Origin of the sequence: Paraburkholderia caffeinilytica, from assembly GCF_046030355.1 — a bacterium.
Lineage (GTDB): Bacteria > Pseudomonadota > Gammaproteobacteria > Burkholderiales > Burkholderiaceae > Paraburkholderia > Paraburkholderia caffeinilytica_B.
In genome coordinates, this window is record NZ_JAQQCQ010000009.1 from 168,040 (window position 1) to 270,811 (window position 102,772).

General features: G+C 62.8%; 91 protein-coding genes, 1 tRNA gene and 1 other RNA gene (1 of these 93 cut by a window edge). 56 read left to right on the top strand and 37 right to left on the bottom strand.

The genetic code is table 11. From position 1 onward, the window contains the following. Together PQQ95_RS16150 and PQQ95_RS16155 are read right to left on the bottom strand one after the other, a co-directional pair. Nucleotides 1–848 carry the 5' portion of a porin gene (locus tag PQQ95_RS16150; protein WP_408438380.1) on the bottom strand. 301 nt of this gene lie to the left of the window's left edge, so the window shows 848 of its 1,149 coding nt (coding positions 1–848); the start codon lies at nt 846–848; its stop codon lies off the left edge, out of view. A gap of 531 nt (nt 849–1,379) precedes the next feature. After that, the gene (locus tag PQQ95_RS16155) at nt 1,380–1,628 is read right to left on the bottom strand and encodes a hypothetical protein (protein ID WP_408438381.1); all 249 of its coding nucleotides are present in this window, start codon (nt 1,626–1,628) and stop codon (nt 1,380–1,382) included. Nucleotides 1,629–2,077: 449 nt separating this feature from the next. On the opposite strand from PQQ95_RS16155, the gene PQQ95_RS16160 reads away from it, so the two are divergent. Continuing rightward, nucleotides 2,078–2,281, top strand: coding sequence for a cold-shock protein (locus PQQ95_RS16160; protein ID WP_054037310.1), 204 nt, complete (start codon nt 2,078–2,080; stop codon nt 2,279–2,281). Nucleotides 2,282–2,622: 341 nt separating this feature from the next. Next, complete coding sequence (locus PQQ95_RS16165; RefSeq protein WP_408438382.1) at nt 2,623–3,777, top strand: exonuclease domain-containing protein; 1,155 nt, start codon at nt 2,623–2,625, stop codon at nt 3,775–3,777. A gap of 102 nt (nt 3,778–3,879) precedes the next feature. Here PQQ95_RS16165 and PQQ95_RS16170 read toward each other — a convergent pair whose 3' ends face one another. The 3 genes from PQQ95_RS16170 to PQQ95_RS16180 form a co-directional block, all read right to left on the bottom strand. After that, nucleotides 3,880–4,476, bottom strand: coding sequence for a chorismate mutase (locus PQQ95_RS16170; RefSeq protein WP_408438383.1), 597 nt, complete (start codon nt 4,474–4,476; stop codon nt 3,880–3,882). 288 nt (nt 4,477–4,764) lie between these two features. Further along, nucleotides 4,765–4,914: a hypothetical protein gene (locus PQQ95_RS16175; protein WP_028200145.1), complete on the bottom strand. Its 150-nt coding sequence runs from the start codon at nt 4,912–4,914 to the stop codon at nt 4,765–4,767. A 510-nt stretch (nt 4,915–5,424) separates the two neighbouring features. Beyond that, the gene (locus PQQ95_RS16180) at nt 5,425–6,540 is read right to left on the bottom strand and encodes an aldo/keto reductase (RefSeq protein ID WP_408438384.1); all 1,116 of its coding nucleotides are present in this window, start codon (nt 6,538–6,540) and stop codon (nt 5,425–5,427) included. 128 nt (nt 6,541–6,668) lie between these two features. Between PQQ95_RS16180 and PQQ95_RS16185 the strand changes: the two genes are divergently transcribed. Continuing rightward, nucleotides 6,669–7,580 (top strand): LysR family transcriptional regulator, encoded by a 912-nt coding sequence (locus PQQ95_RS16185; RefSeq protein ID WP_408438385.1) that lies wholly within the window; start codon nt 6,669–6,671, stop codon nt 7,578–7,580. Nucleotides 7,581–7,601: 21 nt separating this feature from the next. Here PQQ95_RS16185 and PQQ95_RS16190 read toward each other — a convergent pair whose 3' ends face one another. After that, a complete protein-coding gene (locus tag PQQ95_RS16190; protein ID WP_408438386.1) occupies nt 7,602–10,277 on the bottom strand; it encodes an ATP-binding cassette domain-containing protein in 2,676 nt (891 codons plus the stop codon). Nucleotides 10,278–10,639: 362 nt separating this feature from the next. Here PQQ95_RS16190 and PQQ95_RS16195 point away from each other — a divergent pair, with 362 nt between their 5' ends. Then, nucleotides 10,640–10,840, top strand: coding sequence for a hypothetical protein (locus PQQ95_RS16195; protein WP_408438387.1), 201 nt, complete (start codon nt 10,640–10,642; stop codon nt 10,838–10,840). 234 nt (nt 10,841–11,074) lie between these two features. On the opposite strand, the gene PQQ95_RS16200 is transcribed toward PQQ95_RS16195, so the two are convergent. From PQQ95_RS16200 to pepN, 5 genes are all read right to left on the bottom strand, one after another. Next, a tRNA-Thr gene (locus PQQ95_RS16200) sits at nt 11,075–11,150 on the bottom strand. 55 nt (nt 11,151–11,205) lie between these two features. Next, on the bottom strand, nt 11,206–12,222 hold the full coding sequence (locus PQQ95_RS16205; protein WP_054037301.1) for a class 1 fructose-bisphosphatase: 1,017 nt from the start codon (nt 12,220–12,222) through the stop codon (nt 11,206–11,208). A 122-nt stretch (nt 12,223–12,344) separates the two neighbouring features. Beyond that, nucleotides 12,345–12,800 (bottom strand): HigA family addiction module antitoxin, encoded by a 456-nt coding sequence (locus PQQ95_RS16210; protein WP_408438388.1) that lies wholly within the window; start codon nt 12,798–12,800, stop codon nt 12,345–12,347. 16 nt (nt 12,801–12,816) lie between these two features. Then, nucleotides 12,817–13,098, bottom strand: coding sequence for a type II toxin-antitoxin system RelE/ParE family toxin (locus tag PQQ95_RS16215; protein ID WP_408438389.1), 282 nt, complete (start codon nt 13,096–13,098; stop codon nt 12,817–12,819). A 196-nt stretch (nt 13,099–13,294) separates the two neighbouring features. After that, a complete protein-coding gene (gene pepN, locus PQQ95_RS16220; RefSeq protein ID WP_408438390.1) occupies nt 13,295–15,991 on the bottom strand; it encodes an aminopeptidase N in 2,697 nt (898 codons plus the stop codon). Between the two features lie 215 nt (nt 15,992–16,206). Here pepN and PQQ95_RS16225 point away from each other — a divergent pair, with 215 nt between their 5' ends. The 19 genes from PQQ95_RS16225 to PQQ95_RS16315 all read left to right on the top strand — a co-directional run bounded on the left by PQQ95_RS16225 (nt 16,207) and on the right by PQQ95_RS16315 (nt 34,854). Next, the gene (locus tag PQQ95_RS16225) at nt 16,207–16,905 is read left to right on the top strand and encodes a DUF4136 domain-containing protein (RefSeq protein ID WP_408438391.1); all 699 of its coding nucleotides are present in this window, start codon (nt 16,207–16,209) and stop codon (nt 16,903–16,905) included. 737 nt (nt 16,906–17,642) lie between these two features. Further along, nucleotides 17,643–18,410 carry a beta-ketoacyl synthase chain length factor gene (locus tag PQQ95_RS16230; RefSeq protein ID WP_408438392.1) on the top strand — a complete coding sequence of 256 codons (768 nt, stop codon included), beginning with the start codon at nt 17,643–17,645 and terminating at the stop codon, nt 18,408–18,410. Beyond that, nucleotides 18,394–19,188, top strand: a complete 795-nt coding sequence (locus tag PQQ95_RS16235; protein WP_408438393.1) for a lysophospholipid acyltransferase family protein — start codon at nt 18,394–18,396, stop codon at nt 19,186–19,188. Before PQQ95_RS16230 ends, PQQ95_RS16235 begins: the two co-directional genes overlap by 17 nt. Further along, entirely contained in the window at nt 19,163–19,462 is a 300-nt protein-coding gene (locus tag PQQ95_RS16240; RefSeq protein ID WP_408438394.1) for a phosphopantetheine-binding protein, read from the top strand. The genes PQQ95_RS16235 and PQQ95_RS16240 overlap by 26 nt, the downstream gene beginning before the upstream one ends. Nucleotides 19,463–19,464: 2 nt before the next feature. Next, nucleotides 19,465–19,716 (top strand): acyl carrier protein, encoded by a 252-nt coding sequence (locus PQQ95_RS16245; RefSeq protein WP_020069032.1) that lies wholly within the window; start codon nt 19,465–19,467, stop codon nt 19,714–19,716. Next, nucleotides 19,716–20,378, top strand: coding sequence for a COG4648 family protein (locus tag PQQ95_RS16250; protein WP_408438395.1), 663 nt, complete (start codon nt 19,716–19,718; stop codon nt 20,376–20,378). Before PQQ95_RS16245 ends, PQQ95_RS16250 begins: the two co-directional genes overlap by 1 nt. Then, nucleotides 20,375–22,087, top strand: a complete 1,713-nt coding sequence (locus PQQ95_RS16255) for an ApeI family dehydratase (protein ID WP_408438396.1) — start codon at nt 20,375–20,377, stop codon at nt 22,085–22,087. Before PQQ95_RS16250 ends, PQQ95_RS16255 begins: the two co-directional genes overlap by 4 nt. Further along, the gene (locus PQQ95_RS16260) at nt 22,087–23,874 is read left to right on the top strand and encodes a glycosyltransferase family 2 protein (protein WP_408438457.1); all 1,788 of its coding nucleotides are present in this window, start codon (nt 22,087–22,089) and stop codon (nt 23,872–23,874) included. Before PQQ95_RS16255 ends, PQQ95_RS16260 begins: the two co-directional genes overlap by 1 nt. Beyond that, nucleotides 23,861–25,468 carry an HAL/PAL/TAL family ammonia-lyase gene (locus tag PQQ95_RS16265; protein ID WP_408438397.1) on the top strand — a complete coding sequence of 536 codons (1,608 nt, stop codon included), beginning with the start codon at nt 23,861–23,863 and terminating at the stop codon, nt 25,466–25,468. The genes PQQ95_RS16260 and PQQ95_RS16265 overlap by 14 nt, the downstream gene beginning before the upstream one ends. Continuing rightward, nucleotides 25,465–25,896 (top strand): acyl-CoA thioesterase, encoded by a 432-nt coding sequence (locus tag PQQ95_RS16270; protein WP_408438398.1) that lies wholly within the window; start codon nt 25,465–25,467, stop codon nt 25,894–25,896. The genes PQQ95_RS16265 and PQQ95_RS16270 overlap by 4 nt, the downstream gene beginning before the upstream one ends. Further along, nucleotides 25,884–26,573 carry a LolA family protein gene (locus tag PQQ95_RS16275; protein WP_408438399.1) on the top strand — a complete coding sequence of 230 codons (690 nt, stop codon included), beginning with the start codon at nt 25,884–25,886 and terminating at the stop codon, nt 26,571–26,573. Before PQQ95_RS16270 ends, PQQ95_RS16275 begins: the two co-directional genes overlap by 13 nt. Then, nucleotides 26,573–29,035, top strand: a complete 2,463-nt coding sequence (locus PQQ95_RS16280; RefSeq protein ID WP_408438400.1) for an MMPL family transporter — start codon at nt 26,573–26,575, stop codon at nt 29,033–29,035. The genes PQQ95_RS16275 and PQQ95_RS16280 overlap by 1 nt, the downstream gene beginning before the upstream one ends. Beyond that, nucleotides 29,032–30,225 (top strand): beta-ketoacyl-[acyl-carrier-protein] synthase family protein, encoded by a 1,194-nt coding sequence (locus PQQ95_RS16285; protein ID WP_408438401.1) that lies wholly within the window; start codon nt 29,032–29,034, stop codon nt 30,223–30,225. Before PQQ95_RS16280 ends, PQQ95_RS16285 begins: the two co-directional genes overlap by 4 nt. 11 nt (nt 30,226–30,236) lie before the next feature. Continuing rightward, entirely contained in the window at nt 30,237–30,722 is a 486-nt protein-coding gene (locus PQQ95_RS16290; RefSeq protein WP_408438402.1) for a hotdog family protein, read from the top strand. Next, on the top strand, nt 30,719–31,444 hold the full coding sequence (locus PQQ95_RS16295) for a 3-ketoacyl-ACP reductase FabG2 (RefSeq protein ID WP_408438403.1): 726 nt from the start codon (nt 30,719–30,721) through the stop codon (nt 31,442–31,444). Before PQQ95_RS16290 ends, PQQ95_RS16295 begins: the two co-directional genes overlap by 4 nt. Further along, nucleotides 31,444–32,670 carry a beta-ketoacyl-ACP synthase gene (locus PQQ95_RS16300; protein WP_408438404.1) on the top strand — a complete coding sequence of 409 codons (1,227 nt, stop codon included), beginning with the start codon at nt 31,444–31,446 and terminating at the stop codon, nt 32,668–32,670. The genes PQQ95_RS16295 and PQQ95_RS16300 overlap by 1 nt, the downstream gene beginning before the upstream one ends. Next, nucleotides 32,667–33,896 carry a beta-ketoacyl-[acyl-carrier-protein] synthase family protein gene (locus PQQ95_RS16305; RefSeq protein WP_408438405.1) on the top strand — a complete coding sequence of 410 codons (1,230 nt, stop codon included), beginning with the start codon at nt 32,667–32,669 and terminating at the stop codon, nt 33,894–33,896. Before PQQ95_RS16300 ends, PQQ95_RS16305 begins: the two co-directional genes overlap by 4 nt. A 34-nt stretch (nt 33,897–33,930) precedes the next feature. Then, nucleotides 33,931–34,353, top strand: a complete 423-nt coding sequence (locus PQQ95_RS16310) for a signal peptidase (RefSeq protein WP_408438406.1) — start codon at nt 33,931–33,933, stop codon at nt 34,351–34,353. Nucleotides 34,354–34,407: 54 nt separating this feature from the next. Then, nucleotides 34,408–34,854, top strand: a complete 447-nt coding sequence (locus PQQ95_RS16315; RefSeq protein WP_408438407.1) for an excinuclease ABC subunit A — start codon at nt 34,408–34,410, stop codon at nt 34,852–34,854. Nucleotides 34,855–34,936: 82 nt separating this feature from the next. Here PQQ95_RS16315 and PQQ95_RS16320 read toward each other — a convergent pair whose 3' ends face one another. After that, on the bottom strand, nt 34,937–35,665 hold the full coding sequence (locus tag PQQ95_RS16320) for a class I SAM-dependent methyltransferase (RefSeq protein WP_408438408.1): 729 nt from the start codon (nt 35,663–35,665) through the stop codon (nt 34,937–34,939). Between the two features lie 106 nt (nt 35,666–35,771). Between PQQ95_RS16320 and PQQ95_RS16325 the strand changes: the two genes are divergently transcribed. Continuing rightward, entirely contained in the window at nt 35,772–37,016 is a 1,245-nt protein-coding gene (locus tag PQQ95_RS16325; RefSeq protein WP_408438409.1) for an NAD(P)/FAD-dependent oxidoreductase, read from the top strand. A 124-nt stretch (nt 37,017–37,140) separates the two neighbouring features. Here the strand turns inward: PQQ95_RS16325 and guaD are convergent, their stop codons facing one another. The 10 genes from guaD to PQQ95_RS16375 all read right to left on the bottom strand — a co-directional run bounded on the left by guaD (nt 37,141) and on the right by PQQ95_RS16375 (nt 50,304). Further along, nucleotides 37,141–38,487, bottom strand: a complete 1,347-nt coding sequence (gene guaD / locus PQQ95_RS16330; protein ID WP_408438410.1) for a guanine deaminase — start codon at nt 38,485–38,487, stop codon at nt 37,141–37,143. Between the two features lie 105 nt (nt 38,488–38,592). Next, the gene (locus tag PQQ95_RS16335) at nt 38,593–39,645 is read right to left on the bottom strand and encodes an adenosine deaminase (protein WP_408438411.1); all 1,053 of its coding nucleotides are present in this window, start codon (nt 39,643–39,645) and stop codon (nt 38,593–38,595) included. Nucleotides 39,646–39,741: 96 nt separating this feature from the next. After that, nucleotides 39,742–40,755, bottom strand: a complete 1,014-nt coding sequence (xdhC, locus tag PQQ95_RS16340; RefSeq protein WP_408438412.1) for a xanthine dehydrogenase accessory protein XdhC — start codon at nt 40,753–40,755, stop codon at nt 39,742–39,744. A 126-nt stretch (nt 40,756–40,881) separates the two neighbouring features. Continuing rightward, a complete protein-coding gene (gene xdhB, locus PQQ95_RS16345; protein ID WP_408438413.1) occupies nt 40,882–43,335 on the bottom strand; it encodes a xanthine dehydrogenase molybdopterin binding subunit in 2,454 nt (817 codons plus the stop codon). Continuing rightward, nucleotides 43,335–44,882 (bottom strand): xanthine dehydrogenase small subunit, encoded by a 1,548-nt coding sequence (gene xdhA / locus PQQ95_RS16350; RefSeq protein WP_408438414.1) that lies wholly within the window; start codon nt 44,880–44,882, stop codon nt 43,335–43,337. The genes xdhB and xdhA overlap by 1 nt, the downstream gene beginning before the upstream one ends. Nucleotides 44,883–45,225: 343 nt before the next feature. Further along, nucleotides 45,226–45,735, bottom strand: a complete 510-nt coding sequence (locus tag PQQ95_RS16355; protein WP_408438415.1) for a disulfide bond formation protein B — start codon at nt 45,733–45,735, stop codon at nt 45,226–45,228. A gap of 158 nt (nt 45,736–45,893) precedes the next feature. Continuing rightward, entirely contained in the window at nt 45,894–47,273 is a 1,380-nt protein-coding gene (locus PQQ95_RS16360) for an amidase (protein WP_408438416.1), read from the bottom strand. A 131-nt stretch (nt 47,274–47,404) separates the two neighbouring features. Next, on the bottom strand, nt 47,405–48,085 hold the full coding sequence (locus PQQ95_RS16365) for a GntR family transcriptional regulator (protein ID WP_408438417.1): 681 nt from the start codon (nt 48,083–48,085) through the stop codon (nt 47,405–47,407). Nucleotides 48,086–48,254: 169 nt separating this feature from the next. Then, the gene (locus PQQ95_RS16370) at nt 48,255–49,607 is read right to left on the bottom strand and encodes an MFS transporter (RefSeq protein WP_408438418.1); all 1,353 of its coding nucleotides are present in this window, start codon (nt 49,605–49,607) and stop codon (nt 48,255–48,257) included. Between the two features lie 7 nt (nt 49,608–49,614). Further along, complete coding sequence (locus tag PQQ95_RS16375; protein WP_408438419.1) at nt 49,615–50,304, bottom strand: DUF2848 domain-containing protein; 690 nt, start codon at nt 50,302–50,304, stop codon at nt 49,615–49,617. Between the two features lie 209 nt (nt 50,305–50,513). Between PQQ95_RS16375 and PQQ95_RS16380 the strand changes: the two genes are divergently transcribed. The 3 genes from PQQ95_RS16380 (at nt 50,514) to PQQ95_RS16390 (ending at nt 55,169) form a co-directional block, all read left to right on the top strand. Continuing rightward, on the top strand, nt 50,514–52,271 hold the full coding sequence (locus tag PQQ95_RS16380) for a cation:proton antiporter (RefSeq protein WP_408438420.1): 1,758 nt from the start codon (nt 50,514–50,516) through the stop codon (nt 52,269–52,271). Between the two features lie 136 nt (nt 52,272–52,407). Next, complete coding sequence (locus PQQ95_RS16385) at nt 52,408–53,901, top strand: gamma-glutamyl-gamma-aminobutyrate hydrolase family protein (RefSeq protein ID WP_408438421.1); 1,494 nt, start codon at nt 52,408–52,410, stop codon at nt 53,899–53,901. A gap of 551 nt (nt 53,902–54,452) precedes the next feature. Further along, nucleotides 54,453–55,169, top strand: a complete 717-nt coding sequence (locus tag PQQ95_RS16390) for a DUF2968 domain-containing protein (RefSeq protein ID WP_408438422.1) — start codon at nt 54,453–54,455, stop codon at nt 55,167–55,169. 121 nt (nt 55,170–55,290) lie between these two features. On the opposite strand, the gene PQQ95_RS16395 is transcribed toward PQQ95_RS16390, so the two are convergent. Both PQQ95_RS16395 and PQQ95_RS16400 read right to left on the bottom strand, forming a co-directional pair. Continuing rightward, complete coding sequence (locus PQQ95_RS16395) at nt 55,291–56,487, bottom strand: hypothetical protein (protein ID WP_408438423.1); 1,197 nt, start codon at nt 56,485–56,487, stop codon at nt 55,291–55,293. Nucleotides 56,488–56,766: 279 nt separating this feature from the next. Next, nucleotides 56,767–57,291 carry a GNAT family N-acetyltransferase gene (locus PQQ95_RS16400; protein ID WP_408438424.1) on the bottom strand — a complete coding sequence of 175 codons (525 nt, stop codon included), beginning with the start codon at nt 57,289–57,291 and terminating at the stop codon, nt 56,767–56,769. Between the two features lie 306 nt (nt 57,292–57,597). On the opposite strand from PQQ95_RS16400, the gene PQQ95_RS16405 reads away from it, so the two are divergent. Further along, entirely contained in the window at nt 57,598–58,899 is a 1,302-nt protein-coding gene (locus tag PQQ95_RS16405) for an MFS transporter (protein ID WP_408438425.1), read from the top strand. 116 nt (nt 58,900–59,015) lie between these two features. Here the strand turns inward: PQQ95_RS16405 and PQQ95_RS16410 are convergent, their stop codons facing one another. Continuing rightward, nucleotides 59,016–60,863: a tetratricopeptide repeat protein gene (locus tag PQQ95_RS16410; protein WP_408438426.1), complete on the bottom strand. Its 1,848-nt coding sequence runs from the start codon at nt 60,861–60,863 to the stop codon at nt 59,016–59,018. 126 nt (nt 60,864–60,989) lie between these two features. Here PQQ95_RS16410 and PQQ95_RS16415 point away from each other — a divergent pair, with 126 nt between their 5' ends. From PQQ95_RS16415 to PQQ95_RS16425, 3 genes are all read left to right on the top strand, one after another. Further along, the gene (locus PQQ95_RS16415; protein ID WP_408438427.1) at nt 60,990–61,349 is read left to right on the top strand and encodes an ArsR/SmtB family transcription factor; all 360 of its coding nucleotides are present in this window, start codon (nt 60,990–60,992) and stop codon (nt 61,347–61,349) included. A 239-nt stretch (nt 61,350–61,588) separates the two neighbouring features. After that, nucleotides 61,589–62,800 carry a cation diffusion facilitator family transporter gene (locus PQQ95_RS16420; protein WP_408438458.1) on the top strand — a complete coding sequence of 404 codons (1,212 nt, stop codon included), beginning with the start codon at nt 61,589–61,591 and terminating at the stop codon, nt 62,798–62,800. 68 nt (nt 62,801–62,868) lie between these two features. After that, nucleotides 62,869–64,593 carry an FAD-dependent monooxygenase gene (locus PQQ95_RS16425; protein WP_408438428.1) on the top strand — a complete coding sequence of 575 codons (1,725 nt, stop codon included), beginning with the start codon at nt 62,869–62,871 and terminating at the stop codon, nt 64,591–64,593. A 72-nt stretch (nt 64,594–64,665) separates the two neighbouring features. On the opposite strand, the gene PQQ95_RS16430 is transcribed toward PQQ95_RS16425, so the two are convergent. From PQQ95_RS16430 to PQQ95_RS16445, 4 genes are read right to left on the bottom strand one after another with little or no spacing between them, the layout of a single operon-like run. Continuing rightward, nucleotides 64,666–64,920, bottom strand: coding sequence for a formate dehydrogenase subunit delta (locus tag PQQ95_RS16430; RefSeq protein WP_408438429.1), 255 nt, complete (start codon nt 64,918–64,920; stop codon nt 64,666–64,668). 8 nt (nt 64,921–64,928) lie between these two features. Further along, on the bottom strand, nt 64,929–67,907 hold the full coding sequence (fdhF, locus tag PQQ95_RS16435; RefSeq protein ID WP_408438430.1) for a formate dehydrogenase subunit alpha: 2,979 nt from the start codon (nt 67,905–67,907) through the stop codon (nt 64,929–64,931). A 14-nt stretch (nt 67,908–67,921) separates the two neighbouring features. Continuing rightward, a complete protein-coding gene (locus PQQ95_RS16440; protein WP_408438431.1) occupies nt 67,922–69,493 on the bottom strand; it encodes a formate dehydrogenase beta subunit in 1,572 nt (523 codons plus the stop codon). Continuing rightward, entirely contained in the window at nt 69,490–69,975 is a 486-nt protein-coding gene (locus PQQ95_RS16445; protein ID WP_408438432.1) for an NAD(P)H-dependent oxidoreductase subunit E, read from the bottom strand. Before PQQ95_RS16445 ends, PQQ95_RS16440 begins: the two co-directional genes overlap by 4 nt. 134 nt (nt 69,976–70,109) lie before the next feature. Here PQQ95_RS16445 and PQQ95_RS16450 point away from each other — a divergent pair, with 134 nt between their 5' ends. Both PQQ95_RS16450 and PQQ95_RS16455 read left to right on the top strand, forming a co-directional pair. After that, the gene (locus tag PQQ95_RS16450) at nt 70,110–71,189 is read left to right on the top strand and encodes a substrate-binding domain-containing protein (protein WP_408438433.1); all 1,080 of its coding nucleotides are present in this window, start codon (nt 70,110–70,112) and stop codon (nt 71,187–71,189) included. Between the two features lie 109 nt (nt 71,190–71,298). Then, nucleotides 71,299–71,565, top strand: coding sequence for a hypothetical protein (locus PQQ95_RS16455; protein WP_408438434.1), 267 nt, complete (start codon nt 71,299–71,301; stop codon nt 71,563–71,565). Between the two features lie 154 nt (nt 71,566–71,719). On the opposite strand, the gene PQQ95_RS16460 is transcribed toward PQQ95_RS16455, so the two are convergent. The 5 genes from PQQ95_RS16460 to ompA all read right to left on the bottom strand — a co-directional run bounded on the left by PQQ95_RS16460 (nt 71,720) and on the right by ompA (nt 75,213). Beyond that, complete coding sequence (locus PQQ95_RS16460) at nt 71,720–72,088, bottom strand: COG4315 family predicted lipoprotein (RefSeq protein ID WP_408438435.1); 369 nt, start codon at nt 72,086–72,088, stop codon at nt 71,720–71,722. 245 nt (nt 72,089–72,333) lie between these two features. Beyond that, nucleotides 72,334–72,703: a transfer-messenger RNA gene (gene ssrA / locus PQQ95_RS16465) on the bottom strand. 201 nt (nt 72,704–72,904) lie between these two features. Further along, nucleotides 72,905–73,618, bottom strand: a complete 714-nt coding sequence (locus PQQ95_RS16470) for an HAD family hydrolase (RefSeq protein WP_408438436.1) — start codon at nt 73,616–73,618, stop codon at nt 72,905–72,907. 32 nt (nt 73,619–73,650) lie between these two features. Next, nucleotides 73,651–74,349, bottom strand: a complete 699-nt coding sequence (gene ubiG, locus PQQ95_RS16475; RefSeq protein WP_408438459.1) for a bifunctional 2-polyprenyl-6-hydroxyphenol methylase/3-demethylubiquinol 3-O-methyltransferase UbiG — start codon at nt 74,347–74,349, stop codon at nt 73,651–73,653. 216 nt (nt 74,350–74,565) lie between these two features. Beyond that, nucleotides 74,566–75,213 (bottom strand): outer membrane protein OmpA, encoded by a 648-nt coding sequence (gene ompA, locus PQQ95_RS16480; RefSeq protein WP_028200089.1) that lies wholly within the window; start codon nt 75,211–75,213, stop codon nt 74,566–74,568. A gap of 553 nt (nt 75,214–75,766) precedes the next feature. Between ompA and gyrA the strand changes: the two genes are divergently transcribed. Together gyrA and PQQ95_RS16490 are read left to right on the top strand one after the other, a co-directional pair. Beyond that, nucleotides 75,767–78,403 (top strand): DNA gyrase subunit A, encoded by a 2,637-nt coding sequence (gene gyrA, locus PQQ95_RS16485; protein ID WP_459251990.1) that lies wholly within the window; start codon nt 75,767–75,769, stop codon nt 78,401–78,403. Nucleotides 78,404–78,526: 123 nt separating this feature from the next. Then, on the top strand, nt 78,527–79,129 hold the full coding sequence (locus PQQ95_RS16490; RefSeq protein WP_063496923.1) for a DUF2059 domain-containing protein: 603 nt from the start codon (nt 78,527–78,529) through the stop codon (nt 79,127–79,129). 5 nt (nt 79,130–79,134) lie between these two features. Here PQQ95_RS16490 and PQQ95_RS16495 read toward each other — a convergent pair whose 3' ends face one another. Beyond that, complete coding sequence (locus tag PQQ95_RS16495) at nt 79,135–79,617, bottom strand: hypothetical protein (RefSeq protein ID WP_408438462.1); 483 nt, start codon at nt 79,615–79,617, stop codon at nt 79,135–79,137. Here PQQ95_RS16495 and serC point away from each other — a divergent pair. From serC to cysM, 16 genes are all read left to right on the top strand, one after another. Continuing rightward, the gene (serC, locus tag PQQ95_RS16500) at nt 79,507–80,553 is read left to right on the top strand and encodes a 3-phosphoserine/phosphohydroxythreonine transaminase (protein WP_408438460.1); all 1,047 of its coding nucleotides are present in this window, start codon (nt 79,507–79,509) and stop codon (nt 80,551–80,553) included. The genes PQQ95_RS16495 and serC overlap by 111 nt on opposite strands. Before the next feature lie 78 nt (nt 80,554–80,631). Then, nucleotides 80,632–81,714: a prephenate dehydratase gene (gene pheA / locus PQQ95_RS16505; protein WP_408438438.1), complete on the top strand. Its 1,083-nt coding sequence runs from the start codon at nt 80,632–80,634 to the stop codon at nt 81,712–81,714. Between the two features lie 79 nt (nt 81,715–81,793). Beyond that, nucleotides 81,794–82,906, top strand: a complete 1,113-nt coding sequence (hisC, locus tag PQQ95_RS16510; RefSeq protein WP_408438439.1) for a histidinol-phosphate transaminase — start codon at nt 81,794–81,796, stop codon at nt 82,904–82,906. A 51-nt stretch (nt 82,907–82,957) separates the two neighbouring features. After that, nucleotides 82,958–83,899, top strand: a complete 942-nt coding sequence (locus PQQ95_RS16515) for a prephenate dehydrogenase (protein ID WP_408438440.1) — start codon at nt 82,958–82,960, stop codon at nt 83,897–83,899. A gap of 18 nt (nt 83,900–83,917) precedes the next feature. Next, on the top strand, nt 83,918–85,222 hold the full coding sequence (gene aroA, locus PQQ95_RS16520; protein WP_408438441.1) for a 3-phosphoshikimate 1-carboxyvinyltransferase: 1,305 nt from the start codon (nt 83,918–83,920) through the stop codon (nt 85,220–85,222). 35 nt (nt 85,223–85,257) lie between these two features. Then, nucleotides 85,258–85,944, top strand: a complete 687-nt coding sequence (gene cmk, locus PQQ95_RS16525) for a (d)CMP kinase (protein ID WP_408438442.1) — start codon at nt 85,258–85,260, stop codon at nt 85,942–85,944. Nucleotides 85,945–86,113: 169 nt separating this feature from the next. Then, nucleotides 86,114–87,847 (top strand): 30S ribosomal protein S1, encoded by a 1,734-nt coding sequence (gene rpsA / locus PQQ95_RS16530; protein ID WP_408438443.1) that lies wholly within the window; start codon nt 86,114–86,116, stop codon nt 87,845–87,847. Nucleotides 87,848–87,879: 32 nt separating this feature from the next. Continuing rightward, nucleotides 87,880–88,206 (top strand): integration host factor subunit beta, encoded by a 327-nt coding sequence (locus PQQ95_RS16535; protein ID WP_028200079.1) that lies wholly within the window; start codon nt 87,880–87,882, stop codon nt 88,204–88,206. Nucleotides 88,207–88,235: 29 nt separating this feature from the next. Then, complete coding sequence (locus PQQ95_RS16540) at nt 88,236–88,466, top strand: hypothetical protein (protein WP_408438444.1); 231 nt, start codon at nt 88,236–88,238, stop codon at nt 88,464–88,466. Beyond that, a complete protein-coding gene (locus PQQ95_RS16545; protein WP_074282569.1) occupies nt 88,463–88,756 on the top strand; it encodes a LapA family protein in 294 nt (97 codons plus the stop codon). The genes PQQ95_RS16540 and PQQ95_RS16545 overlap by 4 nt, the downstream gene beginning before the upstream one ends. A 69-nt stretch (nt 88,757–88,825) precedes the next feature. Further along, nucleotides 88,826–90,001: a lipopolysaccharide assembly protein LapB gene (gene lapB / locus PQQ95_RS16550; RefSeq protein WP_408438445.1), complete on the top strand. Its 1,176-nt coding sequence runs from the start codon at nt 88,826–88,828 to the stop codon at nt 89,999–90,001. Between the two features lie 126 nt (nt 90,002–90,127). Further along, nucleotides 90,128–91,543: a UDP-glucose dehydrogenase family protein gene (locus tag PQQ95_RS16555; protein WP_408438446.1), complete on the top strand. Its 1,416-nt coding sequence runs from the start codon at nt 90,128–90,130 to the stop codon at nt 91,541–91,543. After that, a complete protein-coding gene (rfaE1, locus tag PQQ95_RS16560) occupies nt 91,497–92,504 on the top strand; it encodes a D-glycero-beta-D-manno-heptose-7-phosphate kinase (protein WP_408438447.1) in 1,008 nt (335 codons plus the stop codon). Before PQQ95_RS16555 ends, rfaE1 begins: the two co-directional genes overlap by 47 nt. Nucleotides 92,505–92,650: 146 nt before the next feature. Next, a complete protein-coding gene (rfaD, locus tag PQQ95_RS16565) occupies nt 92,651–93,643 on the top strand; it encodes an ADP-glyceromanno-heptose 6-epimerase (RefSeq protein ID WP_408438448.1) in 993 nt (330 codons plus the stop codon). A gap of 77 nt (nt 93,644–93,720) precedes the next feature. Further along, nucleotides 93,721–94,104 (top strand): ComEA family DNA-binding protein, encoded by a 384-nt coding sequence (locus tag PQQ95_RS16570; protein WP_408438449.1) that lies wholly within the window; start codon nt 93,721–93,723, stop codon nt 94,102–94,104. Between the two features lie 275 nt (nt 94,105–94,379). After that, entirely contained in the window at nt 94,380–95,282 is a 903-nt protein-coding gene (gene cysM / locus PQQ95_RS16575) for a cysteine synthase CysM (RefSeq protein ID WP_408192183.1), read from the top strand. 157 nt (nt 95,283–95,439) lie between these two features. Here cysM and mltB read toward each other — a convergent pair whose 3' ends face one another. After that, a complete protein-coding gene (gene mltB / locus PQQ95_RS16580; protein WP_408438461.1) occupies nt 95,440–96,588 on the bottom strand; it encodes a lytic murein transglycosylase B in 1,149 nt (382 codons plus the stop codon). A gap of 281 nt (nt 96,589–96,869) precedes the next feature. On the opposite strand from mltB, the gene PQQ95_RS16585 reads away from it, so the two are divergent. Both PQQ95_RS16585 and PQQ95_RS16590 read left to right on the top strand, forming a co-directional pair. Continuing rightward, a complete protein-coding gene (locus PQQ95_RS16585; protein ID WP_408438450.1) occupies nt 96,870–97,793 on the top strand; it encodes a histone deacetylase family protein in 924 nt (307 codons plus the stop codon). Nucleotides 97,794–97,856: 63 nt separating this feature from the next. Continuing rightward, the gene (locus PQQ95_RS16590; protein WP_408438451.1) at nt 97,857–98,657 is read left to right on the top strand and encodes an enoyl-CoA hydratase; all 801 of its coding nucleotides are present in this window, start codon (nt 97,857–97,859) and stop codon (nt 98,655–98,657) included. A 151-nt stretch (nt 98,658–98,808) separates the two neighbouring features. Here PQQ95_RS16590 and PQQ95_RS16595 read toward each other — a convergent pair whose 3' ends face one another. Next, nucleotides 98,809–99,723, bottom strand: a complete 915-nt coding sequence (locus PQQ95_RS16595) for an alpha/beta hydrolase (RefSeq protein ID WP_408438452.1) — start codon at nt 99,721–99,723, stop codon at nt 98,809–98,811. Nucleotides 99,724–99,973: 250 nt separating this feature from the next. Here PQQ95_RS16595 and PQQ95_RS16600 point away from each other — a divergent pair, with 250 nt between their 5' ends. From PQQ95_RS16600 to PQQ95_RS16610, 3 genes are read left to right on the top strand one after another with little or no spacing between them, the layout of a single operon-like run. Beyond that, nucleotides 99,974–101,008: a methionine ABC transporter ATP-binding protein gene (locus tag PQQ95_RS16600; protein WP_211613575.1), complete on the top strand. Its 1,035-nt coding sequence runs from the start codon at nt 99,974–99,976 to the stop codon at nt 101,006–101,008. Continuing rightward, the gene (locus PQQ95_RS16605; protein WP_054037200.1) at nt 100,998–101,651 is read left to right on the top strand and encodes a methionine ABC transporter permease; all 654 of its coding nucleotides are present in this window, start codon (nt 100,998–101,000) and stop codon (nt 101,649–101,651) included. The genes PQQ95_RS16600 and PQQ95_RS16605 overlap by 11 nt, the downstream gene beginning before the upstream one ends. A gap of 46 nt (nt 101,652–101,697) precedes the next feature. Then, nucleotides 101,698–102,498, top strand: coding sequence for a MetQ/NlpA family ABC transporter substrate-binding protein (locus tag PQQ95_RS16610; RefSeq protein WP_408438453.1), 801 nt, complete (start codon nt 101,698–101,700; stop codon nt 102,496–102,498). The last annotated feature ends 274 nt before the right edge of the window (nt 102,499–102,772 follow it).

The following is a 102,772-nucleotide window of genomic DNA, read 5'->3' on the forward strand; positions in this document are numbered from 1 at the left end:
CCGAAGCCACCGACACCGGCCGATTGACCCGATGCGCCTGCACCGATGCCGGCCAGACCCGACAGATTCGTTTGCGAGTACACGAGGCCGACGGTAGCCGGGCCGAACGCATAGTTAGCGCCTGCGCCCCACGTTTGCTGGCGGGCAGCAAAGAACGTGTTGTCGCTCGACACCGCGCCACCCGAATTGAACGCAGCAGCCGCGCCCGTCGCGCCGTTGCTGTTCAATTGCAAGTAAGCAGCCGCCAGGTTCAGGCCACCCCAGTTATACGACGCGCCCGCGCTGTACGCACGGTTGTTGGCGAAGCCGTCAGCCTGGTTCGAGAAGCCATACAGGCCGCCGAACTTGAAGCCGCCGTAGTTCACGCTCTGGTACTTGACCGAGTTGTTGACGCGGAACGAGTTGTTCAGGTTGTCGTTGTCGAACGGATGCGCGAACTGCGTGCCGCCGTATTGCGTGCCGGTCAGGGCCAGCGGACCTACGTAGTCGACCATGCTGTCGTATTGACGGCCGAGCGTCACGGCGCCGAACTGGTCGCTCGTCAGACCGACGAACGCTTGACGGCCGAATTCGCGGCCACCTTGTTTCAGCGTGCCGTCATTGATGCCGAAGCCGTTTTCCAACGTGAAGATGGCCTTGAGACCGCCACCGAGATCCTCGGAACCACGCAAGCCCCAACGGCTGCCGTTCACCGAGCCGCTCGTTTCCTGCCAGTTGCTGTGGCCGTGCTGGTTATTGGTATAGGTGATACCGGCGTCGATCAAGCCATACAGCGTGACGCTGCTTTGGGCATGTGCTGCCGTTGCAAAAACGCCCGTGAGGGCCGCGACCATGAGAGTCTTTTTCATCTTGTAACTCCGAGAGCGAGAGTGGGCGTTGAACCCAGGCTTAAGGAGACCTTCACGCGGGCGCTGCGAGAGGCGAAATCCGCATGAGAAACGCGCTGTACGCCACGCGCGCCGGTTTCCGGTTACGCAGAGTGTAGAGAGACGCTCGCAAAGCGGACGTTTCGATTTTCACAATAAAGTATTACTGGATGTGAAACGATAAGCGAATGCCGTTTAAGCCTTGCTGATAAAGGGCTGCAGCGGTATTGAGGGGGAGGTGAGAGGTGAGTCAACTGAATCGCGTTGCACATTTGCTACAGTAATCGATGCAAAAAAACAACGTGATAAATCGTAAAAAAGGATTGTTGTTGCTATAGAAATAGATGGTTGCCGATTATGCGAATAATCGATCTCGACTCAGCCGTTATACTGAAATTTCTGCTTTCCGAAGCAGACTTTTTCGTTGACGAAAAAGATCTCCAAACCTTTGTCGGCGCGACCTTCCCGTCGCGCTTTTTTTTTGCCTGCTGGTTGCGGATTCGCAGACGTCAGTCAGTGCGCCGGCGCGGCATCGTCCAGGTCGCTCCAGTCGGTCGCTATCGAGACGCTCCAGTCTTCCATCACATAGCGGCGCGCATCCATTGGGGACGAGAGCAGATTTTGCCAGTGGTCCCCATGCCACATAGGATCGACCTCGAAGGCCGAAGGCGACGGGGCCGCCGGCCCGGATCGTGCGGGAGTTGTCTTTGCGTGCGGTTGGGTGAGCCAGGCGACGAAGCGACGGAATTCGTTGAACAGCATGGCAATCTCCTGACGGCCATTCATTACTCTTCGGTACTGGTTTCCATCATGCTGGCGTGAGTGCGGCGCAACAACTCGGACAAACACTTACTAAAAACATCTTTTGTTACATATTCTCGCGGGCAGGTCGAAATTTTTTCCGGTATTGGTTGTGCGCGATCTCGAGTGAGTAATATTGACGTGAAAAGTTATTCTGTTTTTGCTGAATATGCCTTCGGAATTATTCGATTCATTTGGCATTGACTTATCGCGTTGTGCGCTAAGTGAATATGAAAAATTCTCTTGACGTCGATTCTTCGTTCCCCGTATAACAGCAAAGCTGAATTTCAGTTGCCAGGTATGAAAGTGCGAAAGGTATTCAGAAATGCCCGATCGCAGATGAATTGGCCATGAAACGCAGCTTGAGGGCAATGCCCTGATTTTGATAAATCCTCGAGGGAAACTGGAATATGGAAACGGGTATCGTCAAATGGTTCAACGATGCTAAGGGCTTTGGCTTCATTACATCGGATTCGGGTGGCGAAGATCTGTTCGCGCACTTTTCGGAGATCCGCACCGAAGGTTTCAAGTCGCTGAAGGAAAGCCAGCGCGTTTCCTTCGAGGTCAAGGCCGGCCCGAAGGGCAAGCAGGCAGCGAACATCCAGCCGCTGTAAGCCGCGCCGTTCCGCTCCGCGTGTGTCGCGGGCAAGCATGATGGTCAGAAAGCCTTCGCAGGACGCGAAGGTTTTTTTTATGATTATTCGCTGTTGTAGTTGAAACTATTAACTATCTGGTTCGGATTAATCCTGAGGGGCAGTCGATAAAATTGCGCCATGGAATTAAAAATAGACGTCGTAAAAATATAATAAGTCGTGAGTGATGAGCAGGTCGCGGGCCGCGAAGGAATGCAGTTTTTGCGCCGCGCGCCAAGAGGGAAAAGCAATGGTGGCTGGGTGTACGGCGGCTAACTGGTGCATACTTGCCGCAAAGCCACGCGTCCAAAGTATCTCTTTCCATGTCTGAACAGTTTTTGCCGGAACCGGCCCTAGATGTGCCGATTGTCTTCGTCGACCTTGAAACCACCGGCGGATCGACCACCGAGCATCGCATCACCGAAGTCGGCGTGGTTGAAATAGGACCGGCCGGCGTATCGCGCTGGAGCAGCCTGGTCGACCCTCAGCAACCGATTCCCTCATTCATTCAGCAACTCACCGGCATTACGAACGCGATGGTGCGGGGCGCGCCTACTTTCGATGCCATCGCGCCGGCATTGCTCGAGCGCCTGAGCGGCAAACTGTTCGTGGCGCACAACGCCAGTTTCGATCGCGGTTTTCTGCGCGGCGAGTTTCGCCGGGCCGGATTGGCGTTCGATCCCGATGTGCTGTGTACCGTACGCCTGTCGCGCGCGTTGTTTCCCGCGGAAAAGCGCCATGGGCTCGACGCGCTGGTGGAACGTCATGGTCTCGTCCCGTCCGATCGTCACCGCGCACTCGCCGACGCCGATCTGATCTGGCAGTTCTGGCAACGTTTGCATAGCGGGCTCGTGCCGCCGGACGTTTTGCGGGCACAGATCGAGCGCACTACACGGCGCTACCGGCTTGCTGGCGACATCACCGAAGATCTGCTCGACACCGCGCCGGCCGGATGCGGTGTTTACGCGTTCTATGGAGAAGGCGACCTGCCGCTTTATGTCGGGCGAAGCGTGCGTGTGCGTCAGCGGTTACGTTCGCATTTAACGGGCGAGCGGCGTTCGTCCAAGGATGTGCGGCTCGCGCAGCAAGTGCGGCGTGTCGAATGGCGCGCGACCGGCGGTGAGTTGGGCGCCATGCTCGCGGAGGCACTGTGGATCGCGACGTTGCGTCCCGGTCATAACCGCGTGCCGCGCGTCATGAAAAGCGATCCACTGGATGCGCCGTGGCCGTTCGAAGGTCCGATCGTATTTGAGGAGCGAGAAGAGGCGTCGGACGCGCGCGCTTTTCATGTTGTCGACCGGTGGCGTTACCTGGGGCATGCGCCCTCGCTCGCACAGGCGGCGGCGCTGCATGCTTCGAGCGCAGGCGGACCGTTCGAACTGTCGACTTACCGTCTTCTGCAAAGCCATCTTGCGCGCGGTTTGCGCGTGATGCCCTTGAGCGTTTCGAGTGGCACGCCTGTGCCGAGTCTGGCTTAACGCGTTTTTGTGCAGTGACCCATCGCTCAGGGTGGGTCCAATCCTTACCTGAGCGCGATGGACCGATCGACGTTCCGGCCTCCGGTCGACCACACCAACCGGTCAGCCGGTCGCGCCGACTCCGCCCGCTTCGCACACATGGCCGAGAGCGCGCGTCAACGCGCTCGAGTGGGCCGAGTCATAGCGCGTTAGCGATTTCCAGTTGGCGAGCGATTGCGCCACGCGCGACGGGCAATCCTGTGCCGCGCGCAGCGGTTGCACCCGTGCGAGTCCTGCCATGAGCGACTGCGTCAGCCGGTCCAATTGTGGCCTCGTGCTGGTGGCCAGGTCAGGCGCAGGACCTTCGGGCGGCCGCGTGCTGCGCCAGGTCGCAAACAGCGCGTTTTGCACGTCTTTGCTGGCGTCGATCTGATCCTGGAAGAAAGCGTGCGCAAACGCCGGATCGACGTTCGCGGCGACGGCGCGCTTTTCGACCTCGGCGAGCAACGCATTTTCGCGCGGCGTATCCGTGATCGCCTGATGGTTCGCCCATTTCCAGCGCGCAACGGGCTCCGCGAGGGCGAGGCGCTGAGACGCCAACGCGATCAGATTGGTGAGCGCGGTGTCGTCGCCTTCTGCGACGGCGGGGGCGGGCGCGAGTGCAAGCGCAGTGAACAACGCGAGCGCGCATGACGCGCCAAAGCGATACGAGCGATTCATGGAAGGCGGAGGTGGCCGGTCAGCCGTGGAAGAAAAAACAGAAGAATAGACGATGCGAGGATCAAGCGGGCACGTTGAGCGATGGGAAAGCAAACTACCGGGACATTCAAAGGCGCCTGTCAGAGACAAGCGCCATCAATGCGCCGGGCCGCGTCAGCCAGGCGCGCTGCAATCAAGCGGATGTAATCCGCGCCGCGAAGGCGGCAAACGACCATCGTAAGAGCGCGTGCGAACCTTCGCCGCGCGCCGGACACGCGGACGGCGATGCTGCATCGCGCCACTGCACCGTTACTTCGAGTCGCACGACTTACGTTGTTCGTCGAAAAATGCGCGAACGTGCTCAGGCAGTTCGGCACCCAGAAACTCGACGCCAGCGGGTTCCGGATCCGGGCTAAAAACTTTATCCGGGGTCGGAATCTTCGGTGGTTTGGCATCCATGATCTTTCTCCTTTACAAACCGATTATCTGCCTCGGTCCCCGTTTTGCACCAGTGTCTGATGCGGCTCACATGTTATGTGTTGCTTTAACGGTACAGCCCGACATTGGAACGGAATGTTTGAATAGAATTTATCGGTTGACTACGCGCGACTGAATTTGCCGCCGCGAATCAAAAACAGTCCGATATCTGCGCCGTTCCGTTCCCAGCCTTGCCCCGCAAGCCTTCCAGGCATTATCTCTGCTGCATCACAGCATCGTCTGTTCATTTCTGTCGATATGCAGGAATCAGAACGATTTTTGTGCACTGCCGCATCGGGAGGATTTTCTCCGCGTTAGTCCGAACGTTCGTTAATTACCGATTGGTCAGCGCGTTCATTCCGCCCCTCTAATTGTTTGTAAACGAACGATTGCGTGACTTCGTTGACGAGCGGGAATACTTTTCTGAATATTTTTTGCAAATAAAAAGGCGCCGCGTTCTGAACGAAGCGCGGCGCTCGAAGTGGACGATTCTTATGCGTTCGGTGCGGGAATTGTCACGGGAGCAGAGTAAGCCGCAGGCTTGTCGGCGACTTCGACCTGGCCATGAATCCGCGCCTGATGGCCGTCAGCGAACATGTAGTACGGGAATGGACGGGCAGGTTCCGAGACGGCGTCGAGCCGTGCGATCAATTCCGGCGCGAGCGTGAAATCCAGCGCGCCGAGTGACTCCTGCAACTGCTCCGGCCGGGTCGCGCCCACAATGATGCTCGACACGCCGCGCTTCTGATGCAGCCAGTTCAGCGCGACTTGCGCCATCGGCCGCCCCGCCAGATTCGCAACGGCCTCCAGTTCCGCGACGATGCGAAAGTTGCGCTCGGTTAGCTTGTCGAATCCCGGCGGCGGCGCGCTGGCTACGCTCGCAAGGCGTCCGTCGTCGGAAACAGCGCGTGCCGCTCCGCCTTGCGAAGGACGGTATTTGCCCGACAGCACGCCCATACCCAGCGGACTCCAGGGCACGAGCCCCATGCCCAGATTGGCGGCGAGATCGGCGAACTCGTTTTCGGTGTTGCGCTCGATCATCGAGTATTCGAGCTGCATCGCCGCGACCGGCTCGAAGCCGCGCCAGTCGGCGAGCGTTTGCGCCCGCCCGGCGAACCACGCGGGCGTATCCGACAGGCCGACGTAGCGGATCTTGCCCGCGCGCACGGCGTCGTCCATTGCACGCATCACTTCGTCCACCGGCGTGACGCGGTCCCATGTGTGCAGGTAATACAGGTCGATGTAGTCGGTGCCCAGACGTTTGAGCGAGCCGTCGAGCGCACGCAGCAGATTCTTGCGATGGTTGCCGCCGGCGTTCGGATTACCGGTCTCGGCGTTGTAGCCGTATTTGGTGGCGATGACGATCCGCTCGCGCAGACCGCGCGACGCGACGAATTTGCCGAGCCATCTCTCGCTGGTGCCTTCGGTGTACAGGTCGGCGGTGTCGATGAAGTTGCCGCCGGCGTCCACGTACAGATCGAACAGACGTTGCGCCGCTTGTTCGTCGGCGCCCCAGCCCCATTCAGTACCGAAGGTCATCGTGCCGAGGGCGATCGGGCTCACGCGAAGGCCTGAGCGGCCGAGCAGGGTGTAGCGGTCCATCGTCATGTCAGTCTCCTTGAGCGGTTAGACGAAGAGAATTGAATCGATGGCGCAATCGTGCGCCGATTCTTTCCTTGGAAAAATGCCGCTCATCTGCAAGGATTGTGAAGTCTGACTTAATAATGGAGGCCGTGATGGACCCAGCCCAGTTGCCGGCGCTCATGGCGTTCGCGTGCGTGGCGCGGCACGGCAGCTTCACGCACGCGGCCGCTGAAACCGGGGTGACGGCGTCGGCGCTGTCGCAAAGCATCCGTTCGCTGGAAACTCAGTTGAATGTGCGCCTGTTCAACCGGACCACCCGGCGCGTTGCACTGACGGAGGCTGGCGCGCAGTTTCTCGCGCGTGTGCTGCCTGCGCTGGGCGAGTTGGAGGCGGCCTTCGAGGCGCTCGATGAAACCCGCGATCAGCCGGCCGGCACGCTGCGCATCAATTTGCCGAGGGTTGCGAGCGAGTTGCTGGTGCTGCCGCATCTGGCCGAGTTCACGCGCCGCTATCCGCAGATCCGCCTCGACCTGACGCTCGACGATGGTTTCGCCGATGTAGTCGGCGAAGGCTTCGACGCGGGTATCCGGCTTGGCGAACGGGTCGCGCAGGACATGGTGGCGGTGCCTTTGGGCGGCGAAATCCGGATTGTCGTTGCCGGCTCGCCGGCCTACTTCGAGCGCTATCCAGCGCCGGCGACGCCAGCCGATCTCGCCGCTCACGATTGCCTGCGCTACCGCTTCTCGACTAGCGGCGGCATCTATCGATGGGAGTTCGCGTCGCCAGACGATCCGGCGCGTGTGTTTGAAGTCGAGACGCGCGGGAGTCTCGTCACCAACGATCTGTACACGATGGTGCGGGCCGCGGAGCAGGGCGTGGGTCTTCTCCACGTGATCGACGACTACGTGAACAGGCAACTCGAAGACGGCCACCTGATCCGCGTGCTGGATGCGTGGTGTCCGAGCTTTCCGGGCTTTTATCTGTACACGGCGAGCCGCGCTCAGATGCCGTTCAAGTTGCGCGCGCTGATTGATTTTCTGCGGGAGAAGCGCGAAGTCCTGTAGCGCTCGCGCGTAGCTCCAGCTTCAGGCCGCGAGCCGTTGCTTCAGATAGGCGGCCGTGCGGCTCTCCGTGGTGCGCGCAACTTCAGCCGGCGTGCCGCTTGCCACGATCGTGCCGCCGGCGTCGCCCGCGCCCGGGCCGACGTCGATGATCCAGTCGCTTTGCGCGGCGACCCGCATGTCGTGCTCGACCACCACCACCGTATTGCCCGCATCGACGAGTCCCTGTAGTTGCACCATCAGCCGGTCGACGTCGGCGGGATGCAGCCCGGTGGTCGGCTCGTCGAGGATGTACAGCGTGTCGCCGCGCTGCGCTCGCTGCAGTTCGGTGGCGAGTTTGATACGTTGGGCTTCGCCGCCCGACAGCTCGGTGGCCGGCTGGCCGAGCCGCAAATAGCCGAGGCCGATGTCGCGCAACACTTTCAGCGCGCGCATCACGCTTGTCTCGTCGGCGAATAAATCGCAGGCGGCGTCGACGGTCAGGTCGAGCACCTCGGCGATGTTTTTATCGCGCCACGTGATGTCTAGTGTCTGGGTGTTGTAGCGGGTGCCGTGGCAGGTCGAGCAGGGCGCATAGACGCTCGGCAGAAACAGCAGCTCGACGCTCACAAAGCCTTCGCCCTCGCATGTCGGGCAGCGGCCTTGCGCGACGTTGAACGAGAAGCGGCCCGCACCGTAGCGCCGCTTACGGGCGAGTGGCGTGTCGGCGAACAGCTTGCGCACGTGATCGAACAGGCCCGTGTAGGTGGCGAGATTCGAGCGCGGTGTGCGTCCGATCGGTTTCTGGTCGACGCGCACTAGCCGGCGCAGCGTGTCCATACCATCGGCGATGTGGCCGCTATTCGGCATCGTCTCGGTGGCGAGCAGCGGGTCCTGTTCGTCATCGTCCGGACTTTCGATGATCCGTCCCAGGCGGCTTGCGATCAGTTCCGGCAGGGCCTGGCTTACGAGGCTCGATTTGCCGGAGCCAGACACGCCGGTGACGGTCGTAAAGCAGCCGAGCGGGAACGCGACGTCCAACCCGTGCAAATTGTTGCGCGTGAGATTGGCAAGTTTCAGCCAGCCGGCAGGCGAGCGCGGCGTGCGGTCGACGGGCGCCGGGGGCGCGAACAGATACCGGCGCGTTTGCGACGCTTCGACCTTGGCGAGTCCCGCGGGCGGTCCACTGTAGACCACATGACCGCCAGCTTCGCCGGCTGCGGGACCCACGTCGACCAGCCAGTCGGCGCGCCGCATCATCTGCAGATCATGCTCGACCACGAATAGCGAATTGCCCGCTGCCTTCAGCCCTTGCAGTGCGCTGAAGAGCGCCTCGCCATCGGCAGGGTGCAGGCCGGCCGACGGTTCGTCGAGCACGTACACGACGCCAAACAGTTGCGACGACAACTGCGTGGCCAGCCTCAAGCGCTGCAGTTCGCCTGACGACAGCGTCGGCGTGCTGCGTTCCAGCGCGAGGTAACCCAGGCCGAGATCGATCAGTGTGGTCAGACGCTCGAGCAGTTCAGCTGAAATGCGCTGCGCGGCAACCCGCTTCTCCTCGGAGAGATTCGGCGTGCGTCGCACGTCGGGCGAGGCTTTGTGCGCCGAGCCGCCCGCGGCGACACGCTTGCCGACGGCGTCGCGCATCGCATTCCTGCTAAGCACGCTGCCTTTGCAGTCGGCGCCTGTCGCTGCATCGGGCCATTCACCTCGCGCGATCGGCTCGAGAATGGCCGCGAGCCTGGCGAGCGGCAACTGCGCAAATTCGCCGATATCGAGACCGGCGAACTTCACCGAGAGCGCTTCTTTCTTGAGTCGTTTGCCGTGGCAAGTCGGACAGACGCTGCCGACCATGTACCGCGACACGCGCTTTTTCATCAAGGCGCTTTGGGTGTTCGCGAAAGTGTGCAGCACGTAACGGCGCGCGCCGGTGAAGGTGCCCATGTAACTGGGCTCGGCTTCGCGTTTGAGTGCGGCGCGGGTTTCCTTCGGTGTCAGACCGGCGTAGACGGGCACAGTCGGCTGTTCGTCGGTGAAGAGAATCCAGTCGCGGTCTTTCTTGGGCAAGTCGCGCCATGGTGTATCGACGTCGTAGCCCATTGTCACCAGGATGTCGCGCAGATTCTGTCCGTGCCACGCGGGCGGCCATGCGGCGACCGCACGCTCGCGGATGGTCAGCGAGTCGTCCGGCACCATCGATTTCTCGGTGACTTCGTACACGCGGCCGAGCCCGTGACACGTAGGGCAAGCGCCTTGCACCGTGTTCGGCGAGAAATCTTCTGCGAACAACATCGGCTGTTTCGGCGGGTAGTCGCCGGTGCGCGAGTACAGCATGCGCACGAGGCTGGACAGCGTCGTTACGCTGCCTACCGAAGAGCGTGCGCTCGGCGTGCCGCGCTGCTGCTGCAACGCGACGGCAGGCGGCAGACCTTCGATCGCGTCGACTTCTGGCACGCCGACCTGGTCGATCAGTCGTCGCGCATACGGTGCGACCGATTCGAAGTAGCGCCGCTGCGCCTCGGCGTAGAGCGTGCCGAACGCCAGCGACGATTTGCCCGAACCGGAAACGCCGGTGAACACGACCAGTGCATCGCGCGGAATCTGCACGTCGATGTTTTTAAGATTGTGCTCGCGAGCGCCGCGTACGCGGACGAAGCCGGCCGGAGCGGGCGCATCGGCGGAGGTGGCGAGCGAGCGGGGCTTGTTGCGGATGGTGTCCATGTCGATTGATAGGGAAGCGTGGCAGCCTGGTTGGCCGGGCGAACGCTTATGAGGTTGCACGGAATATGCCCGGCGAAGTGAGGATGGTTTCCGGCGGGGTAAGGGCCGTGTACGAGTCCAGACTGCAGTGTTATCCAGCAGCGTAGCCGAAGCACGGCGGAAACGTTGAATCCGCGTAATGTTTCCGCTCGGGTCGAGCTGTTGCCGCGTTGCGCCAGAACGCTGACATCGGCTGACAAGCCGGTCAACGCGCGGGCCGCCTATCATTAACAGCAGCTATCCGCCGCGTACGGTGCGGTGGCTAACGGACGCGCCGGGTCTGGCGCGGAAGATAACTGTCTTCGCCCTGCAGAGAGTTCGCCATGGAAAACGCTGTCTACTGGAAAGGACGTCAGGTCGGTATCGAGTGCGCGGGTCGGATTTTGTGGTTTTCGTCGGCGCCGCAGGAAGCCGTATTGGCATATGGCAGGAAACCGGCCGGGAACGTGATTGTTGAAGATGCGGTCGTCGTTCGCAATCTCGGCGTGACCGCGCGAAGCGATCGATTGGATTTTGGCGGCTGAAGGGGCGCTCTGCCGCTGATTATTGTGACGGTGGATTGAAGCAGCAGCCACGTTGGCCGAAGTTCACGTCAGCGTTGACCTAAGTCAACCACCAGGTTGAATCTCGGCGGACGTCAGGAAGCTGGCGCGGGAGAAAGCGGAAATCGGGGGAAGATGCCGCACAAAAAACGCAGAACGCATTGGCATAAAGCAAAAAGCCCAGTCACGAGGACTGGGCTTTTTGCTTGAATCTTGTGGTGCCGGAAAGAGGAATCGAACCCCCGACCTTCGCATTACGAATGCGCTGCTCTACCATCTGAGCTATTCCGGCATCAGGAGAAACGAGATTATAGGGACTTCTTTAGGAACTTGGCAAGCCCCCGCAATCACTTTTTTGTTTCGAGATGGTAGCGCGTGACGCGGTCGACTTCGTTCTTCGAGCCGAGGAACACCGCCACGCGTTCGTGCAGACTTTTCGGCTGAATATCCAGAATCCGCTTCTCGCCGTTGGTCGCGGCGCCGCCCGCCTGCTCGACGATGAACGCCATCGGGTTCGCTTCGTACATCAGGCGGAGCTTGCCCGGCTTGTCCGGCGTGCGCTTGTCGGCCGGGTACATAAAGATGCCGCCGCGGTTCAGGATACGGTGGACGTCGGCCACCATCGATGCGATCCAGCGCATATTGAAGTCGCTCTGACGCGAACCGTCCTTGCCGTCCTTCAACTCGCCGATGTATTTCTCGACCGGCGGATACCAGTGACGCTCGTTCGACGCGTTAATCGCGTATTCACGTGTTTCGACCGGAATGCGCATATCACTTTGCGTGAGCACCCACGAGCCCAGCTCCCGATCCAGCGTGAAGCAGTTCACGCCGTTGCCGGTGGTCAGCACCAGCACGGTTTGCGGGCCGTACACCGCATAACCTGCCGCGACTTGCTGCGTGCCGGGCTGCAGGAACGATTGTTCGGTGGGCTGCTGGCCGTCCGGGCAGCGCAGCACCGAGAAGATCGTGCCGATCGACACATTGACGTCGATGTTCGACGAGCCGTCGAGCGGATCGAACACCAGCAGGTATTCGCCCTTCGGATAGTTGGCGGGGATCGGGAAGAACTGCTCCATTTCCTCGGACGCCATACCCGCCAGGTTGCCGCCCCATTCATTCGCTTCGAGCAGGATTTCGTTCGACAGGATGTCGAGTTTCTTCTGTACTTCGCCCTGGACATTCTCGCTGCCCGCCGTGCCGAGCGCGTCGCCCAGCGCGCCCTTGCTGACGTGGTAGCTGATCGCCTTGCACGCGCGCGCGACAACTTCGATCAAAAGGCGCAGGTCGGCCGGCAGGTTGTTGGTTTCGCGCTGCTGTTCGATCAGGTACTTCGTGAGAGTGGTACGACGTTGCAAAGCCATTGCTGTACTCCGGGAAGGCTTGGGGAATGTCTCGATTTTAACCGCTCGCTGTGTCGGTTCCGCGCTTTTGAGATGCGAGCGCGTGCGTCCGTGTTGCCAGGCGCTGTGAAGGCCCGTGAAACTCAGGCTTTGCGGCGAGTCTTGATCGCCGTGACATGGCCGGCCACGTGGGTGGCAAGCGCCGCGGCACGGGTGTGTTCGGCCGGGACCTTCGGCATTTTGGGCCGGTTCGCCTTCGGCATCGGCTCGATCTCGCGTGCGATCTGCTCGCCGACGGCCGCAGTGGCGACGCGCAGGTCGTAGGCGATCTGCAGATTCAGCCAGAACTGCGCGCTCGCGCCAAAGTAGCGTTCGAGCCGCAGCGCAGTGTCGGCCGAGATGGCGCGTTTGCCCCGCACGATGTCGTTGATGCGCGGCGCCGGTACGCGCAGGGCAAGGGCGAGCGCGTTGACGGACATGCCGAGCGGCTCGAGGAACTCGCTGCGCAGAATCTCACCCGGGTGAATCTCCGGGATGCTTTCTCCTGCGTCGATGTCGGAGAAATCGATGCTCTCCAGATCGGAGCGTTTGATGACCATGCCGGTCTCCCAATAATCAGTGATAGTCGACAATTTCGACATTCAGCGCCTCCCCGTCGACAAAATGAAAACAGATGCGCCACTGGGCGTTGATGCGAATACTCCACTGCCCGCTGCGCAGGCCTTGCAAGGCTTCGAGCCGGTTGCCCGGCGGCGCGTGCAGGTTGCGGATGGATTCAGCTGCGTCGATCATGAGCAGCTTGCGGCGTGCGAGCGCCTGCATGTAAAGCGGCAGTGAATGCACGAACTTGCCCTGAAAGATTGCTGCCGTAGCCTTGTCGCCGAATGTCGTGATCATGGGATGATATAACGCGTTGCGTTAAACGTAAACCGTTAAATGAATGCGTTTACTTTCACCCCGCCGAGCGGATACGAATAGTCGTCCAAACGGCTAACGTTGAGGTTCGCCTACCGCCCCATCGCGAAATTCAGGACGAAAAAAAGCCGGCAACACGTGCCGGCTTTTCGCTGCAAAAAGCGCTGTCAGACGATCGTCATGCCAACGCCTTCTCCACGATCTCGCGCACGTCGCGCGACTTCACCTGCGACGCCACTTTCTCCAGCGCCGCGCGCATACCGTCACGCAGTGTCGGCGTAAAGCGGCGCCACAGTTCCAGCGAGCGGGCGAGGCGGGCGGCCACTTGCGGATTGATGGCGTCGAGCGCGATCACCTGGTCGGCCCAGAACGCGTAGCCCGAGCCGTCTTCGGCGTGGAACTGCGCGGGGTTCGCCGCACAGAAGCTGAAAATCAGCGAGCGCGCCCGGTTCGGGTTCTTCAGGTTGAACGCCGGGTGCGCCATCAGCTTGCGCACGATCTCGATCACCGGACGCTGCGCGCTGCCGCGTTGCGTGGCTTGCAAGGCAAACCACTTGTCGATGACGAGCGGTTCTTTTTCGAAGCGCTGGTAGAAGTCGTCCAGTGCCTGCTGCGCCTCGACGCTGCCGCCATTCGCCGCCGACGCATTGAGCAATGCCGAGAGCGCTGCCGAGCGGTCAGTCATATTGTTGGCGGCGTCGTATTGCGCCGAGGCGAGACGCACGGCTTCGGCCGGATCGTCCAGTTCCGCGAGATACGACAGCGCAAGATTCTTCAACGCACGATGGCCGGAAGCCTCCGGCGTTGCTTCATAGGCGCCCGGCGTGCGGTGCTTTTCGTACACGGCGAGCCAGTCCTTCCTGAGCGCATTCGCGAGGCGCTTGCGCACGAACTGCCGTGCGGCATGGACCGCGGCCGGATTCGATTCGGTCATCTGTTCAGCCAGATACGCTTCCGACGGCAGCATCAACGCCAGCTCGCGGAACGAGGGCGAGAGCGTTTCGTCGGTCAGCACGCGGGCGAACGCGGCGACCACCGAGTCGTCGAGTTGCAGCGGCACGCCCGTGGCGGCGCGCCCGGCGAGCGTCAGCAGCTCGCGCGTGGCGAGTCGTTGACCGGCTTCCCAGCGGTTGAACGGATCGCTGTCGTGCGCGAGCAGGAAGGCGAGCTGCTCGGCCGAGTAATCGTATTCGACGACCACCGGCGCCGAGAAATTGCGCAGCAGCGAGGGCAGCGGTTCCTGCGCGACGTTGACGAACGTGAAGGTCTGTTCGGTCTGCGTGAATTCCAGCACGCGCGTGGTGGAGTCCGACACTCCGGCCTCGCCTTCCAGTTGCAAGGGCAGATCGTGGCCGTCCTTGCCGATCAAGCCGATCGCGAACGGAATCAGCAGCGGACCTTTTTGCGTTTCACGCGCGGCGGGCGCGGCATCGCCATAACCTTGCGTGAGCGTCACGCTATAGCGCTGTTGCGCGGCGTCGTACTTCGTGCGCACGGACACGCGCGGCGTGCCGGCCTGGCTGTACCAGCGCTCGAACTGCGCGAGATCTCGGCCGTTCGCGTCAGCGAGTGCGTGACGGAAGTCGTCGCAGGTCACGGCCTGGCCATCGTGACGCTTGAAGTACAGGTCCATACCCTTGCGGAAGCCGTCGCGGCCGAACAGCGTCTGATACATTCGCACGACTTCGGAGCCTTTTTCGTAGACCGTCATCGTGTAGAAGTTGTTGATTTCGACATAGCTTTCCGGGCGCACCGGATGCGCCATCGGACCCGCGTCTTCGGCGAACTGCATCTGGCGCAGCACGCGCACGTCCTCGATGCGTTTGGTGGCGCGCGCGGCTTCATCGGTCGCACCGCCCGCCATGTCGGCCGAGAACTCCTGATCGCGGAACACCGTCAGGCCTTCTTTCAGGCTCAACTGGAACCAGTCGCGGCACGTTACGCGGTTGCCTGTCCAGTTGTGGAAGTACTCATGGCCGACTACCGCCTCGATGTTCGCGAAGTCGGTGTCTGTGGCCGTTTCGGGGTTCGCCAGCACGTATTTCGTGTTGAAGATGTTGAGCCCCTTGTTCTCCATTGCGCCCATGTTGAAGTCGCTCACGGCGACGATCATGAAGCGGTCCAGATCCAGCTCCAGCCCGAAGCGCGCCTCGTCCCAGCGGATCGAGTTGATCAGTGAATCCATGGCGTGGCGGGTTTTATCCAGATCGTGCGGTTCGACCCACACCTGCAGCAGCTTTTCCTTGCCCGAACCGCTCTTCACGCGTTCTTCGAGCGCGACCAGCTTGCCCGCGACCAGCGCGAACAGATAGCTCGGCTTCCTGAACGGATCTTCCCAGCGGGCGAAATGGCGGCCGTCCGGCAGATCGCCTTCCTCGAGCAGATTGCCGTTCGACAGCAGCACGGGATAGTCGGCCTTGCTGGCGCGCAGCGTGACCGTGAAAGTCGCCATTACATCCGGGCGGTCGAGGAAATAGGTGATGCGGCGAAAACCCTCGGCCTCGCACTGGGTGAAGAAGTTGCCGCCCGACACATACAGACCCGACAGCGTGGTGTTTTCCGCCGGATTGCAGATGCTGGTGAGCGTAAGCTCGAAGTTATCCGGCACGCTGGCGAGCGTGAGGCCATGCTCGTGCGCATGCGCATGGGCGAACGGGGCGCCGTCGATCGTCGCGCTGACGAACTCGAGTTGCTCGCCCATCAGTTCGAAATTCGCGGCGTGGGACGCGTCCGGATTGCGGCGCACCCGCATCGTGTTCCTGACGACGGTGCGTTCGGGGACCAGATCGAACTCCAGTGCGAGGGTGTCGATCAGGAAGGCGGGCGGCGCGTAATCGGCGCGGCGGATCACATTGGGCGTTGCGGTATCGGCCATGGCGTTCTGTAGTGATGGGACTCGAGCCGTCAAGCGTGCTTATGGCGCGCGAGCCGGGCTTGTCGAGCCATTGTACAAAGGCTCGGCGGATCGTGCGGCTCGAACTTTTTACCGATTCGCCTGGTCAGCGTATTATCGGGGCCGCTCTGCGCAGCACGGTGTGCGCATGAGCCCACCCGCTCAAGAATGGCGACAACTGCATCACGAGGTAGACCATGAAATTCGATCGATGGACCCGCCGCGCCACGCTGCTGCTGGCTACGCTGACGGTGCTGCTGTCCGGCTGCACGAGCTACGTGACCTCCCAGGTCACGGCGTTCTCCGACTGGAGCGGCAATGACGCCACCCGCACCTATGCCTTCACGCGGGCGGCGGATCAGCAGAACAATCTCGAACTCACCACCTACGAGCGCTTCGTCGGCAACGAACTTGCCGCGCATGCGTTCCGTCAGGTCGACACGTCCCAGGCGCGTTATCTGGTCGGGCTGTCGTACGGGATTCGCTCGGACATGGTGACGGTCGCGCAGCCGGTGTATTACAACCCCTGGCCGGCGCCTTACTGGGGCCGGGCGTTCGATCCGTGGGGCCCATGGGGCGCGTTTCCGACCGCGTACGTGAACCAGAGCTACCCGATCTTCACGCATCTGCTCGGCGTGCGGATCACCGAGCGCGCCAGCGGCAAGGAGGTCTATAACGTGACGGCGCGCAACTCGGACGAGGAGTCGTCGTTGGTGAGGGCCATGCCGTATCTGGCGCGCAGCGCGCTGGCTGACTTCCCGCTCGGCAACGGCGTGGTCCATACCGTGAAGCTTCCCGTCGACAAGAACGGCGGGGTCACGAACGAAGTCGCGGCGACGGGTGCCCCGCCTGCGGCCGCGCCGGCTGCGGCGCCGGGCGCGAAGGTCGTGCAATAAGTCCTACGACGGGTCCGGCGGCAGGTTGTGCGATAAGCGTTGCGCCAACGCGGCGAGGGCATACGCTGCAGCGCAACAAAAACGGTCCGGCGGGTCATCCTGCCGGGCCGTTTTGCTTTGTATCCGCGCCATACATGCGTTTGGCCGACAGCGCGATGGCGCTACCGCCGCAGGGGAAAAATGTCCTGGCGGTAAGCATCAATCAGTAAGTGGCCGCGCGAGATTCAATCGATGCGCCGTGCACAACGCAGCAGATAGGATTCGCAGCATTGAAGTGTTCCGAAACGAAACACTTATCCAGAAAGTAAAATGAAAGTATTCGTGTCTATTTATGGGCGCGACAGAGCCCATCTGGGCCCCGAAGCTCGCTGCAAGCGGCTTTGCGGGCTGCTCGCGAGTACGTGAGGGCCGCCAGGCGTGCATTTTGACCTTGTCCAGGAATCCGTCGCACCCGCGATACGGATACAGATGGATACGTCTTTTGTGGCTGATTTAATCCAGAATATTCAGTATGATTCCGGCGACCATAGGGAGCCTGAGTCAATCCATCAGACTAATTGGCCAAGGCGCCTAAATAATCGGGGCCAAGTGCCGTTAAATCGCTGAACCTATATAAGAAGATTGGATTGACCCCCCGGCTGGAGATTGTCGTTCCGCGCGGCGCGCATACGCTGTGACGGCTGCGTATTCCGTCAGGCGCCCTCAGCCTCTCCTCGCTTCTACGCGCGAACACCGATATGCCCGATCTGCACTGGACCATTCCGGTCGCTCGCTGGTCTAGCTGGCCTGCTGCCGCATCTGCCGCACCCGACATCGGCTTTATCGAGCCGATCGTGCGGCGTCGCCTGAGCACGCTGTCCAGAATCGCCCTGAAGGTCGCGCACGACTGCGTGGCGCAAGACGAGGTCAGGGTCGTATTTGCTTCACGCCATGGCGAATTGCGGCGCACCACGGACATCTTGCGCGCCATCAGTGCGGGCGAGCCGGTCTCGCCGACGGCGTTCAGCCTGTCGGTGCTGAACGCCATGACGGGCGTGTTCGGCATCGCGCGCGGCGACCGTTCTGCTGCCAGCGCGATCTCCGCCGGCGCCGAGACGCTCGGCTACGCATTGCTGGAAGCGTACGCGCAATACGTAACGCAGCCCGAGGCACCGGTATTGCTGGTATACGCTGACGAACCGGCCGATCCCGCGTACGGCACGATCGAAGACGAAGTGCAGGGCGGCGCGATCGCGATCCTGCTGAACGGCGAAGCGGCGGCGGGGCAGTTGGTCTGCACGTTGTCGGGCGCGGGTGAGCCGGAGACAACGGCGGCCGCGAGTGAGGCGAATTACGCAGACGCGGGGATCGAGGCAACCGCGAAGGCAACTGCGGAAGCAACCGCAGAAGAAAGCTTTGCGACCCAGAGCCAGGCTTTGCAGCACTGTCTGGAAACGGGCAATCCCGCCGTGTGGCAAGGCGCCGGCGCTGCCTGGCATTGGAGGTGGCATGAACGCGCGGTTTGATTACGTTTGGCGGTTCTGCGCGACGGGCATGGCTTTCGTGGTGTTCGGCATCTGCGGCGTGTTGTTTTCGGTGCTGGTGTTCCCGCTGGCGTGGCTGTGGCCGCATCGGGCGTCGCGTCAACGCGCGGTGACGACCGTGATTCACTGGTTTTTCCGTGCGCTGGTCGCGGTGTTGCAGCGCATCGGCGTCATGGAGCTCGAGGTATCGGGCGTACAGAGATTGCGCGCCGGCGGTCCGGCGATCGTGGTCGCCAATCACCCGACGTATCTGGACGTGATGGTGTTGTTGTCGCTCACGCCGCGCGCCTGTTGCGTGGTGAAAAACGCGCACTGGGGCAACCCGTGTTTCTGGGGGATCGTGCGCTCGGCGGAATATGTGAGCAACGCCGACCCCTCGGAACTCGTCGAAGCCGGCGCGCGGCAGCTGGCAGCGGGCTACACGATGATTATTTTTCCCGAGGGCACGCGCAGCCCCGCGCCGAACCGGCTGCACGCATTTTCACGCGGGTTCGCGCATATGGCGTTGAAGGTCGGCGCGCCGATCGTGCCGGTGCTGATGGATTGCGATCCACCGGCGTTCACCAAGCAGATGCGCTGGTACGACGTGCCGGCGCGAGCTTTCCGGATACGCGTGAACGTGCTCGAGCCGCTTGGCGTCGAGCAGCTCGCGGACCACGACACCTCACCGTCTCTCGCGGCGCGCAGCGTGACCAGCGCCATCGAAGCTCACATTACTCAGCACCTGTTCGATTATGGATTCTTTAAAACTGGAAATTAAACAGCTTCTGATCGAGGCCCTCGATCTGGAAGACCTGAGCCCAGCAGATATCGACGACGACGCCCCGTTGTTCGATACCGACGGCATCGGTCTCGACTCGATCGACGCGCTCGAGATCGGTATCGTGCTGCGCAAACACTACCAACTGACCATCGCCGCGAACGACGAACGCACCCGCGAACACTTCCGCTCGATCAGCACGCTGGCCGCGCTGGTCGCGAGTCAACGCGAAACGGCGCATGCTGTGAACGAAACCACAAGAAAAGGGGATTAATCGTGTCCGAGGCAGAGATTCTTGAACGCATCCGCGCCATCTTCAAAGAGAACTTCGCGATCGAGCCGGAGCGCGTCACGCCCGACGCGCATCTCTTCGAAGACCTCGATCTCGATAGCATCGATGCCGTCGACCTCGCGATCAAGCTGCAGGAAATGACCGGCCGCCGCATCAAGCCGGAAGAATTCAAGTCGGTGCGCACGGTCGGCGATGTGATCGGCGCGGTCGAATCCCTGCTGGCGGCACAAGGCTGATGCCATCCGTGCGCTCGCGAATGCAAGCGGCGGCGAGCCAGCCCGCCGAGGCGTCGCCCGGCACTGAGCGCCACTGGGCCAAAACGGTGGTGCAAGTCCTGCTGAAACTCGCGTATCCCGCGTTGATTCTGTGTGCCTGGCGCTGGGACACGCCACGCTATGTCGGCTGCATGCTGTTTGCGATTCTGTGGCTGCAACGCTGGGCCGGCAGCGGTCCGGTCGCGACCTCGCTGCGCCGGCTCTCCTCGATCGACTGGGCCGTGGTCGGCTTGCTGAGCTGCGCCTCGGCGGCGATCGTGTTCACCAACAGCGAGCTGCTGTTGCGCCTCTATCCGTCGCTCGTCAATCTGGGCCTGTTGATTGCGTTCGGTGCGACGCTCGTGCGCGGGCCGTCGATGATCGAAAAATTCGCGCGGCTGGGCAATCCGGATCTGTCGCCGGGCGCGGTGCGCCATACGTGGCGCGTGACCCAGGTGTGGTGCGTATTCTTCGCGCTGAACGGCGCGTTCTCCGCTTATACGGCGCTCTACTGGAGCCGCGCGAGCTGGTCGCTCTATAACGGCGCGATCGCTTATGGGTTGATCGGCGTGCTGCTGGTGGCCGAGGTTATCTGGCGTTATCTGGTGGTGCTGCCGCGAGCCGCGCGTTCGGAGGCGGCATGATCGCGTTGCATGATCTGTTGTCGGCGGGCCATGAGGGCGCTGTCGTGAATGCGCCGGTATGCCGCGATGGCGCGACGGTGCTCGACCGCACAGCGTTTCGCGCCCGCGTCTCGGCGCTGGTCACGCTGATGCAAACGCAGGACGCGCACCGCTACGCGTTGTGTATCGACGATCCGTTCGATTTTGCCTGCACGCTGTTTGCATTGTTCGCGTGCGGCAAAGAGCCGGTGATTCCCGCCAATGCGACGCCGGGCTATCTCGCCGATCTGGCCGATGCCTACGACGCCGTGCTGACCGACGCCGACTTGCCGCACGGCGAGCGGGACACCGGCGTTCACGCCGCTGCCGCACCCACGCCAGGCGCTTCATACACGATCGATCCGCAAGCGCCGTTGACGCTCTACACCTCCGGCAGCAGCGGAACCCCCAAGCCGATCCGCAAGACTCTCGCGCAATTCAACGCAGAAGTGCACACGCTCGAAAAGCAATGGGGCGCGTTGTTCGGCGACGCGACGATGCTCGCGAGCGTGCCGCATCATCACATTTACGGCTTGCTGTTTCGCCTGTTGTGGCCGCTTGCAGCGGGCCGGGCGTTCGACCGCGCGATTAGCATCGAGCCTTTGCATCTGCAAAAACAGATCGAGCAATGCGGCGCGACGGCGGTCGTCTCTACGCCCGCGCAATTGTCGCGTTGGCCCGCGTTGCCGGGTTTTGCCGCGTTGACCCCCGCGCCGCGCGCATTCTTTTCTTCGGGCGGCCCGCTTGCCCTGGAAGCCGCGCAGGAATACGCCGCCGCTTATGGCGCGGCGCCGCTGGAAATCTACGGCAGTACGGAAACCGGTGGCATCGCGTGGCGCCGTCAGGATCAGACCGATGCCTGGCAGCCGGTCATCGGCACTGAAGTGCGCCGCGACGAAGACGGCGCGCTGAATGTCCGCTCGCCGCATCTCGATCACACCGGCTGGCATCGCACGGACGACAAGATCGCGTTCGACGCCGACGGCCGCTTCCGTCTGCAAGGCCGCCTCGATCGCGTGCTTAAGCTCGACGGCAAGCGTGTGTCGCTGCCGGAACTCGAAGCGCGTCTCGCGCTGCATCCGTATGTCGCGCAAGCGGCGATCGTGCCGCTGGAAGGCGCGTCGCGCGAGCGCGTCGGCGCCGTCGTGGCGTTGACCGAAGCCGGCTGCGAGGCATTGCGCGACGAAGGCCGCGTGCTACTCGCGAAAACCCTGCGCCGGCATCTCGCTGAATATTTCGACGTCGTGGTGCTGCCGCGCCATTGGCGTTTTCGCCTCACCTTGCCGTTCGATGCGCGCGGCAAACTACCAGTGGCGGCCGTCGCGGCGGCGTTCGAGCCGCGCGCGGACGGTGTGGAAGTGCTCGCCGAAGCGCGTAGTGCCGACACCTTGCACTACGAACTGCGCGTGCCGCCAACACTCGTCCATTTCGCCGGCCACTTTCCCGGCCTGCCGATCCTGCCTGGCGTCGTTCAGGTGCATTGGGCGATGCGTCTGGCGGCCGAACACGTGCCTGTCGTGCGCGAGCTGGTATCGGTCGACCGTCTCAAGTTCATGGCGCCGGTGCCGCCGGGCGCAGTGCTGAATCTCACGCTCGCCCACGACGCCGCGCGTGGCCGCGTGCAGTTCGCGTACCGGCTGAGCGGGCGTGAATGCGCATCGGGCGTGATCGTGTATCGGGAGCCTGCATGATGCGCTTCGCTCCTTGCATCGTCATTCCGATTTACAACCACAAGGACGCGATCGGCGCGACCGTTGCCCATCTCGCGGTGCACGGCTTGCCGATCTTTGTCGTCGACGACGGCAGCGATGAGGCGACCCAGCAGGTGCTCACCGCGCTCGCGCAACACTACGCAGGGCAGCTCACGCTGCTGCGTTTGCCGGTCAACGGTGGCAAGGGCGCTGCCGTGATGGCGGGACTGCGTGCCGCGCGCGCCGCAGGTTACACCCACGCATTGCAGATCGATGCCGACGGCCAGCACGACGCGACGGACGTGCCGCGTTTCATCGAAGCGGCGCTTGCCGAACCGGGCGCCGTGATTCTCGGCCGCCCGGTCTATGACGAAAGCGTGCCGAAATCGCGTCTCTACGGCCGCTATCTGACGCACGTGTGGGTGTGGATCGAAACGCTCTCGCTGACGATTCGCGATTCGATGTGTGGCTTCCGCCTCTATCCGCTTGCGCTGGCCTGCGAACTGATCGACAGCGTGCAACTGCCGACCCGCATGGACTTCGACATCGAAATTCTCGTGCGTCTGCATTGGCGGCGCGCCGCGTTCCGCTCGATTCCGACGCGTGTCACCTATGCAACCGATGGCGTCTCGCATTTCGACGTGCTGTGGGACAACGTGCGCATCAGCCGCAGTCATACGCGCCTCGTGTTCGGCATGCTGTGGCGCCTGCCGATGCTGCTCGCACACAAAGTGATGCCACGCCGCCCGGCGATCGCAAATGAGGCGATCAAGCAGGACGAACCGGGTAAGGCGAGCAACCTGAGCGAACCAGGTCGGCACGCGGAACCGCCCGAACAGAACCCGCAGGACTGGTGGCGAATCGCCGAACGCGGCAGCCATCTGGGCATGTCCTTGCTCGCGCTCAGTTGCAAAGTGTTTGGCCGCCGTTTCACCGCGCTCTGGCTGCATCCGATCGTCGCGTATTTTCTGCTGACGGGCCGCGCCGCGCGTGAGGCGTCGAGCAACTACTTCACGCGTCTTGGCGAGGCCGCGCCGCATGGCGATACGCCGCGTCCCGGCTGGCTGTCCGCCTATCGCCACATGCTGGCGTTCGCGCAATCAGGCTTCGACAAGCTCGCGGCATGGTCCGGCCGTGTCAATAACGCCGATGTCAAATTCGAAGACCCATCGGCATTCGAAGCACTGGTTGCAAGCGGCAAAGGTGCGCTCGTGATCGGCGCGCATCTCGGCAATCTGGAAATGACCCGCGCGCTCGCCGCACAAGGCGCCTACGCGAAAGTCACCGCCGTGGTCTACACCGAACACGCGCGGCGCTTCAATAGCGTGCTGGCGTCGGCGAATAGCCAGTTCGCGCGGCATCTGCTCGAAGTCAGCGATTTCGGGCCCGAGACCGCGATGATGATGCAGGAGCGCGTGGATGCGGGCGAGCTGCTGGTGATCGTCGGCGATCGCGTGCCGGCACACGAAGCGGGCCGCACGACCGAAGCGCAATTCCTTGGCTCGACCGCCCCGTTTGCACAGGGCCCCTACGTGCTGGCGCATGCATTGGGCTGCCCGGTCTATCTGTTCTTCTGTCTGAAAGAGCGCGACGGCTATCGTCTGTATTTCGAACCGTTCGCCGAGCGCATCGAGTTGCCGCGCCGCGAACGCGCACAGCATCTTGCCGCGTGGGCGCAGCGTTACGCCGCGCGCCTCGAACACTATTGCCGCAAGGCACCTTATCAATGGTTCAATTTCTTCGATTTCTGGGCCAGCCCCAAGCGAGGCACACATGGCCGAACATGATCTGATCGGGACGCCGGGCGTCAGCGCAAACGAGAACATGCGCGCCAACGCGGCGGCGGTGACGATCGGCGGCCGCAAGCTGACGATCGAAGAGGTCGTCGCCATTGCGCAGCATCGCGCGCCGGTTGCGTTGAGCGCCGATCCGGCGTGGCGCGCGCGCATTCAGCGCGGCGCGGATTTTCTGCGCCGGCATCTGGCGGCAGGCGCGACCGTGTACGGCGTCAACACCGGCTATGGCGACGCGTGCGTGGTCGACGTGCCGATGGAGCTCGTCGAAGCGTTGCCCTTGCAACTGACCCGTTACCACGGTTGCGGAATGGGCCAGCATCTCGACGACGCGCAAACGCTCGCCGTGATCGCCGCGCGGCTCAACTCGCTGGCGTACGGTTTCTCCGGCGTGCGCCCGGTGTTGCTCGAACGCCTTGCCGATCTGATCAATCATCGCGTGTTGCCGCGCATTCCGTCGGAAGGCTCAGTCGGCGCAAGCGGCGATCTGACGCCGCTCTCCTATGTGGCCGCCGCGCTTGCAGGCGAACGCGACGTGATGTTCGAAGGCACCCTGCGCGACGTGCGTGCGGTGTGGACCGAACTGGGTCACGAGCCACTGACGCTCGCGCCGAAAGAAGGCCTCGCGCTGATGAACGGCACCGCGGTGATGACGGGCCTCGCCTGTCTCGCGTTTGCGCGCGCCGATCATCTGACGCGTCTCACCGCACGTCTCACCGCGCTCTCCACTGTTGCGCTCGACGGCCGCGCCGCGCACTTCGACGCGATGCTGTTCGAAGTGAAACCGCACGCAGGCCAGGCCGAAGCCGCGGCATGGATTCGCGACGATCTGACCGGACGCGACGATACGCCGGGGCATCGTCTGCAGGACCGTTATTCGATTCGCTGTGCGCCGCACGTGATCGGCGTTGCGCGCGATGCCTTGTCGTGGGTGCGCCGCGACGTCGAGAACGAACTGAACAGCGCGAACGACAATCCGTTGATCGATCCCGACAACGAGCGCGTGCTCCATGGCGGCAACTTCTACGGCGGCCACATAGCGTTCGCGATGGACTCGCTGAAGGTCGCGGTCGCCAATCTCGCCGATCTGATGGACCGGCAGTTGGCGCTGCTGGTCGACGTGAATTTCAACAACGGCTTGCCGCGCAATCTGTCGGGTGCGGCTCCTGCGCGCGCCGCGATCAACCACGGCTTCAAGGCCGTGCAGATTTCGTCGTCAGCATGGACGGCCGAAGCGTTGAAGAACACGATGCCCGCGAGCGTGTTCTCGCGTTCGACCGAGGCGCACAATCAGGACAAGGTCAGCATGGGCACGATCGCCGCGCGCGACTGTTTGCGCGTGCTGGAGTTGACCGAACAGGTCGCTGCCGCGCATACGCTGGCGACGGTGCAGGCCGCGCGCCTGCGCTTGAAGATCGACAACACCACGCCGGTTCCCGCGCCGCTGCAAGCCTTCATCGATAGCGTGACGGCGCAGTCGCCGTTCGTCGACGAAGACCGTGCGCTGGAAAGCGACCTGCGTGCGCTGACCGCGCGCATCGCCGCCTGCGATCTGTTGCACGACTATCGCGGAGGCCCGAACGCATGACCGGCTCCCCTAAAGTGCTGACAGCGAGCGCGATGGTCGAAGTGCCGTTTCACGACGTCGACGCGATGAACGTGTGCTGGCACGGCCACTACCTGAAGTACTTCGAGATCGGCCGCGCGGCGCTCCTGCGCGCCTTCGACTATGACTACCGCGAGATGCAGGCCTCGGGTTACCTGTGGCCCATCGTCGAGGCGCATCTGAAGTATGTGCGTCCAGCCACCTACGGCCAGGCGCTCGAAGTGCGCACACAACTGCTCGAACACGAAAACCGCCTGAAAATAGGCTATGAAATCGTCGATTGCGCGTCCGGTACGCGATTGACGAAGGGCTATACGATCCAGGTCGCGGTCGATGCCGCGACGCAGGAATTGCAGTTCGTATCCCCGCCCGTCGTATTCGAAAAGCTGGAGCGTGTATGGGGACGATGAACTTGCGCGGGGCGGCGGCGAGCGGATTGCTCGCGCTAGGCACGCTGAGCGTATCGCTATCAAGCTTCGCAGTATGGCCGGCGATGGCGTCCGCGGCAGAATCCACGCAGTCCGCCGGTAACCCGGCGCTCGTCTCGCAGATCGCCTCTCATCTCGCACAGGCCAAGGGCGTGCGCGCGCAATTCACGCAAACGCAAACGCTCGCCGCGATGAAGCAGCCGCTCGTCAGCACGGGTTCGCTGTTGTTCTTCCGCGATCGTGGCGTGATCTGGCAGATCGACACACCGTACAAAGCCACCTACGTGATTACCGACGCGGGCGTCGCTGAAGTCGACGCCAACGGCCGGCGCGTGACGGCTCACAGTGCCCAGGGCACGCGTGGTGTGGCGCAGGTTTCGAAGATGATGCGCGCGATGCTCGGCGGCGATCTGTCGGCGCTGTACTCGCAATTCGACGTGCAGGCCGAAGGCAGCGCCGCGCAGTGGCGCATGCAACTCACGCCGAACCAGCCGCAGATCGCGCAGTCGATCAAGGGCTTGCAGATGAACGGCGGCGACTATCTCCAAAGCTTGCGCATCACGCTCGCTAACGGCGATGTCACCCGGCTCGATTTTGCGAAAAGTGCGGCGGTGACCGAGCCGACGCCGGCTGAGCGCAGTTTGCTCGGAGCGCCGTAATGCAGGTGCTGCAACAGCGGTCCGCGAAACAGGCGTGGGGCATGCGCGCCGCGTGGCTGCTGCTCGCGCTCGCTGCCGCGCTGTATTGCGGCTGGCGTTTCGCGGGACCGTCGCCGCTGCAGACCAATCTGCTGGCATTGCTGCCCGCTACCGAAGCGGATCCAGTCGCCGAAAAGGCGGTCGATACGCTGGCGAGCGCGCTGGGCGACCGCACCGTGTTCCTGGTCACCAGCAACGATGACGCGCATGCGAAAGCGGCAGCGAAACAACTCGGCGCATCGTTGCAGAAGAGCGGGGCGTTCGGCTCGGTGACGGCGGAGTTGCCGCCGTTCGATCTGTCGCAGATTGCTGCGTTGTATATGCCGTATCGGTTCGGGTTGCTGGCGCCTGTTGACCGCGCGGCGCTCGCGCAGAGCGATGCTGCAAACCCTACGCTGCCCGACACCCCGAAGGAAGTCCTCGTGGGGAATGGGGGAATGGGGCGTTTGAGGGAAGCACTCGCGCAGCGTATCTACAGCCCATTGCGCGGCGGCCTGACCACGCCGCTCGCCGACGATCCGTTCGGCTGGCTCGAACACTGGCTCGGCGCTTTGCCGCTCGCCACGTCGAATCTCGAACTCGAAGACAACATGCTGGTGTCGCATCGCGGCACCGCAACCAGCGTGCTGATTGTCGCGACGCTGCCGGGCTCGGCCTACGAATCGAAGACGCAGCGCGCCGTGCTCGCCGCGCTCGCGCAAAGCGAGCGTGCCTTAAAACAGGCGTTTCCCGACGTGTCGGTGGCGAGGACCGGTGCGGTGTTCTATGCGGAGTCGGCACGCAGCGCGTCGGAACACGAGGTGCACCTGATCGGCGTCGCGTCGCTGTGTGGGATTGCGTTGCTGATGATGTGGGTGTTCCGCTCGCCGCGTCTGTTGCTGCTCGGTTTCGTTTCGACGGCGCTCGGCATTGTTTGTGCGCTCGCGGTGACGATGCTCGTGTTCGGCCAATTGCATCTGCTGACGCTGGTGTTCGGCGCGAGCCTGATCGGCGAAGCGGTCGATTATTCGATTCAGTACTTCGTGGTCTATCTCGGCGCGGGGCGCGATTGGGATTCGCGCCGCGGCGCGCGTGCCGTCCGTCCGGCCCTGACGGTTGCGCTTGCCACCAGTCTGCTCGGCTACGCGATTCTCACGTGGGTGCCATTCCCCGCGCTCAAGCAGATTGCGTGCTTCGCGATTGCGGGCATTGTGACGGCGTATGCCTCCGTGCTGGGGTTGTTGCCCGCGCTGCTCACGCACCCGCCGAAGCGCAGCCCGCAGCGCGTGTTTGCCGGCGCGGCGCGTGTGCTGGCGGTCTGGCATCGCGCGATCGGCGGCAAGCGCGCGTGGTTCGTCGCGGCGCTGTTGCTGATCGTGGCGATTCCCGGCTGGTTGCGTCTGACGAGCGACGACGATATTCATCTGCTGATCCAGCGTGATCCTTCGCTGGTCGCGCAGGAAGACAAGGTGCGCGCGGCGGTGGGGGTCGATAACAGTGCGCAGTTCTTTGTGGTGCGCGGCGGGACGCCGGAAATCGTCTTGCAACGCGCCGAAGTGCTGGGCGCGAAGCTCGATGGGTTGAACGGTACTGCGAATAAGGTTGGCAGCTATCAATCGGTGGCGCAATTCGTGCCGTCTGCGAAACAGCAAAACGAAGACCGTGCGTTGCTCGCGCAGCGCGTATTTAACGACCCGACGGCGTTGCGCTCGACGCTGCTGCAGGCGGGCTTTAAAGACGAAGTCGCCGATGCCTGGCTCGCCACGTATGCGAAACCGCAGCCGCCGCTCACCGTCGACATGTGGCTCGCCACCCCGTGGTCGCAACCGTACAGGCACCTGTGGCTGGGCGAAGTCGATTCGGTTACCCGGGCGTATGCGGCAGTCGTCATTCCACAAGGCGTGACGCCGCAGAACGAACCCGCGTTGATCGCCATCGCGCGGGCGCTGCCCGGCGTGGTATTCGTCGACAAGGCGGCGAGCGTGTCGAAGCTGTTCGGTGCGTATCGGGTGGATAGCGGCTGGTGGCTCGGCGGTGCGCTCGCGCTCGTGCTCGTTCTGCTGATGCTGCGCTACCGCCTGCGCGGCGGCATCGCCGTCACGCTCCCCGTGTCGCTCGCGGTCGGCGTCACGCTCGCTGTGTTCGGCTACGTTCACGTGCCGCTCAATCTTTTCAACTGGCTCGCGCTGATGCTCGTGCTCGGCGTGGGCGCAAACTATGCGGTGTTTCTGCGCGAAGGCTGCTTGCGCGCGGACGCCGATCTCGGCGCGGTGTGGACCGGCGTGCTGCTGTCGGCGGCTACCACGCTGCTGTCGTTCGGCATGCTCGGTATGAGTGCAATGCCCGCGCTGAAGAGTTTCGGCGCTACGCTCGCGCTCGGCATTGCGGTTTCGGTGCTGCTCGCGCCGATCGGCATGCCATCGGAATCAGGGAGGGCCGCATGAAGGCGCCATCTGTTTATTTGCACGCGCTCGGCATGATCAATGCGCTCGGCGGCGACCTCGAGGCCATCGTCCCGGCGCTTGCCGCCGGTCACGCACCCGGTATGGCGAACGCCCATACGGGCATTGGCGAAGCATTTGTCGGCAGCGTGCTGACGCCGCTCGATCTGGCGCCGCCCGCCGGACTCGCACGGTACGACTGCCGCAATAACCGCTTGCTGCTGGCTGCGCTGATGCAGATCGCGCCTGCCGTCGACGCGGCGCGCGAACGTTACGGCGCGCATCGGATCGGCGTGGTGCTCGGCACCAGCACGTCGGGTATCGAAGCGGCCGAAGCCGCGTTCGTCTATCAGGCGCAAGCGGGCGACCTGCCCGCCAATTTCAATTACCGGCAGATGGAAATCGGTACCGCCGCGCCGTTTGCCGCCGCCGTGCTCGGCGTGCAGGGCCCGGCGTTTACGATCTCGACCGCTTGCACCTCGAGCGCGAAGGCTTTTGCGTCGGCGCGCCGGCTGCTGCAATTGCGACTGTGCGACGCGGTGGTGGTGGGCGGCGTCGATTCGCTGTGCGAGCTGACGGTGCAGGGTTTCGCCTCGCTCGAATCGACCAGCGGCGTGCGCACCAATCCGATGAGCCGCAATCGCTGCGGGATCAATGTCGGCGAAGGCGCCGCGGTGTTCCTGATGAGCCGCGAAGAGGCTGCCGTGCGACTCGCGGGCGTCGGCGAATCGAGCGACGCGCATCATATTTCCTCGCCGGATCCTCATGGAGTGGGCGGTGAACTTGCGTTACAGGCAGCGTTGGCCGATGCGGGCGTCGCATCGTCGGCAATCGGCTATGTGAATCTGCATGCCACCGCCACGCGCAAGAACGACGACATGGAAGCGAAGCTGATGGCGCGTGTCTTCCCCAACGGCGTGGCGACGAGCGGCACCAAGCCGCTGACAGGGCACCAGCTCGGCGCGGCGGGCGCGACCGAACTCGCCTTCGCATGGCTGACGCTGGCGCGCGCGCATGAGTCGCAACCCGTGCCGCTGCCGCGTCATCTGTGGGACGGGGAGGCCGATCCCGCTTTGCCGGTGCTGGACCTGGTCGAAAGTGAACGCTTTCTGCCGCGCGGCGCCGGAGCGCAGTACGTGATGAGCAATTCTTTTGCGTTCGGCGGCAGCAATGTCAGCCTGATCCTCGGATAGTGACGCGCGCGATGACCCAGACGCCCTCCATTCAGGATCTCGTCCTGCAACCGATCGAAGCGATCATCCCGCATCGCGGCACCATGCTGCTGATCGATGCCGTAAACACCTTCAGCGAAGAATCGCTGAGCGCGCGCGCCACCGTCCACGCCGACGCCTGGTATGCCGACGCCGACGGTGCGATGCCCGCATGGATCGGCATCGAGTTGATGGCGCAGGCCATCGCGGCGCACGTCGCGCTGCTGGCCATGCGCGGCGGCGGCCGGGCGCGTCCCGGCGTGTTGCTCGGCTCGCGCAGCTATCGGGCTTTGCAGGCGTCGTTCGCCGGCGGCGCCCAGTTGCTGATCCACGCAACAGAATTACTGCGCAGCGAAGAAGGCCACGGCGCCTACGAATGCACGATCCATCATGGCGACGTGTGTTGCGCCGAGGCCGTCATCAAGGTTTTTCAGCCGCGCGATTTTCAGTCATTCATTGAAGGGAGTTTCAATTCATGAGCCGGCGTGTTCTCGTTACCGGTGCAAGCCGCGGCATCGGCCGTGCGATTGCGTACAAGTTGGCCGCCGACGGCTTCGCGGTGTCCGTGCATTGCCGCACGGGCCGCACTGAAGCCGAAGCCGTCGCAACGGGCATCGCCGCGCAAGGCGGCACGGCGCGCGTGCTGCAATTCGATGTGCGCGAGCGCGCCGTGTGCCGAGACGTGCTCGAAGCGGATGTCGCGGCGCACGGCCCGTACTACGGCATCGTATGCAGCGCGGGGGTGACCCGTGACGGCGCATTTCCCGCGCTCACCGAAGAAGACTGGGACATCGTGATCGAGACCGGCCTCGACTCGTTCTACAACGTCGTCCATCCGTTGACCATGCCGATGGTGCGGGCGAAGCAGGGCGGGCGCATCGTGACCATCGCGTCGGTCTCCGGCGTGATGGGCAATCGCGGGCAGGTCAACTACAGCGCGGCGAAGGCCGGTCTGATCGGCGCGACCAAGGCGCTCGCCGTCGAACTGGCGACGCGCAACATCACCGTCAATTGTGTCGCGCCGGGTTTGATCGATACCGGCATGCTCGACGAGATGCCGCTCGAGCACGCATTGAAGACGGTGCCGATGAACCGCGTCGGCCAGCCTGCCGAAGTGGCGTCCGTGGTCAGCTTCCTGATGTCGGATGCAGCCTCGTATGTCACGCGTCAGGTGATCGGCGTCAACGGCGGGATGGTGTGATGAAGCGCGTCGTCATTACCGGCATGGGGGGCGTCACGGCGTTCGGCGACGACTGGGACGCCATCGAAGCGCGGCTGAGGAGCGGTGTGAACGCGGTGCGCCGGATGCCCGAGTGGGATTACTTCGAGTCGCTGCATACGCGGCTCGCGTGTCCGTTGCCGGGTTTCACGACGCCGGCGCATTATCCGCGCAAGAAAACCCGCTCGATGGGACCGGTGTCGATGTATTCGGTGCGCGCGAGCGAACTGGCGCTCGCCGATGCGGGTCTCGCCGACGACGTCAGCATCAAGGACGGCCGCATGGGCGTCGCCTACGGTTCGTCGTCGGGCTCGGTGCAGCCGATTCGCGCCTTCGGCACGATGCTTGAAACCGGCTCGATGAGCGACGTCACGTCGAACAGCTACGTGCAGATGATGCCGCATACCACGGCGGTCAACGTCAGCCTGTTCTGGGATCTGAAAGGGCGGATCATCCCGACCTCGTGCGCATGCGCCTCGGGCAGCCAGGCCATCGGCTACGCGTATGAAGCGATCCAGACCGGCAAGCAGACGCTGATGCTGGCGGGCGGCGCGGAAGAAATGTCGGGTCCGGCAGTCGCCGTGTTCGACACGCTGTACGCGACCAGCACGCGCAACGACGAGCCGCATCTCACGCCGCGTCCGTTCGACGCCGCGCGCGACGGTCTCGTGGTCGGCGAAGGCGCGGCCACGCTGGTGCTCGAAGAATACGAGCATGCGGTGGCGCGCGGTGCGCGGATTCACGCGGAGATCGTCGGCTTCGGCTGCAATTCGGATGGTGCGCACATGACCCAGCCGACCGCCGAAACCATGGCGCTCGCCATGCAGCTCGCTTTGAAAGACGCGCAATTGCCGCCCGAAGCGATCGCCTATGTGAATGCGCATGGCACCTCCACGGATCGTGGCGACATCGCCGAAAGCCATGCAACCGCACAGACTTTCGGCGCGCGCATGCCGATCAGTTCGCTCAAGAGCTATGTCGGGCATACGCTCGGCGCATGCGGTGCGCTGGAAGCGTGGTGGACCATCGAGATGATGAAGCGCAACTGGTATGCGCCGACCTTGAATCTGGAGAACGTCGATCCGGCCTGTGCGCCGCTCGATTACATCGTCGGCGCCGGACGCGAGATCGACGCCGAACACGTGATGAGCAATAACTTCGCGTTCGGCGGCATCAACACGTCGCTGATTTTCAGGCGCGTTCGATGAGCGTGCTGCTGCAACGCGTGGTCGTCACCGGCATGGGGATCGTGTCGTGTCTCGGCAATACGCTCGACGACGTGTCCGCCGCGTTGCGCGCGGGCCGCTCACGCATCGAACGGATCGACGCGTGGCGTGAGCGTGGTTTCGGCTCGCAGGTGGCGGGCGTTGCATCGGTCGCGCAGGAGCCGCCGTTCGAGCGCAAGCTCGAACGCTTCATGGGCGACACCGCGCGCTTTGCGTGCCACGCCGCACGCAAGGCGATCGACGACGCCGGGCTCGATCCTGCCGCATTGCGTTCGCCGCGCGCCGGCACGGTGATCGGTTCGGGCGTCGGCACGATGTCGAGTTACGACGTCTCCATGTCGATTGCGAATGCACGCGGCGTCGATAAAGTGCCGCCGTATACGGTGCCGCATGCGATGAGCAGTACCGCGTCGGCCAACGTCGCGCAGGTGTTCGGACTCGAGGGTGTGAGCTATTCGCCGTCGTCGGCCTGCACGACGTCGGCGCTCGCCATCGGGCAGGCGATGCAACTGATCCAGACCGGCCGCCAGCAGATCGTGCTGGCCGGCGGCAGCGAGTCGTTGCACGACAACATGACGCTGATGTTCGACGCGATGGGGGCGTTGTCGCGCGGTTTTAACGACACGCCGCAGCACGCTTCGCGTCCCTACGATACGGCGCGCGACGGTTTCGTGATTGCCTCGGGCGGCGGCGTGCTGGTGCTCGAAGCGCTCGATCACGCGTTGGCGCGTGGCGCCCGCATTTACGCCGAACTGACCGGCTTCGGCGACTGCACGGATCGCGCGGGTATGGTCACGCCGCATGCGGCCGGCATCGCACGGGCGATGCGCGGCGCGTTGGACGAAGCGGGCAGGCGCCCAGATTACGTCAACACACACGCACCGTCGACGCCGCTTGGCGACGTCGAAGAATTGCGCGCTTTGATCGACGTATTCGGCGGCGAGATCCCCGCGTTCTCGTCGACCAAGGGCATGACCGGGCATCCCCTCGGGGCATGCGGCGCGCACGAGGCGATCTACACGTTGCTGATGATGCGCGACGGTTTCATCGCGGGGACGGCGGGCATCGGGACGCCGGAGCCGGGCGTCGACGGCATGCCGCTCGTGCGCACGACGCGCGACGCACGCATCGGTTCGGCGATGTCGATTTCATTCGGGTTCGGCGGCAGTTGCGCAAGCCTGATGTTTGAAGGGTGGCAGGGCGGTTGAACTGGCCGCGATTTAAAAAACGAGGGCAATAAAAATGAAAAACGTTTTTGTAGCAGGTGCGCTGGCAGTCGTAGTGCTGACGCAGGCGGGATGCGCCACGGACGTGAAATCGGTGCCGCTCGCGGCGGCCGGCGGTCAGTCGAGTGGCGGCGTGCCGGTATATTTCGGCCAGCAGAGCCATCCGGCGGTGACCGCCAGGTTGGGCGACGTGTCCTACTCGGTGCGGATTGCGCGCAAGGTATCGAACCCCGACGATGCCTGCCATGAAGCGCTGGCCGAAGCCGTGCAGAAGTTGCGCGCCGCGGCCCGGGCACGCAACGCCAATGCTGTGATCGACGTCTCGACGCGTTTTCATAGCACCGAGACGAACTCGTCGACCGATTTCACGTGCGGCGTGAGCCCGAGCGCGGCCGCCATCGCCGTGAGCGGCCAGCTTGTCGTGCTGGAAGCGCACTAGGTCGAATCGAATCTTAGAACTCACTAGAGCAACAAAAAACCACCAGGAGTTTCAATGAAACGCAATCTGCTGTTTTCCGCGCTGTTCGCTTCGCTCGCCATGCTGAGCGCTACGCAGGCTTTTGCTCGCGACACGGTTGATAACTATCCGGTTGCGCCCGCGCTGCAGAGCGAGCCGGGCAAGGTCAGTGACGACATCGCACTGTATTTCGCGGGCCAGCGGCATCCGGCCGTAGTCAAGACGATGGGTGAATTCGCGACCAACAAGAAGACCAACGCCTTCGGCAAGAGTGACCTGGAAGCGTGCCAGCACGTGTTTCTCTCGGCCGTGATCGAATTGCAGGAGCGCGCGCGCAAGGAAGGCGGCAATGCGGTGATCAACATCAAGAGCAACTACAAGAACGAAGTGCGGGAGAGCGCGACGGAGTTCACGTGTGGTGCGGGCGCGGTGATTGCTGGTGTGGCGCTGAAGGGCGATGTGGTGACGCTGCGCGGTAAATGATCACGGCGTGGTGTTGAGCGTGCGCAAATAGCGGCGCCGTGAGGCTGACCGGGGCGGTGGCATGCCACCGCCCTGACGAGATTCAATCTGCCTTGACGGCTGCGACATTGACCAGCGTTTCACGACGCTTGCCAGGCTGCGGACGGTACAGGCCGAGGCGTTCGAGCAGGCCGAAGTCTTTCGCGCGGCTCCACCAGAGATACGGCAGCGAGACGTTGCGCTGCTCGAAGCGGAAACCGCCGCGGCGGATCATGTCGAGGTATCCGTCGGCGCTTTTCTGCACATGCATGGGATGACGGAACAGCAGCCGGATCACCCACGATTTGATGTACGCGTCGGTGGATTCGGCGAACAGCAGGATGCCGCCCGGTTTGAGCACGCGGCGGAATTCGGCGAGCGCGCGGTCCTGCTCGACGAGATGGTGGAAGGTTTGATGGCAGAACACGATGTCGGCGCTGGCATCGGGCAGCGGCAAGTGCGCGCAGTCGCCGTGCAGCAGTTCGATATCGGCGAGCTTGTCGCGGCAGGCCTGGGCTGCATTGGCGGCAAGCCTCAGTGACGGTTCGTGAAAATCGACGCCGACAATGCGGCGCGGCTGGAACGCCTCAGCAAGCAGGCGGAACGAAATGCCTTGCCCGCAACCCACGTCGACGATGACCGGTGCGGCCGGCAAGGGCGCGTCGATCAGGCGTTTGAGGTCGTTGATCGCGACCCGCAGCACATGGTGTTCCCATGTATAGGTACGCAGGAACCAGATTCCGAAGGCCGTTTCCGGCACGAAAGGCACACTGGATGTTTCGGATGGCGACACGCTGGGCTCCCCGGCGAAATGGCGTTCTTGCTGCGACGCGTAATTGTAACGAGAAGTAAGGATGCAGCGTAACGCTGTTCCAGGCAAGCAAACGATTGAGGCAACCGTGAGTACACATTCGTCAAAGCGCATTACCGTCGACGTAGCGATCATCGGCGCAGGTCCGGCAGGCGCCGTCGCGGCGGCGCTATTGCGCCGGGCGGGCCGTTCGGTGCTGGTGCTGGAGCGCCAGCATTTCCCGCGCTTCTCGATCGGCGAGAGTCTGCTGCCGCAAAGCATGGCCTACCTGGAAGAGGCGGGCATGCTGCAGGCGGTGGTCGAAGCCGGTTTCCAGTACAAGAACGGCGCGCATTTCATTCACCGTGGCCAGTCGTCGGCGTTCGATTTTCGCGACAAGCATTCGCCGGGGTGGGGCACCACGTACCAGGTCGAGCGCGCGGTGTTCGACGATATTCTGATCCGCTGCGCGGCGGAGCAGGGCGCCGACGTGCGCTTTGGCCACACGGTCCGCGCGATGCAACCCGGCGATACGCCGGTGCTCGACGTCATCGACGAAGCGGATAACGCCTATGAAGTGGCCGCGCGCTTCGTGTTCGACGCGAGCGGCTTCGGCCGCGTGCTGCCGCGCTTGCTGAACCTCGAAGCACCCACGCGCATGCCGACACGTGCCGCGATCTTTACGCACGTACGCGATGGCATTCCGATCGGCGCGACCGACCGCAACAAGATCTGCGTGGCGACGCATCCAGAACGCCGCGACGTGTGGTTCTGGATGATTCCGCTGGCGGGCGGCCGGTCGTCGGTGGGATGCGTGGCGGAGGCCAGTTTCCTCGATGTGCCGGACGCTGAGCGCGACGCGAAACTGCGCGCGCTGATCCAGCAGGAGCCGACACTCGGGCCATTGATCGGCAATGCGCCGTTCCTCATGCCGGTGCGCCATATCGGCGGCTACGCGGCGAATGTCGAGCGCCTGCATGGACCGGGCTATGCGTTGCTCGGCAATGCGGGTGAATTTCTCGATCCGGTGTTTTCGTCCGGCGTGACGATTGCGTTGCGGTCAGCGCATCTCGCGGTCCAGACGCTGAACCGGCAACTGGACGGCGAACAGGTCGACTGGTCGACCGCTTACGACGCGCCGTTGCGCAAGGGGATCGATACGTTCCGCGCTTTTGTCGAGCGCTGGTACACGGGTGAATTGCAGGACATCATTTTCTATCCGGAGCAGACGCCTTCGATTCGCCGCATGATCAGTTCAGTGCTGGCAGGTTACGCGTGGGACGAAACGAATCCGTATGTCGCCGATCCGGTGCGGCGTTTGAATGCGTTGCATGAGGTGTGCACGCATCGTTGATCAAGGTTGTATGCGTCGGAACATTTCCCAGTTCCGCATGGGCCAATAAAAACGGCGCTTCTGAAAAGAAGCGCCGTTTTTTTCAATCGACTGCGTCCGCTAGAGAAGCAGGCTGGCGATCCAGTCAGGCCGCGATTTTCGCCACGCGCGGTGCATGCTGACGCACGTCGTCGCGGCGATGCACGCGCTTGCCCGCGGCATACGTTTCGTAGATCGCGCGGTCGTCGCCGAGCAGCGCGAACGCGAACAGCAGTTCTTCGAGCGATTCCGTGCGTGCGGTCCGGCGCGCGAGCAGCGGCGTGGCTTGCGGATCGAGTACGACGAAGTCGGCTTCCGACTTCGGCTTCAGCGTGCCGACCTTGTCGGCCAGATCGAGCGCTTCGGCCGCGCCGGCGGTGGCGAGATAGAACATCCGCGTGGCCGTCAGGTGGTGGCCCGTCAAACGCGCCACCTTGTGCGCTTCGTTCATCGTTTGCAGCATCGAGAACGAGGTGCCGCCGCCGACGTCCGTTGCCAGTGCGATCGGCATGCCGGCTTCGTCGGCCTTGTCGAAGTCGAACAGGCCGCTGCCGAGGAACAGGTTCGAGGTCGGGCAGTGCGAAGCCACCGCGCCGGTTTGCGCCATGCGCTTGCGATCTTCCTCGTCGAGGTAGATGCAATGGCCGTACACCGCGCGGCGGCGCAGCAGCCCGTAGTGGTCGTAGATGTCCAGATAGCTGCGGTGGCCCGGGAACAGATCGGCGACCCATTTCACCTCGTCGGTATTCTCGGCGACGTGGCTCTGGATGAAGATGTCCGGATGCTTGCCCGCCAGCACGCCGCACGCTTCGAGTTGCGCTTCGGTCGAAGTCGGCGCGAAACGCGGCGTGAGCGCATACATCTGGCGGCCACGGTTGTGCCAGCGGCCGATCAACTCGGCGCTGTCGTCATAACCCGATTGCGCGGTGTCGCGCAGAAACTCGGGGCAGTTGCGGTCCATCAGCACCTTGCCGGCCACCATGCGCAGATTGCGCGCTTCGCTCTCGGTGAAGAGGGCGTCGGCCGATTCCTTGTGGACGGTGCAATACACGAGCGCGGTGGTCGTGCCGCAAGCCAGCAGTTCTTCGACGAAGAAACTCGCGGTATCGCGTGCATACGCCGGATCGGTGAAGCGGCGCTCGGTCGGGAACGTGTACGTGTCGAGCCACGGCAACAGCCCGGGGGCCGGCGACGCGATCATGTCGGTTTGCGGATAGTGGATGTGCGTATCGATGAAACCCGGCACGATCAGCTTGTCGCGCATTTCCTGCACCTGGGTGCCCGGCGCGAGTTGCGACGCGAGCGCGGCATACGCGCCCGCTGCGACGACATGGCCGTCTTCGACGATCAGCAAACCGTCCTCGTTGAAGACCGCCGCGTTGGGCGATTGCGCGGGGTCGCCGTTGAAGGTCAGCAGTTGTGCGCGGAATGCTGATTGTGTCGCTTGAGTCATGGAAAAACCGTCTCCGTATTTGTGGGGAGCTAAGCAGCGCGGACGGCAGTTCGATGTTGGGTCTGAAACAACCCGTGCCGCCGCCGGCTGCCATTCATTGGCCCGTCAGTGCGGGCCGCCTGGGTGCCAGTGCGCGTCGAGCTTCGCGATCAGTTCGCTGCGTTGCTCGGGCGTGACGAACGACGCTTCGAAGCTGTTGCGGATGATCGTGTAGACCTCGGCATCGTTGAGCTTCAACGCGTCGATGGTGGCGAAATAGTTGGCGTTCACGTAGCCGCCGAAATAAGCCGGATCGTCGGAGTTCACCGTGACGGCGACGCCGCGGTCGAGCAGGTCCTTCAGTGTGTGTCTGGTCATGTCGTCGAATACGCAGAGCTTGAGATTCGACAGCGGGCACACGGTCAGCGCGACGCGCGAATCGGCGAGGCGCGTGACGAGCGCCGGGTCTTCGATGCTGCGCACGCCGTGGTCGACGCGGTCCACCTTGAGCAGATCGAGTGCTTCGTAGATATACGACGGCGGACCTTCTTCGCCCGCATGCGCGACCAGCTTCAGGCCGAGCGCGCGCGCCTTGGCGAAGACCCGTTCGAACTTCGAAGGCGGATGGCCGCGCTCCGACGAATCGAGACCCACGCCGATCAGGCGATGCTTGTATTGCTCGAATAGCGGCCGCGCTTCTTCGAACGTGGCGAGCGCATCGTCTTCGGACAAATGGCGCAGGAAACACAGAATCAGCTTGCTCGTCATGCCGCGCTTTTCCGCATCGGCCAACGCGCGATCAATGCCGGCGACGACGGTTGCAATCGGCACGCCACGTTCCGTATGCGTCTGCGGATCGAAGAAGATTTCGCTGTGGATCACGTTGTCGGCGAGGCAGCGTTCGACGTACGCCGCCGTCATGTCGTAGAAGTCCTGCTCGTGCAGCAGCACGCTCGCGCCGGCGTAGTAGATGTCGAGGAACGATTGCAGATCGGTGAACGCGTAGGCGGCGCGCAAGGCTTCGATCGAGTCGTAGGCGAGCTTCACGCCGTTGCGTTCGGCGAGCGCGAAGATCAGCTCGGGTTCGAGCGAGCCTTCGATATGGATGTGCAACTCGGCCTTCGGTGCGCGAGCGGTTTTCTCGGCGAGTGACGCAGGGGTAACGGTCGTTGTAGTCATGGTCGGTCAGGAGTTCGTTGGAGTCGGTTCGCGCCGGATGCGGGATGCAGGACAGCATGCAATCGCGGTGGGGCGGCAGGTCGATTGTGCGGCAAATCAGACCGTCTGCGCCGCGTGCGCGCCCGCATTTGCCTCCACGGCCTGCAACACCTGGGCGGCCGCGGAGATCGCAATGATCTCCGGCGACTTGTCGACGATGCCGTCAACCCCGAGCGGGCACTTCATCCGCGCAATCTGCGAAGGATCGATGCCGCGCGCAGCCAGCCGATGTTCGAACTGCTTGCGCTTGCTGTGCGAGCCGATCATGCCGAAGAACGCGAAATCGCCGCGTCGCAGAATGCGCTCGGCCAACTCGAGATCGAGCGCATGGTTGTGCGTCATCACGATGAAGTACGTGTGTGGCGCGGCCTGGTCGATGGCTTCGTCGGGTGCATCGTTCGGATCGATCTTCACGTTCGGCGCATGCAGCGTTTCCACGGGCGGAAACTGCGCGTCGCGCTCGTCGACCCAGCGCACGGCGCAAGGCAGCGTGGCCAGCACGCGAACCAGCGCCGCGCCCACGTGACCGGCGCCGAACAGCACGACCTGGAAGTCGCCTGGCGCGATGGTTTCGGTGAGCAGCGCGCCGCTGTCGTCGAAACCTGCGCCGTCCCACAGCAGGCAATCGGAGGCATCCACACCCGGTTCGGGGTCGGACAGCATCACCGCATCCGGTGCGGGGCCGAATGATACGCTACGCACCGTTGAAAGGCCTGCGGCCACGCGTTTTGCGAGCGACGTGATCCAGCCGAGGTCGCCGATGTCGAGGCGCTCGAAGGCGAGAATCACGGCGCCGCCGCAGCACTGGCCGAGACTGGGGCCCAGCGCGAATCGTTCGAGGCGGCGCATATGCGGCGAGCGCATGCCGTCGCGCAGCACCTGGCGCGCGGTCTCGATGGCCTTCCATTCGAGGTGTCCGCCGCCGATCGTGTGCTTGGCCGAATCGCGCGTGACGATCATCTTGGTGCCGGCTTCGCGGGGCGCCGAACCTTCGACGCGTGCGACCGTCACCAGCACGGCGGCGTCGCCGTGCGCGAGCAGTTGTTGCAGGTCAGGTAGCCAGGCTTGCATCCGGCGGTTCTCCATACGTGGCAGCGCGGGGTGTCCGTGCGGCCGGTTGAGTGTGGCGGAACGCGTTCGTGTCGCGTCGGGCCTGTGCTTTAAGTTGTTTAACGTCGTTCAACGGCTATCAGTTTGCTAAACCGGCGTGGTGGCGGTTGTGGTTGCAATTTCCGCTTTCGCTTCCGCGGGTTGTCCTGCTGCGGGCTCCGTCGTCGTCCCGGGCGATTGCAGCGCGTCCAGCGCGTCGAGAATCGCTTCGGGCGTCGCGGGTGCGCGCAATGAGGGGGTGGTTTCCGCGTCCGGCACCGCCGCCGCAATCGCGTCACGAATCGCGAGGAACACCGAGAACGGCAACAGCAGCGGCGGCTCGCCGACTGCCTTCGAATGGAACACGGTCGGCTCGACGTTCTGATTCTCATAAAGCCGTACATTGAACGCCGTAGGCGTATCGCTGACGGCGGGAATCTTGTACGTCGAGGGCGCGTGCGTCATCAGGCGGCCATCCCGGTTCCACCACAATTCTTCGGTGGTGAGCCAGCCCATACCCTGAATGAAACCACCTTCCACCTGACCGATATCGATTGCCGGATTGATCGATTGGCCGGCGTCGTGCAACACGTCCGCGCGCACCAGTTTCCATTCACCGGTCAGCGTGTCGATTACCACTTCCGACACCGCCGCGCCGTATGCAAAGTAATAAAACGGGTGACCGGTCAGCGTTTTTGCGTCCCAGTGCACTTTCGGCGTCGTATAGAAACCGTCCGACCACAACTGCACGCGTGCCAGATACGCTGCACCGGTCAATTGCTCGAACGGCATTGCACCGCCGTTCACCGAGACTTCACCGTTGACGAATTCCACCGCGTCGGCGGTGCCGCCGAGCTGTTTTGCCGCGAGTTCGGCAAGCCTGTGGCGAATGGTCCTTGCAGCGGCTTCGGCGGCTTTGCCGTTCAGGTCGCTGCCAGTGGAAGCGGCGGTCGCCGAGGTATTGGCGATCTTCGACGTATCGGTCGCCGTCACGCGCACGCGCGAAAGCGGCAAACCGAACTGATTTGCGACGACTTGCGCGACCTTCGTATTGAGTCCCTGACCCATTTCGGTGCCGCCGTGATTGACGAGCACCGAACCGTCTTTGTACACGTGCACCAGTGCGCCGGCCTGATTCAGAAACGGCACGTTGAACGAGATGCCGAACTTCACCGGCGAAAACGCGAGGCCGCGTTTGAGCACCGGACTATGTGCATTGAACGCGGCGATCGCTTCGCGGCGTGCGCGGTAGTCGCTGGTGGCAAGCAACTCGTCGGTCAGCGGCGCGATGATGTTGTCTTCGACGCGCTGTCCGTACGGCGTCGTGTCGCGTTCGCCGATGCCGTAGTAATTGGCGAGCCGCACGTCGAGCGGATCGCGGTGTAATTGACGCGCGATGCTGTCGATCAACACTTCCATCACCAGTGCGCCTTGCGGGCCGCCGAAGCCGCGGAATGCGGTGTTCGACTGCGTATTCGTCTTGCAGCACAGCGCGACGATGTCGACGTCGGACAGGTAGTACGCGTTGTCGAAGTGACAGACGGCACGGGTTGCAACCGCGCCGGAGAGGTCGGCGGAATAGCCGGCTCTCAAGGCGATTTCGACGCGCGCGCCGAGGATGCGACCGCTATCGTCAAAGCCCGCTTCGTACTCGTAGACCGCATCGTGGCGTTTGCCGGTGATCATGAAATCGTCGTCACGGTCGGCACGCAGTTTGACCGGCCGGCGCAATAATTTCGCCGCCAGCGAGGCCACGCACGCGAACAGCGCCGATTGCGATTCCTTGCCGCCGAAGCCGCCACCCATGCGCCGGCATTCGCACACGACGTTATGCGCCGGCCAGCCGAGCATATGCGCGACGACCTGCTGCATTTCGCTCGGATGCTGCGTCGAACTGTAGACGAGCATGCCGTCCATTTCCTTTGGCACGGCGTACGCGATCTGCCCTTCGAGATAAAACTGTTCCTGACCGCCGACTTCGAACGTGCCGCGGATTGTATGCGGCGCGGCGGCGATTTTCGCGTCAGGGTCACCGCGCTTCAGATGCAGCGGCGGCAGGACGAATTGCTTATGTGCCTTTGCTTCGGTGGGCATGAGGATGACTTCGAGCGGTTCGTATCGAACGACGTCATCGCTTTTGGCCAGCGCTGCGGCGCGCCGTGCGAGTTCATGACTTTCGGCGATCACCGCGAATACCGGCTGGCCGAGATACAGGACTTCGTCTACCGCGAGAATCGGATCGTCGTGCAGCACTGGGCCGCAGTTGTTTTCGCCGGGGATGTCTTCGGCGGTCAGCACCGCGATCACGCCAGGCGCTTTTCTGACGGCATCCAGATCGAGCGACACGATCCGCGCGTGCGCGTGCCGCGACAACCCCAGCGCCGCGTGCAGCGTGCCTTGCAATTCGGGGAGGTCGTCGGTGTAGGTGGCTTCGCCGCTGACATGCAGCGCGGCCGATTCATGCGGCAAGGAGACGCCGATCGCTGTCTCGCTCTCCTGAACGGCGGCGTGCTTGTCCGCCTGGTGCGCAGCAGGTTCGACGAAAGCATCGGTCCGGTTCATCACGACGACTCCTTCGCAACGGCCGCGTCCGGCACGCCGGCTTCGTACGCGAACGCATTCACGTCGAAGAGGGCGAGCGGCGCGTCATCGCGCGTTTCGAGGTGGAAGCGCCACAGCAGATTGCGCGCCACCTTCAGTCGATAGGCGCTCGAGGCGCGCATGTCGGTGAGCGGCTGGTAATCGGCGACGAGTGCGTTCATCGCTTGCCGCGTGGTGCTTTCGTTCCATGTTGCGCCATTCAGCGCGGCCTCGGTTTGCGCGGCGCGTTCAGGCGTCGCGGCCATGCCGCCGAACGCGATGCGGGCGTCCCTGATCGCGCCGTTTTCGCCGATGTGCAGCGCGAATGCGGCGCACACTGCGGAGATATCCTGATCGTAACGCTTCGACACTTTGTACGTGCGGAAGCGCAGATCAGGCGCCGGACGCGGCACGCGCAGCGCGGCGACGAATTCGCCGGCCGCAAGCGCGGTTTTCTGATAACCGAGGTAGAAGGCGTTGAGCTTCAGCGCGCGGGTTTTGGCGCCGTGGCGCAACACGACTTCGGCGCCGAGCGCGAGCAGCGCGGGCATCGAATCGCCAATCGGCGAGCCGTTCGCGACGTTGCCGCCGAGCGTGCCGGCATTGCGGATCGGCAGCGACGCGAAACGCGTCCATAACTCGGCCAGTTCGGGGTAATCGACCGCGAGCGCCGCATAGGCGTCTTCGAGCGTAACGGCGGCGCCGATCGTCAGCGTCTGCGCATCGCGCTCGACCGTCTTCAACTCGGCGACGTTGCCGATATACAGGATGTCGCCGAGATCGTGAAACTGCTTGGTCACCCAGAGCCCGACGTCGGTGCTGCCGGCCAGCAGGCGCGCCTGGGGATGCGCCGCGCGCAGTCTGGCGAACGCGTCGAGCGTGACGGGGGCGTGGAAGGTGGGCGAACCGAAGTCGGCGCCGCGTGTGTCGGGCGCGCTGTATTCGAAGGTGTCGCGTCGCCGAATGTCGCGCAGTGTGTCGGCGACCGCTTTGCGGTCCAGCGTGACGCGCGGGTAGTGCGGGTAATCGAACATCTTCTGCGAGGCGTCGACAATCGGCCGGTAGCCGGTGCAGCGGCACAAATTGCCGGATAACGCAGCGTTGATCTCGTCGCGAGTGGGCAGGCCGGCGGCGGCCGGCTGGTTTTCGTACAACGCCCACATCGACATCACGAAGCCAGGGGTGCAGAAACCGCACTGCGAGCCATGGCAATCGACCATGGCCTGTTGGACAGGGTGCAGGGCGCCGTCGGCGGCGCGCAGGTCTTCGACGGTGAAAAGGGCTTTGCCGTCCAGCGTCGGCAGGAACTGGATACAGGCGTTGACGGCTTTCAGCGCGACGCCGCCCTGGGCATCCAGTTCGCCGATCACCACCGTGCAGGCGCCGCAGTCGCCTTCCGCGCAGCCTTCCTTGGTGCCCGTGCAATGCAAATCCTCGCGCAGGTGCTGAAGCACGGTGCGCGTCGCCGGGACGCCCGCGACCTCACGGACGGACCCCTGGTGATAAAAGCGGATGGTTTGCGTTGTCATGGCGAATCCAGAAGACAGTGCGGACCGGGCGCGCGTTACGCATGGGGTCGCGCCAAAGCCGGCCTCGCGCACGTAGATCGCCATCCAGTTCCGAAGATAGCATTACCTTATCCTGAAAAGATTTCCCAACTCGCATGAAGCTTATTCGGAAGCGGTCATGAAATAAGTACGATTCGCGCTAAGGCGGGAAGTTGCGTGGGGCGGGATGAGTGGCGCAAAGCCTTGAGGGACGGGGCGCGGCGAGAAAGGGCGGTGCCAGATGTGAAAACGCCGGCCTTCAGACCGCCAGAGAAGACGGTTCGAAGGCCGGCGTCGATTCGGTCAGATCGACAGGAAGCGCCGATCAGGCGATCCGGCGGCGATTTTTAACCAGGCTCAGCGCCAGCGGCACGAAAGCGACGACGAAAGTCACCAGTGACCAGGTGGGCAGCGACAGGCCCAGAATCGGCGGATAGGCTGTTTCGCAAAGGCCGGCAACCTTGAAGACGCTTGGCAGCCAATGCGCGGGCGGCAGGCTGTCGACCACCGGCTGCAATGCGTCGAAGCCGCAGCTGAAGCCCGGATTGGCCTGGACATACACGTGCCGCGCGGCGGCCACGATGCCACCCAAGGCCGACAGGGCCGCCAGCACTTCCAGCAGCCGTACGCCGCGCCAACTGTTGAAGCGTGCGCCGAGGAACGCAAAAATCGCGATCAGCAGGAAGAAATAGCGCTGGATGATGCACAGCGGGCACGGGTCTTCGTGCAACCCATATTGCAGATACAGCGCGCCGGCGACGAGGCCGACGCAGATCAGGCCAAGCAGAACCAGCAGGGAGCGCTCGCGGCGCAGCATCGCATTGTCGTTATTCATGGATCGTGTGGCTGTCTGGAAACGGAAAGGGCGGGTGCCCGCGATTCTAGCGCGAACCCCCGCCCTGGCGCTTATCGCGCTTTTAAGTCGTCGTCCCGCTCAGGTATTGCTCGGGGACGGCTCCCGGACTGCTCAGATCACGATCAGGCCCGACCCGATCAGCGGATCGCGTTGAGCACCGCTTCGGCGCCGCGGCCGATGGCCAGCAAGGCGTCATCGCTGTGCGGTGCGCCTGCCAGCATCAGACCGACCGGTGCGTCGCCGCGCAGATGACAAGGCAACGACAGCGCGCAGGTATCGAGGAAATTGAACACGCTCGGGTTGCGCAGGATCAGCGCGTTGGTGCGGCCAAATGCGTCGTCGTCGTCGATCAGATCGGCCACGCGCGGCGGCAGCACCGGCACCGTCGGTGCGACGACCGCGTCGAAACGCTGCCACAGCGTGCGCGCGGCTTCGTCGAGCATGGCCTGGCGCTCGGCGAGCAGATCCAGATAGTCGGCGGCGCTGGCCGGCTGGCCTTTCAGAATGCGCACCAGCACGCGCGGATCGTATTGATCGCGGTGCTTTTCCAGCAACGGACGATGCCATGCATAGGCTTCGATCGGCGAAAAGCCGAAGCGGTTGATCTCGGGCAGACGGTCGAGCGGCGCAAAGCGCACTTCGCTGACAATCGCGCCGGCCGCTTCCAGATGCTTGAGGGCGGTGTCGATCGCGGCGGCGACCGCCGGCTCGACGCCGTCGGTCACGAAATTGGTCAATACGCCGAGGCGCACGCCTTCGAGCGGCCGGGCCGCCGGGATGCGCGGCTCCAGCCCGGCCAGCATCCGGTCGACCAGCGCGCAGCACGCGACCGAGACGCCGATCGGCCCGAACGAATCGAGCGTCGAAGAGAGCGGCACGCCGCCTTGTTTCGGGATGCGGTCGGCGGTCGGCTTGAAGCCGGTCAGGCCGCACAGCGCCGCCGGGATGCGGATCGAGCCGCCGGTGTCGGTGCCGAGCGCGATGGCCGCCATGCCGTCCGCGACTGACGCCGCCGCCCCCGACGACGAACCGCCCGAAATCCGCTCGTCACCCTTCACGCCGCGCTGATACGGCGACAGCGGATGTCCGTAGTGGGGGTTCAGGCCGAGTCCGGAAAACGCGAACTCGCTCATATTGGTGCGCCCGACAATCACCGCGCCCGCCCGTTTCAGGCGGGCGACCGCGACGGCGTCAGCTTTGGCGGCGGGTGCATCGGCCAGCACCACGGAACCGGCGCGCGTCGGCTGGCCTTCGATATCGAACAGATCTTTGACCGACACCGGAATCCCGGCGAGCGGCGAGAGGACGGTGCCGGCGGCGCGCAGGCGGTCATGCGCATCGGCGGCGGCGCGGGCGCTATCGGCGTCGACGTGCATGAAAGTGACCGCGCCCTGGCCGGCCGGATCGGCGATCCGTTCGAGCGCGGTTTCAACGAGCGCGCGGCTCGTGGTGCGGCCGGCGGCGAGGTCGGTGGCGAGCTGGGCTAGCGGCGGGAAGGGCGTGAATTCGGTGGCCATGGTGTCGGGAGGAATCCGGTTGAACCGGGTGAAGCCGGTTGAGGTGGACGAGAGGCGGTGGATGAGAAGCGGTCGATATGAAGCCGTCGATATGAAGCCGTCGATATAAAGCGTTCGAGAGATCCGGTCGATCAGATGCGGTTGAAAAGCGTCGCGCGGAACGCTTCGATATGCTTTTGCACCGATTGGCGAGCGCCTTCGGCGTCGCGTTCGCGCAGCAGGCGAAACAGTTCCAGATGCTCTTCGTGGACGTCTTCGAGATGATGCGGCTCGGACAGCGAAATGAACCAGAAGCGCAGCGAGCGTTCGTGCAAGCCGCGCAGGATGTCGGCCAGCACCGGATTGCGCGACGCCGCCGAAATCGCCAGATGAAACTCGCGGTCGATATCCATCATGCCTTCGATATCATGCGCCGCGACGCACACCGACGAGCGGTCGAGCAATGCCTGCATCGCGTCGAAATCGTGCTGCTGCGCGTGGCGCGCGGCCAGCTCGACGCAGTAGCTTTCGTTGACGAGCCGTACGTCGATGATCGCCAGCACGTCGTCGAGCGAAACCGGGCGGACCATGATGCCCTTTCTCGGCATGATGGTGAGCATGCCCTCGTGCACCAGCCGGTGCAGCGCCTGATGCACCGGCGTTCTGCCGATGCCGGTCAGCGCCATCAATTCCGCTTCGTTGAGCACCTCGCTCGGCCGCAAACGCATCGTGATGATTTCGCGCTTGACGAAGGCATACGCCTGTTCGGCGAGGCTCGCCGTAGCGGTCTCGCGGGGGGCACTGGAGCGGCGGGCAGTCTGCAAAAGCGTCATGTGAAGAGGGGAGCGGGCGGTGTCGTCCGCATTGTAGAACAAGGTTTTGCGCGGGCGGTGCGGGGTGGAAGTTTGCTCACCGGCGCCGTCTGTGCGTGACACGCGATCCACACGTCACAGACAGTGCGGAAATCAGGGCAATCACAGAGATCACGGCAATTGCCACGTGTCAGGCGCTGCTCGGCGTCACCGTCGCGGCGTGTTGCACCTTGACGCGCGGCATCATCAACGTCACCAACCCGCCGATGATCAACGCCCCAGCGATCAGCACCAGCCCAAAGGTCACGCTATGCGTCGCGTCCTTGACGATGCCGAGGACATACGGACTCACATAGCCGGCCAGATTCGCAATCGAGTTGATCACGGCGATGCCGGCCACGGCTGCGGTGCCTTGCAGGAACGTGGTGGACATCGACCAGAAAATGCCGAAGCCCGCCAGAATGCCGACATACGCAATCGACAAACCGGTGACGGCGAGCGGAATCGAGTTCGTCACCGAGGCGCTGCCGAGCAGGCCCGCCGCGCCAATGAAGCAGCACACGGCGTAATGCCAGCGCCGTTCGCCCGTGATATCCGACGAACGGCCGATCAGGATCATGCCGATGCCCGCCGCGAGATAAGGAATCGCGGTGACGAAGCCATTCGTGACGAGATTCGTGACGCCGAGGTCCTTGACGATCTGCGGCAGCCAGAACGAGAAGCCCGCATTGCCGGTGACGAGGCAGAAGTAGATCAGCGTCAGCAGCCAGAAGCGGCCCGAGCGCAACGCAACCGCGAGACTATGCTCGGCGCCGGCTGCGGCCGCCGCCGTGTTTTCGCGCGCGAGGCGGGTGAGGATCACGCGTTTTTCGTCGTCGGTGAGCCAGGCGGCTTCAGCGGGTGTGTTGCGCAAGACGGCGAGAGCCCAGCAGCCGGCGAGGATCGACGGAATGCCTTCGATCAGGAACATCCACTGCCAGCCGCGCAAACCGTGCGCTTCATGCAGCGCCGACATCAGAAAACCGGACAACGGCGCGCCGATGATCCCCGCCACCGGAATCGCCGCCATGAACACGGCGACCATCCGCGCGCGCCGGTCGGACGGAAACCAGAAGGTCAGATACAGCACCACGCCCGGCACCAGTCCGGCCTCGGCGACGCCGAGGAAAAAACGCAGCACGTAGAACATCGTTTCCGAGCGGACGAACATCATCAGACACGACAGCAGCCCCCACAGCATCGTGATGCGGGCAATGGTGGCGCGCGCGCCGAACTTCTTCAGCAACAGATTGCTCGGCACTTCGAACACGAAGTAACCAAAGAAAAAGATCCCCGCGCCGAGTCCGTACGCCGCGTTCGAAAGGCCGAGGTCGCCGGTGAACTGCAGCTTCGCATAACCGATGTTGACGCGGTCCAGGTACGACAACACGTAGACGAGAAACAGGAACGGCATGATGCGCCAGGTAATCTTGCGCAGGGCGGCGGCTTCGAGCCACGCGTCGGAAGACGCATCGGCGTTGGCGGACAGCGAAGGGGGATTCATGGGCGCCTCATTCGACGATAGGTAGCGCGTGCACGCGGTAGGCGTGGCGCAGTGTGCGGTTCAGGATGGGGTCGTGCAGTTCGAGTTCGAGCGCGTCGCCGTCGGCCATGCCGACGATGCCGCCTTGTACCGCCAGCGTGCCGCAGAACATCGCGGCGCCTTCTGCTACGGGCGCGCGTTCCAGTAGATCGGCGGCCGGCAGCAATGACGCGACGGAGCCTTGCTGGTAGACGCGCCGCTCGTCGTTGTTTGTCACTGCGAAAGCGCGCAGTTCGAGTTGATCCCAATGACCGGCGACATCGTCGAAACGCCATGCGTCGCGAGCGACCGGTTTCGGGCACACCTGTTTGGAAACGGTGACGCCGTAGGCTTCGACTTCGCGGTCGGTATGGTCGGAGCCGATGGTGACGAGTAGCCCCGCCTTCGAGCGCACCAGCACGCATTCGGCTTCACCGCTGGACTTCACGCCGACCACGTCGATCTGTTCGGCTTGCGTCAGCAATTCGGCGCCGAGGCGGTAGAAGCAGGGCGTGGTTGACGGCCGCTTCACGCCGAGTTCGGCCAGTTCGGCGATGTGATGCTCGATCGCCGCCTGATCACGCCCGGCCCAGCCGGCGATCGTCAGACGATTCACCTCGACGATATCGGCGCGACTGTTGCCGGAACGATCTACAACGTTGAAGGACACCTGCTGCATGACACCACTCCCAAGAAAATATGCGACAAATATTATTGTGATATTTTACAGGTGTCCAGTGTGTCAAAAAAGTTTCGGGCCGAGGGTTCGTCCATGAGCCGCGTGATCCGGCCAATCCCACGCCCTTTCGGCGTTTGCGCGATTCGGTGCGTCGCATGAGTGCGTTACACTGCGTTTTTAGGACATTACTTTTTGTAAGGAACGCATTCATGCATCATGGCATCGGCTTCATTCAGGATCTGGCGGTCGTGATGGCGCTCGCCGGCGTCGTCACCGTGCTGTTCCATCGCCTGAAACAGCCGGTGGTGCTGGGCTACATCGCCGCGGGCGTGATCATTGGGCCGTACACCCCGCCGTTCCAGCTGATTCACGACGAGCAGACCATCCAGACGCTCGGCGAGTTAGGCGTAGTATTCCTGATGTTTTCGCTCGGCCTCGAATTCAGCCTGCGCAAGCTGTTCAAGGTCGGCGCGACGGCAATCGTCGCGGCGCTCTCCGAAATCGTGCTGATGCTTTGGATCGGTTATGAGATCGGCAGCGCGTTCGGCTGGAGTTCGATGGACTCGCTGTTCCTCGGCGCGATCCTCGCGATCTCGTCGACGACCATCATCGTCAAGGCGCTCTCCGAGCTGGGCCTGAAGCGCGAGAGCTTCGCGCAACTGGTGTTCGGGATTCTGATCGTCGAGGATATTCTCGCCATCGCGATGCTGGTGCTGCTCTCCGGCATTGCGCAGACCGGGCAGTTGAGCGCGGGCATCGCCGTCGTCACGCTCGGCAAGCTGCTGCTGTTCATGACGGTGTCGTTAGTGGTGGGCATTCTGGTCGTGCCGCGCGCGTTGAACTATGTGGCGCGTGCCAAAAGCGACGAAATGCTGCTGGTGTCGGTGCTCGGCTTCTGCTTCGGCTTCTGTTTGCTGGTGGTGAAGCTCGATTACAGCATTGCGCTCGGCGCGTTCCTGATCGGCGCGATCATGGCCGAGTCGCGCCATCTGCATCGCATCGAACATCTGATCGCGCCGCTGCGCGACGCCTTTTCCGCGATCTTCTTCGTGACGATCGGCCTGATGCTGAACCCGGCTGTGCTGGTCGATTATGCGTGGCCGATTGCGGTGATTACGGTGGCGGTGATTGTCGGCAAAATCGTTTCCTGCGGACTCGGCACTTTTCTCGCCGGCAAGGATGGGCGCACGGCGATGCGCGTCGGCATGACCGTTTCGCAGATCGGCGAGTTTTCGTTCATCATCGCGTCGCTCGGTCTGACCTTGAAGGTGACGAGCGCGTTTCTGTATCCGATCGCGGTGGCTGTTTCCGCGTTGACCACGCTTTTCACGCCTTACCTGATTCGCGCCGCCGATCCGCTCACGCAGCGCCTCGGGCAGGCGATGCCACGCACGCTCGCCAACGTGTTCGGCATGTACGGGCAGTGGCTGCGCAGTTTAAGTACCGGAACCGGCGAGCCGACGCTTTTCAGCATGACGCGGCGGATCATTTTGCAGATCGCCGTCAATCTCGCGCTGGTCGCGGCGATCTTCCTGATCGTGTCGTATAGCGCGCCTTACACCAGCACCTGGCTCGAACGCTGGATGACCTCCGAGCCGATGCAGCGCGTGTTGCTGTGGAGCATCGCGCTGGTGCTGTCGATGCCGTTCCTGGTGGCGGTCTATCGCAAGACCAAGTCGCTCGCGCTATTGCTTGCCGAGGTGAGCGTGCAGCCGGCGACAGCGGGGCGCTTCACCAGTGCGATTCGCTACGCGATCTCCGATCTGGTGCCGGTGGTCTCGATGGTCGGCGTGTTTTTGCTGGTCGCGGCGCTCTCCAGCAGCATCTTGCCGCCGACAGGCCTCCTGACCGCGGTGCTGGTGTGCGCCGCACTGCTGCTGGCGCTGGTGTGGCGCTGGTGCGTGAAAATTCATGCGGCGATGCAGATCGCCCTGCGCGAAACGTTCGAAGAACAGCCGGATCCCTAACTTGGGTGACCCTCCTGCTTGCCCCCTTGACCCGCAACAATGTGAGCAATTGTGTGCGGGTTTGCCGGGCTTGCCGCGCTAGCGGATAATCAGGGCATATTCATTCGTTCGCGTGGAAGGCGCCTGTCTGACTGTCATGAGCGAAAACAAACCCGAAAACGCCGGCGAGCCCGGCAGCCCATCGTCGCCTTCGGCGGCGCCAGCGTCTTCAACGTCGTCCGGCGCAACGCCTGACGCGTCGAAATTGCCGCCTGAGCCGGCGGCCTCACTACCGCTCTCGCACGAAGATTCCATCCAGTCCCCGATCAAGGACGTCGTCGCGCCGTCGGCAGCCTCACCGGCTGCCGAGGAGGCCGCGGTGAGGTCGTCGACCGACGACCCTGACAGCGCGTCTACCGTCACGCCCACCGATCCGCAAACGGCGCGGCAACGCGACGCGGCCGAAGCGCGCAGTTCGGCGGCGGCATCGACCGCGCAACAGGAGGCCGAGGTTCACGAGCGGGCGGCACGCAAGGCGGGACAGGTCTATAAGAGTCCAGTCACACGTCCCGGCACGCTCGGGAGCAGCGACCCGCTAGCCGGCGAATTGAGCGCTCCGGCCGACGAGGCTGCCCTCACCGAAAACGAGGAAAAAGCGCAAGAAGCGGCCGCGGCCGCCCGCCGGGCCGGTTCGCCACCGCCGGGTTTCGGTGCCGCGCCTGACTTCACCGCCACCAACCCGCCGCCGCCGAACGCGTTGCCGCCTTCGCCGCCGCGCTATCTGAAGCAAAACGATTCGGCGTGGACCGTGTTCGGCCGCATCATCGCGGCGCGCGCGCGTCAGCTGTTCGATCGCGCCGGCCAGCGGATCACGCAGCGTACGCTGCGCATTGGCGTGTCGGCGCGCATCTTCCACCCGGAGCCGGGCGCGAAGGGGCTGCGAGGCAAGACGCTGCAGTACCTCGAGGAATCGATTGCACACTGGGTCATGTCGCGCGACGTGCTGGTGTTCATGATTCCGACGGTCGGCCATCAGGGCATGCTGCACCCGAGCAATATCCGTTTGCGCGACTACGCGAAGCATCTCGACGGTTTGCTGCTGCAAGGCGGTGCGGACGTCTCACCGCAGTCGTACGCGGAACAGGCGACGAGCCCCGAGTGGCCGGGCGACCGCGTGCGCGACATGTACGAACTCGAACTGCTGCATGAGTTCATCGAATCGGGCAAGCCGGTGCTCGGCGTGTGCCGCGGTTGCCAGTTGATCAACGTGGCGTTTGGGGGCACCTTGTACCAGGACATCGCCACCGAAGTGCCAACCGCCGGCGCACACGTCAACGAGCACTACGACCAGCATCGGCACGGCATTCACTTTCCGGACGGCTCGACGCTGGTCAACATGTTTCCGGGTCGCCGCGAGGCGATCGTCAACTCGATTCACCATCAGGCCGTCAAGACGCTCGGCCGCGATCTGAATATCGAGGCGGTGTCGGCGTCGGACGGCATCATCGAGGCCGTGCGCTATCGGCGCGCGCCGTTCGTGATGGGCGTGCAGTGGCACCCGGAGTTTCATCGCGCGGGCGGTCCGGAGTTGCTCGATTGCACGCCGTTGCTCGATACCTTCCTGCGGGTGGCGCGCGAAACGCGGTTTTAAGGCTGGGCTTTTAAGCCGCGTTTTCGAGTTTCTAACTTTGTCTTTCAAGCGTGATTCGCATGGGGCGCCGCCGTGGCGCCCCATGCGGTTGTTTTCCTTCTCCGGATTTCAGTCCGTCTTCGTCTTCGCTATTAGCTGATGCCGACCTCTGGCAGTGCGATGACCGCGAAACTGGTGCATGCGGATCAAGGCGTTGGATCAAGACGTGGGATCAGGGCGTGGGATCAAGGCGGTAACGGGTTATGCGTTGAGCATCGACGGCGCGTTTTCAAGCCATCTATCTCCATATCGCCGCTCTGCCTGATGTTGGATTCGCGCGAACGTCATGCAGATTGGGAAATGTCCGCATGCGTCATAGATGAGTCAAATTGTTGCGCTTTTGTCTTATCTGAAATCTTTTATTTCGCGACGGGTGTGTCCATCCAGCCAAATCATTCGTTATCGATTTATCTCGATTTAAAGTCCGTCAGCGCGACACTTGAATGCTTCGCTTAACGACTAATCCGCGCGATAATCCAAGGCTGTTTTGGATTTGCATGGAGCATGCACGTATGAAGTACCCCTTAATTGTACGGCGCGCCATGCTGCTCGCGGCCTCGTGTGCGCTGTTGCAGCATGGCGGTTTCGTACTGGCAGCGCAAAGCGACGAGACGGCGCCTCTGGTCGGCACGCGGCCGGCCATGAACACGCTCACGCCGCAACCGGTCGCCGCAGCGCTGCGCAGTGCGGCATCGGCCACGCCGGCTAGCGCCGGTGATGCGCAAGGCAATGTCGCCGAATTGATGCAGATGATTCACGACGCGAAGCTGAGCGAATTGCGCACTACATATAACGGCAGTTACGGCGCGAGTCTTTTCTTTTATCCGGAGGAAATGACGTATTACGTTGCACTCTTTCAGGACAAGCATTTCTGGCGCGTGATCAAGTCGGAAGATGCAGGCCGCGCCGAAGCGATTTATGCAGGCTTCGTCCAGCAGACGGCGCAACTCGCGGACGTCGAAATTCGCCGCACGCAGTTGCAGGCGCAGAAAGCGTATATCGAAGACATCATCGCGTTATCGGAAGAACGAGCGAAGCGATTGCAGGCCGATCTCGACGTCGCGCGCACCCAGCAGGCCAAGGTCAACGACTACCAGCGGCAGGCGCAAGGCGAAGCAGCCGCGCTGCACGCGGAAAAGGAAAAAGCCCAGGCGCAGTTGCGTCAGGTGCAGGGCGAAGTCATGCAGTTGCAGCGGCAGACCGAGTTCGGATTGCCAACACAGAAGTAGGCGCTTGACCGTAAAAAAGCCCGGCCGTGAATGGCCGGGCTCGGAGTGCTGATCAACCCCACGTTTTTTTTGGAGCGTGGGGTTTTGTTTTGTGCAACGCGATTTTTCGGAGGTGATGCGCCTACTTCGCGAACTGATCGGGAACCTCGGTCACGCGACGCTGCGACATGTGATTGATCCATTCAGTGCTGCTGGTAGCGCCGCTGGTCGCCGGCGGATTGATCGACGAAGCCGGGCGCGATGGCGGCGCAATATTGCGCAGATGTGTGCCAGCCGACAGGGTCACCGACGCGTATTCGTCAGTGCCGGGTTGGGACGGTGCGGGCGGTGAGTATGGACCCGCCGACGATGGCTTCGCTGAGGTTTGTTGTGCATTTGCCGACGCGACAATCTGCGGCATGTCGTAATTCGTTGGCTCGATGTGTGATAACTGCGGTGAACGCGGCGTCGTGATCGGGGTGTGCGAACTGCGGCCGCTTTTTTCGTGTAGGCTGACAGCGCCTTTGCGTTGCATTTCGCGGGGACGCGATGCAGTGTCGCCGCCCATAGCACGCGCTGGCGCTGGCGCTGCCGCGACGGGTGTGACGATTTCCGTGCCGCGAGCCGCCGTGAAATCGCGTAGCGGAGCCGCGTCAACTGCGTTCCGCAAAATCTCTGGCGATGCGGATGCCGATCCAGACGCGCCACCCACGAGCGCGGGCGACGACGCGGCGCCCGGCGCAAGCGCCACTGCATGGTTGTCAGCCGAAGCATAGGACGAGACAGCGGCATCGGGAGAGAGGCGATTCTCCGGCTGCGCCTCCTGGCGGACCGAGACCTTGCCCGCTGTTTGAGAGCCGCTAGTCGTGTGACGCTGCGCCAGATGACCGAACGCAATCGAGGCAAGCATCGCGGCACCGCCGAGTGCACAGGCGCCACCGGCCAGCGCTCCCCAATGCATCGGGCTGCCACGCGGCGAGGTCGGAACAGCGGGGGCATCAACCGGCGAGAAAGGCGTGGTTTCCGCGGACATTCGCAAAGATTCGTCGGCCGGTGCGTCGAACACGGTTGTCGAACTAGCGGGTTGGTTGGAACCCGAGGATATTGCCGGCGGCTTGCGCAACGATTCCCACTGACAGAGCGCGCGGATGGTCTCGGCATTCAGACAAAAGGTACGCAACACGGCTGCATAGAGCGCCTTGAGTTCAGCACGCAGACTGTAGCCTGGGGGGAGCAATGCCCAATCGCGGCCGAAGGGTGCAGGCAGGTGGCCGAGCGGGCGCAAGCGCGGCAACGCCATGGAGCCTTCGATCAGGGTAAGGGGAATGGTGGTGGACATCGGTCTCTTCGCAGCGCCTCTTGATGGATCCGAGGATCCGGGGGTATCGGGGGCTTTGGCTTCGGAGCGATGCGTATGAAAACGCTGTACACAACGCCCTATGGAAACGCCGCACTCAGGTCGAGCACGCCGTCTGAGGGATCGCTGTGAAGCCATCGGGATGTGGAAGATAATGCCTGGAAGTGGCTGAACTAACGATCGGATTGTTCCGAAAAGCATGTGCCGGCTCATCCCGAGCCGAACCTGCTTTGGATGACGATCAAGCCAGGCGCATGTGTCTCAGCGATCGAGCCGGTAGATATAGCGCAACGCAGTAATATCCACGCCGCCCATATGATCCGGTTCGGCGCCGACGAACTGCCAGCCCTGCCGTTCATAAAAGCCGATTGCCGACGTGTTGCCTTCGAGCACGTAAAGATACAACTGCGTCTCTCCCTGGGCGCGCGCCCATTCTTCGGCAGCACGCATCAACAGCTTGCCTGCGCCGATACCCTGATGCCCAGGTAGCGCATGCAGGTTGTCGAGCAGGACACCCCACGCGGACTCCGGCTGCCGTTCGACGCAGACGAAACCGATCGGCTCGCCCGCGAGTTCGGCGATCAGAACGATGCGGCGCTCGCCGCCCGGTGCGCGCAGGCGCGCTTCCCAATAGGCGGCGCGCTCCCGCGCCACCTCGCCGTCGAGGAACGCATCCGGCAGCAAGCCGCGATAGGTGGCCTGCCAGCTGGCGCTATGAATCGAAGCGATCAGCGCCGCATCCTCGAGGGTCGCAGGGCGCAACGAAAGTGCGCGGGAGGTTTGCATCGGGATGGTGGTCAACGGGAATGGCCTGTCTGCAAAAAGTTTATCGCAAGGGCGGGCACGTGGTGTCTGTAATGAAACTGTATGGAATGCGCGACAGCGCCATGAGCGGTAACATTACGTGTTGCGGACTCCGGGTATTTCACAACGTTTACCCTGATATCGCGCGAATGTGTTCAGCATGAAAATGCAGCGCCTCCGGCGCGTTCTAATCGAGTTCCTGTGGCATCCGCTTGCCGAACGCAGTGGATCGTTTCAACTGCCTGAGCGCCGCCCGTCTGCATGGCGCCAGGCTCATCAGAGAATGTCATGTCTACTGCGTCACATGCCACCGCTTCATCGCAAGAATCCAAGGTCAAGACAGTTTTCCGCGTGGTCAGCGGCAACTTTCTTGAGATGTACGACTTCATGGTCTACGGCTATTACGCGTCCGCAATTGCCAAGACCTATTTCCCGAGCGGTAACGAATTTGCCTCGCTCATGCTGTCGCTGTCGGTATTCGGCGCGGGCTTCCTGATGCGGCCGCTCGGCGCAATCGTGCTGGGGGCGTACATCGACCATCACGGACGGCGCAAAGGGCTGATCCTCACCCTCGGCCTGATGGCGCTCGGCACCCTCACGGTCGCCGCGATTCCAGGCTACGCCACCATCGGTGTCCTTGCCCCGGTGCTCGTGCTGTTCGGACGGCTGCTGCAGGGCTTCTCCGCCGGGGTCGAACTGGGTGGTGTATCGGTCTATCTGTCGGAGATCGCCACCAAGGGCAACAAGGGTTTCTATTGCGCGTGGCAGTCGGGCAGCCAGCAGGTTGCCGTGGTGTTCGCCGCGCTGATCGGCGTGGTGCTCAACAAAGTGCTGCCGGCCGACCAGATGACCGCCTGGGGCTGGCGCGTGCCGTTCCTGATCGGCTGCCTGATCGTGCCGTTCCTGTTCCTGATCCGCCGTTCGTTGCAGGAAACCGAGGAATTCAAGGCGCGCAAGCATCGTCCGAGCATGGGCGAGATCATGAAGACGATGGCCGCCAACTGGGGCATCGTGCTGGGCGGTATGGGCATGGTCATCATGACCACGGTGTCGTTCTACATGATCACGGCCTACACGCCGACCTTCGGCAAGGAAGTGCTGAAGCTGTCGTCGATCGATACGCTCGTCGTCACCGTCTGTATCGGTTTGTCGAACCTGATCTGGTTGCCGCTTGCGGGCGCGCTGTCGGACCGCATCGGCCGCCGTCCGGTGCTGATCGCCTTCACGATCCTGACGATCGTCACCGCGTACCCGGCGCTGCAATGGCTGGTTGCCGAGCCTTCGTTTGTTCGTCTTCTGGCGGTTGAGTTGTGGTTGTCGTTCCTGTACGGCAGCTACAACGGCGCGATGGTGGTGGCGCTGACCGAAGTGATGCCGGTCGAAGTGCGGACCGCCGGCTTTTCACTGGCCTACAGCCTGGCTACGACGATCGGCGGTTTCACGCCGGCCATCTCCACGTTGCTGATTCATACCACCGGCAACAAGGCCGCGCCTGGTCTGTTCCTCGGCGTGGCGGCGATTTGCGGGTTGATCGCGACGCTGGTGCTGTATCGCACGCCGGAGTCGCGTGATCAGTATCGAACTGCCTGAGGCTAAGCTTACGGTTCACCTCTCATCGGGACAAACAAAAACCCCGCGCTCTCACGAGCGCGGGGTTTTTTTCTTGTGCGTCACACCGGCAACGGATTTTGCCGAGTCTGGTTGAATTAGCCGTGGCGCAATTCGTTCGCCACGGCGTCCACCACGTCGGCCCATGCGCCGGGTTGTGGCTGGCGCAGCAACGTTGCGCCCGGATACCACGGACTGCGCGTTTCGCCGACGAACCAGCGCCAATCCGCGGCGAACGGCAGCATGAGCCACAGCGGTTTTCTCAGCGCGCCGGCCAGGTGAGCGATCGACGTATCGATCGACACGACCGCGTCGAGCCGCTCGATGATCGCCGCCGTATCCGCAAAATCGCCGATCCGTTTATCCAGCCGATGAATCGCGCCCGCACGCGGATGCGCATCGAGCGCCGCGCGTTCTTCGGCGCTTAATTCAGGTTGCAGCACGATCCAGTCGATCCCTTCGAGCGCGAATAGCGGCGCGAGCGCGGCAAGCGGCATCGAACGGGTTTCGTTCTGCTGGATGCGCCCTGACCATGCGATGCCGATCTTGCGCTTCGCGTGACCGCCGAGCGAGCCGCGCCATTTGCGGCCGTAAGCCGGCGGTACGCTGAGGTAGGGCGTGCGGGCGGGAATCGTGTCGTAGGTTGTGCCGAGCGCGAGTGGCAGGCTCAGCAGCGGGCATTGCAGATCCGCCGCTGGACGGGGCGCCCCTTGGGCGATCAGGGTCACGCGCCACGTTTGCGCGGCGGGTGCAAGCAGCGGCAGTAACTGCGGCTGCACTTCGAGCACGACGCGCGCTGCACGCTGCGCGGCCAGCGGCACGAAACGCACGAATTGCAGCGTATCGCCAAAACCCTGCTCGGCATGCACGAACAGCGTACGTTGTTCGATCGGCTCGCCGTGCCAGCGCGGCAATGTCTGGATGACCGGTTGCGCGGTAGTTTGCAGCCGCCATTCGTATTCCGGCAGTCCGCGCGCGAAATCGCGCAACGCGAGCCAGGCCAGCGCGCGGTTCATGTGCGCGGATGCGAGATCGGGGCGCAAGCGCAGCGCCTGATCGAAAGACCGCACCGCGGCGGCGTGTGCGCCCAGTGCCTGGTGCGCCGTGCCGAGACTCAGCCATGCGAGTGCGAATTGCGGATCGAGACCCACTGCGCGTTCGAGATACGGCAACGCTTCCGCGTGACGCCCCAGCGACGCGAGCGCGTTGCCAAGCCCGAAGATGGTGGGCGGCAGGTTCGGCTGCAGGGCGAGCGCGGCCCGGAAAGAAGCGACTGCTTCTGCGTGCCGGCCGGTGGCGTCGAGCGTATTGGCGAGATTGAAGTGCGCGGCGACGAAACGCGGTTCGGCCGCCAGCGCAGCCTGAAAGCGCGAGATCGCCTCGTCCGCGCGGTCCAGCGCGTTCAGCGACATCCCCATGTTGTTGAGCGCGCCCGCATGTCCGGGGCGCAATTCGAGCGTACGCTGGAACGATGCGATCGCCTCCGTATGCCGGCCGAGCGCGTGCAATGCATTACCGAGATTGTTATGCGACGAGGCGTCGTTCGGTTGCAGACTCAGCGATTTCTCGAAGGCGTCGGCGGCGTCTTCGTGGCGGCCCAGCGACGCGTATGCATTGCCCAGGTTGTAGTGCGCCATCGGGAAAGACGGCGCGAGCGTGAGCGCATTGCGGAACTGTTCGATGGCATCGTCGATCTGGCCGAGCGCCTTCAGCGCGTTGCCGAGGTTCAACTGCAGCGCGGCGTCTTCCGGGCGCAGGTTCACCGCGCGCCGTACGAGTTCGGCGGCTTCGGCGTGCTGGCCCTGCTGGTGGCGCAGGACGCCCAGCAGGTGCAGCGCATCGACGTGCACGGGATTGCCGTCGAGCGTCGCGCGGTAGCCGCGTTCGGCGTCGTCGAGGCGGCCGTCACGATGCGCCGCGAAAGCGCGGTCAAATACTTGTTGCATGACGGAGGGATGGCATTCGGGTGAGGCAGAGGCCGCATTTTCCCACACTCGCCGGGTCGCCCTCCAAATTGACCTGTTGTCTCGATATCTGTAACATGTGAATACCTGTTCATATGTGTGTCAATCATGCCGCTTGCCATGGTGTCCGCTGTCTCTCCCGTGAGTTTCGAAGACCGCTCGGTGGAGACGATCGTGCCGCTGGCCGACCTGTTTCGCCTGCTTGGCGATCCGACGCGTTTGCGCATCGTGCTCGCGTGCGTCGACGAGCGGCGCGCGGTCGGCGCGATTGCGGAGGGACTGGGCTTGTCGCCGTCGCTGGTAAGTCACCATTTGCGGCTGCTGCGCGCGGCGCGGATCGTGCGCGCGGAGCGGCAGGGCAAGCAGGTGTTCTATCTTGCCGCTGATCGTCATATCAGCGCGATGCTGGCCGGCATGCTCGAGCATGTGGCTGAGCCGGCCGGCGAATTTCCTTTGGACCAGTCATGAAGAAAACCACTGTCCCGAACCGGGCCGCCGAAGAACGCGAGGACGACCACGCGCCGGTGTGGCTCGAAGGGGAGTTCGACGGGATCGATGGCGAAGATGTACCGGTCGAGGGGCGGGCGGGCGAGGTTCGCGATGAGGCCGAGCTTCGTCACGGCGCGGTTCGTCGCGATGACGACGATGCACGTGAGAGCGGCACGCAGGGTTACGAAGCGCGTGAGCGGGCAGGAAACCCACACGGTTTGCGTGAGCAGGGCGCACATGATCGCGGCGCGGACTATAGCCAGAGCGCCGGCAGTCAAGGTAGCCATGCCGACCACAACCACGACCGCCACGCCGCTCAGCCTCGGAGCGCTCACAGTCACGCCGCCCAGGCTCACAGCGCCCACGACCACGACAGTCGCGCCGGTCAACCTCACCGCGACCACAGCCACGGCAGTCACGCCGGTCAACTTCACAGCGCCCACAACCATGGCAGTCACGCCGGTCAACCTCACAGCGACCACAACCACGACAGCCACGCCAGCCACAGTCACAGCGCCCACAACCACGCCGGCCATCACCACGCCCACGCACCCGCCGCCGGCCACGGCCGTGCCTTCGCACTCGCCGTCGCCCTGAACGTAGCGATCGTAGTGGTTCAAGCCGTCTACGGCGTACTCGCGCATTCCACCGCGCTGCTCGCCGACGCCGGCCACAATCTCTCCGACGTGCTCGGCCTGCTGCTCGCCTGGGGCGCAACCTGGCTCGCCGCGCGTCGTCCGTCGGCACGCTATACCTTCGGCTACGGCAGTTCGTCGATCCTGGCGTCGCTCGCCAATGCGGGGTTGTTGCTGTTCGCGTGCGGCGTAATCGTCGCCGAGGCCATTGGGCGCCTGGTGAACCCGGCGCCCGTCGCGGGACTGGTGGTGTTCGTCGTCGCGACGGTCGGCGTAATCGTGAACGGCTTCTCGGCGTGGCTCTTCATGCGCGGTCAGAAGGACGATCTGAACATTCGTGGCGCTTTCCTGCATATGGCCGCGGACGCCGGCATCTCGGCCGCGGTCGCGATCAGCGGTCTGGTGATTCTCTATACCAACTGGACGTGGCTCGACCCGGTAATGAGCCTGCTCGTGGTTGCGGTGGTGGTGGCCGGAACGTGGGGCTTGCTGCGCGATTCGGTGCGCATGGCGCTCGACGCCGTGCCGCCCGGCGTCGATCTGCAGCGTATCCGCGACTATCTCGCCGGACAGCCCGGCGTCACCGACGTGCACGACCTGCACGTCTGGGCGTTGTCGACCACCGGCAATGCGCTCAGCGCGCATCTGGTGATGCCGGCAGGCCATCCCGGCGACGAGTCGATCGACGCCATTGTCATCACATTGCGCGAGCGCTTTTCGATGCAGCACGCCACGCTGCAAGTCGATCTCGGCACCACCGAGCACCGATGTGCGATGGATCACTCTCACGATTGATGCAGCGCACCGTTGGGCGGATTATCGTCGGCGTACACTAGAACGATCTGTTGCCTCCGGAGTCCCGCATGGACGCTGCCGCACATGATGCGTCGCCGGTGCTGATCGTTGGGGCGGGGCCGACCGGCCTCGCCGCGGCGATGAGTCTGGCGCGTGCCCACATCCCCGTGCGTCTGATCGACAAAGCGCTGCAACCGAGCCCGTATTCGCGGGCCATCGGCATTCAGGCGCGCACGCTCGAACTGTTTGAACAGCACCGGCTGATCGAGCCGTTTCTCGAACTCGGTCATCGCGCGCGCATCGCCAATCTTTTTTCCAACGGCATGCGTCTCGCACGCCTCGATTTCGATCCGTTGCACACGCGCTATCCCTATCTGCTGTTTCTCGATCAATCGGTAACCGAACGTTTGCTGACGGAGCATCTCGCGACGCTCGGCGTGACGGTCGAACGCGGCGTTGAACTGACGATGTTCGCGCAGGGTGCCGCCAGCATCCAGGCGACCTTGCGGCACGCGAATGGCCACACGGAGACCATCCGCCCGTCGTACGTGATCGCGGCTGACGGGGCGCATAGCACGATCCGCCACCGGCTTGGCCTGAGCTTTGCGGGCAGCACCTTCGAACAGACGTTCCTGCTCGCCGACGTGCATGCCGAAACCGATTGGCCCGAAGATGAATTTCATATCTTCGCGTCGAGCGAAGGTCTCGTCGCTCTGTTTCCGATGGGTCATGGCCGTCATCGTCTGATTGCAGATCATCCGGTCGAGCCGACTTCGGTTCCGGCACCCGCCACGCCCGCGGTGCTCGGCGAACCGCCCCTCAGCCTGGTCTCGCCGCCGTCGCTCGCCGAATGCAAGACGCTGATCGCCCGGCGCGTGCGGGAACGCGTCGACGTGTCGGACCTGACGTGGTCGTCGTATTTCCATCTGAACAGCAGAATGGTGGAGCGGCTGCGCGTCGGCCGCGTCTTCCTCGCGGGAGATGCGGCTCACGTCCATAGCCCGGCCGGCGCGCAAGGAATGAACACGGGCATTCAGGAAGCACTCAATCTCGGCTGGAAGATCGCGCGTGTTCTGAAAGGCGCGGCGCCTGATCGCCTGCTCGATACGTATCACAATGAACGGCACCCGATCGAGCGCGACGTGTTACGGCAAACGGGCTTCATCACACAGATGGCCGAGGCCAATCATGGGCCGCTGAAGCTGCTGCGCGAGCGCGTGATGCCGGTGCTGGCCGCGCTCGGTCCGCTGCGCGATGCGGCGCGGATGACCATCAGCGAGTTGTCGATCCAGTACCGGCGCAGTCCGCTGACACTCGAGCGTGTCCTCGACGGCGGCCCGCATGCCGGCGAACGCGCGCCGGATGCGCTGGTGCATGTGGTCGACGGGCCGCTTGGCCGTGCGCCGGGTGTCGGATGCATTTTCGATCTGCACGATCCCGCGTTCTTCTCGCTGTTTCTGCTGGTCCCGCCGCAGCCCGTCGACGATACGCCGCTCGATCCGGCCGCGAAACACGCATCGCCGCCGGACCCGGAACTGGAGCGGCTGGCTGCGGAAGTCGAGAAATTGCTGCCGGGCGCGGTGCGCATCTGGCGCGTGACCGACACGAGCGGCGAGGGCGGCCCGGCGCTATCCGAATCGTATGGACGCACCCGGCCGTCGTTCTATCTGGTGCGGCCGGACGGCTATATCAGCGCGCGTGGGCGCACGGGGTCCGACCTGCACGGTCTGCTGCGGCATTGCGAAGCGTGGTTCACCGTGGGTGGTGAGATACCGGAGCAGGCGGCGTTGTGAGTTCACCGTGCAGGCCGGCCCGTAAAGTGGGCCGCCTTGTGGATGGCAGGCGCCGCGCGAACGGCGCTTTGCCTATACCGCCGTAGAAAGCGCAGCCGGCGTCAAGCTGTCACGATGTTTGACGAGCGCTTCCCTGACAATGCCCGACATCTCGATGCCACCCGCATCCGGCTCATCCAGCGCGGCCAGCAAAGCGCGCCGCATGCGCGGTTCCCAGAAGCGGCGGATATGATCGGCGATGCCGGCGAGCGCTTCCTCGCGATCCGGCATCGAATCGAAAAAATCGCCGATCCGGTTCGCCATATCGATCAGATTCTGATTGTCCATGGCTTGCCTCACTTACCCGATGTCGCGTTGGCCAACTCGCGCTGCTTCAGCAGATCGAGCTGCTCCGTGTTGAAGCGCGAATAATCCTTCTGCCATTGCGACGGCTGTTCGACCGGCATCACCTGCACCGCGGTCACCTTGTATTCGGGACAGTTGGTGGCCCAGTCCGAGCTATCCGTGGTGATCACGTTCGCGCCCGATTCGGGGAAGTGGAACGTCGTGTAGACGACGCCCGGCTGCATCCGCTCGGTCACCTTCGCACGCAACACGGTTTGTCCCGCCCGCGATTCGATGCCCACCCAATCGTCGTGCCTGATGCCGCGTTCTTCCGCGTCGTGCGGATGGATCTCGAGACGATCTTCGTCATGCCAGCGCGAATTCTCGGTGCGGCGCGTTTGCGCACCGACGTTGTACTGCGACAGGATGCGGCCCGTGGTGAGCAGCAGCGGGAACTTGCGTGTGACCTTTTCTGGCGTCGCGATGAACTTCGTAATCACGAACTTGCCCTTGCCGCGCACGAAGGCGTCGATGTGCATGGTCGGCGTGCCATTGGGCGCGTCCTCGTTGCACGGCCACTGGATACTGCCGAGCTCCTCGAGTTTCTTGTACGACACACCATGGAAAGTCGGCGTGAGATGCGCAATCTCGTCCATGATCTGCGACGGATGCGTGTAACCCATCTCGTACCCGAGTGCACGCGCGAGCATCACGGTGACTTCCCAGTCGGCGTAACCCGGCACCGGCGGCATCACCTTGCGCACGCGCGAGATGCGGCGCTCCGCGTTGGTGAAGGTGCCGTCCTTTTCGAGGAACGACGAACCCGGCAGCAGCACGTGCGCGTACTTCGCGGTCTCGTTGAGGAAAATGTCCTGCACGACGATGCATTCCATCGACGACAGCGCTGCCGACACGTGATGCGTGTTCGGATCGGATTGCACGATGTCTTCGCCCTGGCAGTACAGGCCCTTGAAGGTGCCGTGCACGGCGGCGTCGAACATGTTCGGAATGCGCAGGCCGGGTTCGGGCTGCAGCGTGACGTTCCAGGCTTCCTCGAACAGCGCGCGCGTGATCGAATCGCTGATATGGCGATAGCCCGGCAGTTCGTGCGGGAACGAGCCCATGTCGCATGAACCCTGCACATTGTTCTGACCGCGCAACGGATTCACGCCCACCCCTTCGCGGCCGATGTTGCCGGTTGCCATCGCCAGATTCGCGATGCCCATCACCATCGTGGAACCTTGCGCGTGTTCGGTGACGCCGAGGCCGTAATAGATCGCGGCGTTGCCGCCGGTGGCATAGATGCGGGCCGCTTCGCGGAGGGATGCGGCGGGCACGCCGGTGAGTTCCTCGGTGGCTTCCGGTGCGTTCTCAGGCAGGGCGACGAATGCGCGCCATTGCTCGAATGCCCGTGTTTCGCAGCGCTCGGCGATGAACGCTTCGTTCAGCAAGCCTTCGGTCACGATTACATGCGCGAGCGCATTGACCACGGCGACGTTGGTGCCCGGACGCAATTGCAGATGATGCGAGGCCTTCACGTGCGGCGTATCGACGATATCGATGCGGCGCGGATCGATGACGATCAGCTTCGCGCCTTCGCGGATACGGCGCTTCATACGCGAGCCGAATACCGGGTGGCCGTCGGTTGGATTCGCGCCGATCACCATGATCACGTCGGCTTTGTCGACCGAAGCGAAGGTCTGCGTGCCGGCCGATTCGCCGAGCGTGGTCTTCAGACCGTATCCAGTCGGCGAGTGGCACACGCGCGCACAGGTGTCGACATTGTTGTTGCCGAACGCGGCCCGCACGAGCTTCTGCACGAGATACGTTTCTTCGTTCGTGCAGCGCGACGACGTGATGCCGCCGATCGAATCGCGGCCGTGCTTCGCCTGAATGCGCCGGAATTCCGACGCCGCGTAAGTGAGCGCTTCTTCCCAGCTGACTTCGCGCCACGGGTCCGTGATCTTCGCGCGGATCATCGGCTTGGTGATGCGGTCCTTGTGCGTCGCGTAGCCCCAGGCGAAACGGCCCTTCACACATGCGTGGCCTTCGTTGGCCTGGCCGTTCTTGTGCGGCACCATCCGCACGACCTGGTTGCCCTTCATCTCGGCCTTGAACGAACAGCCGACGCCGCAATACGCGCAGGTGGTGACGACCGAGTGCTCGGACTGGCCGAGCATGATGACGGTTTTCTCCTGCAAGGTCGCGGTCGGGCACGCGGCGACGCATGCGCCGCACGACACGCATTCCGATTCCATGAACGGCTTGTTTTCGCTCGCCGCGACGCGCGATTCGAAGCCGCGTCCGGCGATGGTCAGCGCGAACGTGCCCTGCGTTTCTTCGCACGCGCGCACGCAGCGATTGCAGACGATGCACTTCGACGGGTCGTACGTGAAGTACGGATTCGATTCGTCTTTCTTGTCCTTCAGATGGTTCGCGCCGTCAAAGCCGTAGCGCACTTCGCGCAAGCCGGTGACGCCTGCCATGTCCTGCAATTCGCAGTCGCCGTTGGCGGGGCAGGTCAGGCAGTCGAGCGGGTGATCGGAAATGTACAGTTCCATCACGTTACGGCGCAGCGACTGCAGACGATCGGTTTGCGTGCGGACCTTCATGCCGGCTTCGACAGGCGTCGTGCACGAAGCGGGGTAGCCGCGTTTGCCTTCGATCTCGACCAGACATAGACGGCATGAGCCGAACGGTTCGAGGGAATCGGTTGCGCAGAGCTTGGGCACGTTGACGCCGGCTTCGACGGCGGCGCGCATCACGGACGTGCCGGCCGGAACCGTCACCGCCTGGCCGTCGATTTCCAGCGTGACGTCGACGTCGGCATGACGCGCGGGTGTGCCGTAGTCGGTGTCGTCAAAGAACGAACGGGGCGCACGTTGTTGCGCTTGTGCCTGCGATTTGCACGCGCAATTACCGGAGCCGCAGCCGCCCCCTACGGGGATTTCCTTCGGGGCGCCGGCAGGGGAGGTGAGCACATCGGACATGTGAGGCTCCTGGGTCAGGCCGCAGCCGCTTTGGGCGCGAGGTCGTGTACGTTATCGAGCCCGAAGTCTTCGGGGAAATGGTCGAGTGCGGACAGCACGGGGAACGGCGTCATGCCGCCCATCGCGCAGAGCGAACCGGACACCATCGTGTCGCACAGATCGCGCAACAACTGCACTTGCCGCGTGGACGTATCGCCGTTGCGGATCCGTCCGATCACTTCGACGCCGCGCGTCGAGCCGATCCGGCAGGGCGTGCATTTGCCGCACGATTCGAGCGCGCAGAAGTGCATCGCGTATTGCGCGAGTTCGGCGAGATTCGACGTGTCGTCATGCACGACGATGCCGCCGTGGCCGACCACCGCGCCGACGGCCGCGTACGCTTCGTAGTCCATGGGGATGTCCCACTGGCTTTCCGGCAAATACGTGCCGAGCGGGCCGCCGACCTGCACGGCGCGCGCCGGGCGGCCGCTGGCCGTGCCGCCGCCATAGTCGTAGAGCAGCTCGCGCAGCGTGACGCCGAACGCGAGCTCGACCAGACCGCCTTGCTTCACGTTGCCGGCGAGCTGGAACGGCAGCGTGCCGCGCGAGCGGCCCATGCCGAAGTCTTTATAGAACGCCGCACCGCGCGCGAAGATGATCGGCACCGTGGCGAGCGTGATCACATTGTTGATCACGGTCGGCTGGCCGAACAGGCCGACTAGAGCGGGCACCGGCGGCTTCGCGCGCACGATGCCGCGTTTGCCTTCGAGCGATTCGAGCAGCGCGGTTTCCTCGCCGCAGACATAGGCGCCCGCGCCTTTCGCCACGAACAGGTCGAAGCGATGTACCGACGAGCCGAGCACGCTGTCGCCGAGCCAGCCGGCGGCGCGCGCCTGGGCGATCGCGGCTTCGAGCGTCGCGATCGAGTGCGGATACTCGCTGCGCACGTAGATATAGCCAACCGTCGCGCCGGTTACGATGCCCGCAATGATCATTCCTTCGATCAGCATGTACGGATCGCTTTCCATTACCAAACGGTCGGAGAAGGTGCCGGAATCCCCTTCGTCCGCATTGCAGACGATGTATTTCTGCGCCGCTTTGGCGCCGCGTACCGTGCGCCATTTGATGCCGGCGGGGAAGGCGGCACCGCCGCGGCCGCGCAGGCCGGATTCGATCAGCGCTTCGCAGGCGGCGTCACCGTCGGTTTTCAAGGCGTGCTTGAGACCTTCAAGGCCGCCGTGAGCAATGTAGTCGTCGATGGAAAGCGGATCGGTGATGCCGATGCGCGCGAAGGTCAGGCGCTGTTGTTTCTTCAGATACGGGATGTCATCGACCACGCCGATGCGGCTCGCGTGCTCGCCGCCTTCGATAAAACCAGCGTCGAACAGCGCGGCAACGTCGGTCTCTTCGACGTTCGCGTAGCCGACCCGGCCTTCAGCCGTCGCAACTTCGACGAGCGGTTCAAGCCACAGCAAACCGCGCGAACCGTTGCGAACCAGTTCGATTGCGATGCCGCGGCGTGCGGCTTCAGCTTCGATTGCCTGAGCCAGCGCGTCTGCGCCGAGCGCCAATGCTGACGAATCACGGGGAACGTAAATGCGTGTCATGCCGTGACCTCCACGCATTTGCCGGCGGCTGCGAACACCGCGTCGAACTTTTGTGGCGTGACCTTGGCGTGCAGCGTGCCGTTGAGCATCATCGCCGGCGAGAGCGCGCATTGGCCGAGGCAATACACCGATTCCAGTTCGACCGTCGCGCCATGCTGATGCTCCGCGTCAAAACGGCAGCCGGTGTGCGCTTCGATATGCTGCGCGAGCGCCTCGGTACCCATGCTGCGGCATGCTTCGGCGCGGCACAGTTGCACCGTGACAGGCGCGGCGGGCTGCGTGCGGAAATGGTGGTAGTAGGTGATGACGCCGTGCACTTCTGCGCGCGACAGGTTCAGGGCACGCGCGAGCGGTGCGACCGTGTCGGGCGGCACATAGCCGAGTTCGTCCTGAATGGCGTGCAGTACCGCTAGCAGCGACCTGCCCGGTTGCGCGTGACGCTGCACCAACTGATCCGGCGCGACGGCGATGGAATCGTCCAAGTGGGGGCTCCTCCAAAGTCATATATGCACTTGTTATTCATAATGCGTGCACTTATGCTTCGTATATTCGATATGGAATAGCCGAACAATAGGCGGGTGATACGCCGCGTGCAATAGGAAAGAGTTGAACATATATGATCAGGATCGAATGCCAGGCGCAGCTGGTTGTGAAGGGTCCGGATGGCCGTGAGGCAAGCCTGTCGGACGTGGTGCCGCTGCTCGCGCTCGTGGACGAATCCGGCAGCATCGCGCAGGCGGCGACGCTTAAGGGTTTGTCCTACCGTCATGCGTGGGGTTTATTGCGCAGCATCGAGGAGCGTTTGGGTGGTCCGCTGATCGCGAAGGAGCGCGGGCGCGGCTCGGTGCTGTCCGAACTCGGTCAGGCCGTGTTGCGCGCGCAGCGTTTGTGCGGCGAGCGGCTCGACGGCAACATGCAGGCGCTCGCGAGCGAAGTCGCCAGCGACCTGAACCGCTGGCTCGCGCCGGCCGCTGACGACGTGCGGATTTACGCGTCGCACGGTTACGCGGTGGCAGCGCTGGTGACGGCGCTGGTCGCGAACGATCTGCCGGTCGATATCAAATACCGCGACAGCGCGGATGCGGTTAGCGCGCTCGCCCGCGGCGAATGTGATCTGGCCGGCTTTCACTTACCGCTGGGCGAGTTTCGTGCGGCCTGCGCGGATACGTATCGGCGTTGGCTCGATCCGCAACGTCATGTGCTCTTGCATCTGACGAGGCGCAAACAGGGCCTCTTTCTCGGCAAGGGGAATCCAAAGAGAATCGGTGGCCTGAGCGACCTCGCGCGCGACGACATTCGCTTCGTCAATCGTCAGCCCGGTTCCGGCACGCGCATGCTGCTCGATCTCGCGCTACGAAAAGTCGGGGTCGATCCGGATCGGGTCAATGGTTATGCGTCGGCGGAACTCACGCATTCGGCGATCGCGGCGTTCGTGGCGAGCGGCATGGCGGATGTGGGTTTCGGCGTCGAACCGGCGGCGCATCACTTCGGGCTCGACTTCATTCCGATCGTCGACGAAGACTATTACTTCGCCTGCGACCGTGCCCGGCTGGAGCGCGCGCCACTCGCCATGGTGATCGGCTTGCTGCGCGGCGCCGCGTTTCGGCATAGCGTCGAACAGCTCGAAGGCTACGATCCACGCGACTGCGGCAAGCTGCTCGATCTCGATGCGGGGCTGGGTCCATCTGCGGTGTAAGCAACTGTAAACAAATTGATGCCGTCGCCGCTGCGTGGGGCGTTTGTTTGGGATAATCTCTAGCCTTCCGCTTACGCCTTAACCGCGCGCTATGCCGCGCTGAATCGATATGAAAGTTCTTTTTCACGCATGTGCCGCTGCAGTAACGGCCGGGGTGCTTCTCGCCACCGCTTCGGTTGCTTTCGCACAGAATTCGCCAGGTGTGCCGGGCGGTATCCTGCAAGACCAGTTCCGGCTTGCCGAACATCCGCAGATGCCATTTGCGGCGTCGGCGCCCTCGGATAAATACCAGTCCAACAAAAAGTCAGCCATGCGCAAGCGTGGCGATAACGGCGATCCGAACGGATGCAATTTGCAGTGTCCTAAAGACGAATAAGCGCGCGAATCGGCGCTTTTGTCTTCCGTTTTCGTGTTTTGCTTGTGTATTGCGCTTTTGTATTTGTTTGAGACGCCGGCATGTTGCCGGCGTTTTTCGTTTGAGCGTTCTATCAGGTCTCCCGGTTCTGGCTTCGTCGGTCAGCGGCTAGCGGTTATGGCTTTGCCGTGTGCCACATGTCCTTGAAACCGTCTCCCTTCATGTCCCCCGCCTGCTTGTCGGCTGCGTAGCGATATAGCGGATGGCCTTTGTATGCCCATTGCTGTTTGCCGTCGGCAGATGGAATCACGGTCCAGTCGCCTGACGGCTTGTCCGACGCGCTCGCCATGGCCGCAGGCCAGTAGTTCATGCAGCCGCCGGTGCAGGCGCTCACGCCGGGCGTGGTGTCCTTGTCGAAGGTGTAGAGCGTCATGCCGTCCGCGTTGACGAAGCGGCCGTCGACGATCTTCGGGGCTTCGGCAAAAGCAGTCTGTTGCAGTGCGAGGAGAGTCAGCGTGGAGAGGCAGAAGAGAGTCTTGCGCATGATGTCGGCTCCTGATTTTGACGTTGGTCTCGCGCGGAACGCGGCGGGCGGACGCGCGTGGGGAATAAACGATTGAGGGGATGCGTTTATTCCCTTGGTTTCGCGCGATTTTGATACCCGCAAGCCAGAAGGCCCGCTTGATGAGCGGGCCTTCTGGCTTATATGTGGCCAACAAAAAACCCGTAAGCAGCAGGCTGCTTACGGGTTTTGAGTGAGTCTTGATGGTGCGGATTGAAACAATGTTCTGGTGGAGGCGGCGGGAATCGAACCCGCGTCCAGAAGCACTCTACGACTAGTTCTACATACTTAGTTCTGTCATTTGATTTAACCACCACGACGCGGACGAACACGCTGCGTGACGGCGATTCACTAGATTTTCGACCTTGGCGTCGTGACGCCGCCAAGACTTAACTGACGTATATGACCTCTGTCGGTATTGCTACCGGTCTTGCGACTCTAGCCCGTCAGTGAACTAGGCAGAGGACGGCGGCCCTTAGGCTGCCAGTGCGAACGTTTCGTCGTTTGCAGTTACGTTTTTCCCATTGATTAACGAGGTGACGGGTCCTCGGTATGCCCTAGCCGCTTCGCAACCCCTGTCGAAACCAGGTCGCCCCCGCGGTTCGTTGCCCAAAACGTCAGGGCCAAGCGCAGATTTTACAATAGTTTGACGGCCACGTCCTGGCTGATTGCCGTTTGTCTTGCCGTCTCGACGGGCTGCTGAATTGACGCGGTGAATTGGCAAGGCAGTGGGACGCAGAGGCGGCGAGACGCGTTGCGTGCGCTGTGTGTCCGTGTTCGCGATATGCGCTCGGGCCTTCAGCCGATGTCGCGCAGCAGCTTTTGCAATTCCGCAGGCGATTGCACGACATGCTGCGCGTGCCATTGCGTCGGCGGAATGTCGTTGCCGCAGTAACCGTAGGCGGCCGCGATGGTCTTCATGCCGGCCGCGAAACCCGCCTGCACGTCGCGTAGGTCGTCGCCGACATAGACGATGCGTTCCGGCACCACATCCAGTTCGCGCGCGGCGTGCAACAGGGGCGCGGGGTGTGGCTTCGAATGCGGGGTCGTGTCGCCGCTCACCACGCAGCCGGCGCGCTCTTCCAGGCCGAGTTGTGCGATCAGCGGCTCGGTGAGCCTCGCGACCTTATTCGTCACAATGCCCCAGCGCACGCCCCGTGCGTCGAGATCGTCGAGCAATTCGGGGATGCCGGGGAACAGGGTGGTTTCGATGCACAAGTCCGCTTCGTAATTGGCGAGAAACTCCTCGCGCATCGATGCGAACTCGTGATCTTCAGGGCCGATGCCGAAGGCCCCGCCGATCAGCCCGCGCGCGCCCGCGGAGGCGAGCGGCCGCAGGTCTTCGAGCGGCACCATCTCCAGGCTGCGATCGTGGCGCATTTTATTGACGGCGGCCGCGAGGTCGGGCGCGGTGTCGGCCAGCGTGCCGTCGAGGTCGAACAGGACAGCCTGGCAAAGACCGAGCGCATTGTCGTTGTCTTCGCGTTGGGGCAGGGGCGTGGGATCGCTCATTGAGTGGGTCGAGTCCGGGCAGGTGGGGCGGATCAGACGTCGCGGCGGCAGGCGAGCATGTAGTTCACGCTCGTGTCGGCGGACAGGGTGAAATGCTTGCTGAGCGGGTTATAAACGATACCTTTGATGTCGACCGTATGCAGGCCGGCGGTGCGCACGAAGCTCGCCAATTCCGACGGACGGATGAAGCGCGCGTAGTCGTGCGTCCCTTTGGGCAGCATCCGCGCGATATATTCGGCGCCAATCACCGCGAACAGGTACGACTTCACGTTGCGGTTCAGCGTGGAGAAAAACACCCAGCCACCCGGTTTCACCAAGGTCTTGCATGCCTCGACGATGGCAGCCGGTTCGGGCACGTGCTCAAGCATTTCCATGCAGGTGACGGCGTCGTAAGTGCCCGGTTCGCGGGCGGCCAGCGCTTCAGCGGCGATTTCTTCGTAATTGACGGTTACACCGCTTTCAAGGCTGTGAAGATCCGCGACGCCGAGCGCCTGGCTCGAGAGGTCGATCCCCTTCACATGTGCCCCTAATCCCGCCATCGACTCCGACAGAATGCCGCCGCCGCAGCCGATATCCAAAACGGTTTTACCCGCGAGATGCGCGTGTGCGTCGATCCAGCTCAGGCGAATCGGGTTGAGTTCATGCAGGGGTTTGAATTCGGCGTTCGGGTCCCACCAACGATGCGCGAGGTCGCTAAATTTCTGCAGTTCGTGGGGATCGGCGTTGGTCATGGCGGAAGCTGCCTCGATGAGAGCGTTGAGCGGGCGCTCGAGGATAAACCCTGAGTATATAGGTCGGGAGACGGGGCGGCAAAATGCCGCGCGGCGTCTGGCGCGTCCTGTTCCGGCGGATCGGGCGCGTGCGCGGAGGAGGCGGGCGGCGCCCATCACAGCGGCATAAAAAAAGCCCCGCCGAAGCGGGGCTTTGATACTGCAGCAATGTGTAGCTTACTGCTTCGAAGTACCGACAACTTCGACTTCCACGCGACGATCCGGTGCGAGGCAGGCGATGAGTTGCTTGTGGTTCTTCTGGTTGCAACCGGTCGTGACCGGGTTGCGCTTGCCCTTGCCTTCCGTATAGATACGGTTGGATTCGATGCCCTTGCTGACGAGGTATGCCTTGACAGCTTGAGCACGGCGCAGCGACAGACGGTCGTTGTACTTGTCCGAACCGATGCGGTCCGTGTAACCCGTTGCGACGACGACTTCCAGGTTCAGCGCGCCGATCTTCGATGCCAGATCGTCCAGCTTTTCCTTGCCAGCCGGCTTCAGGATAGCCTTGTCGAAGTCGAACAGAGCGTCAGCTTGATACGTAATCTTTTGGCTCGTAATAGCCGGTGCAGGTGCGACCGGAGCCGGCGGGGTCGGAGCCTGGGCAACCAGGGCGCCATCGCACTTAGCGTTGGCCGTTGCCGGCGTCCAGAATGCATCGCGCCAGCAAAGCTCGTTCGTGCCGTTCATCCACACGTATTCGCCGGTACCATTCACCCAGTTGTCATTCGTAGCTTGTCGCGACGCCGGCACCGATTGGGCCATGGCGGATGCAGCCATAACTGCGGTAGCTGCAATGAACGCGAGCTTTGAAAGTTTATTCATATTTCTCCTCTCGAAATTGAGATTACCGCAGGTTTACTGCGAGCCTGTTGACGAAGACAAGTCATACATTGCTCGAAGTATAACATCGGTGTAGAACAAAAAACGTGCTGTGTAGACTTCGAGCAGTGTCTAACTCTTTGTGCGTTGGCATTTTGCCATATCGTTCCCTTCCAACGATAAAAAAATCTGCCCCCGATCAAATCGCCTTCCAATTGTGGTGCATGCGCAACAGAAGTAATCGGCTGGAGGCGCCGCCAGTCATGGCTGAGCGGCGAATTGCCCCACGCACGAATCGAGCCTGCCCTGTTTTTATTACGGAGCGTTCAGGCGCCGTTCCGGCTCGCCTGCTAATAGGTATACGTACCCCCGCCGGGGGCGGATGCGCGGCATGTTAGAATCGCGTGATGCGTTGCGCCTGCAATGCTTACGCGAAGGCGCGGTTAAGTGGTGCGCAATTAAAGCGATCTTAAGTCAGCGAGTTAAGTCGCCGAGTGAGGTCGCCGATGTTAGGTCGCGTCAACGCCGTCGCCTTGGCACGTAAAAGATACGGATAATGGATCAATTCGCCAAAGAGACTCTGCCAATCTCCCTAGAGGAGGAAATGCGCCGTTCGTATCTCGATTACGCGATGAGCGTGATCGTGGGGCGTGCGCTTCCCGATGTTCGCGATGGCCTGAAGCCGGTGCACCGGCGCGTGCTGTACGCGATGCACGAACTGAATAACGACTGGAACCGGGCTTACAAGAAGTCGGCGCGTATTGTCGGCGACGTGATCGGTAAATACCATCCGCACGGCGACACGGCTGTTTACGACACCATCGTCCGGATGGCGCAGAACTTCTCGCTGCGCTACATGCTGGTGGACGGCCAGGGCAACTTCGGTTCGGTCGACGGCGACAACGCCGCGGCGATGCGGTACACCGAAATCCGCATGGCGAAGATCGGCCACGAACTGCTGGCCGACATCGACAAGGAAACGGTCGATTTCACGCCGAACTACGACGGCAGCGAAAACGAACCGGCCATTCTGCCCGCGCGTATTCCCAATCTGCTGATCAATGGCTCGTCCGGTATTGCGGTCGGCATGGCGACCAACATCCCGCCGCATAACCTCAACGAGGTTGTCGACGCTTGTCAGCACCTGCTGAAAAACCCGGAAGCCACGATCGACGAACTGATCGAGATCATTCCTGCACCTGACTTCCCGACCGCCGGCATCATCTACGGTGTGGCCGGTGTTCGCGACGGCTATCGCACCGGCCGCGGCCGCGTGGTGATGCGCGCGCTCACGCACTTCGAGGAAATCGACCGCGGTCAGCGCATGTCGATCATCGTCGACGAGTTGCCGTACCAGGTGAACAAGCGCTCACTTCTGGAGCGCATCGCTGAGCTGGTCAACGAGAAGAAGCTCGAAGGCATCTCCGACATCCGCGACGAATCCGACAAGAGCGGCATGCGCGTCGTGATCGAGCTGAAGCGCGGCGAAGTGCCGGAAGTGGTTCTCAACAATCTGTACAAGGCGACCCAGCTTCAGGATACCTTCGGCATGAACATGGTCGCGCTGGTCGACGGCCAGCCGAAGCTGTTGAATCTGAAGGAAATGCTGGCGTGCTTCCTGTCGCATCGCCGGGAAGTGCTGACGCGGCGCACTGTATACGAACTGCGTAAGGCGCGCGAGCGCGGCCACGTGCTCGAGGGCCTGGCTGTTGCGCTCGCCAATATCGACGAGTTCATCGCGATCATCAAGGCCGCGCCGACTCCGCCGATCGCCAAGCAGGAATTGATGGCGCGTCCGTGGGATTCGTCGCTGGTGCGCGAAATGTTGTCGCGCGCCGAGACGGAAAACGCGTCGGCCGGTGGTCGTGAGGCGTATCGCCCCGAGGGTTTGAACCCGTCCTTCGGCATGCAGTCCGACGGCCTCTACCGCTTGTCCGACACCCAGGCTCAGGAAATCTTGCAGATGCGTCTGCAACGCCTGACGGGTCTGGAGCAGGACAAGATCATCGGCGAGTACCGCGAAGTGATGGCGCAAATTGCCGACCTGCTGGACATTCTGGCTCGCCCGGAACGCATTACGGCGATCATCGTCGACGAACTGACGTCGATCAAAGCCGAATTCGGCGACGCGCGCCGCTCGAAGATCGAGCTGAACGCAACCGAACTGAACACCGAAGACCTGATCACGCCGCAGGAAATGGTCGTGACCATGTCGCACGCCGGTTATGTGAAATCGCAGCCGTTGTCGGAATACAGCGCGCAGAAGCGGGGTGGCCGCGGCAAGCAGGCTACGGCGATGAAAGAAGACGACTGGATCGACACGCTGTTCATCGCGAACACGCACGATCACATTCTGTGCTTCTCGAATCGTGGCCGCGTCTACAGCGTGAAGGTCTACGAAGTGCCGCAGGGTTCGCGGAACTCGCGCGGTCGTCCGATCGTCAATATCTTCCCGCTTCAGGACGGCGAAAAGATTACGGTTGTCTTGCCGGTCAAGGAATTCTCGGCTGACAAATTCGTCTTTATGGCCACCGCGTTAGGAACTGTAAAAAAGACGCCGCTGGAAGCCTTTGGCCGCGTGTTGCGCAAGGGTATTATTGCGGTCGGTCTGGATGACGGTGACTACCTGATCGGCGCAGCCATCACAGATGGCCAGCATGACGTGATGCTGTTCTCGGATTCCGGCAAGGCAGTGCGCTTCGACGAGAACGATGTCCGTCCGATGGGCCGTGAAGCGCGTGGTGTGCGCGGCATGCAACTCGAAGACAGTCAGAGCGTGATCGCCTTGCTGGTGGCGGGCGACGAGCAGCAGTCGGTGCTGACCGCAACCGAAAACGGCTATGGCAAGCGCACGCTGATCACCGAGTACACGCGTCATGGGCGCGGTACGAAGGGAATGATCGCAATTCAGACATCGGAACGTAACGGCAAGGTCGTCGCCGCCACGCTGGTGGATCAGGAAGCGCAGATCATGCTGATCACCAATACAGGCGTGCTGATTCGTACGCGGGTATCGGAAATTCGGGAAATGGGACGCGCAACCCAAGGTGTTACACTCATCAGCCTTGACGAAGGGACCAAGCTTTCAGGTCTGCAACAGGTTGCCGAGGCGGAAGCGGATATCGACGTGGAAGGCGACACCGAAGGTCCTGCCGAAGGCGACAACGGCGGTGAAAACGGTGGTGCAGCCTGATTCGCGTCGGCAGCTTTCAGTCTCCGTTATTGATTGAAAGCTGCGCAGGAAACAATGGCGTGTCGGACCGATACGCATCCCGCGCAGCTCGCAGTTCAAATTAATTTCTCTTAGGGAGTAATGATGCAAAAACGATTCAAACAACTGATGTTGCTGGCTGCTCTCGTGCCGACCTTCGCTATGGCTCAAGCGCTTCAGAGCTCGGCCCCGGCGGCTCCGGCTGCAGCTGCTGCACCGGTTGATCCGGCCAAGCAGGCTGCAATCAAAGACCTGCTGGACGCAATCGACGCACAGAAGCTCGTCGGTGCAATCGGCAACAGCGCCCAGATGCAAGCCAAGCAACTGGTTCCGGCTATCCTGTCGGACGCCCTGAGCGAAAACAAGACGATGACGGACAAGCAGAAGCAGGCTTCCGTCCCGACGCTGCAAAAGAACGCAGTGCCGAAGCTGGTTGACGGCGCAGGCCAGGTGTTCGCAACGGACAGCTTCCGCCAGGACGCAATGCAAGCTCAGTACGACGCTTATGCAAAGTACTACAGCACGTCGGAAATCAAGGATCTGACCGCGTTCTACAAGAGCCCGACCGGCCGCAAGTTCATCCAGGTGCAAGACCAGGTTGGCCGCGACGTCGTGAACGGTTTGATGCAAAAGTACATGCCGCAATCGATCAAGGCAACGCGCGACCAGGCTGACAAGGAAGTCGCTTCGGTCAAGCCGGCGAAGTAAGTCGGCTAAGTAAGCCAGCTAAGTAAGCTGGCGAGTCGAGCCAAAAGGTCGAAAGGCTGCGCTGACATCGCGCTGGCCGCCGCTCGGCAAGCTATATAGCGTGCCGGGTTTGGCGGGTTGGCGGTGACAATGCGATAATGGCCGTTTGCGCACACGCGCAGACGGCCATTTTCTTTTTGGGCGCGAAATTGTCGTCGAATACGCGTCGTCAAATTCGCGTTACCGATTCGCGCCGTTAACTTTGCAGCGGTTGCCGTTGCAATGGCTGCCTTCGCGGTTGCCAACTTCGCCGATTTTTGCGCGATCTGTTCGTTTTTCGCGCCAGCTTCCAGGATCTCACGATGCGCGTCTTTAATTTCTCCGCCGGCCCGGCTGCGATGCCCGAAGAAGTGCTGCGTCAGGCAGCCGACGAAATGCTCGACTGGCAGGGCAGTGGCATGAGCGTGATGGAAATGAGCCATCGCGGCAAAGAATTCATGTCGATCCACGAGGAAGCGCTCGTCGATCTGCGCGAGTTGCTCGAGGTTCCGGCCAGCCACCGGATTTTGTTCCTGCAGGGCGGTGGCCTTGGCGAAAACGCGATCGTGCCGATGAATCTGATGGGCGCGAAACCGCGCGCGGATTTCGTCGTGACCGGTTCGTGGTCGCAGAAATCGCTGAAAGAGGCGCAGAAGTACGGCACGGCGCATCTGGCGGCGAGCGGTCAAACGGCAGAGGGTTTCACGCGTGCACCGGCTCGCTCGGAATGGCAACTCTCGGACGACCCGGCGTACGTGCATCTGTGCACCAACGAAACCATTCACGGCGTCGAAACGTTCGAAATCCCCGATCTCGGCGATATCCCGCTGGTGGCGGACGCCTCGTCGCACATTCTCTCGCGCCCCATGGACATCGCCAAATACGGTGTGCTGTTCGGCGGCGCGCAGAAGAACATCGGCATGGCGGGTGTGACGGTCGTGATCGTGCGCGAAGACATGCTGGATCGCGCGCAGTCGATCTGCCCGTCGGCGTTCGAATGGAAAACCGTCGCTGAGAACAATTCGATGTACAACACGCCGCCCACGTACGCGATCTACATCGCAGGGCTGGTGTTCAAGTGGTTGAAGAAGCAGGGCGGCCTTGCCGCGATGGAAGCGCGTAACCTCGAAAAATCGAAGCTGTTGTACGACGCGATCGATTCGAGCCGCTTCTATCTGAACAAGGTCGAGCATGGCTCGCGCTCACGGATGAACGTACCGTTTTTCCTTGCCGACGAGTCGCGCAACGAAGATTTCCTGGCCGGCGCGAAAGCGCGGGGAATGGTGCAGCTAAAGGGCCACAAGTCCGTCGGCGGCATGCGGGCGTCGCTTTATAACGCCGTCCCGCTCGAAGGCGTCAAAGCGCTTGTCGAATACATGAAGGAATTCGAACAGCGCAGCGCCTGATCGTCTTTGACATTCAGGCACGCGCATCCTTTCCAGCACGCATTTGTGCAGCAGCTACCGGCAGGGCCGTTTTCACGCATGGACGACGAACTTAATACCCGACTCAAACCCCTTCGCGAACGCATCGACGCGCTCGACGCGCAGCTGATCGCACTTCTCAATCAGCGCGCCGCGGTGGCGCTCGAAGTGGGCGAGGTCAAGAAGCATTTCAACGCGCCGGTGTTCCGCCCGGAGCGCGAGCAGCAGGTCATCACGCGTCTGCAGGATATGAGCGACGGCCCGCTGGCCAGCGAGCATATCAGCGCGATCTGGCGCGAAATCATGGCTGCGAGCCGTGCGCTCGAAAAGACCATCAAGGCTGCTTATCTCGGCCCGGTCGGCACGTATAGCGAACAGGCGATGCACGAGTACTTCGGTCAGTCGATCGAAGGTCTGCCGTGCCCGTCAATCGACGAAGTATTTCGCTCGGTCGAAGCGGGCGCAGCCGAATTCGGCGTTGTGCCGGTCGAGAATTCGACCGAAGGCGCGGTGTCGCGCACGCTGGATTTGCTGTTGCAAACCCAGCTCACGATCGGCGGCGAACTGGCTTTGCCGATTCACCACAATCTCCTGACGCTGAACGGCGGCCTCACCGGCGTGACGCGGGTGTGCGCGCACGCGCAGGCGCTCGCCCAGTGCCAGCGCTGGCTCGCGACCAATGCGCCGCATCTTGAGCGTCAGGCGGTGTCGAGCAATGCCGAAGCCGCGCGCATGGCGGCGGAAGATCCGACCGTCGCCGCCATTGCCGGCGACCGCGCCGCAACGCATTACGGTCTGCAGGTTGCGTACGCCCTGATCCAGGACGATCCGCACAACCGCACGCGTTTTGTGATGATCGGCAAGGAGCGCACCGGCGTCAGCGGGCACGACCAGACGTCGTTGATCGTTTCGGTGGCGAACGAGCCGGGTGCCGTGTTCAAGCTGCTGGAACCGTTGGCGCGTCACAGCGTGTCCATGACCCGTTTCGAGTCGCGTCCGGCACGCGTCGGCACGTGGGAGTACTACTTCTATATCGACGTCGAAGGCCATCGTGACGAACCGGCGGTCGCGGCCGCGCTGACCGAACTCGGTCAGAAGGCAGCGTTCCTGAAGATACTCGGCTCGTATCCGCGCGCCCGTTGATGTCGGCCCTCGCGCGCCTGTTGCCCGGGCGCGCCTGTCGCAGGTTCACTTACTACTCATTAGTCGTTCGGAGATTTTCATGACAACGTCCTTCGGTCCTTCCTATGTGCGCGCGATCGCGCCTTACATCGCCGGCAAGCCGATTTCGGAAGTGGCCCGCGAGTTTGGCCTCGACGAAGCGACCATCGTGAAACTCGCGTCGAACGAAAATCCGCTCGGCATGCCGGAATCGGCGCAACGCGCCATGGCGCAAGCGGCGAGCGAACTCGGCCGCTATCCGGATGCGAACGCATTCGAACTGAAGGCCGCGCTGAGCGAGCGCTACGGCGTGCCGGCCGACTGGGTCACGCTCGGCAACGGCAGCAACGACATTCTCGAAATTGCCGTGCATGCGTTCGTCGAGAAGGGGCAGTCGATCGTCTACGCGCAGTACTCGTTCGCGGTCTACTCGCTCGCCACGCAGGGCTTGGGTGCGCGTGCGATCGTCGTTCCGGCCGTCAAATACGGCCACGACCTCGACGCAATGCTTGCCGCGATCACGGACGACACCCGCCTGATCTTCGTCGCGAATCCGAACAACCCGACCGGCACATTCATCGAAGGCGCGAAACTCGAAGCGTTTCTCGCCAAGGTGCCGCGCAACGTGGTCGTCGTGCTCGACGAGGCGTACACGGAATATCTGCCGGAAGAAAAGCGCTACGACTCGATCGCATGGGTGCGCCGTTATCCGAATCTGCTGGTGTCGCGCACGTTTTCGAAGGCGTTCGGCCTCGCCGGCTTGCGTGTCGGTTTCGCGATCGCGCAGCCTGAGTTGACTGATCTGCTGAACCGCTTGCGTCAGCCGTTCAACGTGAACACGCTGGCGCAAGCCGCGGCAATCGCGGCGCTGAACGACAAGGCGTTTCTGGAAAAGAGCGCCGCCCTGAATGCGCAAGGCTATCGTCTTTTGACCGAGGCGTTCGACAAACTCGGCCTCGAGTACGTGCCGTCGGACGGCAATTTCGTGCTGGTGCGCGTCGGCAACGACGACGCAGCCGGCAACCGCGTGAACCTCGCGTTGCTGAAGCAGGGCGTGATCGTTCGTCCGGTCGGCAACTACGGTTTGCCGCAATGGTTGCGTATCACGATCGGCCTGCCGGAAGAAAACGAAGCGTTCCTCGCAGCGCTCGAAAAAGCGCTCGCCACCGCGTAAGCGGTTGACTTTGACCCGCGCGCCGTATTTCACAAAAGGCGCGCTTTTTCTGTGACCGACGTGGCCGCGTTTTCATTTAATAAGCTGGTGATTTTTGGTGTCGGCCTGATCGGCGGATCGCTCGCGCGCGCGCTGCGTGAGCGGGGCGAGACAGCAGGTGCGCGAACCGTGATTGGTGTCGGGCGTTCCTCCGCGTCGACGGCACGCGCGCTTGAGTTGGGCGTGGTCGACGGGGCCGCGGCGTTAAACGATGACGCCGCGCTGCGCGCCGCGTTGTCCGGCGCGGATTTCGTGCTGCTTGCCGCGCCTGTCGCGCAGACGCAGCCGCTGCTCGAACGCATTGCGCCGTTTCTCGACGCCGGTACGATCGTCACCGATGCCGGCAGCACCAAGTCTGACGTGGTGGCTTCCGCGCGCGCGGCGCTTGGCGCGCGCATCGGCCAGTTCGTGCCGGGACATCCGATTGCCGGCCGTGAGGCGAGTGGCCCGGATGCGGCACTCCCCGATCTGTACGTGAGCCGCAATGTCGTGTTGTGTCCGCTGCCGGAGAACGCGCCGGAAGCGGTCGAACGCGTTGCCGCAATGTGGCGCGCTACCGGCGCCTGTGTGCGGGAGATGACACCCGAGCAACACGACCGCGTGCTCGCATCGGTCAGCCATTTGCCGCACGTTTTGTCTTTCGCGCTGGTCGAGCAGATTCTCAATTCGCCCGACGCCGCGCTGAAATTCTCATTCGCCGCTGGCGGCTTCCGCGACTTCACGCGCATCGCCGCGTCGAGCCCGGAAATGTGGCGTGACGTATGTGTGGCCAATCGCGCTGCGCTGTTGGACGAACTGGATGCCTACACGGCGGTGCTCGCGCGTTTGCGCGCGGCGATCGAAGCAGGCGACGGCGCCGCGCTCGAAGCCGTGTTCGCGCGCTCGCGCGTCGCGCGCAGCGGATGGCAAGAACAGCGCAGTGCGGGGGCCGCCCTCGGCGACGCCTCGAAATAACCGGAACTGGACTCAATCATGGAATTCCTCGATCTCGGACCATTCTCTCGCGCGTCCGGCACGGTTCGTTTGCCCGGCTCGAAAAGCATTTCGAATCGCGTGCTGCTGCTCGCCGCGCTCGCCGAAGGCGAAACGACGATCACGAATCTGCTCGATTCCGACGACACCCGCGTGATGCTCGACGCGCTCGAAAAGCTCGGCGTGCGTCTGAAGCGCGAAGGCGACACCTGTGTCGTGAGCGGCACGCGCGGCGCGTTCACGGCGCGCACAGCCGATCTGTTTCTCGGCAATGCCGGTACGGCGGTGCGTCCGCTGACTGCGGCGCTGGCGGTGAATGGCGGCGACTATCGCATCCACGGGGTGCCGCGCATGCACGAGCGTCCGATCGGCGATCTGGTCGACGGTTTGCGGCAGATCGGCGCGAGGATCGACTACGAAGAGAATGAAGGCTATCCGCCGCTGCGGATTCGCCCGGCGCAAATCACGGCCGACGCGCCGATCCGCGTGCGCGGCGACGTGTCGAGCCAGTTCCTGACTTCGCTGCTGATGACGTTGCCGCTGTTGCGGACGGAAAGCGGCGTGAGCATCGTGCAGGTGGACGGCGAGCTGATCTCGAAACCGTACATCGAGATCACGATCAAGCTGATGGAGCGCTTCGGCATCAAGGTCGAGCGTCATGAGTGGCATCAGTTCGTCGTGCCGGCGGGGCAGCGCTATCAGTCCCCGGGCACGATCATGGTGGAAGGCGATGCGTCGTCGGCGTCCTATTTCCTCGCGGCCGGCGCGCTCGGCGGCGGCCCGCTGCGGGTGGAAGGTGTGGGCCGCTCCAGCATTCAGGGCGATGTCGGCTTCGCCGATGCGCTCATCAAGATGGGCGCGAACCTGCAGATGGGCGACGACTGGATCGAAGTGCGCGGTGTCGGTAACGACAGCGGCAAGCTCGATCCGATCGACATGGACTTCAACCTGATTCCGGACGCCGCGATGACGATCGCTGTCGCCGCGCTGTTTGCGGACGGCACGACCACGCTGCGCAACATCGCCAGCTGGCGTGTGAAGGAAACCGACCGGATCGCCGCGATGGCCACCGAGCTGCGCAAGGTCGGCGCGAAGGTGCAGGAGGGCGAGGATTTTCTCGTCGTCACACCGCCTGAAAAGCTGATTCCGAACGCCTCGATCGACACCTACGACGATCACCGCATGGCGATGTGCTTCTCGCTCGTGAGTCTGGGCGGCGTGCCGATTCGGATCAACGACCCGAAGTGCGTCGGCAAGACGTTCCCCGATTATTTCGAGCGCTTCACCGCGCTCGCTCAACCCTGATTCGCTCCTGAATCGACCGACGTGCGACTTTTTCGATGAAACCGATCCGTCCCTTTCACCAGACGCCCGTCATTACGATCGACGGCCCCAGCGCTTCCGGCAAGGGCACCGTGGCCGCGCTGGTTGCCGCGAATCTCGGCTTCCATTTACTGGATAGCGGCGCGCTGTACCGGCTCGCCGCGCTGGCCAGCATGCGCTACAACATCGTGGCGGATGACGTCGACGCGCTTGTAAAACTGATCGACGATCTGCACATCACCTTTCGCGAAGGGCTGGCGCTGCTCGACGGCGCCGACGTCTCCGCCGACATTCGCGCCGAGGAAGTCGGCAGCCGCGCGTCGGCGATTGCCGTGCACGCGCCCGTGCGAACCGCGCTGGTGGCCCGTCAGCGGGCTTTCCGCAAGGAACCGGGGCTGGTCGCCGACGGCCGCGATATGGGTACGGTGATCTTCCAGGACGCGGTGCTGAAGGTGTTCATGACCGCCAGCGTCGAGGCTCGCGCGGCGCGCCGGCATAAGCAATTGATCCAAAAAGGATTTTCTGCTAATATAGATGACTTGCTCCGGGATTTGCGTGAGCGCGACGAGCGTGACAGTCAGCGCGCGGCCGCGCCGCTCAAGCCCGCAGCGGATGCAAAGCTGCTTGATACCTCCGCATTGTCCATCGACCAGGCGGTCGAGCAGGTGGTGCAATGGTATGAAGCATGGGTCCCGCATGCCTGATGTCCGAGTGGCATCTGAGCAGTGGGCGCAGTAGAAAAGAAGTGAGAAGTAGCGTTGTCAGTAGGTGCTCCGCGAGTGTCGTGGAGCGTGTTTTAACCCCTTAACCCCGCGTGGCATTCGCATTCGCCGAAGTTGCTGACCGTCCGGCCAGCCGGGCACCGCGAGCACCATGCAAATTTTGATTTTTATGTCCGACCTGCAAACTTCCAACCCGAATACCGAATCTTTTGCGGCTCTGTTCGAAGAGTCGCTGACCAAGCAAGACATGCGCGCCGGCGAAGTGATCTCCGCCGAAGTCGTGCGTGTTGACCACAACTTCGTGGTCGTCAACGCTGGTCTCAAGTCCGAAGCCTACATCCCGCTCGAAGAGTTCCTGAACGACGCGGGCGAGGTAGAAGTGCAGGCGGGCGACTTCGTTTCCGTCGCGATCGACGCGCTGGAAAACGGCTATGGCGACACGATCCTGTCGCGCGACAAGGCGAAGCGCCTGGCTTCGTGGCTGTCGCTGGAAAAGGCTCTCGACAACAACGAACTCGTGACCGGCACGATCACGGGCAAGGTCAAGGGCGGCATGACCGTCATGGTCAACGGCATCCGCGCGTTCCTGCCGGGTTCGCTGGTTGACACGCGTCCGGTCAAGGACACGACCCCGTACGAAGGCAAGACGCTGGAATTCCGCGTCATCAAGCTCGACCGCAAGCGTAACAACGTCGTGCTGTCGCGCCGTGCCGTGATCGAAGCGACCCAGGGCGAAGAGCGCGCAAAGCTGCTCGAAACGCTGAAGGAAGGCGCGATCGTGGAAGGCGTGGTGAAGAACATCACGGATTACGGCGCGTTCGTGGACCTCGGCGGTATCGACGGCCTGCTGCACATCACCGACATCGCATGGCGTCGTGTGCGTCACCCGAGCGAAGTGCTGTCGGTTGGCCAGGAAGTCACCGCGAAGATCCTCAAGTTCGATCAAGAGAAGAACCGCGTTTCGCTGGGTATCAAGCAACTGGGCGACGATCCGTGGGAAGGCATTTCCCGCCGTTACCCGTCGGGCACGCGCCTGTTCGGTAAGGTCACCAACATCACCGACTACGGCGCATTCGTCGAAGTCGAATCGGGCATCGAAGGCCTGGTTCACGTGTCGGAAATGGACTGGACAAACAAGAACGTTGCACCGTCGAAGGTTGTTCAGCTGGGCGACGAAGTCGAAGTCATGGTTCTCGAAATCGACGAAGACCGCCGCCGTATCAGCCTCGGCATGAAGCAATGCAAGCCGAATCCGTGGGACGACTTCAGCCGCAACTTCAAGAAGGGCGACAAGCTGCAAGGCGCAATCAAGTCGATCACCGACTTCGGCGTCTTCATCGGTCTGCCGGGCGGCATCGACGGTCTGGTTCACCTGTCGGACCTGTCGTGGAGCGAAACGGGCGAAGAAGCAGTTCGCAAGTACAAGAAGGGCGACGAAGTGGAAGCGATCGTTCTCGGCATCGACGTCGAGAAGGAACGCATTTCGCTGGGTATCAAGCAACTCGAAGGCGACCCGTTCAGCAACTTCGTTGCAATGAACGACAAGGGTTCGATCGTCGACGGCGTGGTCAAGACGGTAGATGCGAAGGGTGCAGTGGTTACGCTGTCGGCGGAAGTCGAAGGCTACCTGCGTGCTTCGGAAATCGCCCAGGACCGCGTGGAAGATGCGCGCAATGTGCTGAAGGAAGGCGACAAGGTCAACGCGATGATCATCAACATCGATCGCAAGTCGCGTGGTATCAACCTGTCGGTCAAGGCCAAGGATTCGGCTGAGCAACAGGAAGCGATCCGCGGCCTGGCTTCGTCGGATTCGAATTCGGCTGCTACCGGCACGACGAACCTCGGCGCGTTGCTGAAGGCCAAGCTCGACGGCCAGAACCAGTAAGCCTTGAGTTTTCTTGAGAGGTCTGCTGCAGTATGACCAAATCGGAATTGGTCGCCCAGCTGGCTACGCGATTTCCGCAACTTGTACTTAAAGATGCGGATTTCGCGGTGAAGACGATGCTTGATGCGATGTCGGAGGCGCTTGCCAACGGTCATCGCATTGAAATTCGCGGCTTCGGCAGCTTCGGCCTTAATCGTCGTCCCTCCCGCGTCGGGCGTAATCCGAAGTCGGGCGAGAAGGTGCTGGTACCTGAGAAGTACGTACCGCACTTCAAGCCGGGCAAGGAGTTGCGCGAGCGGGTAGACCGACGTTCGGGCGAGCCGCTTAAGGCTGATGAGCCGGATGACGACGACCTGTAAATGCTTGGCTGTGCGGTTCGCAGCATGGCATGGGTAGCGTCAGCGGCCAAAGCCAGACGGCAAAAGACCAGAAAAAGCGCCTTCGGGCGCTTTTTTTTCGTCCGCAGTTTCTCCCGCGTCAGTCCTCCATCAGCCAGTTCCTGCCCAGTCGCGAGGGCTTCCATTACAATACGGGTCACTTCGGCGCGGGCAACACCGTGGCGCGACGCGTCATCAAGCCGGCGTCCTCCCGCAACTGCCGTCAAGAGACCTATTCATGAAATTTATCGTCTGGCTGATCCGTGTGCTGGTGTTCGTGCTCCTGCTGGTGCTCGCGCTCTCCAATACACAACCCGCTACGCTGAATTTCCTCGCTGGCTATGCGTGGTCGGCGCCTTTGATTCTGATTGGCCTCGCGTTCTTCGTGGTGGGGCTGCTGGCCGGGCTGGTGTCGTCGATGCCGGCCATGGTGCGCCTGCGCATGGAAAATGGCCGGCTCAAGCGCGAGTTGCGTGTGGCGCGCGAAGCCCCGGTCGTGGTCGAGCAACCGCCCATGCCGCCGCTGATCTAAGTTGTCTTCTGCCGCGCGTCTGAAGCGTGGCTTTCCGTTTCCGCTGTCCCGCACATTTGCATTAATCGCATGGATCTAGACTTCTGGTGGCTGCTTGTCATACCCGTCGCTTTTGCGTTCGGCTGGATGGCCGCACGCTACGACCTCAAGACGCTGCTGTCCGAAAGCGCCAACCTGCCGCGTTCGTACTTCCGCGGTCTGAATTTCCTGCTCAATGAGCAGCCTGACCAGGCGATCGACGCGTTTATCGAAGTCGTCAAACTCGACCCGGAAACAGTCGAATTGCACTTCGCGCTGGGTAATCTGTTCCGCCGCCGCGGGGAGACGGACCGCGCGATTCGCGTGCATCAGAACCTGCTGAGCCGCACTGATCTGCCCGTCACCGAACGCGATCACGCGCTGTATGAACTGGGCCAGGACTTCCTGAAGGCCGGTTTGCTCGATCGCGCCGAAGAGACGTTCCGCTCACTCGAAACAGGCAATTACGCATTGGGCGCGCAGCGTGCACTGCTCACCATCTACCAGATCGAGAAAGACTGGGTTAAGTCGATCGATATCGCGCGCCATCTGGAAACAATGGGCGCGGAGTCGCTCGACAAGGAAATCGCGCAGTTCCATTGCGAGCTCGCCCAGGAAGCGCTTCAGCAGAAAAACGCCGATGAGGCGCGCCGTCAGCTGGGCTTTGCGTTGAAGGCTAACTCCACTAACGTACGCGCCACGATCCTGTTCGGCGACGTTGACGCGGCGGCTGGCTCGCAAGAAGCGGCTATCGCCCAATGGCGGCGCGTCGAGGAGCAGAATCCCGCCTATTTGCCGCTCGTCGCTGAAAAGCTGATGAAGGCGTATGAGGCGCTGGGCCGTCCGCAGGATGGCGCCGATCTGCTCATTACGTGGGTAGACCGCTATCCGTCGAACGATCTGCTCGACGTGACCTATCAGCACATTGCGGCCGTCCGCGGACCCGACGCCGCGCATGCGCTGGCGCGCTCGCAGATGCAGAAGTCGCCGAATCTGGCAGGTATGACGCGTCTCCTGGAAGCGCAGGAGGCCGCTGCGGAAGAGCCGCGGCGCAGCGAACTCGAACTGATGCGTACGCTGATTCGCCAGCGCACCAAAAATCTGCCACGGTATACGTGCCAGAATTGTGGCTTCAGGGCGCGGCTGTTCTACTGGCAGTGCCCGGGTTGCAGCGGTTGGGAAACCTATGCGCCGCGTCGCGTCGAACCGATCACGGCGTCGAATTGATCGCCAATGCAATCTTATAGCCGCGCCGCAACGACGGCAGCTCGTCAGGCGGATTAGGCCGGGCGGGATCATGACGGCCTTGGTCACTACGAGAAACCCTCACCGGAACCCTCTACCGGAAAGCGTATGAAAATCACCATTATCGGCACGGGCTATGTTGGCCTTGTCACCGGCGCGTGCCTCGCCGAAATCGGCCATGACGTCTTCTGTCTCGACGTCGATCCGCGCAAGATCGAAATTCTCAACAACGGCGGCGTGCCGATCCACGAGCCGGGTTTGCTTGAGATGATCGCCCGCACGCGCAAGGCGCGCCGCATCACGTTTTCGACGGATATTGAAGCGAGCGTGGCGCACGGCGAGGTGCAGTTCATCGCCGTCGGCACGCCGCCGGACGAAGACGGCTCGGCCGATCTGCAATACGTGCTCGAAGCGGCGCGCAACATCGGCCGCACGATGAACGGTTTCAAGGTGATCGTCGACAAATCGACGGTGCCGGTCGGCACGGCGCAACGCGTGCGCGCAGTGGTCGAAGAGGAACTGGCCAAACGCGGTCTTGCCAATAGCGAGCAGCACCGCTTTTCCGTGGTGTCCAATCCTGAGTTTCTGAAGGAAGGCGCGGCGGTCGACGATTTCATGCGTCCTGATCGCATTGTGCTCGGCAGCGACGAAGACGAAGCGGGCCTGCGCGCGCGCGAGCTGATGAAGCGGCTGTACGCCCCGTTCAACCGCAATCACGAACGCACACTGTATATGGATGTGCGCTCGGCCGAGTTCACGAAATACGCGGCCAATGCGATGCTCGCCACGCGCATCTCGTTCATGAACGAGATGTCGAATCTGGCGGATCGGGTCGGCGCGGATATTGAAGCGGTGCGCCGCGGCATCGGCTCAGATCCGCGCATCGGCTATCACTTCCTGTATGCCGGTTGCGGCTACGGCGGCTCGTGCTTCCCGAAGGACGTGCAGGCGCTGATCCGCACCGCCAGCGAGAGCGGCCACAATCTGCGCATCCTCGAAGCGGTCGAGGAAGTGAACTACAAGCAGAAAGACGTGCTGGTGCAAAAGATTACCGGCAAGCTCGGGGAAGACCTGAGCGGCCGTACATTCGCCGTGTGGGGTCTCGCGTTCAAGCCGAATACCGACGACATGCGCGAGGCGCCGAGCCGTCGCGTGATCGCTGAATTGCTGGCACGTGGCGCCCAGGTTCGCGCGTACGATCCGGTCGCGGTGGCCGAAGCGCGCCGCGTATTCGCCATCGATCTGCACGATGCACCGGAGCAGCTTGCGCGTCTCACATTCACGGGCACTCAGGACGAAACGCTCACCGGCGCCGATGCGCTCGTGGTCGTCACCGAATGGAAGGAATTCAAGAGCCCGGATTTCGTGTACCTGAAATCGGTGCTGAAGTCGCCGCTGATTTTCGACGGCCGAAATCTGTACGAGCCGGACGCGATGATCGAGCTCGGCATCGACTATCACTCGATCGGACGACCTTATGCCCAGCCCTCTGAATTTCCGGCCGATGTCTCCAGCAATGCCTGAGGCCGCTCTGTCCACGCCCACGTCCGCATTGACCGTGGTGCCGCGCGAGCGCCTCGGTGCGGCGCGCGTGCTGGTGGTCGGCGACGTGATGCTCGATCGCTACTGGTTCGGCGACGTGAACCGCATTTCGCCGGAAGCGCCGGTGCCGGTCGTGCATGTGCAGCGCCAGGAAGACCGTCTCGGCGGGGCGGCGAACGTGGCGCGCAATGCGGTTGCACTCGGCGCGCAAGCGGGTTTGCTGTGCGTGGTCGGCCATGACGAGCCTGGCGAGCGCATCGTGCAACTGCTCGGCGAAAGTGGCGTAGCGCCGCATCTGGAGCGCGATCCGGATTTGCTCACCACGATCAAGCTGCGTGTGCTGTCGCGTCAGCAGCAGTTGTTGCGCGTCGACTTCGAAAACTCGCCGGCGCACGAAGTGCTGCTCGCGGGTCTCGCGCGTTTCGACGACCTGCTGCCGTCGCACGACGTGATTCTGATGTCCGATTACGCGAAGGGTGGCCTCACGCACGTCACGCAGATGATCGCCAGGGCGCATGCGGCGGGCAAGCCGGTGCTGGTCGATCCGAAGGGGGACGACTGGGAGCGCTATCGCGGCGCCACGCTGATCACGCCGAATCGCGCCGAATTGCGCGAGGTGGTTGGGCAGTGGAAATCCGAAGAGGATCTGCTCGCTCGCGTAACGAAACTGCGCACCGAACTCGAGTTCAAGGCGCTGCTGCTGACGCGTTCGGAAGAGGGCATGACGCTCTTCGCGGACGACGGCATCCTGCACACTTCGGCTGTCGCACGCGAAGTGTATGATGTATCGGGCGCGGGCGACACCGTGATCGCCACGCTCGCCGCCATGCTCGGCGCGGGTCTTACGCTGGTCGAGGCGGTCGGGCTCGCGAATCGCGCGGCCGGTATCGTGGTCGGCAAACTCGGCACCGCCACCGTCACCTACGACGAACTTTTTCATTGATGCGGCCCGCGGGGTTTCCTGTTTTGCGCGCTTCAGTTTTGGCGGCGCACAAGAGGGATCCGCGAGGCGTCAATTGAGCTGTCGATCGGAGTGGGTGCCGCGCACTTACTCTGATCCCATGCAAAGCCCATTACCGCAGGATCATCATGACCCTCATCGTCACCGGCGCAGCCGGCTTTATCGGCAGTAATCTCGTCAAGGCGCTCAACGAGCGCGGTGAAGATCGCATCATCGCGGTCGATAACCTCACGCGCGCGGACAAGTTCAAGAATCTCGTCGACTGTGAGATCGACGATTATCTCGACAAGACCGAATTCGTCGAGCGCTTCAAGCGGGGCGACTTCGGCAAAGTGCGCGCGATTTTCCACGAAGGCGCCTGCTCGGACACGATGGAAACCGACGGCCGCTACATGATGGACAACAACTTCCGCTATAGCCGCGAAGTGCTCGACGTCTGTCTTGAGCAGAACATCCAGTTTCTGTATGCGTCCTCGGCGGCCACGTACGGCGGCTCGAGCCGCTTTGTCGAAGAGCGCGAAGTCGAGCAGCCGCTGAACGTGTACGGCTATTCGAAGTTCCTGTTCGACCAGGTGATTCGCCGCGTGCTGCCCACCGCGAAGAGCCAGATTGCCGGCTTCCGTTATTTCAACGTGTACGGGCCGCGCGAAACGCATAAGGCGCGTATGGCGTCTGTGGCGTTTCACAACTTCAACCAGTTCCGCGCGGAAGGCAAGGTCAAGCTGTTCGGCGAATACAACGGTTACGCCGCGGGCGAGCAGACGCGCGATTTCGTTTCTGTCGAAGACGTGGTCAAGGTCAACCTGTTCTTCTTCGACAATCCGGATAAGTCGGGCATCTTCAATCTGGGCAGTGGCCGCGCGCAGCCGTTCAACGACATTGCGAGCACGGTGGTCAATACGCTGCGCGCGTTGAACAACGAGCCGCCGTTGTCGCTCGCGGATCAGGTGCAGCGCGGGCTGATCGAATACATCCCGTTCCCCGATGCACTGCGCGGCAAATACCAATGCTTCACGCAGGCCGACCAGACGAAGCTGCGTGCCGCCGGTTACGACGCGCCGTTTCTGAGCGTGCAGGAAGGTGTCGATCGCTACGTACGTTGGCTATTCGGCCAGGTGTAAATCTTTCGGATACCTCTTTAAACTGGAATCTCCCGGTTGGTGATGGTCGCCAACCGGTTGTACGAGGGAGATTCCATATGTTTCGAAAAATTCTGGTTACCGCGGCCATGCTCGCCGCTTTTGGCCACGCGTATGCGGCGGTCGACGTCAACACGGCTAACGAGGATGCGCTGCGTGGCATCAAGGGCATCGGTCCTGCCAAAGCGAAAGCCATTCTCGAAGAGCGTACAGCGCATGGTCCATTCAAGGATCCGACCGATCTCGGCAAGCGCGTCAAAGGCATGGGCGGGCATACCGTCGAGCGCCTGCAAGCGGAGGGTCTCGCTGTCGGTCCGGCTGGCGCGGCTGCTAACCCGCAGGCTGCGGCGTCTGCACAGAGCAAGGGCGCGGCCGTTGCGGGCAATGGCGCCAATGCGGCCACTGCCCAGAAGAGCAATGCCACTGTGGCGGTGAAGAAATAGCCTGACGCGGGCCGGGCGTGCGAGGCGGGTCACCTCCGCGCGCCCGGTCCGCTCCCGTCGTTCCCCTTCATGGTCGGAGTGGGTAAGAACACTCCTTCAGCTGTCATGCAGATGACTGGCTCCCGCGGTTCTCAGCCGCGGGTTTTTTGCGTTGCGCGCGCTCGTCGGCCGGCGCCTGCATCCATGCGGGCAGAAGGGCCGCACGGCAGCCGCGCCCTCGGTGGTTTAGAATCGATGGATTGAAGACTCCGCGCATCGACAGCACCAGACCCGATATGGCTTACAAAACGATTGAAGACACGATTGGCGATACGCCGCTCGTGCAACTCGTCCGGCTTCCTGACGACGAGATCCGCAGCCGCAATAACGTGATCCTTGCGAAGCTCGAGGGCAACAACCCCGCAGGCTCGGTGAAGGACCGCCCGGCGCTGTCGATGATCAAGAAAGCGGAAGCGCGTGGGCGCATCAAGCCGGGCGACACGCTGATCGAATCGACCAGCGGCAACACCGGCATCGCATTGGCAATGGCGGCGGCGATCCGCGGCTACAAGATGGTGCTGATCATGCCGGAAGACCTCTCGGTGGAGCGTCGTCAGAGCATGGCCGCCTATGGCGCGCAGATCGTGCTGACGCCGGTCACGGGCGGCATGGAATACGCGCGCGATCTGGCCGAACAGATGCAGCGCGAAGGCAAGGGCATCATCCTCGACCAGTTCGCGAACCCGGACAATCCCGCCGCGCACGTCGAAGGCACCGGCCCGGAAATCTGGCGCGACACCGAAGGGCGTATCACGCACTTCGTCTCGTCCATGGGCACGACCGGCACGATCATGGGCGTGTCCACCTATCTGAAGGAACAGAATCAGGCGATCGAGATCATCGGCGCGCAGCCGGAAGAAGGTTCGCGCATTCCGGGCATCCGTAAATGGCCGGAAGCCTATCTGCCGAAGATTTTCGATCGTAGCCGCGTGGACCGCGTCGAGAACGTGAGCCAGGCCGCAGCCGAGGCGATGGCGCGGCGCATGGCCTCGGTCGAAGGGATCTTTGCCGGTATCTCGTCAGGCGGGGCCTGTGAGGTGGCGCTGCGCGTCGCGCGCCAGGTCGAGAACGCGACGATTGTGTTTATCGTCTGCGATCGGGGTGACCGGTATCTGTCGACGGGTGTGTTTCCCGCTTGATTGTGCTGCGGCGCAGTGAGTGGCCCGCGAGACGAGTTAGCCAATAAAAAAGCGCTGGTTTAACCGGCGCTTTTTTTTGCTTGCTACCCCGCGTGCTATGCGTTTGTGACGCAGTGAGTATCTGGCGACTGGTATCTGATAGCCGCCGCGGCTCAGCTCATTGCGAAGCCGCACCCGGCGCCGCCGCATTGCTGCCGGCGTTCGCCGCGTCGCTCGCTTCCATCTGTGCTTTGACCCGCTGGCCCAATTGATAAACCGCCAGGGCGTAGAAAAAACTGCGGTTATAGCGCGTCAGCACATAGAAATTCTTCAAACCCAGCATGTACTCGGTGCCGCGCCCCGGCGACGGCAGATCGACCACCGTCACCGGCGTGCCGGCTTCCGACGCGATATCGATTCCCGGCTCGTTCAGCAGCAGTCCGGCACGGAGCAATTGGTCCAGCGGCCAATGCGGCTCCGGCTTACCGTCGGCGGCCGCTTGCGCCACGCCCAGGCTGCCGGCGTCCGAGCCGATCTTCCACACCACGGGCCGGCCGTTTTCCCAGCCGTTCTGGCGCAGATAGTTCGCCACGCTGCCGATCGCATCCGCCTGGCTCGTGCGCAGGTCGATCTGCTTGTTGCCGTCATAGCTCACCGCGTACTGCACGATGCTGCTCGGCAGGAACTGCGGAATCCCGATCGCGCCGGTGTAGGAACCGAGCACGGTGGTCGGGTCGATTTGCGAATCGCGCGTCCAGACCAGGTAGTCTTCAAGATTCTTGCGGAAGGTCGCCTGGCGATCGGCGCGATTGGCGGTATTCGGATAGTCGAAGCTGAGCGTGGTCAGCGCGTCGAGCACCCGGAAGTTGCCCATGAAGCGCCCGTAAATCGTCTCCACACCGATGATGCCGACGATCACTTCCGGCGGCACGCCGAACTCTTCGTAGGCGCGTTGCAGCGTGGCCTGGTTGGCGCGCCAGAAGCGCACGCCGGCGTTGATGCGCACCGGGTCGAGAAAGCGCGACTGATAGACGCGCCAGTTCTTGATCGACGGGGAGGGCGACGGCGTAACGAGCTTGACCGCGGTAGCGGAATAGCTCACGCGCGCGAAAAGGGCGTGCAATGCGGCCTCGTCGAAGTCGTAGCGCGCGGACATATCGGCGATGAACGCGTCGACATTCGGGTTGTTCGCGTAGCGCTGCGGAATGATCTCTTCTTCGAAGGTTTGCCCTTGCGGCACCGCCGGTTGCGGTTGGCTTTGCGTGAGCAGCAGCGGTGGCTGCTTCCCGGCGCTTTGCGCCATTGCCGGACTGGTTGCCATGAACATGCACGATGCGACGGAGAGTGCGGCAGTTGCGGTCTTCATGCGTAGCCGGTTTCGTGCAGACAGAGCAAGCTTGACGGTCATAGTGAGCTAGGGGCGCAGTGCGAAAGAGACGGGGGAAACGGACAGGGCAGTATACCCGACGCCTTCTGCAAAACTGTGCCCAGCGCGTCACAGTCGCATGGTGTGGTAACTTGGCAAATGTTGGCGCGCCCAGTGTGCGCGCCCCCTGGACGGAGACACGCCGCGCGCGCCTTGAAAGCGCCGCGTCGCAGACGAGAATCATGGCAACAGGCTTCTATTCCCACGCCGATTGTTTGCTGCACGATATGGGGCAATGGCATCCCGAATGTCCGGCGCGCCTGCAGGCAATCGAAGATCAATTGATCGCGAGCCGCATCGACTCGCTGATCGAGCGCGAATCGCCGCCGCTCGCCGATGAAGCCGCGCTATTGCGCGTTCATACGCAAGCCCACGTCGATTACGTGCGCAGCCGTTCGCCGGCGGAAGGTCTCGCCGAAATCGATCCCGACACGTCGATGAACCCGTACACGCTGCAGGCCGCGTTGCGCGCGGCCGGCGCCGCGGTGGCCGCGACCGATGCCGTGATCGAAGGCCGCTACGACAATGCATTCTGCAGCGTGCGCCCGCCCGGGCACCATGCGGAGCCGGCGCGTGCGATGGGCTTCTGCTTTTTCAACAACGTCGCGATTGCCGCACGTCATGCGCTCGAGGTGCATGGCATGCAGCGGGTGGCGATCATCGACTTCGACGTCCATCACGGCAACGGCACCGAAGCGGCCTTTTCGGGCGATTCGCGTGTGCTGATGTGCAGCATCTTCCAGCATCCGTTCTATCCCTTCACCGGCGCCGACAATCAGGCGCCCAACATGTGCAACGTGCCGATGCCGGCGCGCTCCAAAGGCATGGCGGTGCGCGACGCGGTCGATATGCTGTGGCTCCCGCGCCTGCATGAATTCAAGCCGGAGATGATCTTCATCTCGGCCGGTTTCGACGCGCATCGCGAGGACGATCTCGGCAACATGGGCCTCGTCGAAGACGACTATGCATGGATCACCGACCAGGTGCGCGAGATCGCGAAGCGCTATGCGCGTGGACGGATCGTCAGCTGCCTCGAAGGCGGCTACAACCTGTCGGCGCTGGGGCGCAGCGTGGTCGCACATGTGCGCTCGCTGGCCGGGATCTGAACTGCCACGCGACAAAAGCTGCGCGAAGGTCGCGAAATGCATGAATTCAACGAGGAGCGAGCCATGAATGCCGAGGTGCGCAGTGCGTCGCTGATCGAAATCGAACACGACGCCTACGGCGTGCCGGGTGTCGTTCGTTTGACGATGAACCGGCCCGATGCCTTCAACGCGCTTTCCGAAGCCCTGCTCGACGCGTTGCAGTCGGCGCTGACGGCGCTGGCGGAATCCGATGCGCGGGTGGTGGTGATCGCCGGCGCCGGCCGCGCGTTCTGCGCGGGGCACGATCTGAAGGAAATGCGCGCGGCGCCGTCGCTCGCTTATTACCAGGCGTTGTTCGCGCGCTGCACGAAACTGATGTTGACGATCCAGCGCCTGCCGCAACCGGTGATCGCGCGTGTGCACGGCATCGCTACGGCGGCGGGTTGTCAACTGGTCGCGATGTGCGATCTGGCGGTTGCGGCCGATACCGCGCGCTTTGCCGTCTCGGGTGTCAACCTCGGTCTCTTCTGTGCGACGCCTGCGGTGCCGTTGTCGCGCAATCTGTCGTGCAAGGCTGCGCTCGAAATGCTGCTCACCGGCGATTTCATCGACGCCATCCAGGCGAAGCAGCAAGGCCTCGTGAATCGCATCGCGCCGGCAGATGCGCTCGACGCAGAGGTCGCACGGCTCGCGAAAAGCATCTGCGCGAAGCCTGTCGAAGCGGTGAGCGCCGGCAAGGGCCTGTTCTATCGCCAGCTCGAGATGGGCATCGAAGCGGCGTATCAGTTAGCCGGTCAAACCATGGCCTGCAATATGATGGACGACTCCGCGCTCGAAGGCGTACAGGCCTTCATCGACAAACGGCCGCCGGACTGGAAACACTAGCCGGGCCAGGTCGCTCGTGTCGAAACCCGCGCTCGTCCCACGCGTGCGGATGCCGGCGTTTCTAAATGCCGCCCTCCGATGCTGAAATCTGGAGCGTCCGCGCATCGGCCCACGCAATCTCGTTTGTCGATGTCGAAACGCTGTGCAGCGCTCAGGCTTTGGGTAGCCGTTTCTCGATCCAGTCGATCAGCGCGCCGATCACGCGATCGCGATCGAGATCGTTCATCGTCTCGTGATAGCTGTCTTCGTGCAGGGTGAGCGTCTTGTCCGGCGAGCCCGCGTGCGCGCCGAAATCGCGGCTGCCTTCGGGTTCGGTGAGCTTGTCGGCGGTGCCGTGATACACCAGCAGCGGTACGCGCAGGCCCGCACGGCCGCGTTCGATGCGCGCCATCGCCAGCAGCAGTTCCGCGCCCGTGCGCGCGGGAATCGCACCGTGATGAACCAGCGGATCATTGCGATTGGCGTTCACCACGGACTGAAGACGCGACAGCAACGCCGCGTCGATCTTCATCGCCGGAAAGGTCGGCCAGATGCGGCTGATCACCTGGCTCACTTTGAGCATCCAGCGCGGTACATCGTGACCGGGCGCGAGCGCGGGGCTCGACAGGATCAGACCGCTCAGACGACGCCCGCTTGCCTCGAGCCGTTCGATCGCGTAAAGCGCCGCGATTGCGCCGCCCATGCTGTGGCCCATGAGGAACAGAGGGGCGCAGCTAGTTGCCGCTTCATCGAGCAATGCCTGAGCGTCGAGCAGATAATCGTCGAAGCGGTTGACCCACACACGTTTGCCCGGCGCATGCCCATGTCCGCGCAAATCGATGGCGACGAGTTCAATGCCGGCCGGGTTCAGTCGATCCGCCAGCGCCGCGTAGCGCCCGGCGTGCTCCGCGAGCCCGTGTACCAGCGCGACCGTGCCGCGCAGGGGTGCCGTGGCGGGCCAGCGATACAACGGCAGGGCGACGCCGTCGCTTGTCGTCACCGTCGAGCGCGGCGCGGCACCGCCTTTCGGGGCGTCTGCAGGGGCATCCGCTGCGGGACGCACATTGCCGGATCGAGTTGTTTCCATAGCTTCTGATTGTCCTGAACGTGTCCTGATTCCGAATCGCCCGATCATAGTCGTAGCGGGCAAGCGCACGCGAGCATCTCTCACCGGGCACGCCTCTAATTCCATGGGGTTATGAAAAGATCGTAATTGATTATTAAAGGGAATGACGGCGCTGCGGTAGAATTGCGGGCTCAAATCCCAATAAAAGCAACGGCGGCCGCTTGTCGGGAGCGCACAACGCTCGTTGGCAACTCCGCCGTTTCGTTTTTCCATGATCGAAATACGCAATATCTCCCAGCGGTTTGCCGGACCCCGGGGCTGGGTCGAGGCGCTGCACAACGTCAATCTGTCGATTCCGGCGGGTGAGGTGTTCGGCATCATCGGCCGCAGCGGCGCGGGCAAGAGTACGCTCGTGCGCACCCTCAACCTGCTGACGCGCCCGAGCGAAGGCAACATCGTCGTCAACGGCCGCGATCTGACGACGCTGCCGGCCGCGCAATTGCGCGAGGCGCGTCGCGAAATCGGCATGATCTTCCAGCACTTCAACCTGCTGTCGTCGCGCACGGTGTACGAGAACGTGGCGTTGCCGCTCGAACTCGCCGGCATGAAGCGCGATGAGATCGAGGCGAACGTGCTGCCGCTGCTCGAACTGGTCGGTCTGTCGGCGCAGAAGGATCGGTATCCGGCGCAGATCAGCGGCGGGCAGAAGCAGCGCGTGGGCATCGCGCGTGCGCTGGCAAGCAAGCCGAAGGTGCTGCTCTCCGACGAAGCGACTTCGGCGCTCGACCCCGAAACCACACGCGCGATCCTCGAATTGCTCAAGCGCATCAATCGCGAACTGAACCTGACGATCGTGCTGATCACGCACCAGATGGACGTGATCAAGCAGGTCTGTGACCGCGTCGCAGTGCTGGATGCCGGCCGCGTGGTCGAAGAGGGCAAGGTCATCGACGTGTTTCTGCAACCGCATCATGAAGTGACGCGTGCGCTGATCGGCGACGTGATCGCGCAGGAACTGCCGCCCGCGATGAAGGCGCGCGTAGCTGAACGCCTGAAGACCGGCCGTGGCCACCTGCTGCGCCTGGCGTTCACCGGTTCGGGTGTCGATCAGCCGATCCTGTCGGAAACGATCCGCCGCTACGAACTCGACTTCAACATCCTGCATGGCCAGATCGACGAGATCCAGGGGCAGGCGTTCGGCTCGCTCGCGGTGCTCGCGGGCGGCGAACCGGCGAAGGTGGCAGAAGCGCTGACGTATCTGCGCGAACAGGGTGTAGTGGTAGAGGAGCTGTCGTATGTTGAGTGAAATGTTCGATATGTTCGTCCAGTCTTTCTGGGAAACGCTCGTGATGGTGGGCATCTCCGGACTGGTCGGCGCGGCGGTCGGTTTGCCGCTCGGCGTCCTGCTGTATCTGACTGATCGTCAAGGCGTGTTGCAGAACATCGCCGTGAATCGCGTGATGGGCGTGATCGTCAACGCGGTGCGTTCCACGCCGTTCATCATCTTGCTGGTCGCTGTGATTCCGTTCACGCGCCTCGTGGTGGGTTCGTCGATCGGCACGGCTGCGGCCGTGGTGCCGCTGACGATCGCCGCGGCGCCGTTTATCGCGCGTCTGGTCGAGACCGCTTTGCGCGAAGTCGATCGCGGTCTGATCGAAGCGGCGCAGGCAATGGGCGCGACCACCAGCCAGATCGTTTTCAAGGTGCTGTTGCCGGAGTCGCTGCCGGGTGTGGTCGCCGGGTTGACGATTACGTTTGTCTCCCTGGTCGGCTATTCGGCGATGGCCGGCGCGATCGGCGGCGGCGGGCTCGGCGATCTGGGCATTCGTTACGGGTATCAGCGTTTCCTGCCGGAAGTGATGGTGACGGTCGTGGTGATCCTGATCGTCTTCGTGCAACTGGTGCAGTCGTTCGGGGATTGGCTCGTGCGTCGTTTGAGCCATAAATAAACAAGGGTCATCGGAACCCGTCAGGCAGATTCGAAAAAGGTCCATCATGCAACGTCGTTTCATTCTCAAGCTGGCCGCCACATTCGGCGCCGCATCGCTGTTCGCTGCCGCCACGGCGGCCCACGCCGAAGACACGATCAAGGTCGGCGTCACCGGCGGCCCGCACGCGCAGATCATGGAAGTCGTGAAGACGGTCGCGGCAAAGAACGGCCTGAACATCAAGATCGTCGAGTTCTCCGACTACGTGCAGCCGAACGCGGCGCTCGCCGGCGGCGACCTGGACGCGAACAGCTACCAGCATGACCCGTACTTGCAGGCCCAGGTGAAGGATCGCGGCTACAAGCTGATTCGTATCGCCGATACGGTCACGTACCCGATGGGCATCTACTCGAAGAAGGTGAAGACGCTGGCTGAATTGCAGCCGGGCGCGAAGATCGCTGTGCCGAACGATCCGACCAATGGCGGCCGGGCGCTCCTGTTGCTGCAGAAGCAGGCGCTGCTGAAGCTGCGCGCGGACGCAGGCCTGAAGGCGACGCCGCTCGATATCGTCGACAATCCGAGGAAGCTGAAGATCGTCGAACTCGACGCTGCGCAAATACCGCGTTCGCTGAACGACGTGGACGCCGCCGCGATCAATACGAACTTTGCGATGGAGGCGGGTTTGAAGCCCAAGCAGGACGCCATCGCGATCGAAGACCCGCAGGGTCCGTACGTGAACATCATCGCAATTCGCGAAGCTGACAAGGGCAAGCCGTGGGTTGCGAAGCTGGTCGCGGCGTATCATTCGCCGGAAGTGAAGCAGTTTATCGAGAACAAGTTTGGCGGGGCGGTGATCACCGCCTGGTGATCTGGCGCCGATTTTTTCGACCGGTTCGCCTGGCAAAACATGACGGCAATGCAAAATTAGAGTCGTAAGTCTTAACCCGGGGTTGTCTCCCGGGTTTTTTCGAGATTAAAATAGAACGATCGTTCGTTATTGCCGTCACGCCACTGAGGAGCGATATCCTTCTGCTAGAGCGCCCGCGACAAGGCGGCCATGAGGGCAGTCGCTATAATGTCCGTTGGGTTGACGTATTCGTAACTTTGGAGCGTGTGCATGAAAATCCTGGTGCCAGTCAAGA

Coding starts and splice junctions, on each gene's coding strand:
- PQQ95_RS16155 (WP_408438381.1), bottom strand. CDS start 1,628: ATGCTGTTCAACGAATTCCGTCGCTTCGTCGCCTGGCTCACCCAACCG.
- PQQ95_RS16160 (WP_054037310.1), top strand. CDS start 2,078: ATGGAAACGGGTATCGTCAAATGGTTCAACGATGCTAAGGGCTTTGGC.
- PQQ95_RS16165 (WP_408438382.1), top strand. CDS start 2,623: ATGTCTGAACAGTTTTTGCCGGAACCGGCCCTAGATGTGCCGATTGTC.
- PQQ95_RS16170 (WP_408438383.1), bottom strand. CDS start 4,476: ATGAATCGCTCGTATCGCTTTGGCGCGTCATGCGCGCTCGCGTTGTTC.
- PQQ95_RS16175 (WP_028200145.1), bottom strand. CDS start 4,914: ATGGATGCCAAACCACCGAAGATTCCGACCCCGGATAAAGTTTTTAGC.
- PQQ95_RS16180 (WP_408438384.1), bottom strand. CDS start 6,540: ATGACGATGGACCGCTACACCCTGCTCGGCCGCTCAGGCCTTCGCGTG.
- PQQ95_RS16185 (WP_408438385.1), top strand. CDS start 6,669: ATGGACCCAGCCCAGTTGCCGGCGCTCATGGCGTTCGCGTGCGTGGCG.
- PQQ95_RS16190 (WP_408438386.1), bottom strand. CDS start 10,277: ATGGACACCATCCGCAACAAGCCCCGCTCGCTCGCCACCTCCGCCGAT.
- PQQ95_RS16195 (WP_408438387.1), top strand. CDS start 10,640: ATGGAAAACGCTGTCTACTGGAAAGGACGTCAGGTCGGTATCGAGTGC.
- PQQ95_RS16205 (WP_054037301.1), bottom strand. CDS start 12,222: ATGGCTTTGCAACGTCGTACCACTCTCACGAAGTACCTGATCGAACAG.
- PQQ95_RS16210 (WP_408438388.1), bottom strand. CDS start 12,800: ATGGTCATCAAACGCTCCGATCTGGAGAGCATCGATTTCTCCGACATC.
- PQQ95_RS16215 (WP_408438389.1), bottom strand. CDS start 13,098: ATGATCACGACATTCGGCGACAAGGCTACGGCAGCAATCTTTCAGGGC.
- pepN (WP_408438390.1), bottom strand. CDS start 15,991: ATGGCCGATACCGCAACGCCCAATGTGATCCGCCGCGCCGATTACGCG.
- PQQ95_RS16225 (WP_408438391.1), top strand. CDS start 16,207: ATGAAATTCGATCGATGGACCCGCCGCGCCACGCTGCTGCTGGCTACG.
- PQQ95_RS16230 (WP_408438392.1), top strand. CDS start 17,643: ATGCCCGATCTGCACTGGACCATTCCGGTCGCTCGCTGGTCTAGCTGG.
- PQQ95_RS16235 (WP_408438393.1), top strand. CDS start 18,394: ATGAACGCGCGGTTTGATTACGTTTGGCGGTTCTGCGCGACGGGCATG.
- PQQ95_RS16240 (WP_408438394.1), top strand. CDS start 19,163: ATGGATTCTTTAAAACTGGAAATTAAACAGCTTCTGATCGAGGCCCTC.
- PQQ95_RS16250 (WP_408438395.1), top strand. CDS start 19,716: ATGCCATCCGTGCGCTCGCGAATGCAAGCGGCGGCGAGCCAGCCCGCC.
- PQQ95_RS16255 (WP_408438396.1), top strand. CDS start 20,375: ATGATCGCGTTGCATGATCTGTTGTCGGCGGGCCATGAGGGCGCTGTC.
- PQQ95_RS16260 (WP_408438457.1), top strand. CDS start 22,087: ATGCGCTTCGCTCCTTGCATCGTCATTCCGATTTACAACCACAAGGAC.
- PQQ95_RS16265 (WP_408438397.1), top strand. CDS start 23,861: ATGGCCGAACATGATCTGATCGGGACGCCGGGCGTCAGCGCAAACGAG.
- PQQ95_RS16270 (WP_408438398.1), top strand. CDS start 25,465: ATGACCGGCTCCCCTAAAGTGCTGACAGCGAGCGCGATGGTCGAAGTG.
- PQQ95_RS16275 (WP_408438399.1), top strand. CDS start 25,884: ATGGGGACGATGAACTTGCGCGGGGCGGCGGCGAGCGGATTGCTCGCG.
- PQQ95_RS16280 (WP_408438400.1), top strand. CDS start 26,573: ATGCAGGTGCTGCAACAGCGGTCCGCGAAACAGGCGTGGGGCATGCGC.
- PQQ95_RS16285 (WP_408438401.1), top strand. CDS start 29,032: ATGAAGGCGCCATCTGTTTATTTGCACGCGCTCGGCATGATCAATGCG.
- PQQ95_RS16290 (WP_408438402.1), top strand. CDS start 30,237: ATGACCCAGACGCCCTCCATTCAGGATCTCGTCCTGCAACCGATCGAA.
- PQQ95_RS16295 (WP_408438403.1), top strand. CDS start 30,719: ATGAGCCGGCGTGTTCTCGTTACCGGTGCAAGCCGCGGCATCGGCCGT.
- PQQ95_RS16300 (WP_408438404.1), top strand. CDS start 31,444: ATGAAGCGCGTCGTCATTACCGGCATGGGGGGCGTCACGGCGTTCGGC.
- PQQ95_RS16305 (WP_408438405.1), top strand. CDS start 32,667: ATGAGCGTGCTGCTGCAACGCGTGGTCGTCACCGGCATGGGGATCGTG.
- PQQ95_RS16310 (WP_408438406.1), top strand. CDS start 33,931: ATGAAAAACGTTTTTGTAGCAGGTGCGCTGGCAGTCGTAGTGCTGACG.
- PQQ95_RS16315 (WP_408438407.1), top strand. CDS start 34,408: ATGAAACGCAATCTGCTGTTTTCCGCGCTGTTCGCTTCGCTCGCCATG.
- guaD (WP_408438410.1), bottom strand. CDS start 38,487: ATGACTCAAGCGACACAATCAGCATTCCGCGCACAACTGCTGACCTTC.
- PQQ95_RS16335 (WP_408438411.1), bottom strand. CDS start 39,645: ATGACTACAACGACCGTTACCCCTGCGTCACTCGCCGAGAAAACCGCT.
- xdhC (WP_408438412.1), bottom strand. CDS start 40,755: ATGCAAGCCTGGCTACCTGACCTGCAACAACTGCTCGCGCACGGCGAC.
- xdhB (WP_408438413.1), bottom strand. CDS start 43,335: ATGAACCGGACCGATGCTTTCGTCGAACCTGCTGCGCACCAGGCGGAC.
- xdhA (WP_408438414.1), bottom strand. CDS start 44,882: ATGACAACGCAAACCATCCGCTTTTATCACCAGGGGTCCGTCCGTGAG.
- PQQ95_RS16355 (WP_408438415.1), bottom strand. CDS start 45,735: ATGAATAACGACAATGCGATGCTGCGCCGCGAGCGCTCCCTGCTGGTT.
- PQQ95_RS16360 (WP_408438416.1), bottom strand. CDS start 47,273: ATGGCCACCGAATTCACGCCCTTCCCGCCGCTAGCCCAGCTCGCCACC.
- PQQ95_RS16365 (WP_408438417.1), bottom strand. CDS start 48,085: ATGACGCTTTTGCAGACTGCCCGCCGCTCCAGTGCCCCCCGCGAGACC.
- PQQ95_RS16370 (WP_408438418.1), bottom strand. CDS start 49,607: ATGAATCCCCCTTCGCTGTCCGCCAACGCCGATGCGTCTTCCGACGCG.
- PQQ95_RS16375 (WP_408438419.1), bottom strand. CDS start 50,304: ATGCAGCAGGTGTCCTTCAACGTTGTAGATCGTTCCGGCAACAGTCGC.
- PQQ95_RS16380 (WP_408438420.1), top strand. CDS start 50,514: ATGCATCATGGCATCGGCTTCATTCAGGATCTGGCGGTCGTGATGGCG.
- PQQ95_RS16385 (WP_408438421.1), top strand. CDS start 52,408: ATGAGCGAAAACAAACCCGAAAACGCCGGCGAGCCCGGCAGCCCATCG.
- PQQ95_RS16390 (WP_408438422.1), top strand. CDS start 54,453: ATGAAGTACCCCTTAATTGTACGGCGCGCCATGCTGCTCGCGGCCTCG.
- PQQ95_RS16395 (WP_408438423.1), bottom strand. CDS start 56,487: ATGTCCACCACCATTCCCCTTACCCTGATCGAAGGCTCCATGGCGTTG.
- PQQ95_RS16400 (WP_408438424.1), bottom strand. CDS start 57,291: ATGCAAACCTCCCGCGCACTTTCGTTGCGCCCTGCGACCCTCGAGGAT.
- PQQ95_RS16405 (WP_408438425.1), top strand. CDS start 57,598: ATGTCTACTGCGTCACATGCCACCGCTTCATCGCAAGAATCCAAGGTC.
- PQQ95_RS16410 (WP_408438426.1), bottom strand. CDS start 60,863: ATGCAACAAGTATTTGACCGCGCTTTCGCGGCGCATCGTGACGGCCGC.
- PQQ95_RS16415 (WP_408438427.1), top strand. CDS start 60,990: ATGCCGCTTGCCATGGTGTCCGCTGTCTCTCCCGTGAGTTTCGAAGAC.
- PQQ95_RS16425 (WP_408438428.1), top strand. CDS start 62,869: ATGGACGCTGCCGCACATGATGCGTCGCCGGTGCTGATCGTTGGGGCG.
- PQQ95_RS16430 (WP_408438429.1), bottom strand. CDS start 64,920: ATGGACAATCAGAATCTGATCGATATGGCGAACCGGATCGGCGATTTT.
- fdhF (WP_408438430.1), bottom strand. CDS start 67,907: ATGTCCGATGTGCTCACCTCCCCTGCCGGCGCCCCGAAGGAAATCCCC.
- PQQ95_RS16440 (WP_408438431.1), bottom strand. CDS start 69,493: ATGACACGCATTTACGTTCCCCGTGATTCGTCAGCATTGGCGCTCGGC.
- PQQ95_RS16450 (WP_408438433.1), top strand. CDS start 70,110: ATGATCAGGATCGAATGCCAGGCGCAGCTGGTTGTGAAGGGTCCGGAT.
- PQQ95_RS16455 (WP_408438434.1), top strand. CDS start 71,299: ATGAAAGTTCTTTTTCACGCATGTGCCGCTGCAGTAACGGCCGGGGTG.
- PQQ95_RS16460 (WP_408438435.1), bottom strand. CDS start 72,088: ATGCGCAAGACTCTCTTCTGCCTCTCCACGCTGACTCTCCTCGCACTG.
- PQQ95_RS16470 (WP_408438436.1), bottom strand. CDS start 73,618: ATGAGCGATCCCACGCCCCTGCCCCAACGCGAAGACAACGACAATGCG.
- ubiG (WP_408438459.1), bottom strand. CDS start 74,349: ATGACCAACGCCGATCCCCACGAACTGCAGAAATTTAGCGACCTCGCG.
- ompA (WP_028200089.1), bottom strand. CDS start 75,213: ATGAATAAACTTTCAAAGCTCGCGTTCATTGCAGCTACCGCAGTTATG.
- gyrA (WP_459251990.1), top strand. CDS start 75,767: ATGGATCAATTCGCCAAAGAGACTCTGCCAATCTCCCTAGAGGAGGAA.
- PQQ95_RS16490 (WP_063496923.1), top strand. CDS start 78,527: ATGCAAAAACGATTCAAACAACTGATGTTGCTGGCTGCTCTCGTGCCG.
- serC (WP_408438460.1), top strand. CDS start 79,507: ATGCCCGAAGAAGTGCTGCGTCAGGCAGCCGACGAAATGCTCGACTGG.
- pheA (WP_408438438.1), top strand. CDS start 80,632: ATGGACGACGAACTTAATACCCGACTCAAACCCCTTCGCGAACGCATC.
- hisC (WP_408438439.1), top strand. CDS start 81,794: ATGACAACGTCCTTCGGTCCTTCCTATGTGCGCGCGATCGCGCCTTAC.
- aroA (WP_408438441.1), top strand. CDS start 83,918: ATGGAATTCCTCGATCTCGGACCATTCTCTCGCGCGTCCGGCACGGTT.
- cmk (WP_408438442.1), top strand. CDS start 85,258: ATGAAACCGATCCGTCCCTTTCACCAGACGCCCGTCATTACGATCGAC.
- rpsA (WP_408438443.1), top strand. CDS start 86,114: ATGCAAATTTTGATTTTTATGTCCGACCTGCAAACTTCCAACCCGAAT.
- PQQ95_RS16535 (WP_028200079.1), top strand. CDS start 87,880: ATGACCAAATCGGAATTGGTCGCCCAGCTGGCTACGCGATTTCCGCAA.
- PQQ95_RS16540 (WP_408438444.1), top strand. CDS start 88,236: ATGGGTAGCGTCAGCGGCCAAAGCCAGACGGCAAAAGACCAGAAAAAG.
- PQQ95_RS16545 (WP_074282569.1), top strand. CDS start 88,463: ATGAAATTTATCGTCTGGCTGATCCGTGTGCTGGTGTTCGTGCTCCTG.
- lapB (WP_408438445.1), top strand. CDS start 88,826: ATGGATCTAGACTTCTGGTGGCTGCTTGTCATACCCGTCGCTTTTGCG.
- PQQ95_RS16555 (WP_408438446.1), top strand. CDS start 90,128: ATGAAAATCACCATTATCGGCACGGGCTATGTTGGCCTTGTCACCGGC.
- rfaE1 (WP_408438447.1), top strand. CDS start 91,497: ATGCCCAGCCCTCTGAATTTCCGGCCGATGTCTCCAGCAATGCCTGAG.
- rfaD (WP_408438448.1), top strand. CDS start 92,651: ATGACCCTCATCGTCACCGGCGCAGCCGGCTTTATCGGCAGTAATCTC.
- PQQ95_RS16570 (WP_408438449.1), top strand. CDS start 93,721: ATGTTTCGAAAAATTCTGGTTACCGCGGCCATGCTCGCCGCTTTTGGC.
- cysM (WP_408192183.1), top strand. CDS start 94,380: ATGGCTTACAAAACGATTGAAGACACGATTGGCGATACGCCGCTCGTG.
- mltB (WP_408438461.1), bottom strand. CDS start 96,588: ATGTTCATGGCAACCAGTCCGGCAATGGCGCAAAGCGCCGGGAAGCAG.
- PQQ95_RS16585 (WP_408438450.1), top strand. CDS start 96,870: ATGGCAACAGGCTTCTATTCCCACGCCGATTGTTTGCTGCACGATATG.
- PQQ95_RS16590 (WP_408438451.1), top strand. CDS start 97,857: ATGAATGCCGAGGTGCGCAGTGCGTCGCTGATCGAAATCGAACACGAC.
- PQQ95_RS16595 (WP_408438452.1), bottom strand. CDS start 99,723: ATGGAAACAACTCGATCCGGCAATGTGCGTCCCGCAGCGGATGCCCCT.
- PQQ95_RS16600 (WP_211613575.1), top strand. CDS start 99,974: ATGATCGAAATACGCAATATCTCCCAGCGGTTTGCCGGACCCCGGGGC.
- PQQ95_RS16605 (WP_054037200.1), top strand. CDS start 100,998: ATGTTGAGTGAAATGTTCGATATGTTCGTCCAGTCTTTCTGGGAAACG.
- PQQ95_RS16610 (WP_408438453.1), top strand. CDS start 101,698: ATGCAACGTCGTTTCATTCTCAAGCTGGCCGCCACATTCGGCGCCGCA.